This window comes from Mucilaginibacter sp. (assembly GCF_041088075.1).
Taxonomy (GTDB): Bacteria; Bacteroidota; Bacteroidia; order Sphingobacteriales; family Sphingobacteriaceae; genus Mucilaginibacter_A.
The window spans coordinates 1-88376 of record NZ_JBGCVY010000063.1 but is presented as its reverse complement, the minus strand read 5'-3'; the positions used below and the strand labels follow the sequence as shown (position 1 = coordinate 88376).

The window sequence follows — 88376 nt, the reverse complement described above, 5'->3', positions numbered from 1 at the left end:
TAAAAGAAGCATTGTCGCTTTGTCATCCTGAACTTGTTTCAAGATCCCTCTTCCACGATTACCTTTCTTATGGGATGCCGAAAAAATTTCGGCATGACAAAACGTTTAACACAATGATTTTATGCCGGTAAAAGAAGCATTGCCGCTTTGTCATCCTGAACTTGTTTCAGGATTCCTTCTTCAAAATAACCTTTCCTGTGAGATGCCGAAAAAATTTCGGCATGACAAAACGTTTAACACAATGATTTTATGTTGGTAAAAAAAGCATTGTCGCTTTGTCATCCTGAACTTGTTTCAGGATTGCTCTTTCAAAATAACCTTTCCTGTGAGATGCCGAAAAAATTTCGGCATGACAAAACGTTTAACACAATGATTTTATGCCGGTAAAAGAAGCATTGCCGCTTTGTCATCCTGAACTTGTTTCAGGATTCCTCTTTCAAAATAACCTTTCCTGTGAGATGCCGAAAAAATTTCGGCATGACAAAACGTTTAACACAATGATTTTATGCCGGTAAAAGAAGCATTGCCGCTTTGTCATCCTGAATTTGTTTCAGGATTCCTCTTCCACGATTACCTTTATTATGGGATGCCGAAAAAATTTCGGTATGACAAAACGCTTAGCACAATGATTTTATGCCGGTAAAAGAAGCATTGTCGCTTTGTCATCCTGAACTTGTTTCAAGATCCCTCTTCCACGATTACCTTTCTTATGGGATGCCGAAAAAATTTCGGCATGACAAAACGTTTAACACAATGATTTTATGCCGGTAAAAGAAGCATCAATAACGGATGTTCAAATCCGATGCTGCCCACTTTTTAAAAGCGCCCAAAGCTTCGTCCCGAAGCAATTGTACCGCCGGAAGTTTCCGTTCGGCTAACGGCAGGTCAATCTCATCATAAATAAACTGATCGTCAAATTCAATTGCGGCTGCATCCGCTTTGGTATTGGCATAATAAATGGCATCCAAATGCGCCCAGTAAATTGCGCCCAAGCACATGGGGCAAGGTTCGCAACTGGTATAAATCACGCAGCCTTCCAAATTGTGCGTGTCCAACTCTTTGCAGGCCAAACGGATAGCCGAAACTTCGGCATGTGCCGTTGGGTCTTTTTGCGGAACAACCTTGTTGGCACTTCGCGCAACCACCATCCCGTCTTTTACAATCACTGCCCCAAACGGCCCGCCTTGCCGCTGTTCTACGTTTTGTTCGGAAAGCTGTATGGCCATCCGCATAAACTTTTCATGGTTTTGTTGTTCGTCCAATTTTTTACAACATTAAAAAACCCCGGTTTGGCCGGGGTTTTAGTGCTCAGGTTTTTTTGATTGGTATAGTTACTTTTTGTCTTTCTTGTAGTTCTCGTTCAATAATTTTACTACATCGTTGGTAACGTTTAAACTTTCATCTCCAAATAAAACAGTTGGGTTAGCTTTAGAATAAGTTAAAATCATTTTGTAACCTTTTTCTTTGGCGTAGCCTTTTAAAAAGTCGGCAATTTTATCATACAATTTTGCATTTTCTGCGGCTTGTTCCTGCTGGATTTGTGCACTTGCATTCTGGTTATACGTTTGCAGTTCCTGTTGTTTGCGGGCTAAACGCTGTTCGGTTGCGGCACGTTGGTCGGCACTTAAAGTAGCTGCGCCTTTTTGGTATTCGGCCACTTCGCGCTGAAAAGCCTGCCCTTTGGAAGAAACATCAACCTGCGCTTTTTTGCCTTTGTCTTCCAAGCGGTTGCTCATGTCTTTAAAGTAATCGTATTTGTTCAGCAAAGAATCAGAGTTTACATACACAATCTCTTGTTTTGCAGATGAAACCGAAGCTGTGTTTTTATCGGCGGAAACCGTACTTGTGCTGCTTTTTGGCGTTTGGTTACAGGCTGCTGCCATTGCGGATACTGCTATTCCTAATATCAACCGGGGTACCGTTATTTTCATGTTTTTTTCAAAAATTTTGACAAAGATAAACTTTCGCCGCAAGTATCCTAATCTTTTGGAAACCGGGTTTCTAAGTACTGCTTTTATTGGTAAAAAGCCAGGTTTTATCAGCTAAAATTCGTACTTTTGAAGGTTAATGTTTGATCCATATTTATGAGTGAAATAAAAGAATTAGTAGAAGACAGATCCAATTATTCGGCAGATAACATCCAGGTTTTGGAAGGTTTGGAAGCAGTAAGGAAACGGCCTTCAATGTATATCGGCGATACCGGCGTAAAAGGTTTGCACCATTTGGTTTACGAGGTGGTGGATAACTCGATTGACGAAGCATTGGCCGGCCATTGCGATACGATAAAAGTAGTGATCCAGGAAGGAAATTCGATTTCCGTAAGTGATAATGGCCGCGGTATCCCAACCGGTTTTCACCAAAAAGAACAACGCTCGGCACTCGAAGTGGTAATGACGGTTTTGCACGCTGGCGGTAAATTTGATAAAGACACTTACAAGGTTTCGGGCGGTTTGCACGGCGTAGGCGTAAGTTGCGTAAATGCACTTTCTACCCATTTAAAGGCATTAATTTATCGTGAAGGAAAAATTTTTACGCAGGATTATGAGCGCGGCAAACCGATGTATGCTGTAAAGGAAATCGGCGAAACGGAGAACCGGGGAACAACAGTTATTTTTACGCCTGATCCTGAAATTTTCACGTTAACAACCGAATATAAATACGAAACCATTGCCGGCCGTTTGCGCGAACTGGCTTATTTGAATAAAGGAATCCGCCTTTCCATTACAGACGAGCGCGAAACAGATGAAACCGGTTTGCACCCGTACGAAGAGTTTTACTCGGAAGGCGGTTTGAAAGAATTTGTAAAGTATCTGGACGGAACGCGGAATTCCATCATCCCCGAACCAATTTATGTAGATGGCAACAAGCAGGGCATTCCGGTTGAGTTGGCGTTGCAATACAATGATACATATTCGGAAAACGTGCATTCTTACGTCAACAATATCAACACGATTGAAGGCGGAACGCACGTTGCCGGTTTCAGGATGGGATTGACCAGGACTTTAAAATCTTATGCGGATAAATCAGGTTTGCTAAAAAATGTCAAAATTGATATTACCGGTGATGATTTTCGGGAAGGGTTAACGGCAGTGATTTCGGTAAAAGTACAGGAACCGCAGTTTGAAGGACAAACCAAAACCAAGTTGGGCAACAACGAAGTGAGCGGTGCGGTGAACCAAGCGGTTGGCGAAATTTTGGGAAATTATTTGGAAGAAAACCCGCGGGAAGCACGCCTGATTGTAAACAAAGTGATCATGGCGGCCACGGCCCGTTCTGCTGCCAGAAAAGCGCGCGAAATGGTGCAGCGCAAAAACGTGATGAGCGGAACCGGTTTGCCTGGAAAGCTGGCCGATTGTGCCGACAGCGATCCTGGAAAATGTGAGTTGTTTTTGGTGGAGGGCGATTCGGCCGGCGGAACAGCTAAGCAAGGCCGCAACCGCGAGTACCAAGCCATACTTCCTTTACGGGGCAAAATCCTGAACGTGGAGAAAGCCATGGAATATAAGATCTACGAAAACGAGGAGATCAAGAACATGTTTACGGCATTGGGCGTAAGCATTGGGACACCGGAAGACGACAAAGCGTTAAACATTGTAAAACTGCGTTACCACAAAATTGTGATCATGACGGATGCCGATGTGGATGGTTCGCATATCACCACGCTGATCCTAACGTTCTTTTTCCGCTACATGAAAGAGCTGGTTGAAGCCGGTTACATTTATATAGCCACGCCGCCCTTGTACCAGGTTAGAAAAGGTAAAGAAGCGCAATACTGCTGGAACGATGCCCAGCGTGATGCGGCAGTCCAACGTTTAAAAGGCAGCGGAAAGGAAGACAGCGTACATATACAACGTTACAAAGGTTTAGGTGAAATGAACGACGTACAATTATGGGATACCACCATGAACCCGGATACACGCACGTTGCGCCAGGTTACCATTGATAATGCCGCCGCCTGCGACCATACATTTTCCATGCTGATGGGCGATGAAGTTGCACCACGTAGGGAATTTATTGAGAAGAATGCGAAGTATGCGAAGATTGATGTGTAAATTATAGGGGTAAAAGAAGTATTGGAAACCCTGTTCGTTTAGCGGACAGGGTTTTTTGTTTTTTGTTGAAATTTGGGTGGTAAAAGAAGTATGCGTTTTACTCCCTTTTCAACGTCAATTTCCCCTTCGTCGCTGGTCGGGATTTGCAATCCCGTCCTTTGAACTTGCAATCTGTGATCGTATTTGCTTAAAAACTACTGTTTTCATAATAGCTTTTTGCTTGTAAAAGAAGCATGTTTAATTGTTTTAGGATTAAAAAATCCTTAGCTCAAAGGACGGGATTGCAAATCCCGACCAGTAAAAATCTTTGAGTTTGCAATTTGGGATCGTATCTTGCCAAACAGTTAAATAAATAAAATATTGCAACTTATTTTATTGTTGAAATTCCAGTTATTAAACTTATCACATGCCTTTTATGATGCCAAATAAAAAACAGCATTTCGCTATTTGTTCTATCTTCTTACTATGTCTATCCTGCTTAAATGTAGCCGCACAGAAAAGCTTGATCTCGTCGCTTAATGAAGCTGTAATACCTTTAAAGACTACAGAGGCTGACAGTAGTTTCAGCGACCTGCAGAAACTCGACAAGATTATAGTTGGAAAAAGAATTGTGGCATTAGGAGAAGCGACGCATGGGACAAAAGAATTTTTCACCACGAAAGAACGGATGATAAAATATCTGGTAACAGTGCAAGGTTTCAAAACAATCATATTTGAAGCAGATTTTGCCGGAACATTTGCAATGAACGATTATGTTCTATACAATAAGGGGACGGTGAAAGATGGACTAAGGAAAATGACCTTGGGAATTTATTACAACAAGGAGTTTCTTGATTTAGTAAAGTGGGTCCGAAATTACAACTTAAACAAACCGATCAAGGACCGAGTGAGGTTTTATGGGTGTGATATGCAGTTTGCTTTCAATTCCGGCGAGATATTGAAGGGAAAGCTAATTGAACTCGGAATATCTTTATCGCCGCAAGCATCAAAAGGACTGGACTTTATATCAAGTTGGGCCTATACCAAACCAGACAAAGAAATTCTCCCTTTACTGGAAAGTTTAAAAACAGAGTTGTCGGCCAGTATTGCTGGGGACATTCCATCTAAGCGTAGTGTTGACCATCAAATTGTAAATGCAGTTATACAAACGATTGACGACGCTAAAGCTGCGCCTTTTCAATATAACATGGACATCGTACGCGACAAGTATATGGCAGATAACATCAGTTGGATTTACGATCACGAAAATCAGAATAAAACAATTGTTTGGGCCCATAATCTACATATAGCTAAAGATAAAACCCTAAACAATAATTTGCCCATGGGCTATTATTTAAATGAAAAATTTGGCACCAGCTATTATGCGATGGGGTTTGGATTTAATTCGGGCTATATGAGTGGGTGGAACAGTCAGCAAAAGAAAACGGTTACTTATACGATTCCAGATGTTACGATAAAGAACTCAAGCGATTTCGTATTCGCACAAGTTTTTGCTCCTAACTTTATTATAGATTTTGGGACTGCATCTTCAAACCCGGTTATTACACAATTCCTAAATACCAAGGTGCATTCCCGCTCTATGGGAGGCTCCTACAATGAAAAGCAGCAGGCTACAGGAAAAGGGTCTTATCAAATGTTAAATAAAATGTATGATGCAATCATCTTTATTAGAAATACAACCGCGTCCACTACAATTAACAACTAATTTTTTCGCTGGTCGGGATTGCAAATTACGAGTGTTAGAAAGAAGTTTTGTCATGCAGAACTTGGTTCGGCATCTCATCATACAAGCTTTAAAACAGGGTGGTTTTTATTGATTTTCACGTGGGATCCCGAAATAAATTCGGGATGACAATGTATAGTTAATATCTTTCGAACAATCGTAATTGCAAATCCCGACCAGTAAATTTCAATCTGCCTGATACTTCTTTTATCACCTCAAATTTGATATTACTCCCTCTTCAAAATCAACTTCCCCTTCTCATAATCAATCACCGCCCCAAATTCTACCAAAACATCGCCGCCTAAAACACCTAAAACCGGGCCAACGGCTAACTTTTCATAAGCAATATTAATGGCCGAAAGGTCTAAAACCGCAACTTCTATTTCGGGGATATGGAATTTGCCGATGTAGAAATCGGTAATCGTAGTCATAAAAGATTCCATGTTGTTGGTGCCTAAACCGGTGGTTAAATGGCCGGAGTTGATCAGCTCGTTTTCGTGTACCAGTTCGAGCAGCAGGGTTTTATCAAAAGCGGTTTTGGATGCGCCGGTATCCAACACCAACTTAAACGGCTTTTTAAACAGCACCACGTTGATGAGTACATGAAACCCGTTTCCGTTTAAATCAACCATTTCCAGAGGAATGCTTTTTTTAGGCATATAAATTTTGTATCTGCCAAAACTAATACTTAGAATTTGATTTGAGGGTTAAACCAATATTGGCAATGCTTCTTTTACCGGCATAAAATTGTACCGTGGCCATTCACCAAAAAAGTACCGATAAAAGAAGCATGGCCAAATTTAATTAGCCATGCTTCTTTTATCGGTATAAAATTCAGTTCAGGTTAAAAAGGATAACCAATGGCCAAGTTAAAAACAGGTTTGTTGGTATTTAAACTGTTGTTGATGGAAGTGTAAGGCCGTAAAACCGGGAAACCCAAATCAGTGCGCAATACCAAAACGCTGGCATCAAACCGTAAACCGAAACCAACATCGGCAGCCAACTGGTTTAGAAAATTTTTGCCAAAACTGCCGCCCGGATAATGCGGTTTTGCGTTCCAAACGTTACCGGCATCGGCAAACAAAGCACCATAAACAATGCTGAACAGTTTTGGCCGGTATTCTAAGTTCCCTTCCAACTTTATATCGCCTGATTGATCTGCTAAAAAGGAATTATTATTGCCTACATTTTTTATATACTGGCCAGGATCAACATTTCCAGGGCCGATGGACCTCGCCCTAAACCCACGCAAACTATTTGGGCCGCCAATAAAAAACTGCTGACTATAAGGCAAAATGGTAGAGTTGCCATAAGGCAAACCCGCACTGGCAATCAGTCGCGCCGCAATCTGGCTGTTTGTGCTTACTTTATGGAAAAACCTGATCTCGTTTTCCAGTTTAATGTACTGGTTGTACGGCGTATTAAATATTCTTTTTAATTTTTTATCTTGTCCTGCCGCCGCTTCCAATGTATCTGCTCCGGTTGCTAAACCAATAATATTTCCTGACCCGCTGATGCGGATGTTGTAATAAACGGTATTGGTACGGTAAGTTTCGGTGGTGTTGGTGTAGGTGTAACTGTAAGACGGGCCGAAAGTAAACTGTGGGTCAATAACGTGCCTCAAAGCTGGGTTGCCCGTAACCGCAATATTGTTGGTATAAGCGGTATCTACGTTGGCCGGTTTTACATAAGTAACTGCAATTAAATTCAACTCGTGCGAGCGGTGTGTATTTTCCCGCCATTGGTAGCCAAAAGAACCATTAAAGGAGTTTAAATTATACAAGCCGCTGCGGTTTACGATGGAGTAGCCCACGGAAAAGTTGGTACGGGGGATATAGGCATTGTCGCTTTTAAAATTGAAAGGGCTGATGAAACGCGGCCAGGACAAAGAGGCCTGAAAACCAACCTGGGACAAGGGATGGCCGCCACCGTATTGCCCGGAAGCCTGCGCATCGGTACTTCCGAAAAGGGTCAGTGTTAGCAGTTCGGCCCCTCTGAAAGTGTTTCTGTTGCGAAAGTTTAAGTTCAATTGTGTACCGTTATAGTTGGCCGATGTGGTACGGGCCAGAACATCAACCGATAAAGATTTGCGTGGAAACTGGGTCAGGAAATAATAAACGTTTAACCTCGGCGAATCTGTGGAGACATCTTCAAACCTGTTTTTTACATATTTAAAAGGGCCTAAATTGATAAAACGGCTTAAAGATTTGTTATGGTCTGTACGGTTGTAAACTCCGCCCGGCAGTAATTGCACGGAATTTTTAAACACAAAAGGCTTAATGGTTGGCCTTTTTTGAATCACGTAATAATTGTTGTATTTAACCGCTTGATCGAGCATCAAAGATGTGTCCCGTAAAGAATAGTTTGGATAAACGTAAATGTTGTTGATTTTATAAATATTGCGCGCTTTGCCCGGTGTAGTGTTGATCACTTTGATTGACATATCCACCTGATGGTTGCCCACATCGGTACTGTCAACAACTGCATGTAAATCTTCCGGGGCAAAATAATAGAAACCCTTTTCTTTCAAATTGGCATCAATTCTTTCCCGCTCGGCTTTGATTACATCCAGGTTATACTTGTCGCCAACTTTTAGTAAAGACTGCTTTGCTATTCCGGCAATGGCAGTATCCAGATTGTCTTTTTCAGTTGGAAAACTAAGGGTTTTGATGGTATAGGCCGGGCCGGTGTTTACGGTATAAACAGCAGTGGTTTTTTTTGCTTTGCTTATGGTATCGCCTGTAGCCTGGGCCTGAAAATAACCTTCGTTCTGTAAACGGTTAACAATAATATTGGTGTTTTTGGTAAGGTTAACCGCACTTGCCAAAACAGGCGGCTCGCCAAATTTTGTGTTTAAATAATGTTTCAGCCCTTTTTTCTTGGTTGTTCTGGTAATATTGTAGATGTAAAGCTTCGGCCTTAAACCCAAGATTGTAGAATTAGGTTTTGGGCGAAGCAAACCTGCCAATTCTTCGGACAAAGCTTTTTTATCATTTTTCTTTAAGTCTTTGTTAGTGATATTGATTTTGCCGCCTACATACAACTTTTGCGCACCGGTTAAGTATTTGGTATTGCTGCAGGCACTTAAAAAAATAGAAATTAACAATAAATATATTAGAGGTCTGGTCATAGGTTTATTTTGAAGTTTGTGCTTTCTTATCCTTCTTGTCCTGTTTTAGCTGGCGGCGCATTTCTTTAAGCTGTTCTGATGTTTTAAAAATATTTTTAAACTTATTGTAATCTACTGTAAAAGAAAAACCAACGCCTGTTTCTACCACTTGCCCTTGTATGACAATGTATTCGTCTCTTCGGTAAGCCCTTAAAGAAAAGCGGCCGTCTTTGGTTAGTTTATAGCCCACATTTACGTTACCGGCGATGGTACTGGCTTTCTGTCCGGGTTGGTTTTGCCCTTCCAAATTGAAATTATTGCCAACAGAAACAGACAGGCGGTCATTGAGAAAGCGTTTGGACAAGGCAACGTTTAAATCGGTACGGTTCTGAGCGGTTCCGGTCGAGTAATCTTCACCTGAAGTTAAACCAAAGTTCAAATCAACACCGGCAATTGAATTTCCTACCAATTTGTTCAACTGATCTGATAACAAACCGCTGACACTGTTCCGCACAATACCTTCCACACCGCTGCTTCCGCCCGAACTTTGCAACGGGTTATCACCAATAAAGTGCCCTAAAACAAGCACGCCCAAAACCTGCTTGTTCAACTCGTTAGGGTCTTGCCTGATTTGTGCCAAACGCGCATCCACGGTATTTACAACATCAGAAGATACGCTGTAACTGCTGTCAGGCAATACAATATCAAAGCTGATGGATGGTTTCATCAACTCATTTTTCAAATTCAGGTTTACATCAAATGGTAACTTTTGTTTGTACATCGTCTCTGTTTCCGAACTTAATTGGTCTGCAACTAAATCAATCGGCGGTACATTGGCCACATAAACTGCTGTCAAGTCAATATTGGCACTAGTCGGGTCGCCCGTCCAGGTAATGGTGCTGCCTTGTTTAAAAGTAAAATTACGCTGTACCGTTGCATAGGACAAATTGTACGAACCCGTATTAACAACATAAGTACCGGTTAAATTGATTTTACCGCTTGGGTCAATGCCTGCATTCAGTTGCGCTGCCCCTTTTATATGCACAATATCACCGTTGCTTTCATCAATAACGATGTTGAAGTTGGCATTTTTATTAATCGTAATATTGGCAGATACATCCATTCCGGTAATGTCCGACTTGCTAACGGAATCGCGTTGTTTGGCCAGCAAAATGGAATCTAATTTTGGGGCATTTTTGTTTACAAACTCAACCACGCCTTTCCGGTCTTCAATTCCCGGGTCGCTTTGCGGCAGTACTATGGTCAGGTTCGTCTGGTCGTTTACCGTTAAATTTGCATCAACTACCGGTTTGCTCATATCGCCGCGTATTTTGATGCGGCTGTTTAAAAAAAGTTTGCCGTAATACAATTGATTGTCTTCGCGGGTAGAATTGATCAGCCTGAAATTATCCGTGTTGATATCGAGGCCAAATTTGAAATCGGTAAATGTTTTGGTGTAAACAGAGCCGTTAATGGTTGCTTTATTTCCGGTAGAATCAACCAAAGTAAAATCATTAAAAGTTATACCATCGCTGTTGAAATTGATCTTTTCATTATTTAAGCTAAAATACGAGTTGAGCATGGCTACATTAAAACCAACCTTATTAAAGTTGATATCGCCGTTTACATTTGGGGCAGAAGGCGAACCGGCAATTTTAACCTGGCCGTTGATAGCACCGGTAGTATTGCGTAAATATCCTAAAGTATAGCCTTCAATACTCTTCATGTTCAGTTTTACAATGTCCAGGTTCAGGTCAATGTTGTTGTCCGGCTGGTTGGTATGGTACAAGCCGGCCAAAGTTACTTCATTGCCTTTTCCGGTAATAGCCACATTTGCAGCATAAGTATTGGCTTGCTGGTTGTTTACTTTGATGGCAATATCGCCCAAGGTATCTGCTTTAAAATTGAAATCGCGGATATTCAAATCAGAAGTAAAAACCGGGCTTTTCTCAAAATTGCTCACCAGCGCATTTCCGTTTATTCTTCCGCCAACTTTCAATGAATCTTTTTCTGCAATTTGGGTCAGCGTTTCTATTTTAAAGTTTTGAAAAGTAATGGCCAACGGGCCGTTCAGTTTTTGGTCTGTGGTGTTTACGCTCAACGTTTGGTTATTACTGGTGATGTTAAAGTTTCGGGCCAAAATACCTTTTCCGCCAAATTGTAGTGCATTACCGGCGTTCACCGTCCATGGGTCATAATCTAGCACCAAACCGTTTTGCAGCAGGCTAAATTCGTACTGGTTCGTCAGCGCTTTCAACACGCCTGCTATGCGGTATTGCTCTTTTAAGCCCTTGTCTTTTATACTTAGATTTACAGACAGCAGGTTGTTTTGTGCGTTGCCGCTGATGCTGGTATTTAACAATTGGATAGAAGATGTTGCAATTTTATCCACACCAAAACTATAGTTCAAAGCATTGTTGCCCGTGTTGATCGCCAGCTTCAAATTGCTGATCTGGTTGGTACCATAAACCGTATTTGGCACAGTGCCATTCACTACCAAATCCCCGGCATCACTGTTAAAACGGCCCGTTAATTTTACCGGGTCTAATTGTTTTAAATCAGGTGCAAATTGCGTTAACAAAGGCGTTTTAGTGATGACAGCCTGGAACGTAAAATTTTGAGGCGCGAATTTTACCCTGGTAAAAGAAGCACCGGTATTGTAGTACTTGCTGATGGTTGATTGTAAAGCTGTTCCAACTTCAGTTAATTTATATTTGCCGCTCATGCGGGCAGTCAGTATTTGAGATTTGATCCTTAACGAAGAACTATCCGCATTGGCGGTCGAAATAATACCAACCGAATCCAGTTGGATGCGTTGCGTTCCCTGTACGATCAGCAAATTGGTCAATTGAATATTTCCGTTTAAATAATCAGGGTCAGCGGTAGGGACATCAGCCACAATTTTGCCATGTAAACGAAGCGGTGTACTCGAAAAATGCAGTCGCTGTAAATTGATGCTGTCTAAATTTAGGGTCGCATTTATCGCAGGATATTTGTTAACCATGTTCACTTTGGCATTCAGCGCAAAGTTGATGTTCGGGTCTTTCATCCTGGCCACGGTATTGATCAAGCCATTATGTGCATTGCCCGTTAAAACCAAATTACGGTAAACATAACCTTTTACATCGGCACGGATCAAATCTGCTGATAAAGTTGCATTGGCGTTTTTTACACTCGTTCCGGATCCTTTTACTTTGGCGTTCAAGGTTAAGCGGCCAACGGTCTTTTCCTGTTTAATCAACCGCCCAACATTAAAATTATCCATTTTCACATCGGCGTTATAAACCTCGCTGCCTTTTTTGCTGCCGCTTTTCATCCCGGCAATTGCATGGATATTGCCATAACTGGAACGCAAAGCCATGTTGGTCGTAAAGTTTTTGATACTTCCTTTAAAGGTGCCTTTTAAGCCCAAAGACTCCGGGATTCGGATGCTGGTTGGGATAGAACCTGCCGGAGCCAGCTTGGCAATATCGCGGCCGGTTGTACTAAAATCTTTGATGTCGAGGTCGAAATACGCTTTGTCCACATCCGGCAAACCTTTTAAATGTGCCGAGGCAGCAATTTTGGTTTGGCCTAAACCGGTTATATTTAAGTTTTGAATCGTCAGGTCGTTCACCTTACCGCTGATCTTTCCGTTCACGTTTAAAATGCCGTTTGCATTGCCTTTAAAAGGCGGCGTAGTGGCCAAAGTTGGTACAAAAGCCAGCACGTCTTTAAAAGCCAGTTTGCTGTTTACAAAGTTTGCGTTCAATTGCAGCTCGCCCAAATTGTTGCTGAGGCTGGAGATGGAAGGATATTTTACATCAAGATAATCGCGGATAACGGTTCCGGGAGTTTCCAGGTACAGGTTTTTCAAAAAAGACTCTTTTTGCCCGTATAAAAACGTGGTATGAAAATTCCTGATCTGCACACCGCTTTTCTCGCTAAAAGCAAACTGGTTGATCTTGCCGGAAATGGTAGTCGGACTGTACAAAATACCATCTGCATCAACGTTCAAGCCCTTTAAGTTCAGGTGCATGTAATCAATGCCGCGGGCAATAGGTTTTGAGGCATTGTTGTCAAACTGAATATCGTTATTGGCAAAAGCAACTTTGCCTAATTTTACCGTCCAGCCTTTTTCTTCGGCAGCGGTTTTCGTGGTCGTGTCTTTGTCAACTGCTTTTTTCGATGCTTCTTTTACCGTGCTTTTTATGGTGGCTGCTGTTGAAGGCCGGCCGGTTGCCATGGCAGCTTTGGTTTGGTTCAGTTCGATATTTCGGATCACCACGCGCTGGTTCTTCAAGTCAATGCTGTCCAAATCAACCAAAAGCTTGCCCAAATCAACTTTGGTTTTCAAAGCGTTGGCTTCGTTTTGATAATCAACCTTGATCCGGTTCAAGTCAATTTCGCCCAACTTCAAATCGTAATTCAATGGTTTGGAAGCAGCCGTATCCGTGGCAGCCGCAGCAACCTGATGTTGGATGACACGTGCATTTACATCCGAAAGCGTAATCTTCGGAACGGTAAACTTCATCTTGTCCAGATCAAAATCTTTAATGTTGGTATCAAAATGGCCTAAATTAAAAGCAACATCATTGCCCGAAACCGCATCGTTGTATTTAATATGGATCCGGTCGAGGTTAATTTTGCTAATCGAAAATTTCATCGAAGCCGTATCGGTTGATTTTGGCTTTTTCTGATCGCTTGCAAAAGCTTTAATGATATAAGTGAAGTTAAAAGCACTATCCGGCATAGTGCGGTTGATGTGCGATGTGATGCCTTGTAAATTAATTTCGTTTATCTCGATTTGGTTGTCCAGGATTTTTAACAAACTGATGTCAACCTTTAGCTTTTCGCCGGCCAGCAAAGTGTCTTTTTTCTGGTCTTCAAAATAAACATTTTCCAAAACCAGCAGCTTGGGCAAACCCAACGAAATATGGCCGATGCGTACCGGCGTATGGATTTTCCCTTCCAGAAAGGTTACGGCTTTATCTTTTGCAAAGTTTTGAACCGCAGGGACTTGTATCAAAACCACCACCAATAATATAAGTGCAATCACACTTACAATCAGCCAGAGTACAACTTTAAGAAATATGCGTCCGTATTTTTTCAAAATTTTTATTGTTGATTAAACCTTATCCTATCAAACGTACCTGTCAGAAACCTTACCAAAGTACCCAAAAATATTTTTGTAAAAAAATAATTGCCTGTTTATAATTTACTTGTTAAAGTTTCCATGCTTCTTTTACCGACTAAAAATTGGTGCCTATGGTTTTTGTTTTGTACAGGCACCAATTTTTAGTCGGTAAAAGAAGCATCGCATTTCCTCTGGTATAAATTTAAACGGGCTTTGTCATTTTTTGGGTCGCTTTTCCACATTTTATTACCGCAAATATAGTTTTTGTAAATTTGTGGTAGATACTTCTTTTATGCCTGATTTTTCTCATTTACACGTGCATACTCAGTTTTCTTTGCTGGATGGCGCTGCCGATGTTACCAAATTGTTTAAAAAAGCTGCTGCCGATGGCATGAAAGCCATGGCGATAACCGACCATGGAAACATGTTTGGCGTGTTTAAATTTGTTGCCGAAGCTGCCAAACACAACGTTAAACCAATTGTGGGCTGCGAGTTTTATGTTGTGGACGACCGCCATAAAAAGCAATTTACAAAAGATAAAAAAGACGTACGCTACCACCAGTTGTTACTCGCCAAAAATGCCGAAGGTTACAAAAACCTCATCAAACTGTGTTCCCTCGGCTACATGGAAGGTTTGTACAGCAAATGGCCGCGCATTGATAAAGAATTGATTGTAAAATACCACAAAGGTTTAATCGCTACCACGTGTTGTATTGGTGCTTCTGTTCCGCAGGCCATTTTGAAAACCAGTGAGGCTGAAGCGGAAGCAGAATTTAAATGGTGGCTGGATTTATTTGGCGAAGATTATTACATCGAATTGCAGCGGCACGAAATTCCGGAGCAGATCAAAATCAACAATGTGCTTACTTCTTTCGCCAAAAAACATGCGGTAAAAGTAATCTGCTCCAACGATTCGCATTATGTAGATCAGCAGGATGCCAACGCACACGATATTTTGCTTTGCGTTAACACCGGTGATATGCAAAGCACGCCGATTGCAACGGATGAAGAAGGCGGAAAAGGCTATCGTTTTGGTTTCCCGAACGATCAGTTTTATTTCAAATCCCAAGCGGAAATGGGTCAGCTTTTTCAGGATATTCCTGAATCTTTAGACAACACAAACGAAATTGTAGATAAAGTAGAAACGCTGAAACTAAAGCGTGATATTTTATTGCCGAATTTTCCGGTTCCACCGGAATTTAAAATCCATCAGGGTGCAGAAGCAGACGTTTTAAACCAGTGGGAATATTTAAAGGATTTAACCTACAAAGGTGCCAAAGAACGTTACCACGAAATTGGTTCCGAAGTGCAGGAACGGCTTGATTTCGAGTTGTTCACCATCAAAACGATGGGTTTTGCCGGTTACTTTTTAATCGTGGCCGATTTTATCAAAGCTGGCCGAAACCTGGGTGTTTTTGTTGGGCCGGGCCGTGGTTCTGCGGCTGGTTCGGCGGTGGCTTATTGCATCGGCATCACCAATATTGACCCGATTAAATACAATTTGCTTTTTGAGCGTTTCCTCAACCCCGACCGTAAATCCATGCCTGATATTGATACGGATTTTGACGATGAAGGCCGCCAGAAAGTGATTGATTACGTGGTTGATAAATACGGACAAAACCAGGTTGCGCAAATCATTACTTACGGTTCGATGGCGGCGAGAACCAGCATTCAGGATGTTGGCCGCGCTTTAAATATGCCTTTATCCGAAGTAAATACGATTAAAAAGTTAGTGCCCGAAACGCTGGGCATCACGCTGAAAAAAGCAATCGAACAGGTTCCTGAACTACAAGAAATATTAAAAGGGAACGACCTAAAATCTAAGGTGCTAAAAGAAGCAGAGAAGCTGGAAGGTTCGGTGCGGAACACGGGCGTTCATGCTGCCGGAATCATCATCGCGCCGGAAGATTTAACCAACATTTTGCCGGTTGCCACTTCCAAAGAATCAACGTTGCTGGTTACGCAGTATGACGGAAAAGTGGTGGAAGATGCAGGCGTTATCAAGATGGATTTTTTAGGGCTAAAAACACTAACCATTTTAAAAGATGCGCTGCGGATGATCAAGCTGAACCATCACCTCGATATTTCTATTGATGAAATTCCGCTGGACGATGCAAAAACTTACGAGTTGTACCAGGAAGGAAAAACGAACGGCACTTTTCAGTTTGAAAGCGACGGCATGCAAATGTACATGCGCGAACTGAAGCCCGATAAGTTTGAGGATTTGATTGCGATGAACGCGCTTTACCGGCCGGGACCGATGGAATATATCCCAAACTTTATTAAACGGAAACACGGTTTGGAACCGATCAGTTACGATTTGCCCGACATGGAAGAGTACCTGTCCGAAACTTACGGCATTACCGTTTACCAGGAACAGGTGATGCTTTTATCGCAAAAACTGGCTGGTTTTAGCAAAGGCGATGCCGACGTTTTGCGTAAAGCGATGGGTAAAAAGCAGATCGAAATCCTGAACAAAATGGAAGCGCAGTTTACCGAAGGCGCAACCGCAAAAGGCCACCCAAAAGATAAACTGACCAAGATTTGGAACGATTGGAAGGCATTTGCGCAGTATGCTTTCAACAAATCGCACTCTACCTGCTACGCTTTTGTGGCTTACCAAACGGCGTATCTCAAGGCTCATTATCCGGCCGAATACATGGCGGCAGTTTTAAACAACCAGAACAACATCGAAAAGATCACTTTTTTTATGGACGAATGTCGGCAAATGGGCATTCCGGTTTTGGGTCCCGATGTGAACGGATCTTTCAATACTTTCACCGTAAACCAAAAAGGAGAAATACGTTTTGGATTGGCAGGCATCAAAGGAGTAGGCGAAAAAGCGGTTGAAAGTATTATCGAAGAACGTGATGCCAACGGCCCGTACCGAACGATTTATGATTTTGCCCGTCGTTCCAATACGCGTTCGGTCAACAAAAAATCCTGCGAGAATTTGGTTTACAGCGGTGCTTTTGACAGTTTCGGTTTAAAACGTTCCCAGTTTTTTTTAAAGACCGAAAACGGGATTTTGACCGGTTTGGAACGATTGATTAAATACGGAAACGATTACCAGAACATGCAAAGCAGTTCGCAGGTTTCGTTGTTTGGCGGCTCAAATGCTTCTTTTATCCCCGAACCTTCGATGCCCGAAGGCGAAGAATATCCGCTGATTGAAAAACTGAAATACGAAAAAGATTTGATCGGGATTTATTTAACCGGCCATCCGCTGGACAATTACAAGTTCGAACTGGAGAAATTTTGCAATGCCACGGTGAAGGATTTAAAGCTAATCCAGAAAATGAAAAACCGCGAAGGCGGCGACGAAGTGATTGCTTCTTTTAACGAACTAAAACGCAAGGCTGATCTTTGTGTTGGCGGCTTGTTGTCCAATGTTCAGCATAAAATGACCAAAACCGGCAATCCATTCGGCACTTTTGTGCTGGAAGATTACAACGATTCGTACGAGTTTGCTTTGTTTGGCGAAGATTACATCAAATTTAAAAACCTGCTGTTCGACGGTTATTTTTTACAGGTGCGTGGAACGGTTGAAGAGAAATTCAGGCAAAAAGATAACTGGGATTTACGGATTTCGCAAATGGTTTTGCTTTCCGAATTACGCGATAAATTGACCAAATCAATCACCATCAGCCTAAACCTAAACGAACTTTCAGACCAGTTATTAAACGATTTACAAGGTTTGGTTGAAGCCAACAACCAGAAATATGCCGTTAAAAACTGTGTGCTGCGTTTCCAGGTGAAAGACAAGGAAGAAGCGATTGCGATTGAAATGCCTTCGCGTAATTTTAAGGTGAATCCGGCGGATGATTTTATTGATCGTATTAAGGAGTTGACTAAAAATCAGCCGTTTTTGAATTAGTGTGTATGAAAATTGAAAAAGATTTATCTGGAAATGAACCAAGGAAAAATAAATTTGACATGATTAAAGAGGCCGCATCAGATCCATTATTTTTAGCAGATATAAAAGAAGTTGCAGGTGATTTTGCTGCAATAGATTTTGAAACGTTAGATGACGATTCAATTTAATAGTTTATAAAATGTCAACTTGTCATAACACAATCGTGGCAAGTAAATTGATTATCTATATTTGTTAAAACATTATTTAAACATATAGATCATGGCTTTAGAAATTACAGATGCCAACTTCGACGAAGTTGTATTAAAATCAGATAAACCCGTTTTGGTTGACTTTTGGGCAGAATGGTGCGGACCGTGTAGAATGGTTGGCCCAGTAGTTGAAGAAATTGCGAAAGACTATGGCGACAAAGCCGTAGTTGGAAAAGTGAACGTGGATAACAATCCCGGCATTTCTATGAAATTTGGCATCCGTAACATTCCGGCTTTGTTGTTTTTTAAGAACGGCGAAATAGTGGACAAACAAATAGGCGCTGTTCCAAAATCTGTTTTATCAGACAAACTGAACAAACAATTGGTATAATACTTCTTTTAGCATATAAAAAACCTGGTTTATTTAAGCCGGGTTTTTTTGTGGGGTTGATTTTGGTGATGCTTCTTTTATCGTATAAAAATTAGTGTCAGATATAAGTTCAGCTTTATTAATTTGTAAATTTGTTTATGGCAACGTTCACGATCAACACAGAGGATAAAAAATCCGAAAAAGCGCTTAAAGCAATCCTGAAAGTACTGGAGATAGATTACCAGGTTCAAAGTTTGAACAAAGCAGAAAGTAAGCCTCAGCCTTTTAATAAAAAGGAAAAGCAGCTATACGAATCTTTAAAAAATACTTTTCATGATATAGAAAAATGGAAAAAGGGAGAGTTAGAATTTAAAGATGCAAGAACTCTTTTGGATGAGCTATAAGATAAGAATTACCCCGTATTTTGAACGTTCTCTAAAGAAAATTGCCAAAAAGCATCGGAGTATCAAAAGTGATGTTTCAATTTTAATAGAGAAACTTGAGCAAGAACCCAAAACCGGAATAGAAATCAGAACTGATCTTTACAAAATTAGGTTAAGCATAGCTGGTTTAAATAAAGGAAAAAGCGGAGGTGCAAGAGTGATTACTTATGTTTTTGTGACAGATGAAATTGTACTTTTAGCAGAAATATACCTCAAATCTGAATACGACACGATTGATGAGCAGGCTGTAATCGAAGGACTGAAAGAACAAGGTTATATTTTGTAATGCTTCTTTTACTGCCTAAAATTTAGTGTCTGAATTTTTAATTTAAAGCAAAACAGCTTTATTTATGAGCAACGCTTTAAGCCACAACCAGGAAATCCAACAATTTGCCAACCTCGAACTGCTGGCCAAGCAAGTGGTAGAAGGTTTTATCACCGGTTTGCACCAAAGCCCGTTTCATGGTTTTTCGGTGGAATTTGCCGAACACCGTGCTTACAACAATGGAGAATCAGTTAGAAATGTGGATTGGAAGCTGATGGCCAGAACCGATAAATTGTTTGTGAAGCAGTTTGAAGAAGAAACCAACCTGCGTTGTTTTTTGGTTTTGGATACTTCTTCGAGCATGAACTTTCCGGAAAAAGGGTTGAGCAAATTGGAGTTTGGCGTTTATGCCGCCGCTTCTTTGATGTATCTGTTTAAAAAGCAGCGCGATGCTTTTGGTTTGTGTCTGTTTTCGGATGAAGTCAATTTTATCAGTTCGGCCAAATCAACTTCTGCGCATCTTTTTTACCTTTTTGCACAATTGGAAAAGGTTTTGCAGGATAAAAAAAGCAAACAAGCGACCGAAATTTCTAACGTTTTGCATCAACTGGCCGGTCAGGTGCATAAACGTTCGCTGATTATTATTTTCAGTGATATGCTGGAAAATGCGTTGGACGAGCAAAAGTCCGCCAATTTATTTTCGGCTTTGCAGCATTTAAAACACAGCAAACACGAAGTTGTGATCTTCAATATTTCCGATCACCAAAAAGAGTTGGAATTTAATTTTGAAAACCGACCGTACCATTTTGTGGATTTGGAAAGCGGTGCCGAAATGAAAGTCCATCCGAACGAAATCCGCGAAGGTTACCGTTCGGCTTTAAATAAATACCGCCACAATTTGGAGTTGAAGTGTGCGCAGTACCATATTGATTTGGTGGATGCCAACCTGAACGATGGCTACGACCAGGTTTTGAAAGCGTATTTGATCAAACGGAATAAAATGGCGTGATACTGTTTTTACCGGCATAAAAACAGTATGAAGTTGTATTGGGTTTTGAACTTGTCATGCCGAATTTATTTCGGCATCTCTCTTGCAAATCTTATCCTTTCTTGTGGGATGCCGAAACAAGTTCGGCATGACTAACTATAAAATCAGGAACAATATTCAACCGCTTCCAAAATAACTTCACAAGCTTTTTCAATCTCTTCCAAAGTAATTATCAGCGGCGGCGCAATCCGCAAAGCCGTTTCGCAATGCAAAAACCAATCTACAATTACGCCGTTTTCCACGCAACGTTTGCTTACACTTTCTACCTGTGTAAAATTGCTTAATTGGATTCCCAGCATTAATCCTTTTCCACGAACTTCTTTTATTTCTGGATGTTGAAGCAATTTTCGGAATAAACTTTCTTTCTCCGGAACTGCATCCATCAGGTTTTCTTTCAGGATAACTTCCAGCGAAGCTAAACCTGCCGCGCAACAAACTGGATGGCCGCCAAAAGTAGTAATGTGGCCTAAAATTGGGTTTTCTTTCAACGCATCCATCACGTGTTTTGGTGCGATAAAAGCGCCCAAAGGCATGCCGCCGCCAAATGCTTTTGCGGTCAGCAAAACATCAGGAACAATGTTGAAATGCTCAAAAGCAAACAGTTTACCAGTCCGGCCTAAACCGCTTTGTATCTCGTCCAAAATCATCAACGTGCCGGTTTGCCAACATTTATGCCGTAAAAGAAGCATGTAATCCAAATCAGGAACGCGGACGCCAGCTTCCCCCTGAATCGTTTCTACAATCACGGCTGCGGTTTCTGTGGTAATTTGTTTTAAATCCTGCTGCTGGTTAAAGTTGATGAACTTGATTCCGGGAAGCAACGGACGATAAGCTTGTTTAAATTCTTCGTTTCCCATCAAACTCAACGCGCCTTGTGTACTGCCGTGATAGCTGTTTTTACAGGCAATAATTTCGTGTCGTCCGGTAAACCGTTTAGCCAATTTCATGGCGCCTTCGGTTGCTTCTGTGCCTGAATTAACAAAGTAAACCGAGTTGAGCGATGGCGGAAGGAGCGACGTGATTTTTTGCGCCAGTTTTACCTGCGGCGTTTGCACAAATTCGCCATAAACACTCAGGTGCATGTATAAATCAACTTGATCTTTAATAGCTTGTACCACTTTTGGGTGCCGGTGGCCGGTATTGCTTACTGCAAAACCCGAAACCAAATCCAAGTAAGCTTTGCCTTGTCCATCGTACAAATAAAGCCCTTCGGCACGTTCAATTTCTAATAATCGTGGCGAGTTGGAGGTTTGGGCAACATTCAACAAAAAAAGCTGTCGGTTTGTAAGCATCTGCAAAAATACAAAAGGCTTTTAACAAGTGTTAAAAGCCTTTTGCCCATGTTTTAGTAAAGTTTAATTCCCATCGGTGCCTTTTTGATATTTCAGCCTTTTGATCATTTCATCATTAAACGAGCGTTCGCTTCTGTAAAACTGCGCCAGTTTATCCGAAGGCAAAATGCGGGCAAACTCGTCTTTGTAATGTTTTTTAATATTTAAGATTTTCGAATCATAATCCAGGTTATCGTTCACAATATCTTGTGGGTTTTTGCTCGAGTTAAGCATGTTTTGCCGTTTTTGGTGCAAAACCACGTTCAGTTCGTTTTGGTACTGGTGGTACACCGGCCAAAATTTATCTGCTTCATCCGAAGAAAGGTGCAAATTATCCGAAATATAATCCATTTTGATAGATTGTATTTTGTGCATGCCGACCGAATTGTCCACATTGCCGTTGCTAAAATTGCTCCTTACATCCTGGTTGCCACGTGAAGGAACATGAAAATTTTGTGCATGACTCCATTCCACTTTGCAAAATAAGGCCAGCAACAAAATGGCAATGCTATATTTTTTGGTCATTATTGATTTGATTGATCTCATAAGGCAACAATTTAGTTAATAGTTGTTTCGTTGCTGTCTGTCGTCAGTTGGTTGTTTTTTATTACTAACCCAGTATCCGAAGTACTGTTTTCTAAAATAATATGGTTTTCGTAAGTATCTGAGTTAAGTTGCAAATAGTTTTCGATGTCCTGGTCAGAAAGGTTAGAAAGCTGCATCTGCACATTGTGCGCGGCCTGGTATTTATTCACAAAAACACCGGTAGTTACCGCCACTGCAATACAAGCCGCCGTTGCATATTTCCAGGCGGCACGGGTAAACAGGTTGCGCACTTTTCCAACCGGTTGTTGCAATGCTTCTTTTATCCCTGTTTTTTCAGTGATCCGGTTTGACAAATCATTAAAATAATTATCAGGAACGGTAAAACCGCTTCCTAAAGCTGCATATTCGTTTATTTTGATACGGGCAGCGATAACGCTTTGCTGCTCGTCAAAAAACGCATCTGATTTTGCAGCCACCGGGTTTGCAGCGCGCATTTCTTCCAATTTAACAATCGAAAGGATTTGCCCTTGCATATTTTCAAAATAACCATCCGGAACCGTAAAGCCGACAGACGGGGTTTTTTGTTTCAGCTCATCTGCATAAATAGCCGAATGGATGCGTTCCTGCTGTTCTTCGAAAAAATGATCGGGAACCAGGAACGGGTTTTTCCTGCTTTGCGCTTTTAAAGCAGGAAAATCATTTAACCAGTCCATATTTTCAGTATTATCGCTCATCACACCAAGATAGAATCAGTTTTTTTGAAAAGGTTTAAAATAGTTTTCGATTAATCTTCTGCCAGCAAATAAGCTTCGATTTTTTTGATGGCCAGGTGGAAAGATGATTTTAAAGCACCAACGCTGGTGCCCAAAACTTCCGACATTTCTTCGTATTTCATCTCGTCAAAATACTTCAAATTAAATACCAGCCTTTGTTTTTCGGGCAAAGTAAGTATGGCCTGTTGCAATTTCCGCTGCGCTTTATCACCGTCAAAATAAGCAGATTCTGTTAATGATTCCGACAGTTCATAAGCCACATCGTCAAACGAAACATTGTTTTTAAGTTTTTTTCGATTTAAAAAGGTGATGCACTCGTTAGTGGCGATGCGGTACATCCAGGTATAGAGCTGTGCATCATTGCGGAAGCCAAGCAGGTTTTTCCAGACTTTTACAAAAATCTCCTGCACCAAATCGTCTGCATCGTCATGGTCAATTACCATGCGGCGCACGTGCCAGTATATTTTTTGCTGGTATTTTTTCAGCAACAGATTAAAAGCCTCATTGCGTGTTTTTTCGTTTTGAAACTTTTCGAGTATCTCGGTATCTTCAACCTGTGTGGACATCTAACAATTATGTTTGGTTTATCGGATTTTATTAAACAAACTTAACCTTTTATACCCTTAATTATTATTTAATCAAGAATAATATCGGCATAACTTTACGCCATTTAAAACAAACGGCTTCATTTTTAGGTGTTAAAAGAAGTATCATACAACAAAAAATTATCAACTATGTGGTGGATTTACGCCTTACTTTCCGCAGTTTTTGCAGCTTTGACTGCTATTTTTGCCAAAATCGGGATTAAAAATGTTAATTCTGATTTGGCAACGGCCATCCGTACGGTTGTTATTTTGTTTATTGCCTGGGGCATTGTTTTGTACAAAGGAAGCGCGAAGCAGGCGCAAGAACTAACGCCGCACAACTGGGTTTTCCTGCTGCTTTCGGGCTGTGCAACCGGCTTGTCCTGGATTTTTTATTTTAAGGCGTTGCAATTAGGCGAAGTATCGCAAGTGGCGCCGGTTGATAAATTAAGTGTAGCATTGTCCATTTTGCTTGCGGCCATATTTTTGGGCGAACCCTTAACCGCAAAAACACTGCTCGGTGCCGGGCTGATCATCGGCGGAACATTTGTATTGATTTTTTAAAGCTAAGCCAGCAAATCCAATACTTGCTGTGAGGAGTTTTTGGTATCCACTTTCTCGATGATTTTTTGGATGATGCTGTTTTTATCAATCAAAAATGTAGTTCGCGCCGTACCCATGTACAATTTGCCGTACATATTTTTCTCCACCCAAACGCCGTAACTTTCTACAATATGATGATCGGTATCAGCAATCAATGTAAAAGGCAACGTGTGTTTGGAAACGAACTTTTTGTGCGATTTCTCATCATCCGTACTTACGCCAACCACGTTGTAGCCTTGCTGCAATAACGATTCGTAATTGTCTCGAAAACTACAAGCTTCGGCCGTACAGCCCGGCGTGTCGTCTTTTGGGTAGAAGTACAAGATCAATGTTTTATCCAGAAAATCTTTCATCGAAACTGATTTTCCATTTTGGTCTGTTGCGGTAAAATCCGGCGCTTTGTCGCCTTCTTTTAAAACTTTGTTTTTGGTTTCCATTACAAATGCTTCTTTTATCGGTAAAAATTTAGGGTCAGCTTTTTTACATTGTCTTTCATGTCAACAGCAACTAAATCCAGTTTGTGTTTTCCTGGCAAACAATGTTCATCAAAAAAATAGCGGAACAACTTCGATTTGTAATCATGTTCCAACAAAACCCATTGGCCATCAATGTACGCATTATAACTTTTAATTCCTGATAAATTATCGCCAATCCTGAAGCTTAGGTTCGTACTTGCCGCCATGTTTTTCCCTTCGGAGATGTTGACCGGCGAAATCGTTGGCGCGATGGTATCCAAAGCAACATAATAATCGCCAAAGTTGCGTACGTTTGCTTTTACAAAACCATCCTGAAAAACGCTGGACTGCGCGCCGCCGCCTGTATTTACAATCACCGCTTTGTTGGAATTGTTGCCGAGGGAAACATCCGGTTTTATCCACAATTCAAAACTATCATGCAGCGGTGTAAAGCGGTTGTGGATGCGATGAACGGGCGAATAACCGCCAGCCTTTCGAGGCAAAGCAGCGTAAACAAAATCGAGGTTATCGTACAAATCCCCAACGGGAAGCACCACTTTAACCTGATCGGTAGAAAAAGTATTTGGCTGGTCGTATTTAAAAAAGGTGCCTTTTGCCGAAGTGATTTCTGCGGAAGTTGCTGGCGGAGAAGATTTTACCTGAAATTTAAAGACAGAAGTATTATCGGCAATATCTTTAACCACATATTCCAGATCGTGTATGGCATCATCGTTAAAATCAATCAAACCGCGGTTTTGCGTGCCGTTGTACAAACCAATTTGGTTGCCGGGGTCAACAAAACTTTTTTGTATCCATCGGCCATAAGTTAAAAAAGCCGGATAATCAATGTGCGAATTGATGGCGTGTGTTTGATCAAAAGCAAAACGTTCAACTGTAAAAACAAAAACAGTTTTACCGTCCGCATTTAATTGGATCGAATAAATGCCGTTATGGTTCATCGAAGTGCTGTTCATATCGTTGGTGGTGATGCCGAAAGCACATTGCCCGCTTAAATGGATTAGCGATGCTTCTTTTAGCCGGTAATTTCCTGCGCCGCCGACAACCGGAATAAATTGCTTGGCCGTGTTTTCGCTAAAAGGTTTTCCGTTGAGGTGATAAGCTGTAATGGAATAAATATTTGGCGAAACATGATCAGGAATAGTCAAGCCAAACAATTGCGGGTTGATGGTTTGTTCGGATTTCGTGTCCCTGATCTCGAAATGCAAATGTGGGCCCGCAGAAGCGCCTGCATTGCCCGACCAAGCAAAAACATTGCCTTTTTGCAGCGGCGCCTGGTTTGGCTGGAGCACAAAGTCAGCATCCCAAACCTGGTTTTTGTACTGGTAATCTTTAATGATCTTGGCAAGATCTGGCGTTACGCGTTCCAAATGCCCGTAAACCGAAGTGTAACCGTTGGGGTGATTGATGTAAACCGCCAAACCAAAACCGCCGTACTGGACACGCAACCGAGAAACATAACCATCGGCAACGGCATGGATTGGATAACCGGTACGCTGGTTAGTTTTAAAATCAAGCCCGGAATGAAAATGATTGGCCCTTAATTCGGCAAAAGAACCGGCCGTGCTGGGCGGTAAATCCAAAGGATAACGAAAATAACCAGGCGGGTAACGGTAAATACTTTGTGGTAAACTGCTGTTTTCGGTAAAAATTTGCGCTTTTGAATTTGTGACCAGACTTAACAGAAAACAAAAAACAGGTAGAAAATTTCTCAACATATCACTTTACCCAAAAATCAAGCAGCTTCTCGTTTTCTAAGTAGCCTTCTAAATGGTCGCCTGCTTTTACGCGCGAAACGCCTGCCGGGGTTCCGGTAAATATCAAATCGCCTTTTTTTAAGGTGAAGTATTGCGAAACGAAAACAATGATTTGCTCGAAAGAAAAAAGCAGGTCGCTGGTTTTTCCGGTTTGCCGAGTTTCCTGGTTCACATTCAAATGAAAATTGATTTGGTAAATATCCGGGAACTGTGTTTTCGGAACAAAATTGCTGATGGGTGCAGAATTGTCAAACCCTTTGGCCAATTCCCAGGGCAAACCTTTTTCTTTGTGTTTTTGCTGAATGTCCCGCGCAGTAAAATCAATGCCCAGACCAATTTCATCATAATAAGTGGCGGCAAATTTTTCGCTGATGTTTTTGCCTTCCTTGCTTACTTTCAGCACAATTTCTATTTCGTGGTGGATGTCTTCCGAAAAATCAGGATGGTAAAAAGGCTTGTTGTCTTTTAAAATGGCGGTATCAGGTTTTAAAAAAATAACCGGTGCCGTAGGTATTGGGTTATTCAATTCTTTGGCGTGTTCGGCATAGTTCCGGCCAATAGCGATGATTTTCATTCAGTGATTTTTTTTCAAAACTAAAAAATAAAAAAGCGCCACCGTTATAAAACAGTGGCGCTTTTGTTATAAAATAGCTGTTACAGTACAGAAATGCGTTTAATAACAGATTCTGTGCCTACGATCATCCGCACAAAATAAAACCCGCTGGACAACCTGGTACTGATCTGGAAAGTGTTTTTCTGCTCGCCGGCTTCCACGCGCTGGGATACCAAAGTCATCACTTCATTGCCCAAAAGATCAAAAATTTTAACGGAAACGTTTGTGTTTTTCCTGACGTTGTAAGTAAGGTTAAGTTTATCCGTTATCGGGTTTGGGTAGATCATTACATCCGAAAGCAGTTTTTCGTTCTCTGTCCGGTCCGAAGTTTGTTTGCCGGTAATGGTTTGGTATTGAGCAGGTTTAATGGCAGGCAAAGTTACTTTTAAACCGTTTTTTAAATAAGAAGTATGTTCAGCTTTAGTTTGAAATTTTGAAGGAATGCTGTCGAACTTAACTTTTGACAGGGCGTTTTTTTGCAACACAAAACTCATAAACAGTACTGCATTCAGCAATACAATAATCGTACTTAAAATAGGGTAGTTGTGTTTCATGTATAAAAATCCTAACCAAAAGTATAGATTTAATAATGCACTAAAAATTACACCGATAAAAACAGTATTAATTTAACAATATTTAACATCTGTAAAAATATCTAAATTCGTGCCATATTTAAAGCCGGGCCTTGTATTATACTTATATACTCTGCACATGTTACATTATTGTTTGATTTAACTATAAATTGTGAACCATAAAGATCTCCACAAATTTTCTGCAGCCGGTTTTTTAATAAGTTTAGGGATTATCTATGGTGATATTGGTACGTCGCCTTTGTATGTTTTTACGGCCATTGTAAACAGCCAGCCCATTTCTAACATACTGATTTTAGGCGGAATGTCCTGCATTTTTTGGACTCTGACCCTGCAAACTACGTTAAAATATGTAGTGATCACCCTGCAAGCCGATAACAAAGGCGAAGGCGGTATTTTTTCCCTGTTTTCTTTGGTGCGAAAAAAAGCCCGATGGCTGATTGTGCCTGCCGTGGTTGGTGGCTGCGCTTTGCTGGCCGATGGTATCATCACGCCGCCAATTACCATTTCTTCGGCCATACAAGGTTTGGATATTATTTATAAAGGGCTGCCTACCATTTATATTGTGGTTGCCATCATCACTGCTTTGTTTTTGATCCAGCAGTTTGGCACTTCTGTGGTGGGCAAGGCTTTCGGACCGATCATGGTTATCTGGTTTACCATGATGGCCGTGCTGGGTATTTCTTATATCGTGCAGATGCCAGGCATTTTTAAAGCGTTAAACCCCTATTACGCCTATTTGCTTTTGGCCCACAACCCTAACGCCTTTATTATTTTGGGCGCGGTGTTTTTGTGTACAACCGGTGCCGAAGCGCTTTATTCTGACCTGGGGCATACAGGCCGCGAAAATATCCGTGTAAGCTGGGTTTATGTTAAAACCTGTCTTGTTTTAAACTATTTGGGCCAGGCCGTTTGGCTGTTGCAGCACGAAAATTTAAAGTTGGGCGTGCGCAACCCTTTTTATGAGATCATGCCTTCCTGGTTTTTGATTTTTGGTATCGGCATCGCCACGATGGCTGCTATTATTGCCAGCCAAGCCCTGATTTCCGGTTCGTTTACGTTGATTTCGGAAGCGGTAAGGTTAAATTTATGGCCCAAAATCAAAATCAATTATCCCACCAACCAAAAAGGGCAATTGTATATTCCAAGCGTCAACTGGCTGCTTTGGGCAGGTTGTTTAACGGTTGTTGCCATTTTCAGAAGATCGGAAAGGATGGAATCTGCTTATGGTTTAAGCATCACCATTGCAATGCTGATGACGACCATATTAGTCACGGTTTACCTGAAACGCAAAAAATACCCGAGTTACCTTGTTTATACTTTCTTTACGGTTTATGTATTGATCGAAGGGACGTTTTTAGCCAGTAACTTAGCCAAATTCGTTCATGGCGGTTGGTTTACGGTGATGATCGGGTTCCTGTTGTTTTCGGTGATGTGGACCTGGCATTCGGCACGGAAAATCAGGAACCGGTATATTAAATTTGTGGAGTTGAGCGATTATTACGAGATCATCAAAGAGTTGAGCGAAGACGAATCTGTGCCGAAATTTGCCTCGCAACTGGTTTATCTTACCAGTGCCAATTTTAGTTCCGAGATCGAATCCAAGATCATTTATTCCATCCTGCAAAAGCAGCCAAAGCGTGCCGATATTTATTGGCTGGTGCATGTTGACGTGATGGACGAGCCCCACGTGTGCGATTACAAAGTAGAATTTTTGGTGCCGGGAAAACTGATCCGGATTGATTTTAAACTGGGTTTCCGGGTAGAGCAGCGCATCAATATCCTGTTTAGAAAAGTGGTGGAAGATTTGGTTAAAAACGGAGAAGTTGACATCACCAGCAAATACATTTCGCTAAACCGACATAAAATTGTAGGCGATTTCAGGTTTATTGTGTTGGAGAAAATCCTTTCCAGGTCGCACAACCTTTCTTTTTATGAGCAGTTCACGATGGAATATTATTTGATTTTGAAAGAACTGAGTTTATCCGAAGAACGCGGTTTTGGCCTCGACCTGAGTTTTGTAACGGTAGAAAAAGTCCCGCTTTTGCTGGCCGAAGCAGACCCTGTCAACATCAAAAGGATACAAATACATTAAAAAATACGGATACTTCTTTTAGCACATTAAAATTTAGGTGATAAAAGAAGCATCGGCCAATACATAAAAAATTACTGATACTTCTTTTACCAGACTAAAATTTGGGTGCTAAAAGAAGCATTGGGTAATTTATGCTGCGTTTAATTTGCTGTGCCGATAGCTGTACGTAAAATAAATAACCAAACCGATAACCAGCCAGATTAAAAACCGGAGCCAGTTGGTGTAGCCCAATTCGGTCATTAAGTAAAAACAGCTTATCAAACCTAAAACCGGAATAAGCGACAGGTTTTTGAGGAAGGACAACACTGTTAGCACGGCAGATAATCCAAAGAACAAAAAATAAGGCAGTTTGTCGTGGTCGCCTGTGTAATGGAAAAGTGCCATAAAAGGTTTCCAAAAGGCGATCAACCCAACCAAAAACAAAACCGGCACAATATATTTGGAGTTGACATACGGGATTTTAAACTTTTTATGTTCGCCTTCCGGTGCTTTGTCCTCTTTTGGAAGCAGCAAAACGCCGCCGCAAACCAGCACAAAAGCAAACAAAGTACCGATGCTGGTCAGGTCGGTTACTTCCGTCAGGTTCAAAAACAAAGCCGGAACAGCAACCACAAAACCGGTAACAATGGTTGCAAAAGAAGGCGTTTGGTATTTTGGGTGGATGCGCGAAAACGCTTTCGGCAGCAAACCATCGCGGCTCATGCTCATCCAAATACGCGGCTGGCCCATCTGGAAGATCAGCAAAACACTGGCCGTTGCAATCACCGCGCTGATGGAAATCACATAACTGATATTTTTTAAACCAATACGCGCGAAAACAAATGCCAGCGGGTCTTCTACCTGCAACTCTTTGTAATTTACCATTCCGGTCAAAACAAGCGCGATCAAAATGTATAAAACGGTACAAATAATCAGCGAATAAATCATGCCGCGCGGCAAATCCCGCTGCGGGTTTTCGCATTCTTCGGCGGTGGTAGAAATCGCATCAAAACCGATATAAGCAAAAAATACGCCCGAAACGCCTTTCATTACACCCGCAAAACCGTTTGGTAAAAACGGGTTCCAGTTAGCAGGTTTCACATAAAAAAAACCTAAAACAATAACGCCGACGACTACGGCAATTTTCAACATCACCATCGCGTTGGTTGCTTTTTTCGTTTCTTTAATGCCCACGTAAACCAGCCAGGTAATGATAAAAACGATAAACAATGCGGGTACATCGGCAATGATTTTTAAACTGCCAATTTGTGGCGCGCTGCTCCATGCCGATGCAGCCAACCTTACATTTTCATCAACCGCGCCGCCGCCTGCTTTTAATTTTTGTAATTGCTCAAATCCACGGTAAGCCGACAAATAATCCATGGTTAAAAAACCGGGGATATGGATGTGGAAACCTTCCATCAAATTGGTAAAATACTTGCTCCAGGAAATGGCCACGGCAATGTTTCCGATGGCGTATTCCATTAGCAAATCCCAACCGATAATCCAGGCAATTAGTTCGCCAAAAGAAGCATAAGCATAGGTATAAGCGCTGCCCGAAACCGGTATCCGCGAAGCAAATTCGGCATAGCACAAAGCCGAAAAACCGCAGGTAATTGCTGTAATCACAAAAAGGATGGAAACGCCGGGTCCGCCGTCATAAGAAGCTACGCCGATGGTAGAAAATATACCAGCGCCAATAACTGCGGCAATGCCCATAAAGGTTAAATCTTTGGTACGCAGCACTTTATTCAACTTGCCGCCTGCATGTTCGCTGTCGCCGTAGCCCGAAGCAAGGTCTTCCAGAAGTTTAGAAACTGATTTTTTTCGGAATATACTTTTGTTCATTTACCGTATTATTGTGTTTTCACTTTGACCAAACTTATCAAAAAATAACTATAATCAATTTAGAAAACGTTTATTTGAAATAATGAAAGTAAAGTTATCCGGGTTTTTAAACAAAATCAGTCCGCTTTTATACCCTTACCTCGTTTTGCTGGCGTTTTGCATTTTATTGATGCTGGTTTTTACCAAAGAAAAAATTTATTTTGCCATCAACCACATCCATACTGTTTTTGCCGATGTTTTTTTTGAAAACTTCACCAATTTGGGCGATAGTTTGGGCTGCACCATCATTGCCATTATTGTTTTTTTAATCAATTTTAGAAAAGGTTTTTTGCTGGCCACCAGTTACCTCATCACGTTTGCTGTTTCACAAACCATCAAACATTTGGTAAAAGCGCCACGGCCGCACTTGTTTTTTGCAAAAAAATTAAGCGGGATTTATTTGGTAAAAGGCGTGGTGATGCTGGATAAAGACAGTTTTCCGTCCGGCCATTCTGTTTCTGCTTTTACGGCCGCTTTGGTTTTAACTTATGTAGCCAAAAAGAAATGGTGGGGGCCGTTTACGCTGATCTTTGCCGTTTTAATTGCCTATTCGCGCATGTATTTGAGCGAACATTTTTTGGTGGATGTAACGGCCGGTTCTGCAATCGGGGTTTTTGTAACTGTTTTTTGGCTGCGCTGGATTGATGGCCAACCGTTTCTTTCTGCCGAAAAATGGAACCGCGGCATTTTCGGCACACCTAAAAACAACCGGTAAAAGAAGCATTAAGCCAAAATCAAACAACTTTAAAAGCCTGTTCGATCGTGTTTCCGGCCATTTCAAGCACGTCAAGCACTTGTACAAGCGTTACTGACGGATAATCGTCCAGAAAGTTTTCGCTGGAACGGCCTGCTTTCAGGTAATTGAAAAAAACTGCTACAGCTACGTCTGTTCCGGAGAAAAGTATTTCGCCGCTTTGGTTTTGGATGGATATTGATTTTGATGGTTCCATGTTGTTTAAACAAAAAGGTCTTTATTTCCGGCAAAAATACCATCTAACGGTTATTGAAGCCAAATTTCGCCGAGTAAATTATCCATGCTTCTTTTATCACCTAAAAAACAGTAAGGTTTTTGTGTTTTTTCTATACCAATTTTATAGGGCTAAAAGAAGCATCACAAAAAGGGAAGACATGGTTTAGCGGTTTTACTATGTTTCTACGGCAATCCTCCTTTTTGAAAACAACAAACCGATGCTCATGATAATGCTGGTACCTAAAATAATCATGAACAAAAGCCCTGTTTCTATTCCTTTTAGCTTCAAATTATCGGGCAAATTATAATAAAGCAAAATACTGATCAGGCCGCGCGGCGTGATAAAAACTTCTGGCAGCAGGTCTGTTTTGGCAATATATTTCAAACTTAAAAAACGGATCAGGTAAATGGCCGCCAAAATAGCGAGGCCGTATTCTAAAACTTCCAGGTTTGCCAGCCCCCACAGGTCCATCGTAAACCCAAAGATCACAAAGAAAAAAGTGCGGATGATAAAAGCGCTTTCTGCCGAAAGCTGGAAAAGCTGCCTCAAATCCCTGGAAAGTTTCGGGTACAAAAAGTATTTTCTGAACCATTTTAGTTTGATCTGATTGGCATTGTTCAAAAATAAACCAAAAGCCAGCACCAGGATCAAGGCCGATAAATGAAATTGCTCGCCGAAGGCATAAACCAGCACCAGGATGGAAATGATCAGGAAAAACTTGACATGGTGCTGCAAACGGCTGATGAGGTACAGCATGAACAAACAGGAAACCACCGATAAAAGCAATATCGAAAGCGTTTCCAAGCCCAGGTTTACAAAAGAAGCCGCCTTGATGTTGGGGTTGTATAGTGCGAAGTTGAACAGCACGATGCCGAGTATATCAGAAAAAGAAGCTTCGTAAATGATGTATTCTTTTTTATGATCGTCCATGGCACTGGCCGACGGAATGGCGATGGACGAACTGACGATGCTGAAAGGGATGGCATTTAAAAAACAGTTTGAAAAACTGCCGCCAGACAAATGCTGCAAAATCAAGGCTAAAACAACGCTGGTTGCCAATAAAATGCCCAACGCTGAAAAAAAGGAACGGAGGATGAGGCCGTTTTTTTCCTTGTCATATTTCAGTTCCAACGCACCTTCCAAAACGATCAAGATCAGGCCGAGCGTTCCCAAAGCCGGCAGGATCATTAAAAAGTTAAAGGTTTTAAAACCAATATAATCAACCACATAGCGCAATCCGATGCCCAGAAACAGCAGCAGCAATACCGAAGGCACCTTGGTTTTTTTGGAGATTAGGTCAAATACATAAGAGAAAATAACCAGTCCGCTAAGTATAATGAGGGCGGTATAAGTAGTCATAGGCGTTTTTAAAAATCGTATGGCTGTTAAGCAAGTTGCCCCATTTAGCAAAATAGGTGATAAAAACAGTATGCACTTAATTGCGGCATACTGTTTTTACGGCATAAAATTAAGTAAATTAAATTTTCTCCATTTCCGCCTTTACAAAAGCGGCCAGTTCTTTTACATATCCGGCACTGAAATCAAATTTAATACCGGCAGTTTCATAAATTTCTTTGATGGTTTTGGTGTAGCCTAATTTCAAAGCGTCCAAATATTGCTGCAAACCTTTTTCGGGGTTTTCCTTGTAGTTTTTCCAAACTGCAATCGCACCCAATTGCGCCATACCATATTCGATATAATAAAAAGGGACTTCAAAAATGTGCAGTTGCTTTTGCCACAGGTTTTGTTCGGCTTCGCGATGTTCGCTCCAATCCACAAAACCAGCACCAAACTGTTCGTAAATTTGCGTCCAGGCTTCGGTTCTTTGTTCCGAAGTATGGTCCGGATTGGTATAAATCCAATGCTGAAACTGATCAACCACGGCAACCCAGGGCAGCGTTTTCAACACATCAAAAAGCTGGTCGCGTTTGGCGCGTTTCAAATCTTCTTCGTTCTCAAAATACACGTTCCAGTTGTCCATCGAAATCAGTTCCATTGACATTGAAGCTAATTCGGCTACTTCACTCGGACAATGTTTAAAATCGTTTAGTTCCAGGTTTGCAGTTAAAAAAGTATGGATGGCGTGTCCGCCTTCATGAACCATCGTCGTTAAATCGCGAAAAGTTCCGGCCGAATTCATAAAGATAAAAGGAGCACCAGTTTCGGCCAGCGGATAATTGTAACCGCCCGGTGCTTTGCCTTTTCGGCTTTCCACGTCAAACAAACCGTATTCGCGCATCGTGTTTAGCTTTTCGCCCAGTTCCGGGTTGATGTTGTTGAAGCAACGGATGGATTTTCCGATCAGTTCTTCGCCGCTTTGAAAAGGTTTTAAAGCCGGTTTTCCCGAAATATCAACTTCCGTGTCCCAGGGTTTCAACGTTTCCAAACCCAAAGCTGCTTTGCGTTTTTCGGCTTGTTCGCGCAAAATCGGCACAATTTCAGTTTCAATCGCTTCATGAAATTTGTAGCAATCGTGCGGCGTATAATCAAAACGGCCCAAAGCCTGGAACATGTAATCACGGAAGTTCTCGAAACCGGCATTCAAAGCAACTTGGTGGCGTACTGTTTTTAGGTGGTTAAAAAGCATATCCAATTGATCTTTGTCCTGCAAACGGCGGAAGGTAATTTTCTCCCAAACCTGCTGGCGTTTTTCGCGGTTCAAATCTTTTAAAAAAACAGCGGCCTGCTCCAGTGTGTATTCTTTGTCGTCAATAAAAACCGACATCGCGCCGGTGATAGACTGATATTTTTGCTGTTCTACCTGCAGTTCGGTTTGCAAGGGGATGTTTTCTTCGCGGAACAATTCCAACGATTTTTTGATTCCGCGCAGCAAAATGAAATATTTTTCTTCGTTCAACTGATCTTTAAATGGAGAATCCATCAGCTTTTTGTTCAGTTCATTGTTCAGCGGCGCAATCTTCGGTTCGATTTCCGTGGCGAAGTATTGAAAACTTTGCAGCAGTTCTTCGTTCGTCGTATCGCAAGTCATGCGGATGTAGCGCCAGGCAAAATCTTCTTCCAGCGCGGCTTCCAGTTCGCTGCGGTCGCGCAGCCATTGTTCCAGATCTTCCACCGAATTAATAGAACGGTTTTGCAGTTCGGTAAAAATCGGTTCCAGGTTTTCCCATTTAATTTCTAAGTTTTCGGGAATATATTTTTTTTCTTTTTTAAGGATCATTGTTGGACAGAATTAAGCTGCGAAATTAGGAAATACAATCAACCAAAATTATAGTGGTAAAAGAAGTATCAAGAATTTCAAAAACAAAAAAGGGAAAATTGCTTTTTGTAAAAAGGAAAATTACTAAATTTGATGTATGAAAACTTTTGAAGAACCCATGTTAAGTTACATCCCTGCTAAAATTGACCACGCGGCTACTTTAAGTTTGATCCGAAGCGATAAAGCCAGTTATCAGCATTTTAAAGCGATTAAGGATATTACTGCTTTTACCGATGAAAAAATTGCAGATTGGCTGGACGTTAGCGTAAAAACTTATCGTACTTATACCAAGCCCGGTGCTCAGATTAAGGACAGCATCAAGGAGCAAGCATTAATAATATTATCACTGATTAAGCATGGAGCCGAAGTTTTTGGCAGTGTTAAAGATTTTTTACAGTGGCTGGAAGGGGAGAATTTTTACTTTGATAAAAAAGCGCCCATTACTTTTATGCATACAAACAGTGGAATGAAATTTATTGATGACCGGCTTACAGGAATGCAATATGGTGATAACGCATAAAAATAATGGAGGTTTATCGTATTGCCGAAGAAAACTTTTCCAACGAGTTAACAGCATCGGGGTTGGCAAACCGATGGAACAATGATAACCAATTTGTTTTATATACCGGAAGCTCCCGTTCGTTAGCTACTTTAGAATTAGTAGTTGCCCGAAAAAGTATTAATCCAAAGTCTAATTATCGGGTGATGATTATTTCTATTGCCGACGAAGAAGAACTTTTTACTGCTGTTCTAAAAAATAATTTGCCGGAGGATTGGCGAAGCACCAATTCTTATTCTCAATTGCAGCAAATCGGCAGCGACTGGTATAAAAGCAGTCAATCGCTGGTTTTAAAAGTTCCTTCTGCCGTGATTTCCCAAGAATACAATTATTTGATCAATACCAAACATCCTGATTTTGCAACCAAAGTAAGCTTGGTGCGAACGGAAAATTACTTTTGGGACGAAAGGTTGGTTTGAAAATATAGACACTAATTTTATAGTGATAAAAGAAGCATCCAATTTTTCGTTTTCTTTATCGAATCCATAACCGATCAATTAAAAAGCATAAAGCAAAAACAACACTTGCAATGCCATTAGTCGTCATAAAAGCAAAGTTGACCCGGCTTAAATCATGCGGTTTTACCAAGCTGTGCTGATAAACCAACATTGAGCCAAAAACAATAATCCCTAAATAATAAGGATAGCTAACGTGTGTTAAAAAGATTGGTAAAATCACAAAAACAGCCGATAAAATATGCAGAAAAGTGGAAAGCCGCAACGCATTCACTTTTCCCAAAAAAACCGGGATGGAATGCAGTTTTTCTTCGCGGTCGAAATCTTCATCCTGCAAAGCATAAATGATATCAAAGCCGCTTACCCAGCACAAAACCGAAGCCGAAAACAAAATGGGCAGCGGTGCAAAAGCACCGGTAACTACCAAATAAGCGCCGATAGGGGCCAGACTCAGCCCCAAACCCAAAACCAAATGGCACAAAAAAGTAAAGCGTTTGGTGGCACTGTAACCCAAAACCACCAGTAAAGCAACCGGCGATAAATAGAAACAAAGTGGGTTGATGAACCAGGTTGTACCGATAAAAAGCAGGCAATTGGCGATGGTAAAAGTTAAAGCTGATTTGGCGCTAATCCTTCCGGCCGGAATATCGCGCACTTTGGTCCGCGGGTTTTTGGCATCAATTTCACGGTCTAAATAGCGGTTAAAAGCCATCGCCGCGCTTCGGGCAAAAACCATGCACAGCAGCATCAACGCTAATTTTAAAGCGGAGAAAACATGATTGGTGGTAGTTACCGCCAAAAAAAAGCCGATAAAAGCAAAAGGCATGGCAAAAATGGTATGCGAAAAAGTAACGAGGGAAAAATATTTTTTCATTTGAAATAGAAATTAATCCTGGTCCGGCTGATAAATTAAAATGTCTTTTACATCAAACTTTTGGTTGACCTCGCCAATAAAATTCAAAATCTCGTCGCGGCCGGTTTGCAGTTCGGCAGAAGTGATAAAATGCTGCGGCACTTCTTCAAACAAGGTCAACATAGCTTTGCAAAACTTGGCCACATTTTGGTCGGTTTTTACTTTGCCCTGTTTATCGGCTTTGGTAAAAGTAATGACGAACGGAATGCCGCGTTCGCCCAAAGCAGCGCAAAACTCCAGGTCAATTTTTTGCGGTTCCAATCGGCTGTCAATCAATACAAAAACACATTGCAAGTTTTCCCGCTTTTCCAAATAATTGCGGATGTACTTGTTCCATTCTTCTTTCTTGGTTTTCGAAATCCGCGCGTAACCGTAACCTGGCAAATCAACCAGGTACCAATTTTCGTTAATCAAAAAATGGTTGATCAATTGCGTTTTGCCCGGCGTTTGCGAAGTTTTGGCCAAACCTTTTTTGCCCGTCAGCATATTGATTAAAGAAGATTTGCCCACGTTAGAACGGCCGATAAAAGCAAATTCGGGCTTTACGGCAGGCGGCAGTTTGGACATTTGCGTGTTGCTGCAAATAAATTCGGCAGATTTGACAATCATAAAACAAAGGTAAAGGTTTGTTGCCTTTAATTTGATGTTTAAACGTCAAGATAAAGACCAGCCCAAAAATGGAATATCAAATCCCGGCCCAAACACGCATTGGCCACGTGCATTTAAAAGTGAGCAATTTGCAGCAGTCGTTGGATTTTTATTGCGGATTGCTGGGTTTTGAATTGATGACAATGTATGGCGATCAGGCAGCTTTTATTTCGGCTGGCGGCTACCACCATCACATCGGCCTGAATACCTGGCACAGTAAAAACTCGCCGCCTGCACCGGAAAGGGCGCCGGGATTGTACCACACGGCAATTTTATACCCGGAAAGAAAAGACCTGGCCGTTATTTTAAAGCGTTTGATTGATGCAAATTATCCTTTGACCGGCCTTTCTGATCATGGCGTTTCGGAAGCAATTTATCTGGACGACCCGGACAAAAACGGCGTGGAACTGTACTGGGACCGGCCGCGGGAATTGTGGCCGAAAGACGAGAATGGCGACATCGCGATGTTTACCAACCGGTTGGATGTTGAAGGACTGCTCGCACTTGCCGTTTAACCGATGCTTCTTTTACCACCTATTTATTTGCATATTTGAAACATCAGCATGAATAAAACGATCACGCCATATCAAAACCAGGCTACTAAAAAAGAACAAGTGGCAGATATGTTCAACAATATTTCCAAAACTTACGATTTTTTGAACCATTTTTTATCTGCTGGCATTGACATCATTTGGCGGAAAATTGCGATCAACGAACTAAAAAAAGACCAGCCGCAACTGATTTTGGATGTGGCAACCGGAACCGGCGATTTTGCTTTTGAAGCCATCAAAATCCTCAAACCAAAAAAAATAATTGGCGTGGATATTTCGCAAGGAATGTTAAACATAGCCCAAAAAAAGATAGATAAAAGAAGCATGAGCAAACGTTTTGAAGTGCGTTTGGGCGATTCGGAAAAGTTGTTGTTTGATGCCGATCAGTTTGATGCCGTTACCGTTGCTTATGGCGTCCGTAATTTCGAAAACCTGGAAGCTGGTTTGGCCGATATGTTCCGTGTTTTAAAACCACAGGGAAAAGCGGTTATTTTAGAGTTTTCAAAACCGAGAATCTTTCCCATCAAACATTTGTATAATTTCTACTTCAATTATATCACGCCTTTTATTGGTAAAGTTTTTTCGAAAGATGCACGCGCTTATTCTTATCTACCCGAATCTGTCGCCGCGTTTCCGGATGGCGAACGTTTTACCGGGCTGATGCAGAAAGTAGGTTTCAAAAATACCAAACAACGGCCGCTGGCGTTTGGGATTTGTTCTGTTTACACCGGCGTTAAATGAAGATTAAGTACATACTGTTTTTAGGCATGTTTTTTTGGGCTTCCGCTGCTTCTGCACAGCGCGTGGTACAGGCCTGGGCAGGCGGCGCAGACCAAAATGCTTTTTCTTTCGGCTACACTTTTCAGTACGTCAACTCTTCCTACAAAATCTTAAAAAAGCCAAACTGGCGCACGCCGTATTACGATCAGGGAACCAACCGCAACGTAACCGACTCTTTAAACAGCATTACTTCGCCCGGCACGGCCGGTTTTGCTTTGGGTTTTTTAGCGCGGTACAGCGTAACCGATAATTTTGAAGTACGCCTGACGCCAACTTTGGTTTTTGCCGACCGGACCGTAAATTATCAATACCGGACGCAGGATTTGGCGCCCGACAAAAACCAAGTGGTTTCGACAACCCAGGCCGAATTTCCGCTTGAACTAAAGTTAAAATCAAACCGCTTGGGCAACTTCCGGGCCTACGTTTTGGGAGGCGTAAAATATGCTTACGGCATCGGCAATCAAAGTAAAAACAACGAAGCTGATTTGGCCCCGCTTGAAAGAAAGCTTAAAAACGTGTCCAACTTTTCTTCTTATGTGGCTGGTTTTGGTTGCGATATTTACCTGGAATACTTTAAACTTTCGCCCGAAATCAAACTGTCCAACTCGTTTGGCAGCGTTTTGTATCCCGAAAACCATCCTTACGCCAGCCCGCTCGAAAAACTATATCTGCATAGCATTGTGTTTAGTTTAATCTTTGAATAAAAATTAAAAAACACAATTTCGGCTCAAAAGCATTTATTTGTGCTTTGGTTAATACTTCTTTTATATGAACAAAATTGCATTGATCACAGGTGCCAGTTCGGGCATTGGCGAAGCTTGCGCACACGTTTTTGCCCGCGAAGGTTTTAATTTGATTTTAACCGGCCGCCGTGCAGAAAAATTGGAAAAACTGGCCAACGCGTTAAACATCCAATACAATACGGAAGTTGCGGTAGCTAATTTCGACATCCGCAACAAAGCTTCGGTTACACAAAATTTAGAACAATTGCCCGAAGCCTGGAAAAAAGTGGACGTGCTGATCAACAACGCCGGTTTGAGCAAAGGTTTGGACCCGATCAACGCCGGCGATACCAACGATTGGGATTTGATGATTGACACCAATATCAAAGGTTTGTTGTACACCAGCAAGATTGTTTCCAACTGGATGATTGCCAATGGCCACGGGCATATCGTTAATTTAGGTTCCATCGCCGGGAAAGAAGTTTACCCAAATGGAAACGTTTATTGCGCCACCAAACATGCGGTTGATGCCTTGAACAAAGGGATGCGGCTGGATTTAGTGCAACATGGGATTAAGGTTTCGGCCATCAATCCCGGTGCCGTAGAAACCGAATTTTCTAATGTCCGGTTTAATGGCGATGCCGAAAGGGCAAAAAAAGTTTACGAAGGTTTTACGCCGCTGGCCGCGATGGATATTGCCGAAACCATTTATTTTATCGTTTCGCGCCCGGCCCACGTCAACATCAACGATTTGACCATTATGCCAACGGCGCAGGCAAATGCGGTTACGTTTGTGAGGAAGTAGGTTTGAGGTATGAGCGTTGCGTATAGTTCTTTAGAAATCCATATCAACACTAAAAATATACCGATAAAAGAAGCATGTTGATAGAAAACAATAAACCGGGGAGAAATACATTTTAATATGAGCGGGGATTTGGAGCGTAGGCAAAACACATCAACACTAAAAAAACACTGATAAAAGAAGCATGTTAATAGAAACCATAGACCAGGATATTAAAAAAGCGATGCTGGCAAAAGACGAGACCAGTTTGCGCGGCTTGAGGGCCATTAAATCGGCTTTGTTGCTGGCGCGAACGGAAAAAGGCGCATCCGAAAACATCTCCGAAGAAACCGAACTGAAAGTGTTGCAAAAGCTGATCAAACAGCGCAAAGAATCCGCGGAAATTTACCAATCGCAAAACCGCGATGATTTGTACCGGATCGAAAAAGAAGAAATGCAGGTGATCGAAGCGTATTTGCCGCAGCAAATGGGCCGGGAAGAAATCACGGCTTACTTGCAGGACGTAATCAAAAAAACAGGTGCCACATCGGTAAAAGACATGGGCAAAATAATGGGGGCCGCCAATAAAGAACTGGCAGGAAAAGCCGACGGCAAAACAATTTCTGAAATTGTAAAGCAGCTATTGCAATAATATAATTAGGTTGTTGGCCGAAAGCCATTTTAAAAAAGCTAATTTTATAGCCGTTACAACAGGTTTTATACCGTTGGCCTTTTTTGGTTTTTATTTTCCGATGGCAGCATTATTTTCAAAAAACGTTTATGGAGTTTGTGGTAAAAGAAGAAAAAGGGTTTAAATATATAGAACAGGGCAAAGGTGAGGTTTTATTGCTGCTGCATGGTTTGATGGGCGCGTTGAGCAATTGGGAATACGTGATCGAAGAGTTTAGCAAAGATTACCGGGTCATCATCCCGATGCTGCCTATATACGAACTGCCTTTGCTGACCCTGGGCGTAAAAACGCTTTCTAAATTCGTCCATAAATTTGTGAAGTATAAAGAGCTGGAAAATTTTTGTGTTTTGGGCAACTCGCTGGGCGGGCATGTGGCGCTTATTTATGCCATGTCTCATCCCGAAAGGCTAAATTCGATGGTGCTGGCAGGAAGTTCCGGCCTGTACGAAAACGCTTTTGGCGGTTCTTTTCCGAAGAGGGAAAGCTACTCGTTTATAAAAGAAAGGGTAGAGCACACTTTTTACGACCCAAAAACAGCAACCAAAGAGCTGGTTGATGAAATTTATGCAACCGTTAACGACCGCCACAAAATTATCCGTCTTTTGGCGATGGCAAAATCAGCAATCCGGCATAACATGGCAAAAGATTTACACAAAATTAAAATTCCTGTTGCTTTAATTTGGGGCAAAAACGATAAAATTACGCCGCCGGAAGTTGCGGTAGAATTTAACCAACTGCTGCCTGATTCGGACCTGACCTGGGTTGAACATTGCGGCCATGTGCCGATGATGGAGCAGCCGCAGGAATTTAATCGATTGTTAAAGGATTTTCTCGAAAAAATTAAAGCATAATATGGTTGCTGCCGAACTGATTTCCGACATCATCCCACCGGTAAAACCTACCGATACGGTCGAAAAAGTTAACCTACTGCTGGAAGAATTCAGGGTAAGCGAACTGCCGGTTGTGGATGAAGATTTGTTTTTGGGGCTGATTGCCGAAGATGATCTGATCGAAATTACCGATGAAGACCGGACGGTGGATACGTTGTCCATCCTGAAAGCGCAGACTTTTGTGCGCGAAAACCAGCATGTTTATGATGTTGTCCGGATGTTTAGCGCACAGCAATTAAGCATTTTGCCGGTGCTAGATCAAAAAAGCAATTATCTCGGTTTAATCAATATCAATTCTTTAAACAATTATTTTGCCAGCCTTACTGCGGCCAACGAGCCTGGTGCCATTATCGTTTTGGAGATGAACAACCGCGACAATTCTTTGGCGCAAATGGCACAGATTGTAGAATCGGACAAAGCACAGATATTGAGTTCGTACACCCGCTCTTTTGCTGATTCTACCCGTTTGGAAGTTACTTTAAAGATCAATAAAAAAGACATTTCTGCTATCCAGGCCAGCTTTATCCGCTACGATTACACCATAAAAGCAGTATTTAACCAAGCCCAGGTTGACGACGATTCTATGAACCGCTACGAATTACTGATGAATTTCATCAACCTATAATTTCTAAAATGAAGATTGCAGTTTACGGCAAACCCTCAAATCCAACTGTATTTCCTTTTATCAAAGAAGTTTTTGATTGCCTGGAAAAATATGGTTCGGAAGTGTTCGTACATATTGATTTGTATTATTTTATAGCAGAGCAGCCGGATTTTTCGAAAAACTACGCCCACTTTAGCAGTTATGAAGACATCAATGGCATTGTAGATGTAATGCTGACGTTGGGCGGAGACGGAACGATTTTAGGTACGGTTGATCTCATTCGCGATTCTGGCATTCCGGTTATCGGTATCAATTTTGGCCGCCTTGGGTTTTTGGCCAGCGTCAACAAAAACGACATTGAAGAAGCTATTAAAGCTTTGGTAAACAAGCAGTTTACGCTGGACGAAAGAGTGCTGTTGGAGTTGGAATCAAACCCGCCGGTTTTTAAAAATATCAATATCGCCTTAAACGATATTACCATCCATAAGCGCGACAATGCGGCCATGATCACCATTCATGCTTTTTTGAACGACGAATTTTTAAATTCTTATTGGGGAGACGGCATTATTGTTTCTACGCCAACCGGTTCTACGGCTTATTCATTAAGCTGCGGCGGCCCGATCGTTTTTCCGCAGTCCGGCAATTTTGTGATCACGCCTATTTCTCCGCATAACCTAAATGTACGCCCAATTGTGATTTCTGATGACCACACGCTTACTTTTAAAGTAGAAACCCGCAGCACAAACTACCTGGTTTCCTGCGATTCTAAAACAGAGACCATTGATAGTTCGAGCGTTTTTACCATCCGAAAAGCGGGTTATGGTTTTAATCTCGTTCGCTTAAATAATGAAAGTTATTTATCCACGTTAAGGAACAAATTGATGTGGGGACTGGATGCCCGCAATTACTGAATTTGATACGGATGCGTAAACTTTATGGTTTGCTTCTTTTACTGCTGCTTTCCTCGGCCTGTTTTGCCCAAACCTGGGAACCGGGGATTTTTGCAGGTTCGTCTGGCTACATGGGCGATTTCAACGAGGTGAACCCTTTTAAATTTACCGATTTTTCGGCCGGTGTTTCTGTAAAGCGAAACTTTAACGGTTATTTTTCGGCCAAGCTGGGTTATACTTATGGCAAGGTCCGCGGTGCCGACAGCTTGTCGTCCAACGCACAATTGCGCAACCGCAACCTCAGCTTTTTTTCACCCATAAACGAAGTATCGCTCACTGGCGAGCTTAACTTTTTTAATTACTATTCGGGCATCAGTATCAAAAGATGGACACCGTATATTTTTGGCGGTGTGGCCTTGGTAAACTATAACCCGAAAGCCGTTTACAAAGGCGATACGTATGTGCTTCGGCCATTAAAAACAGAAGGCCAGCAAAAAGAATATCCGTACAATGCTTTAAGTGTTCCTTATGGCGTTGGTGTAAAAGTTAATTTTTCGGGAAGCTGGAATTTGGGTATCGAGCTGGGCTACCGCACGGCTTTTACCAATTATCTGGACGATGTAAGCAGTTATTATCCTGAAAAAGCAGGTTTGGTTAATGTTGATTCAAGGATTTTAACAGACCGTTCCGGCGAAAAAACCGGCATTTACATCGGTTCGCCCGGTGCGCAACGCGGAAATTTGAGGCGGGATACTTACATGATAACCGGGCTAACGCTTTCGTACACCTTTTTGAGCCAGAAATGTCCGGTTGTTTCTCCATGATTTTTAGGCGGTAAAAGAAGCATTGGACAAATTCAGATTGTAGAGCCAGAAGCGTTTGACGGAAGCGCACTGATTTTTAGGTGGTAAAAGAAGCATCGGCCAAATTCAGATTGTAGAGCCAGAAGCGTTTGACGGAAGCGCACTGATTTTTAGGTGGTAAAAGAAGCATCGGCCAAATTCAGATTGTTGGGCCAGAAGCGTTTGATGGAAGCGCACTAATTTTTAGGTGGTAAAAGAAGCATCGGGCAAATTTAAAATTGTTGGGGCAGAAAGCGTTTGACGGAAGCGCACTAATTTTTAGGTGGTAAAAGAAGCATCGGCCAAATTTGAAATTGTAGGGCCAGAAGCGTTTGGTGGCAGCGCACTGATTTTTAGGTGGTAAAAGAAGCATCGGCCAGATCTGGATTGTTGGGGCTAGAAGCGTTTGATGGAAGCGCACTGATTTTTAGGTGGTAAAAGAAGCATCAGCCAAATTCAATTTCAGTTTCAAAATGATAATCGTCCCTAACACCATAATTTAAAGATTAATTTTACCTTTGCAGCCTGAATTTTTTATCAAAAAACAGTTTGGCAAACTTCAACCTGAGTATAAAAAATTGGCCTGCAATATTAAATGCACGAAACTGATCAATGGATTTCAGAGCACAAATAGATAAAGCAAAATTGCCCAAACACGTGGCTATTATTATGGATGGCAACGGGCGATGGGCAAAAGGCAAAGGCAAATTGCGCGTGTTTGGCCACCACAACGGTGTTTTGGCGGTGCGCGATGTGGTAGAAGGCGCGGGCGAACTGGGCATTGCTTATTTAACTTTATATACTTTTTCTTCGGAAAACTGGAACCGGCCGAAATACGAAGTTACCGCCATTATGGAACTGCTGATCTCCACCATCAACAAAGAAATCAAGAAACTGATGGAAAACAATGTGCGTTTAAATGCGATCGGCGATCTCGACATGCTGCCCGGAAAGTGCCACCAGGAACTGCAAAATGCCATTGATAAAACTTCGGCCAACACAGGTTTGATTTTAACACTGGCTTTAAGCTACAGTTCGAGAAGGGAAATTGTAGGCGCAGCCCGAAAACTGGCCGAAAAGGTGGAAAAAGGCGAACTGAAAGCAGCAGACATCAACGAAGAACTGTTTGCAAAAGAACTACATACTTCTGAAATGCCAGACCCGGAACTGCTGATCAGAACGAGCGGCGAATACCGGATCAGCAACTATTTGTTATGGCAAATTGCTTATGCCGAACTTTATTTTACAGCAAAGTTATGGCCCGATTACCGCAAAGAAGATCTGTTTGAAGCCGTTTTAGATTACCAAACCCGCGAACGCCGTTTTGGCAAGACAAGCGAGCAAGTGAACTAAATTTTGATGTTTAACACTTTTTAACAACTGTTTAAATTACTTTAGCCTCCAAATCCTACGAATGAACAGGTACTTTATAGCTATAATTTTTTGTGCATTTTCTTCTGTTGCTTTGGCACAGGCAGTCCGGCAGCAAACGGCTACACCAATTTTGCCTGCAGACAGCCTGAGTTATCTTAACCCGAAAGAATTGACCGTTGGCACCGTTACCGTTACCGGATCGCAGTACCTGGACAAAGATGTGCTGATCAAAATCTCCCAGTTGAACAAAGGCGACAAAATAACCGTGCCGGGCGATGCAACCTCCAACGTGATTAAAAACCTGTGGCTGCAAGGATTGTTTGACGATGTGAAATTATTATATACGTTGCGCAACGATACCATCAATTTTGAGATCAATGTAAAAGAACGCCCACGCCTTTCAAAACTGAACATAAAAGGTTTGCGCAAAGGCGAGGTGGAAGACATACAGAAAAAACTGAAAGACAAAACCGGTAAAATTGTAAACGAAAACCTGATCAATACAACCACGGCGATTATCAAAAAGCATTTTGCCGAAAAAGGTTACCTCAACGCAACGGTTGACATTAAACAACGCAAGGACAATGGCGAAGCAAACAGCCTCATCCTGGATGCTTTTGTAGATAAAAAGACTAAAGTTAAGGTAAACAGTATTGTTTTTACAGGGAACAGTGCTTTTAAAGATGCCAAACTGAAAAAATACCTCAAAAAAACCAGGGAGAAAAAATGGTATAATGTTTTTGGTTCCAAGAAGTTTTTGCGCGACAAATACGAAGAAGACAAGCAAACCCTGGTTGCCAAAATGCAGGCCAACGGTTATCGCGATGCCGAGATTTTAAGTGATTCGGTTTGGAAACACGACGATAAAACGGTAAACATCAAAATCAAAGTTTACGAAGGCCCGAAGTATTATTTTGGTGATATTGTATGGTCAGGAAATGCCAAGTATCCAAGCAAGATCTTGAATACGCTTTTGAGGATTAAAAAAGGCGATGTTTTTAGCGAAGAGGAATTGAACAAGCGTTTAAGCGGTTCGTCAAACGGTGATGATATTTCTTCGCTTTATTTGAACGATGGTTATCTGACTTATCAAACCGATCCTGTTCAAAAACGCATCCACAACGATACCATTGATGTGGATTTGCGTGTTTATGAAGGCCCGCAATACACGATCAACAATGTGGTGATCAAAGGGAACGAAGTAACCAACGACAAGGTGATCCGCAGGGAAATCCGTACCAAGCCCGGCCAAAAATTTTCGAAAGAAGCCATTATAAGAAGTACACAGGCCATTACGCAGTTAGGTAATTTTGATGAGCAAAAGATTGACCCAAGGCCAACCAACATCAACCCGAACGATGGGACAGTTGATATTTTATACAATGTGGTAGAAAAACCTTCCGATCAAATCGAGCTTTCCGGTGGTTTTGGCGGCGGCAGTATTGTCGGGACGTTGGGTTTAACATTCAACAACTTTTCGTTGCGCAATATCTTCAACCTAAAAGCTTACAAACCATTGCCAAAAGGCGATGGCGAGAAATTAAGTTTGCGTGGCCAGGCAAACGGCAAAAACTACCAGAATTTTTCTTTTACGTATTCCGAGCCTTGGTTTGGCGGTAAAAAGCCGGTTAATTTTGGTATAACGGCTTACACACAATTGCAGTCAAACGGTTCGAATATTATTGGTTTTCAACGTAAAAAAGGTGATATAGATTATTATGGCATTACGATCAATGGTGTTTCGGCAACGATAGGCAAGCAACTGAGATGGCCGGACGATTATTTCAACTTGAGCCACACCTTGAGTTTTGACCACTATAACTTAGATCATTATCCCGGTTACCTGTTTGCAAACGGAAAATCTATCAACATTAAATTGACCGAAACATTCAGCCGTTATTCGTTGGATGCGCCAATTTACCCGACATCCGGTTCTAACATTCGTTTAACGGCACAATTAACGCCGCCCTATTCTTTGTTCAATAATGTAAATTATGCCATTGCAACGCCCGAAGAACGCTATCATTTTGTAGAGTATTACAAAGCCAAGTTCGAGGCGCAATGGTTCCAAAAAGTTTATGGCAAGCTGGTGTTGAAAGCACAAACGCAATTTGGCTTTTTAAGTTCGTACAACAAAGCAGTCGGTCAATCGCCTTTCGAACGTTTTAAATTAGGCGGCAGTGGTATGCAGAGTTACCAGTTTTTGCAAGGCTCGGAAATTATTGGTTTGCGGGGTTACGAAGACTTTCAAATTGTGCCTAACGGATCAAACATAAATATTGCAAGCAGTTCCGGCAGCCCGATTTTTGATAAATTTCAGTTGGAATTGCGGCATCCGGTTATTGCCAGCCAATCGGCAACCATCTTTTTGTTGGCTTTTACCGAAGGCGGAAATACCTGGAACTCGTTTAACGATTTTGCACCTTTTAACGTAAGGCGCTCGGCCGGTGTTGGCGCAAGGATATTCCTGCCGATATTTGGTTTGCTGGGCTTGGATTATGGTTACGGTTTCGATGCAATACCGGGTGCGCCAGCAGCTAATAAAGGCCATTTCCACTTTTCCATTGCACAAAGTTTAAGCGGGGCGTTTAACTAAATGATAGCCGATACTGTTTTTATCACCCTAAATCTTTCATCAAATTTAGATGTGCAAGATTTTCAAAAACATTATTTTGCGTAGTTTTGTAACATGAAGAAATTATTTCTAACATTATTGATACCTGTACTGGCCGTAACAGCCGCGTTTGCACAGCGTTTTGCTTATGTTGATTCTGAATATATTTTGAAGCACGTGCCCGAATATGCGTCTTCGCAAAAGCAGTTGGCTGCAATTTCAGATCAGTGGCAAAAAGAAACCGATGCCCGTTTTCAGGATATTGACCGCATGTACAAAGCTTACCAGGCCGACCAGGTGTTGATGACGGCCGACATGAAAAAACGACGCGAGAACGAAATTATTGACAAAGAAAAAGCCGCGAAAGATTTTCAACGCCAAAAATTCGGGCCGGACGGCGAACTGGCGCAACGCAGCACTGCACTGATTAAACCTGTGCAAGACCGTGTTGCAAAAGCCGTTCAAGCCATTGCCGAAAGCGAAAATTTGGACATGATCTTTGATAAAAACAGCGAAGTGATAATGCTTTATGCAAATCCGCGTTATGATAAAAGTGCGGCTGTAATCACCCGTTTGGGTTTAAAACCAGGCGTATTTGCCCAATAACAAAAAACACCTTATAAAAACAGTATATAAAAATCACCCTCAATAACAAAAATGAAAAAACTATTTAAAGTTGCTTTAGTTGCCGGCTGTTTATTTTTTGCAGGAAATGTTGCCCAGGCACAATCCAAAATCGGCCACATTGCTTTCAATCAATTAATTGATCAAATGCCTGAAACCAAAACAGTGCAAAAACAAATCCAGGATTACCAGAAAACTTTTGTTGACCAGTTAACAGCTTTAAACAATGAGCTGCAGACAAACGCACAAGGTTACGATGCCAAAAAAGCAACCATGACGGATGCAGCCCGTACAGCGAAAGAAGCTGAATTGCAAGATTCAAACAAACGCTTGCAGGATTTCCAGGCAAAAGCGCAACAACAAGTTGGCGACAAAACGCAACAATTATCAAAACCATTGTTGGACAAAGCGCGTGCTGCCGTACAAGCTGTAGCCAAAGAAAAAGGTTATACTTACGTAATTGATACTTCTCAAACCGAATTATTAGTTTCCCCGGAAGCAGACAATATGATGGCTGCCGTAAAAGCGAAATTAGGTTTAAAGTAACATACTTCTTTTATCCACTAAAAAGCGGTGTCTTGAGCTAAAAAAGACACCGCTTTTTTTATTTTAGCCGGATGCCAGCAAACCAGCCCATCGGTGTTTTTGATTCGGGAATTGGCGGATTGACCGTTGCCAACGCCATCAATAAATTGATGCCAAAAGAAGCATTGGTTTATTTTGGCGATACGGCGCATTTGCCTTACGGCGATAAATCACCCGAAGCCATCAAATATTACTCTTTGAAGATCGCGAAGTTTTTGATGGACGAAGGCTGTAAAGCAATTGTCATCGCCTGCAACACCGCATCTTCGTTGGCTTACCACGATTTGAAACTGTTTTTGGGAAACCAAATCCCGATTTACAGCGTGATTGACCCGGTGGTTGATTTTATGACCGCTACTGATCGGTTTCAAAATATCGGTGTCATTGCCACACGTGCTACGATCAAATCCAATATCTACGCGCAAAAAATCCAGCAGAAAAAACCAGGTTTAAACGTGCATTCCCTTGCCACGCCATTGTTGGTGCCGATGATTGAAGAAGGTTTTTTTAACGATCAAATCAGCAGTACGCTCATCCACACTTATCTTTCTGATCCTGTTTTGCAGGGAATTGACAGTTTGATTTTAGGCTGTACGCATTATCCATTAATCCGAAACGAGATTGCCGCTTATTATCATCCCGAAATAGCCATCGTTGATAATACCGAAATCGTTGCCCGTCATCTCTGGCAAGAACTGCAGCGAATGGATTTGTTAAACGAAGATGAACCCGCGCCGCACCGTTTCTACGTTTCTGATTATACCGATTCTTTTGAAAAAAGCACGCAGTTGTTTTTCGGCCAGCAAATCGGGTTAAACCTCCGTCAAATTTGGGATTAGCCTGACTCACCTCAATTCCTTTGCTTCCCGCAATCGTTCTAAATAAGTAAGTTTGCAGGCATAGTAAATCATTTGTTTTGAACCATTACCTCCTCAGCATTTTGGTTGCCCTGGCGCTGTTTACTTTTGTGGCGCTGTTTACCACGTTTGGCGTTTATGCCGAACGCAAGGTTTCCGCGTTTATCCAGGATAGGTTGGGGCCGATGGAAACCGGAAAATATGGTTCGTTGCAGGTTTTTGCAGATATGTTAAAGATGCTGCAAAAAGAACTGATCACGCCAAATGCAGCCGATAAAGTGCTTTTTGCGCTTGCACCAATCATCATTTTTGTAGCGGTTTATTTAGGTTTTGCCGCTTTGCCCTGGGCACCGGGTTTAATTCCAGCCAATATCAATGTTGGGATTTTTTATATCCTGGCCGTGCTTTCCATCGAAACGGTTGGGATTTTGATGGCCGGCTGGGGATCGAACAACAAGTATGCTTTGCTGGGCGCGATGCGTTCGGTGGCGCAAATTGTTTCGTATGAAATTCCGGCTGGCTTTGCCATTATTTCAGTCATCATGATTTCGCAGACGTTGGATTTGCAGGAAATTGCCAAACAACAAGGAATCCTTTCCGCGGAAAACACCAAATTTTTAGGATTTATACCGGTAAAAGAAGTAGGCGGGTTTTTAGCCTGGAACATCTTTCGTGCGCCTCATCTGATCGTTGCTTTCGTCATTTATTTTATTGCTTCATTAGCCGAAAGCAACCGTGCGCCGTTCGATATCCCGGAAGCAGAATCCGAATTGGTGGCTGGTTTTCACACCGAATACACCGGAATCCGTTTTGCGCTGGTTTTTCTGGCCGAATATTCCATGATGTTTTTGGTGTCCATGGTTGGCGTGATCCTGTTTCTGGGAGCCTGGAATACGCCGCTGCCAAACATCGGTGCCGTAAAATTAGCTGATTGGACGACCGGAAATATTTGGGGGATTGGCTGGATTTTTCTGAAATCGCTGCTTTTGATCGGATTGCAAATGTGGGTTCGGTGGACGTTGCCGCGTTTCCGTGTTGATCAATTGATGGATTTATGCTGGAAGGTTTTAACGCCGCTTGCCTTTTTGTGTATGCTGGTTTCGGGGATTTGGCGGTTGTGGTTGATGTAGAGACGTTGCCGATGTAGAGACGTTGCATGCAACGTCTCTACGGTAAAAATTAAAAATCAAAATGTTCAACAACATCATAAAAGGCATTAAATCAGCAGGAAAAGGCTTCAACCTCACCCTGAAACATTTTTTAGCTGCTAAAAACAGTAGGGAAGTGATAGGCATTCAGTCCGATAATTATTTTAAACAACAGGAAGGAAACGTTACCATCCAATACCCGCATCAAAAACTACCAGTCCCGGAAGTTGGCCGTTACCAGCTTTTTGTGGAAATGGAGGATTGTATTGTATGCGACTTGTGTGCGAAAATTTGTCCGGTTAATTGTATTGAAATCGAATCTATCAAAGCAACCGAAGCCATCGGGCAAACTTCCGATGGCACAACCAAACGTTTGTATGCGGCAAAGTTTGATATTGATATGGCCAAGTGCATGTACTGCGGTTTGTGCACCACGGTTTGCCCGACGGAATGTATCACGATGACCAACCAATACGATAAAAGTGTGGAAGAACTGGATTTGCTGACTTACCGTTTTTCGCCGATGAGCGAAGCAGAAGCCGAAGAAAAACGTTTAGAATTGGAGAAGCAGCAGGCCGAAAAGTTGGCGGCCAAACAAGCGGCCACACAAAAAAAACAGGGGTAAAAGAAGCATGGAGCAAGGCATTTTTATTTTTCTGGGTTTAACTACGGTTGCTTCGGCCTGGTTTGTGGCAGCAAGCCAAAATTTAGTGCGCTCGGTTTTTATGTTTTTTGTTACGCTTTTTGCCGTTGCCGGCTTGTACGTTTTTGCTCTGGCAGATTTTGTGGCCGTTACCCAGATCGTAATTTATGTAGGCGGCGTTTTGGTGCTGATGCTGTTCACGTTCATGCTGTCGAGCAAAGAAACTTTGGAGAAATTGGAGGAGAGCCGGCATCCGGTTTTTACGCTGAAACAGTTTCCGGCCTTGCTGGTGGCCGCGGCATTTTTGATTGTACTGGTGAATGCAATTTTCAAACTAAAACCAGATCAACTTCAATGGATCGCACAATCAACCAACAATACTTTTCGTCCGCAGGACAATACCGTTACCAATATCGGTACCAATTTAATGACCACTTATTTGCTGCCTTTTGAAGCGATTTCCATTTTGCTGATGATGGCGTTGATTGGTGCCGCGCATTTGGCCAGAAAGGAGCGTTCACTTGATTAACCTCCAAACTTTTATGCTGATTGGCGCGTGTTTATTTTCCGCCGGTTTGTACATGGTTTTGACTAAAAACAACGCCATCCAGGTTTTGATTGGGATTGAATTTATCATTAACGCCGCCGTTATCAATCTGATTGCGTTTGGAAAATACGACCGCTACCACAACAGCGGACAAATTTTTGCTTTGTTTGCCATCGTTCTGGCCGCTGCTGCAACCGCGGTTGCTTTGGCCATTATTTTGAATGTTTACCGAAGGTTTAAAACCATTGATCCCGGCAAGATTGACGAATTAAAAGATTAACAAAATTTGGAACCGATCCATACTTTACAAAACCATACACTCGAAATCCAACTTGCATTAATTGCCGTGCTGCTGCCTTTTGCTGCTTTTATCACCAATTTTATAGTGGTAAAAACAGCATCGGGCAAAACGGAAGGCTGGCTGGCCACTATTTGTATCTTGTTGAGTTTGATTAGTTCGGCTTTCCTTTTCTCAAAAATTTGGAACCGGGAACCTGTTCACCAACAAATCCTATGGTTTCAGATCGGCACCGTAAAAATCTTTGCCGGTTTGCTGCTCAATAACCTTTCGGTGCTGATGCTGGTTTTGGTCTCCGGTATCGCTTTGGCGGTACATTTTTATTCTTTGGCTTATATGGAAGGCGACCGGAATTTCCGCCGCTATTTCCGTTACCTCAGTTTTTTTTGCTTCGCGATGCTGGCTTTGGTGGTGGTTGATAATTTACTGTTGCTATACGCTTTTTGGGAGTTGGTCGGCTTTGCTTCCTACTTGTTAATCGGCTTTTGGTTTACGCGGGAAAAGGCAGTCCAGGCCAATAAAAAAGCTTTTATCATGAACCGGATTGGTGATATCGGTTTCTTGATCGGCATCATGATCCTGTTTGCACACTTCCAAACGTTTGACCTGCTGACACTTTTCAGCCATCCAAATAACTTTACAACTGCCGGAGGATTATCAGGAACCTGGTTAACCATTGCAGGATTGTGTTTTTTTCTCGGAGCGATGGCCAAATCGGCACAATTTCCGTTGCACACCTGGCTGCCCGATGCGATGGAAGGGCCAACTTCCGTTTCGGCCCTAATCCACGCGGCAACCATGGTCGCTGCTGGCGTTTTCTTGTTGGCGCGGGTTTATCCAATTTTTAATGCGGATGTAAAATTAATCATCACCATAACCGGCACTTTTACCGCTTTTATGGCGGCAACGATTGCCCTCACCCAAAACGATTTGAAAAAAATCCTGGCTTTTTCTACCATTTCGCAATTGGGTTTTATGGTTGCCGCAATGGGCATGGGCGCTTATGCTTCCGCTTTGTTCCACCTAACCACACATGCTTTTTTTAAGTGTCTTTTGTTTTTGTCGGCCGGCGTTATCATCCACGAAATGCAGCATTTAAAAGAAAAACTGCACTTAGAAATTGACCCACAGAACATTTTATACATGGGCGGTTTGCGCAAAGCTTTGCCGGTTACTTTTGTTACCTGCATTGTTGCAGGCTTGGCTTTGATCGGTTTGCCGCTTACTTCCGGCTATTTATCCAAAGACGGCATTTTGATCCAGGCTTTTGAGTGGGCAGAAGGCCGGTCTTTTTTCTACAAACTCATTCCCATTTCCATCTTAATCACCAGTTGGCTCACCGCTTTTTACATTGCCCGGCTGATGTTTAAAGTGTTTTGGGGCGAATCCAAGTTGAAGGAAATGGTTCCAACTTTCGAGCTGCATTTTTCCAAAGAAAACAATCTGTTCGCTTGGCCGATGCTGTTTTTAGCACTGTTTTCTTTGTTTCCCGTGTTTTCGCTCAACCCTTTGTTGTACGAGCAAAGCTGGCTTTTTAAAGGTTTTTTAACGGCAGATTACTTCGAACGCGAGAATTTGTACCATACTTTAATTCCTGCTGCGGTAAACATCATTACCATTCCGGTTATTTATTTAGCTTATTTGCAATATTTTAGGAAAAGTATCAACTGGTTTCCTGAAAGCGGCCTTCTGTTCCGCTTGTCTTACAACCAATGGTATATTGACCGGTTCTACCAAAATCATGTGGTAAAAACAGTAGTTTGGGTCAGCCAAAAATTGTATGCTTTTGATCGTTTAGTGATTGATGGCTTTGTAAACCTGCTGGCCAAAACCGGCCTGCTTTTTTCCGAAATCAGCAAATGGCTGGACCGCTACCTTGTTGATGGGCTGGTAAATTTTATCGCCTTCCGTGTCCGTGATATTGGTAGTTTTGCCCGGGGTTTTCAAACTGGCAAAGTGCAGCAATATTTGCTGGGCATGTTGCTGGTCATCCTCAGTATTTACCTTTTTAAAACGTTGATTTAGGTTGATGGACCACATACTTACACTGCTCATTTTTACGCCTTTACTGTTTGGGGTGATGCTTCTTTTACTGCCTGTTTCTTTGCGCAACAGCTTCAAGTACATCGCTTTGGCTGCAACTTTGGTTCAGGTTGTTTTAAGCGGATGGCTGTATTTTCATTTTCAAACCGGTGCTTCTTTTAGCGGCATAAATCATATAAACGAATATCAGTTTGCCGAAAAAGTAAGCTGGATCAGTTTAAATCTTGGTTCGCTGGGCAACATGCAAATTGATTATTTTGTCGGCGTTGACGGGCTTTCCATCGGCTTGCTGTTCATGTCATCCATCGTCATGGCGGTTGCCGTGCTGGCTTCCTGGGAAATCAAAACTAATTTAAAAGGTTTTTTTGCTTTGTTTTTATTGCTGGATACGGCCGTAATCGGTGTTTTTTGCGCGCTGGATTTTTTCCTGTTTTACATTTTTTACGAGTTGATGCTCCTGCCGCTTTACTTTTTGATCGGCATGTGGGGCGGCGTTCGGCGGGAGTATGCGGCCATCAAATTTTTTCTTTATACGTTGTTTGGCTCCGTTTTTATGTTGCTGGTGATGATCGGCCTGTACTTTTCCGTAACCGATCCTGCAACCGGAAACCATACATTCAACATCGTCCACATGATGAACCCGGCCAATTATGCACAGGGTTCTATCTTTTCCGCGCATCAAACTTTATTCGGATTCCCTGCGCGTTCGCTGGCTTTTGTGGTGCTGTTTATCGCTTTTGCCATCAAAGTTCCGGTCGTTCCGCTGCACCCCTGGCTGCCCGATGCACACGTAGAAGCGCCAACTGCTGTTTCCATTATTCTTGCCGGTGTTTTGCTGAAAGTGGGCGGTTACGGGATCCTGCGCATTTGTTTCAGTATTTTCCCGGAAGTGGCAACCGCAGGTGCTTTCTGGCTGGGTTTGCTCGGCGTCATTTCAATTTTATACGGTGCTTTAAATGCGCTGGCACAAACAGATTTAAAACGTTTGATCGCTTATTCTTCCATTTCGCACATGGGTTTTGTTTTGCTGGGGGTGGCCTCTCAAACCACCGAAGGCATCAGCGGCGCGGTAATGCAAATGCTGAGCCACGGTTTTTTATCGGCGATGCTGTTCTTTTTGGTTGGCGTAATTTATACCCGCGTTCACGACCGTTATATTTATAATTTTCGGGGTTTAGCTTCGCTAATGCCGCAATTCACCGTATTTGTGCTGATCGCGTTTTTTGCCTCGCTTGGTTTGCCAGGCTTTTCTGCTTTTATGGGCGAAGCTTTTGTGTTGATCGGTGCTTTTACTTCATCTTTGGTAAACGGATTATTGCCCAGTTGGATGGCCATTTGCGGTTCCATCGGAATTTTGCTGAGTGCCGCTTATTTTTTATGGACGCTGCAACGCATGTTTTTTGGCGAAACAAGATTAGCCGGTGGAGAAGCCTGGCGCACCGCTTTAACCGATGTCAACTTCCGCGAAAAAGCAGCTTTAATTCCGCTCGCTTTGATGGCTTTAACTATCGGCATTTTTCCTTCGCTGGTTTTCTCCAAAATCAACGATTCGGTTTTGGCTTTGGTTCATTTATTCAGATAGAAATTGTTTAAAATTTTTCCGGCTTTTTTTGAGTTGATGCTTCTTTTACCCTATAAAAATTGGTGCCTATACCGGCCTTGACAAATCAAAAACAAGGCAATCCCAATTTTTATAGGGTAAAAGAAGCATATTGTAAAGCATAGAAGAATAAGTTTAACAAGTCAGGGCAGGCATCATCGAACAAACACCGTATAAAACAATACGATATTTGAACTTCTAAATACAACAGCTTTGGCCTTTACAAAAAAGCTGGTTGAAATATTTCATGGATACCGTCCTGCTTTTGGAACAACAATAACCCGTCCCCTTTTTGACTATGACAAAAGCGGATTTGGCTATTTTTATTTATTAAATGTTGATGAATTTTACAGTAAGAAATTCATCAAATTAAAAATAGGGTATGAAAAAAATATTGGTAATTGGGGCATCGGGGTTTGTAGGAAAAAATTTAGCCCAACAATTGTTGGCAGATGGCTACACCGTCCGCTGTTTGGCCCGTAACCCATCCAAGGTTCAATTTTTGGCAGATGCGGGATGTGAAATAGTGCAAGGCGACATTTCAGACCTTGCATCCATACAAAATGCTGTAAAATCAGTTGATGCCGTTTATATTTCAGTACATACTATTTCTGCCCAACCTGCCAATACGGAAAGTAAGGGGTTTATGGATGTAGAAATGAGTGGCATACAAAACATTGTTGCGGCCTGTAAAATGTATAAAGTAAACAGGGTTATCTATGTTACATTTTTAGGTACTGATGCAAATGCTGACAGTGCCTGGATAAGGGGCCGCTGGCAAACAGAGCAGTACTTGCTAAAAAGCGGGCTTGACGCAACCATCATCCGGCCGGGGATGATTGTTGGGATAGGCGGCCAAGGTTATAATTCGGTTGTAGGCAATGCCAAAAGGAGGTTTGCCATGATTTTAGGCAACGGCAAACCAAAATTTCGTTCTATTGCCGTTACAGATTTGGCCTATTATCTTGTTGGCGTACTTAATGACCCCAGAACGTTTGGGCAAGCTTACGATGTGGGCGGCAAAGAGTTACTGACCATACCACAAATGGTTGACCTCGTTGCGGAAGTCCTTGGCCGTCCTCACCCCAAAAAAATTCACATCCCGGTATCACTCCTGGGTTTGTTCTCACCTTTAATTGAACGCATGGGCAAAATGCCAAAAGGCGCCATGAAAGGGCTTGTGGATAGCATAAAAGCTGATGCAATCGGCGACCCCTCGCCAATTATCGCAATCTTGCCTCGTCCTTTGCTTTCATTTAGGCAGGCTTCAGAAAAAGCCTTAGGATGACCAATTATCATCATAGCAATTCCATCAAAGTACAAGCATTAAACACCCTAATATTTTTTAGTTTACTATAAAAACTTTTAATCCCATGCGTATATTTTTGACAGGAGCCTCGGGCTTCATAGGCTCAGCTATCATTCCCGAATTGATTGGGGCAGGCCACCAAGTGCTTGGCCTTGCCCGTTCGGACGCGTCTGCAAAATCAATCATCGCTGCCGGTGCAGAAGTGCATTTGGGTTCACTTGATGATATTGAAAGCTTGAAAAGCGGGGCCGCCAAGTCAGACGGTGTTATCCATACTGCTTTTATCCACGCATTTTCAAACATCAGCATCGGCGCACGCCTTAAGGTTATTTTTGGCGGGCTTCCCAAAGGCATAGCTTCGCGTTTTATGTCAACTATTGCTGCCATGGACAGCAACGCTATCGCTGCCATGGGATCAGTACTTGCAGGTTCTGGCCGCCCGCTGGTCATTACTTCAGGAACCATGATATTACCTTTAGGCCGGCTGGTAAACGAAAATGACAAACCTGATCCAAAATCTCCTGCCGCGTATCGTATGCCCTCCGAAAATATTGCTTTTGAATTAGCTTCACAAGGTGTCAGATCTTCAATTGTGCGCCTTCCACCTACAGTGCATGGCGATGGTGATCATGGTTTCGTTCCAAGCCTGATAAAAATTGCACGCAAAAAAGGTGTTTCGGCATATGTAAACGAGGGGAAAAACCATTGGCCTGCCGTACACCGTTTGGATGCGGCCCGGCTTTTTAGGCTGGCACTTGAGAAAGGTACAGCAGGAACCGCCTATCATGGGGTTGCGGACGAAGGCATACCTTTTCATCAAATTGCCAGCATCATTGCAAAAAATTTGGACTTGCCGCTTGCGCCCCGACCCGAAAAACATTTTGGGTTTTTGGGAAGTATCGTTGCTGCCGATAACATGACATCAAGTGCCTTAACAAAACAAGCTTTAGGCTGGCAGCCAACACATTCGTCCCTCATTGCCGACCTTGACGACCATAACCGTTATTTTGAAAACCAATAGCCTGTTTAAAATTTGTTCGATCTGTTTTGGATGCTTCTTTTATCGCCCTAAAAATGGTGAACTTTGGTTGCTTTGATTGGGTTAAATCAAATGCAAACACCAATTTTTATACGATAAAAGAAGCATTGCACTTTTTCTGACAATAACCCAAACAGTATCTAAATTTGTAAAATGGAAAGCCCGCAATTACTTCGTTTAAAAACGATAAGCCAGTATCATCAGTTGATGGGTTTGCCAAAACCAGAGCACCCATTAATAAGTGTGGTAAATTTAAACGCGATTACGGAATTCCCTTTTGAAAAATCTATAAGCCTGGTATTTGATTTTTATAGCATCGCTCTAAAAACATGTTCAAATGTGAAGTATAAATACGGACAGCAGGATAGTGATTTTAACGAAGGCACCTTGTTTTTCATGTCGCCCGGCCAGGTGATTAAAATTGAGGTTGACAAAACAGAAGAGGCAAAAGTTTCAGGCTGGCTGTTATACATCCACCCTGATTTTATCTGGAATACCGCCCTGGCCAAAACAATCAAACAATACGAATTTTTTAATTATTCCGTCCATGAAGCTTTGCACCTTTCGAACAAAGAAGAAACGATAATTACAAGTATTTTACAAATAATCAAACAGGAATACCATTCTAACATTGATAAATTTACTCAAGGGATTATTATTACGCAATTAGAATCCTTGCTCAATTTTTCTGATCGGTTTTACAACAGGCAGTTTATCACCCGCAAAATTTCGAACCATAATATTTTAAACCATTTTGAAGAAATACTTACGGAATACTTCAATACGGATTCTCTCCAGGAAAAAGGGTTGCCAACTGTAAAATTCATTGCCGAAGCACTAAATACTTCAACCAATTATTTAAGTGGCGTGCTTAAAACCCTGACCGGGAAAAACGCGCAACAGCACATCCACGATAAGTTGATAGACAAGGCAAAAGAAAAATTATCAACCACCAGCTTTTCCATCAGTGAAATTGCTTATCAATTGGGCTTTGAGCATTCGCCGTCGTTTAGCAAACTGTTTAAAGCAAAAACAAACGTTTCGCCTTTGGAGTTTAGGCAATCTTTTAATTGACATTAATGTGGAGCAAGACGTGCATTGGTTAGTGCAGAAAAGACTGAAAGAAGCACATTTTTTTATTATCAAGAAAAAAGAAAAACCGGCTAACATTGCATTGGCGTTATAGTGGTTTCTGGCATAGGCACAACTACTATTATTCTATTTAACTTTGCTGCAAACATTGGGCTGAGGAACTACAAACCCAATGCTGAACAGCAACATGAACGAACTGCCGCTTTCCATCACCGAACAGTTAAACAATATCCTGCAAAGTATCGCTTATTTTGTGCCCGAAACGGCGCTGGCCATACTGTTTTTACTGGTGATAATTACGGGTTTGGTCATGAAAAAAGATGCCGGCCGTTTTTGCCAGTTGCTCACTTTGTTCGGTTTGGTTTTCGTTTTTCAGCGCGATGTGCAGCAGTTGTATCTGGTGCTTTCCGGCCCAAAGTTTTTGTTCAGCAACATGCTTCTTTTACACCATGTTTCTATCGTTTTCAAACTGGTTTTTGAAGTATTAGCATTCCTGATTGTTGTTTACATTCCGCTGGATCAATCTTTAAAATCGCATTCAAAAGGTTTAAGCGATTTGTACGCCATCTTAATTGCCGTTGTTTTTGGCCTGCATTTGATGGCAATGTCCGTCAATTTATTGATGATTTATTTGGCAATCGAAACCGTTTCCATTGGCTCTTTTCTATTAGTTGCCTATCAAACCGAAAACCGTTTTGCAGTAGAAGCCGGCTTGAAATATGTGTTGTTTGGCTTTGCAGCTTCGGCAGTAATGTTGTACGGAATGTCGTTATTGTACGCCGCAACCGGACAATTGGATATTTTTAACGGACACTTTCTGGACGGATTGATCCGCGTTCATCCCGTTCCGGTTTCTTTGGGGATCATTTTCGTGCTGTTTGGCATCGGTTTTAAACTTTCTTTTGTGCCAATGCAATTTTGGGTACCCGATGTTTACGAAGGCGCGGCAACGCCGGTGGTCGCTTTTCTTTCCACCTTAACCAAAATCGCCGGTTTTGCCTTGCTCACCAACTTTTTAACGCCTTTTGTTTTCTTCGGAAAATGGACGGCTTTCGATTTCCGCCTGTTTTTTTCCATCATCGGCATCATCACTTTAATTGCCGGAAACTTTGCCGCCATCGTTCAAACCAACATTAAACGGATGCTGGCTTATTCGTCCATTGGCCACACCGGTTTTGGGTTGATGGCTTTGGTAACTTTCTCACAGCAAGGCATTTCGGCTTTGCTTTTTTATTTGATTGTTTATGCCTTTGCCAACATCGGCGCACTGATGCTTTGCAGTTTTTATGCCGGTAAAAACAGTATGCTTTCGGTGGAAGATTTGCGCGGCCTGGGCAAAGCATATCCATTTGCCGGCGTTTGTTTTGTGGTCTTGCTGGTCTCGCTGATTGGTTTGCCAGTTTCTGCCGGTTTCAATGGTAAAGTGCTTGTTTTTTCTTCGGTGATTGATGTTTACCGCCAAAACCACAATAGCTGGCTGCTGGCTTTGCTGATTACTGGGGCTGTAACCACCGTTGTTTCGCTGTTTTACTATTTCAAAATCCCGCTGAATTTGTTTCTGAAAACACCACATCAAACCGGAGCTGTCATCGTAAACCAATCCACAACTTTATTGATATTAATTGGTTTTATGGCCGCACTTGTAATTTTACTGGGGATTTTTCCATCGCTTTTGGCAAATTTAGTGCGGTAAAAGAAGCATCATTTGGAAGTAACGATTGATGGGTTGTTGATAACCTGACAAGAAATACAGATAGATTTTAGGATATAAACTTTATTTTTGCAACTCAATAGGAATCATGAGCGATCAGATTAAACATGAGTGCGGTGTTGCCTTTATCCGCCTGTTAAAGCCCCTTTCATATTACCAAAAAAAATACGGCACCTCACTTTACGGTTTAAACAAGCTGTATTTGCTGATGGAAAAACAAAATAACCGCGGCCAGGACGGCGCAGGCGTGGCCACCATCAAATTGGATGTTGCGCCCGGAAACCGTTACATCAGCCGCCACCGTTCGATGGCAAAAAATGCGGTTGCCGATATTTTTGAGTACATCCAGAAAAAATTTGCCGACATCCAGAAAGAATATCCCGAACAATTCCATGATGCCGATTGGCTGAAAGAACACATGAGTTTTACCGGCGAGGTTTTGCTGGGACATTTGCGCTACGGAACGCATGGTAAAAACAGCATCGAAAATTGTCATCCTTTTCTTCGCCAAAACAACTGGATGACCAGAAACCTGGTAATGGCCGGCAATTTCAACATGACCAATACAGACGAGTTGTTGCAGCAATTGTTTGATTTGGGCCAGCATCCGAAAGAAAAATTAGACACCGTTACGGTTTTAGAAAAGATCGGCCATTTTTTGGACAGCGAAGTGCAGGGTTTGTTCGACCAGTACAAACGCGAAGGTTTGGACGATAACGTAGAGATCACCAAATTGATTGCCAACGATTTGGACGTGGCTAAAATCCTCAAAAAATCGGCAAAATCATGGGACGGCGGTTACACCATTGCCGGGATTTTGGGCCACGGCGATGCTTTTATCATGCGCGACCCGGCCGGCATCCGTCCCGCTTTTTATTATATTAATGATGAAGTGGTGGTGGCTGCTTCCGAACGCCCGGCCATCCAAACGGCATTTAATGTTCCGATTGAGGACATCAAAGAAATAAAACCCGGCCATGCGCTGGTGATCAAGAAAAACGGGCACATCAGCCAGGAACAATTTAGGGAACCGACAGAAAAAAAATCATGCTCTTTTGAGCGCATTTATTTTTCCAGGGGAAGTGATGCCTCGATTTACCGAGAACGCAAGCAGTTGGGCCGTTTGTTGTGCAAGCAGATTTTGGAAGCGGTGGATTACGACCTGGAAAACACCGTTTTTTCCTACATCCCAAATACCGCCGAAGTTGCTTTTTACGGGATGGTGGAAGGCATCCACAAATACATCAAATCCTACCAGCGCGAAAAATTGCTGAACCGGGAAGATAAAATTACGGACGAAGAATTGAAACGTGTGCTGAACATTTACCCGCGCGTAGAAAAACTGGCGATAAAAGATGTAAAGCTGCGAACGTTTATCACGCAGGATGCAGACCGCTCTGAAATGGTGGCACACGTTTATGATACTACTTACGGCCTGATCAAAAAAGGAAAAGATACATTGGTGGTGCTGGACGATTCGATCGTTCGGGGAACCACGTTGAAGCAAAGTATTTTAAAGATCATTGACCGTTTAGGGCCGAAAAAAGTGATCGTGGTTTCTTCGGCGCCGCAAATCCGTTACCCAGATTGTTACGGCATTGATATGTCGCGGATGAGCGAGTTTGTTGCTTTTGAAGCGGCTATCAGTTTGTTGAAAGACCGCGGCATGGAAAACGTGTTTTACGACGTGTACGAAAAGTGCGTGGAAAGCGAACATTTGCCGAAAGAGCAGGTGGAAAACTACGTGCAGGCCATTTACGCGCCTTTTACCGACGAACAAATTTCTAACCGGATTGCCGAAATCATCACCCCAAACAGTATCAAAGCTGAAGTTGAAGTAATTTACCAGACTTTGGACAACCTGCACAAAGCCTGCCCCGAACATTTGGGCGACTGGTATTTCTCCGGCAATTACCCAACGCCCGGCGGAAACAAGGTGGTAAACAAAGCATTTCAAAATTGGATGCAAGGAAAAAACCAGCGGGCTTATACGTAGTTGGGGTGCGAGGAGTAAGGTGTGAGGTGCGGGGTTTGAGGTGCGAGAAATCCGCGCCTTTTTTGTTGTGTATGTTCAATGAATTTATGCCGATAAAAGAAGCATCAGTTGGTAGAAGGCATTCCCGAAAAAACAAAGTGCGTTACCAGCCGGTCGAGGATGATAAAAGCAGCAATAATCAGCGCAATCCCTGCCACATAATTTAAGCGGTGCACTAATTTTACCGAAATCTTGTCGCGCAGTTTGTTGGCGTAAAAAGCCTTGATCGTATCCATCCCAAATTGTACCAGCAGGATGGTAAAAAACATGATCACCAATTTTAGGTGCCGGTGCGGGATGCCGGCATGATAAACCGTGCTTGCTGTACCGATCACGGTTATCCAATGAAATAAAATGGTAGGGTTAAAAATGCACATCAAAAACCCTTTAAAAAAGTAACCGGCGCGGTTAACCTGGGCAGGCGTGTTGGTATTAAAGCTGACGTCTGCTTTTTTTAGCAAGTAATAAACGCCAATGCAAAAAAGGATAATACTGCCCGCAATGCCCAGCCATACTTTTGCCTGCGGCGGAATTTCAAACAGTTGCGAGCCAAAAATAATGCCTCCCACAAACACCACATCGCTCGATACTACACCTAATGCCAGTGCTACGCCGGCATGAAAGCCACTTTCTATACTCGATTTAATGAGTGCGAAAAAGTTAGGCCCGGTAATTAAGGTTAACACAAGTCCGATTCCGATACCTGAAATGACAGCTTCAATCATTTACGCAGCTTATAGGGTTTTATTTTTAGCAAGGTAAACGCGAATATGCAATTTTATTATTTAAAGCACTAATACAGCAGCAATATCGCCGGTAACACTAAAATTACAGGTTGATATTTATAAAATTTCTATTAAGTTCGTGAAAAATTTTATCACCAATTATTACTAACCAACTTATTTAATACCTGATGGATCAGTCAAAAACTAAAAGTTATGCTTCCGCTTTATACTCGTTAATTACCGTTTTCTTTTTCTGGGGGTTTCTGGCTGCTTCCAACGGTGTATTCATCCCTTTTTGCAAAACACATTTTCACCTCACACAGTTTGAATCCCAACTGATTGATTTTACTTTTTACGGTGGTTATTTTATCGGTTCGCTGATTTTGTATTTCGTTTCCCAGCTTACCAAAGTGGATTTGCTCAATAAAATTGGTTATAAAAACGGTATTGTTTATGGTTTGCTTATTTCTACGGTTGGTGCGCTGGCGATGGTCCCTGCCATCAACAACGGCCATTTTGCTTTTATCCTGACTGCATTTTTTGTGGTAGCGGTTGGTTTTTCGTTACAGCAAACGGCTGCCAATCCGTTTGTTATTGCTTTAGGCCCACCCGAAAGTGGTTCACACCGGTTGAATTTTGCCGGCGGTGTCAATAATTTTGGCGGGTTGTTGGGACCGATTGTGGTTAGTTTGGTGCTTTTTGGTTCGTCTCAAGGCAGCGATCAAAGTACAGTGAGCATCACATCGGTTAATAATTTGTATTTTATCCTGGCCGGGTTGTTTTTGGCAGTGGCGCTTTTTTACCGGTTTTCTAATCTGCCTCAAATCAACAGTACCGAAAGTGTGGAAGCGAGTACAAGTTCTAACCGGCCTTTGCTGCTGATAACGTTAGGCTTTCTATTGGTTTTGGTTGCCAACCCGCTCGAAAAATTAACGGGCTTAAGCAATTCTTATTTTATTTATGGTGCCTTGGCCGTGATCCTTTTATCACTTATTTATGTGTTGCTGGCGCCCAAAAATAATCCTGATTCTTGGGGGGCGATGCAATACCCGCAACTGATTTTAGGCATGATTGCTATTTTTACTTATGTTGGAGTTGAAGTATCTACCCAAAGCAATATGGGCGCATTGTTGAAGCTGCCCGCTTTTGGCGGCTATGCAGATTCTGCTATCAAACCTTATATTTCATTGTATTGGGGAAGTTTGATGATTGGCCGCTGGACGGGTGCCATCAGTGCTTTTAAATTATCTAAATCCACCAAAAATATTTTAACGGTCATCGTCCCTTTTATTGCTTTTGGCATTATTTTGTTGTTCAACCATTTATCCGGAACGGATGTCGGCAACCTGTACTTGTATTCAATTTGCGTGGTTGTATTGATCGTTGCTTTCTTTATGGGCCAGGAAAAACCAACACGCGTTTTAATGATTTTCGGTTTGCTGGGCATGTTTGCCATGATTGTTGGTTTATTGACTACCGGGCAAATTGCTATTTATGCTTTTTTAAGCGGCGGTTTATGCTGCTCTATCATGTGGCCAAGTATATTTTCATTGGCCCTTGCCGGTTTGGGCAAATATACCAGCCAGGGCTCTGCATTTTTAATCATGATGATTTTGGGTGGATCGGTTATCCCGCCGGTACAAGGGATTTTGGCTGATACGGCAGGCATCCATATTTCTTACATCATCCCGGTTATCTGTTTTGCTTACATCGCTTTCTTTGCGGTAAGGGTAGGCACGGAACTGAAAAAACAAGGGATTGACATGAACCAGGTGGAAGCAGCAGGCGGACACTGATTTTTTATGCCTAAAAAAAGCTTTGATGCCATTTTTATGCACCTGGCTACCGACCTGGCTTTTCGCTCGCATTGCGTAAAAGCGCAGGTTGGCGCAGTGCTGACCAAAGACACGCGCATTATTTCCATCGGTTACAACGGCCCGCCAGCCGGAACACACAATTGCGATGAAGAATGGCCGGAACAAGGCTGTGCCCGCGATGCCCGCGGAAGTTGCTCCTTAGCTTTACATGCAGAGCAAAATGCCATTTTATATGCGGTAAAAAACGGTGCTAATTTGCAAGGTGCCACTTTGTATGTTACGCTTTCGCCTTGTCTGGCTTGTGCGCGTTTGATTTTTTCGGCGGGGATATCGGCCGTATTTTATCAAAAATCGTATGCGGCCTACAAAGGTTTTGCCAATGATGAAGGCGTTGATTTTTTAAACCGTTTTGGGGTTCCTGCTAAAAAATATGAGTTGGTTGAATAATTTAAAAGAACCTTTTTAAGTTTCACTAAGTGGTGTTTTGGCTAAAGCCAAATGCATTTTACATCTCCCACAGCCTAAAGGCCGTGGCAATTGAGCCGCCTTGTTTTACAACCCCATTTCATTTAATAACGAACGTTAAAGTACCATGATATATTAATTGCCACGGCCTTTAGGCCGTGGATAAAGGAAACAAGGATTGGCTTTAGCCAAAATTGATGGCATAAAAGAAGCATGAAAAACAAACCGAATCAAATTTAAAAAGGCACAAAGTTCTTTAAACTTGAATTGCAAATGCTTCTTTTATCACCTAAAAATCCAGCAAACTTTTTTCACCAACTTTATAGTGCTAAAAGAAGCATTAAGGTTTTTGCTTAGATTTTCAACCCATTCCTAAACTTTCGGATTCCGCAACGCATTCACTTTTTCCAAAGAAAAATTTAATTGTTGCTCTGGCGTGAGATTGGTATTATCCAAAATAACCGCATCATCGGCACGAACCAGCGGACTTTCGGCACGCGTGGTGTCTTGGTAATCGCGGTCGGCAATGTTGTCAAAAACTTCGTGCAAGGTAATTTCCTGTCCTTTTTCCTTCAGTTCTTTGTAACGGCGTTCGGCACGGATTTTCGGGTCGGCCGTCATAAACAACTTCAATTGTGCATTTTTAAAAACAGCCGTGCCAATATCGCGGCCGTCCATCACAATGTTTTTGGATTTGCCCATGCGCTGCTGTTGTTTCACCATTTCGCGCCGGACTTGCCGGATGGCCGAAACCGCGCTCACATTTTTAGAAACCGGCATCTGCCTGATCTCGTCCGAAACTTCTTCATTGTTAAGCATAATGTGCGTTTCGTAATCCCGCGAATCAAAGTTGAGGTGGATGTTTTTCAACGCTTTTTCAACTTGCTCCGGGTCGTTAACATCTACATTATTCCGAAGAAAATACAACGTTACGGCCCGGTACATCGAGCCGCTGTCCACATAAATAAAGTTGAGTTTCTTTGCCAATGCCTTCGCCAAAGTGCTTTTTCCGCAAGAAGAATATCCGTCTATGGCTATAACAAAGTTCGTGTTCATCGCGGCGTTAAAGATACGGCAATCCTTTAAATTGTAAACACCAATTTGCCGATGCTTCTTTTACCGTATGTTTTTTAGCGTCAATTGCCTTAACTTCGGCTTTGCTTTCGCGAAAGAAAAACGCTGCTTTTAGCATGATTTTATGCCGGTAAAAACAGCTTGGCATAGCTCTTGAAACAGTTAAGCGTTGCCCAAATTTCTATTCAACAAATAAAAACAACTGCCAGTTTGGCGTTTAAATACGGTTATAAATGAGTTTTGATCCATTCGATTTTAATAATGCATTGCCTATCATTAATGAAGAATCCGAATTTTTCCCTTTGATGTCATCGGAAGACGAAGAAGAAATGAACAACGAGCAAGTTCCAGATGTGCTGCCAATATTGCCGCTTCGTAATACGGTTTTGTTTCCGGGTGTGGTTATCCCAATCACAGTTGGCCGCGATAAGTCTATCAAACTGATCAAAGATGCCAACAAAGGGAAAAAAATCATCGGCGTAGTTGCGCAAAAAGACACGAGCATTGAAGACCCAACCTACGAACAGTTGAACCAAGTTGGCACGATGGCTTTGATCATCAAGGTTTTGCAAATGCCCGATGGCAACACGACTGTGATTATTCAGGGCAAAAAACGTTTTACGTTGAAAGAACAGGTGCAAAGCGAGCCTTATATCAAAGCTGCCATCGAACCTTTTAAAGAAATAAAAGCGACGGAGAACAAAGAGTTTAAAGCGATGGTTTCGTCCATTAAAGATATGGCGATGAATATTGTACAGCTTTCGCCAAACATGCCTTCTGAGGCCAGCATCGCTATCAAAAACATTGAAAGCACTTCTTTTTTGATCAATTTTATTTCTTCTAACATGAACGCGGCGATGGCCGTGAAGCAGCACATGCTGGAAGTGCCCAACCTGTACGAGCGTGCGCGCATGGTGCTGGAGCATTTAACGATTGATTTGCAGATGCTGGAACTGAAAAACCAGATCCAATCCAAAGTGCGGGTTGATTTGGACAAGCAGCAGCGCGATTACTTTTTAAACCAGCAGTTAAAAACCATTCAGGAAGAATTGGGCGGCAACTCGCCCGATATGGAAGTGGATAATTTGCGCACCAAAGGCAGCAAAAAGAAGTGGTCAAAAGAAGTTGCGGCACATTTTAATAATGAGTTAACTAAGCTGATGCGAATTAATCCGGCTGCGGCTGATTATTCGGTTCAGATCAATTATTTGGAATTGCTGACCGAGCTGCCCTGGAACGAGTTTACCAAAGACAATTTCGATTTAAAACGCGCACAAAAAGTGCTGGACAAAGACCATTTTGGTTTGGAAAAAGTTAAACAGCGCATCATCGAATATTTGGCCGTTTTGAAGCTGAAGCACAACATGAAAGCACCGATTTTATGTTTGGTTGGCCCGCCAGGAGTTGGCAAAACTTCGTTGGGCAAATCAATTGCACGGGCTTTAGGCCGAAAATATGTGCGGATGGCTTTAGGCGGGATCCGGGACGAAGCAGAAATCCGTGGCCACCGCAAAACTTATATTGGCGCAATGCCGGGAAGGATCATTCAATCCATAAAAAAGGCAGGCGCTTCCAATCCGGTTTTTATTTTGGATGAGATTGATAAAGTAGGCAATGATTTTCGCGGAGACCCATCTTCGGCTTTGTTGGAAGTGCTTGACCCGGAACAGAACAGCAACTTTTACGATCATTACGTGGAAATGGATTTTGATTTGTCCAATGTGATGTTCATCGCAACCGCCAATTCTTTAAACACCATTCAGCCGGCTTTATTAGATCGGATGGAAATTATCGAAGTAAACGGTTACACGATTGAAGAGAAAGTAGAAATTGCCCGCCAGCATTTGTTGCCAAAACAACGCGAAGCGCATGGTTTAAAGCCGAAAGATGTTTCCATCAAAAACAACGTGTTGGAGAAAGTGGTGGAAGATTATACGCGCGAATCCGGTGTGCGTAACTTGGAGAAAAAGATTGGTTCTTTGGTGCGCGGTATTGCAAAAAGCATCGCGATGGAAGAAACTTATTCCGCTGCCATTGCCAAAGAAGATGTCGAAAAAATATTGGGCGCACCTTTGTTTGATAAAGACAGTTACGAAAACAACAACTTTGCTGGCGTGGTTACCGGTTTGGCCTGGACGCAAGTTGGCGGCGATATTTTGTTTATCGAAGCCAGTTTAAGCCCGGGAAAAGGCAGGTTAACGCTGACCGGAAGTTTGGGTGATGTGATGAAAGAATCGGTAACCATTGCTTTGGCTTATTTGCGCGCCCATGCCAAAGATTTTAACATTGATGTCCGTTTGTTTGACCAATGGGATGTTCATGTGCATGTTCCGGCTGGTGCAACGCCAAAAGACGGCCCATCAGCCGGGATTACGATGCTGACGGCTTTGGTTTCAGCTTTCACCCAACGCAAAGTAAAAGAACATTTGGCCATGACGGGTGAAATTACCTTGCGCGGAAAAGTGTTGCCGGTTGGTGGCATCAAAGAAAAAATATTGGCGGCAAAAAGGGCAAACATTAAAGAGATCATCCTTTGCAAATCCAACCAAAAAGATATTTTGGAGATCAAGGAATCGTACATCACCGATATGAAATTTCATTATGTCTCGGAAATGAAAGAAGTGATTGATTTGGCTTTAATGCCTCAAAAGGTTGAAAACCCAATTGATTTAACCGTTAGGGAAGAAGTGAAAGCCGTATTGAATTAGAAAGATTAATTTTTTAACAAAAAGGCGTTTCAATTTAAAGTGAAACGCTTTTTTTGTTTGTAATGAAATTTTTACTACTTTTTCAGAAATTTAAAAACCAACTATTTATGAAAAAAATTTACATTATTTTGTTAGCATTAACTTCTTTTTGTATCTGCGACACGGCAAAAGCACAGCAATCTGTTGATTCTGGTACTGGCCGTGCCCAAAATGTTTTTGTTGAGATTGGCGGACAAGGCCTTTTGTTTACAGCCAATTATGATACCCGTTTTAGCAACAAAAGAAACGGTATTGGCGGCCGTGCAGGAATCGGATACATATCTTTGGACGGAGATCATGTTACAACTGTACCTATCGGATTAAATTATTTGTTAGGAAAAGGAAAGAGCTTTTTTGAAATTGGTTTAGGCGCAACATTAGTAAACGCAGGTAGCAGAAATAGCGATTTTTTTTTCACAGATAGTGGTGGCAGCAACAGTGCAAGTACGGTTATCGGAACTATGAGTTTTTCCTATCGCTTGCAACCTATTGATAGCGGCTTTGCGCTTCGTGCAGGATTAACACCGATTTTTAATGCTGATGGTTTCATTCCTTATTATGGCGGGTTAAGTTTAGGCTACACTTTTTAACATTTGATCGTCAATATGTTTAAAGCCGAAGATTATCCCTCCGGCTTTTCTTATGTTTAGGCTTTTTAAGCCCAATGAAATTTACCTATTTATTCTCCATACTTCTTTTATCGTGCATTTTTTCGCAAGCCCAACAACGGAACTTTCAAAACGAAGCAGGTTTTCAAACCGATAACGATGCTTATCTCGCACAAGGTTCCGACCGATATTACACCAATGGCTTGTTTCTTTATTTTCGCCACGCTTTGCAAACCGACACTTCAAAAGCAAACCTGTTTGGCAAAGTTTTAGGTTTCGAGGCCGGGCAAAAAATGTACAATGCGCAATCGGCTTTTACTCCTGCTACAAAGTATGTTGACCGCCCTTTTGCAGGATATTTGTACGTGGGCAGCAACTTGCAATATCTCTATAAAAACGAAAGCGCGTTGAAATTGGGCTTGCAAGTTGGCGTAACCGGACCAGCAGCTTTAGGCCGGCAAGCACAGGAATTTATCCATAATTTGTTGGGATTTTATAAACCGCAGGGCTGGCAGTACCAGATCAAAAATAATTTAGGGGTGAATTTTTCGGCCAATTATGATCAGCTTTTTTTCAGAAAAGATTGGTTTGATGTTGCGGGAAATGCCTATGGAAACCTCGGCACCACTTTTACCGGCGCAGGTTTTGGGCTTACTTTGCGTTTCGGCGAGTTTAACCCGCTTTATCATTCGGTCAGCACTTCGGGTTTGGTTGCCAAAAATAGGTCGGTAAAAGAAGCACACCAGAGGGAGTTTTTCTTCTACCTCAAACCAACCTTAAACTACAATGCTTACGATGCAACGGTGCAAGGCGGTTTATTTGAAAAAGACCCAACGCCGCCGGAAATAACTGGTGCAATTAAACCTTTAGTTTTTAGCCAGGAACTGGGCGGAAATTTAACCGCCGGAAGATGGGCATTTAATCTGGCCGCCATTTTTAGAACGCGCGAAGTTAAAGCGATGGTAAAAACACATCAGTGGGGAACGGCAACTTTTTTATACCGGTTTAACTAACTTATTGAATATCAAGTATTTGTTCAAATTAATACGAAATCTTTCAAAATTTCAGGGTTGGTGTTCATGCTTCTTTTACCCTATAAAAATTGGTGTCGGTATCAATTTTTTAAATCAAAAACCAAATGTTTACCATTTTTTACCCGGTAAAAGAAGCATATAAAATAGATCGAATAAAATTTAACCTGGCCCTAAAAATTGAACAATGATATTTTTGTTACAAAGGATTACAATAATTTAAAAAAATAGAAGTTTCATTAGTGTTAAATCGCACGTTGCTGCCCAGATGAAGTACAGTTTTATTATAGGATTTCTGATTTTTTCTTCCGTTGAAGCTATTCAGGCACAAAGTTCTTACGTAAGGTTAGGGCAGAAGGCACTGGTTGATGGTGATTTTAAAAATGCAGTTGCCAATCTGGAAAAAGCCTGCATTACCGATTCTACCAATGCCAACGCGTTGTGGATGCTGGGCTATTCGTATTACCATTGCGACAGCTACAAAAAATCCATCGCCACTTACACCAAGGTTATTGCCGTAAAACCTGCCGATGCAACGGCTTATTATTACCGGGCAAGGGCAAAAGGGCATTTAGCAGGCGATAATTTGGTAACACCAGCCGAGAAAGAAAAGTACTTTTTAGGTTCGATATTGGATTTTAGCAAAGCGGCTTCCCTCAACCCAACTGATTTGAAAAATTACCAAAACCGGGGAATTGCCTACAAAGATTACGGCCTGTTTAAGCTGGTTAAAAACTCTGGTTTTTACGATAAAGCCCGCGCCGCCAATGCTTTCCGTGCCTCCATTGCCGATTTTCAAAAAGTGCTGGATGCCGACCCGCAACGTATGGATATTGCTTCGCTGTTGGAATTATCCAAAGAACAGTTGAAACACATGGGCCGGAAGTAAATTTGGACTTACGGACTTACGGACTTACGGACTTACGGACTTACGGACTTACGGACTTACGGACTTACGGACTTACGGACTTACGGACTTACGGACTTCTTCAATTTCCCTTCAATCAAATAATCGTTTGTGCCGAGAAAACGCACGTGTTGTTTGCGCTCGATCTGGTAAAGCGAATCGGGATAATACGTCAGCTTTTCTTTGTTTTGGAACAAACTGTTGTTGGTTACATTAAAAATCATCAGGTAAACCACTTTGTCGTTGTCTTTTTTCAGGATGATTTCCCTGGTTTTTAAATCAGGTTCCAACGCTTTGTAAATGGTGATATCACCAGAAGTGGTGGTTTTATAACTGTTTTTCCAGGAAGGTTTGTTGATGTTGGATTCCGAAAAAACGGAAAGTTCGCCCGGCCAGTTATCAATTTTAATGGTTTTCGTTTCGGCATCGCCATTTCTCGATACTGTTTTTACCACACTAAAATTGGCGTTGGCCAGCTTTTTTGTTTCGGCACCGAAATAAGAAGTCAGGTCGAAATACGAATTTTTGCTTTGCTGCACTTCTGGTTTGCAGGAAGCGAAAGCAAAAAGCAAAGCCGTAACCGCAAAACGAAAAGTGAAAGATTTACACCAATACATTTCCAGTCATTTCAGTAGGAATATCAACACCCAGAATCTTTAAAATGGTTGGTGCAATATCGCCCAGCTTGCCGCTTTTTACTTCTTTATAATCGGTATCCACCAAAATACACGGAACCAAATTGGTGGTGTGCGCCGTGTTTGGCGAACCGTCTTCGTTAACCATATAATCCGCGTTGCCATGATCGGCAATAATGATGAAAGAATAACCATTTTTGATGCCTGTTTCAACTACTTCTTTTAGGCAGGCATCCACCGTTTCCACCGCTTTTACCACAGCCTGGAAAACGCCGGTGTGGCCAACCATATCCGGATTGGCAAAATTGAGGCAGACAAAATCCGGCCAGCCGCTTTCCAGTTCCGGTAAAATGGTGTTTTTGATGCCTTCGGCACTCATTTCAGGCTGCAAATCATAAGTAGCAACTTTGGGCGAAGGGACCAGCAAACGTTTTTCGTTGGCAAATTCTTTTTCCCTTCCCCCGGAAAAAAAGAATGTAACGTGCGGATATTTTTCTGTTTCTGCAATCCGAATCTGGTTCTTGCCGGCGTATTGCAAAACTTCGCCAATGGTATTGACCAGATCATCTTTGGTAAAAACAACATCTACGCCTTTAAAACTTTCGTCGTAAGAAGTCATCGTAACATATTTCAGTTTTAACGGGTGCATGTTTTGCTCCGGGAAAGGTTTTTGCGTTAAGGCAGAAGTGATTTCCCGGCCACGGTCAGTACGGAAATTAAAGCAAATTACCACATCGTTTTCCTCAATTACGGCAACCGGTTTTCCTTCGGCATCAACTTTTACCAGCGGTTTGATAAATTCATCGGTAACGCCTTCCCTGTACGAATCGCGGATGGCATCAACAATATTTTCGACTGGCGTTCCGATACCATTCACCAATAAATCGTAAGCTAACTTCACCCGTTCCCAGCGGTTGTCGCGGTCCATTGCATAATAGCGGCCAATGACCGATGCTGTTTTTATCGGTGTATTTTTGATATAGGTTTCCAAGTTTTCGATATAGTTGATGCCGGAGTTTGGATCGGTATCGCGGCCATCTAAAAACGCATGGATAAAAACTTTTTGCAGGTTGTATTGCTGGCTGAGATCGCACAAAGCCCTCAAATGGTTGGTGTGCGCGTGGACGCCGCCATCAGAAACCAAACCCATTAAATGGACTTGCCTGTTGTTTTCCTTCGCGTACTCAAAAGCTTTGGTAAGGACAGGGTTTTTAAAGAAATCACCATCGGAAATGGATTTATGGATGCGGCCCAGTTCCTGGTAAACCACTCTTCCGGCACCTAAATTCATATGGCCAACTTCCGAATTGCCCATTTGTCCGCCCGGCAAACCAACGGCTTCGCCCGAAGCTTCCAACGTAGAATTGGGATAAGTTTCTTTTAAATAATTAAAAAAAGGCGTTTTGGCAGCAAGGATAGCATTAGACGGACTGTTAGTACCATAGCCCCAGCCATCTAAAATAATGAGGGCAACTTTTTTATTTTTTTCCACAGCGCAAATATACTTGATCGTGAATAAGTAAATAGACGAATAATGAAAACAACGTATAAAATTTAGCGTAAAATACCGTAGTTTTATACCTAAACAGTTTGATACAACAACCGGTTATGAAAAATAGTGTGATTGTTTTGCTGTTCATTGCTTCTTTTGGCACAGCTTTTTTAACAGACCCGATTGATAAAATTGCCGCTTTGTTGCAGCAGGGCCAGGCGCGAGAGCTGGGCAAACAATGCGCGGCAAGTGTTGAATTAAGTATTTTAGGCGATGAAAAAGTAGTCAGCCCGGCGCAGGCAGAAGCGGCTTTGAATGCTTTTTTTGCGGCCAATAAACCGGTTTCTGTAAAAGTGATCCACAAAATCAACACCAATCCAAGCCTCAGTTTGGCCATGATACAATTGCATACCAGCAGCGGAAATTTCCGTATTTCTTATTCCCTTAAAAACACAAACGGTAACCAGGAGTTAACAGAGTTGCGTATCGAGCCTGAAAAAGGTTAACAAATACGCGCAAACAGTTACTTTTGGTTTCTCAAAAAAACGTCTAAGTTGGATTTAATACTGATACAAAATTTTATCAACCAGGCACTGGCAGAAGATGTTGGCGATGGTGATCATACTTCGCTGGCAACCATCCCGGCAGAGGCTCAAGGCAAAGCAAAATTACTGGTAAAAGAAGCAGGCGTTTTGGCGGGCGTTGAACTGGCCTTGCAAATATTTACCACAGTTGATGCCGGGTTAAAAGTTGATGTTTTGTTGAAAGACGGTACGCATATCCAGCCCGGAGATATTGTTTTATATGTAGAAGGCCGGGCACAAAGCATTTTAAAAGCCGAACGTTTGGTGTTGAATTGTATGCAGCGGATGTCGGGCATTGCCACAAAAACCAACCAAATTGTGCAGTTGGTAAAAAACAGCGGTGTGAAATTGTTGGATACGCGCAAAACGACACCCGGAATGCGATATCTCGAGAAGTGGGCAGTACGCATTGGCGGCGGCGTAAACCATCGTTTTGGTTTGTACGATATGATTTTGATCAAAGACAACCATGTGGATTATGCAGGCGGCATAAAACAGGCGATAAAAGAAGCACGCCAATATCTGATCAGCCATAACCGGAAACTACAAATCGAGATTGAAGTGCGTAACTTAAAAGAGTTGCAGGAAGTGATCGAAGAAGGCGGTGCCGACCGGATTTTGCTGGACAACTTCTCGATCAGTGACTTAAAAGAAGCGGTAAAATTGGTCAACAAGCGTTTTATTACCGAAGCTTCCGGCGGCATTACACTCGAAAACATTGCTGAATATGCCACAACCGGCGTAGATTATATTTCTTCCGGAGCGCTAACGCATTCGGTTAAAAGCCTGGATCTAAGCTTAAAAGCAGTCTCGTGATATTTTTTATGCAATTAAAAACAGCCTACAAGGCAATTTTATTATCATTGCATTGAGATGATAAGCGTATATTCCCTTTCTGCACTGATTTTGGCTTACCTGTTAGGGTCAATCCCTACAGCAGTATGGATCGGCAAATATTTTTATGGTATTGATGTAAGGGAATACGGCAGCGGAAATGCAGGCGCAACCAATACGTTTCGTGTTTTGGGAAAAAAAGCAGGCATCCCGGTGATGCTGATTGATATTTTAAAAGGGTGGACGGCCACCAACCTGGCTTATTTGATTGGGATGTCCATCACCGGGCCGCACCACTCCGTCCAATTTGTAAACTACCAATTGGCTTTGGGCATTACTGCCGTTATGGGCCATTTGTTCCCGGTTTTTGCCGGCTTTCGTGGTGGAAAAGGGATTGCCACTTTAACCGGGATGATCCTGGCTGTACACGTTCAGGCTTCCTTAATTTGCATTTTAGTGTTCCTGATCGTGTTGCTGATAACCCGCTACGTATCACTAAGTTCTATTGCGGCCGGTTTTACTTTTCCGCTCAGTACCATCTTTATTTTTCATGTTTCGGTGCGTTCCATCATCGTTTACGGCATGTGTATTTGTGTGCTGATTTTGGTTACGCATCAAAAAAATATCGAACGTTTGATGAAAGGAAAAGAATCTAAAGTAAACTTTTTTAAGAAGAAAACAGTTTAAGTGTTTATGAAAAAATTACAAGGAATTATAATACTTGCAACAGTAATTGTTTTAAATGCTTGTTCGAGCGTGCCAATTACCGGCCGTAAACAATTTATAGCCGTAAGTGATGCAGAAGTAAACCAATCGGCAGCACAAAGTTATAGTCAGCTTTTGTCTGATCCCAAAACCAAAGTCATCAACAATGCCGATGCACAACGGGTTAAGCGTATTGGCGGCAGGCTGTCTGCTGCTATCGAACGTTATTTAAAAGATAACGGCTACGCCAACCAGTACGATTTTAAATGGGAATTTAACTTGATTGACAGTAAAGAAGTAAACGCCTGGTGTATGCCCGGAGGAAAAGTAGCCGTTTACAGCGGTATTTTGCCAATCACGAAAGACGATGCCGGGCTGGCAACCGTAATGGGACACGAAATTGGGCATGCCATAGCCAAACATTCGGCCGAACGTATTTCCCAGCAATATGTAGCGCAAGGCTTGGGTTCGGCTATTGGTGTGGCTGCCAGCGGTTCTTCTTCCGCTTTGGTCAATATCATCAACCAATCTTACGGTACTGTTGGGCAGTTGGCCATGCTGAAATACAGCCGTACACAGGAAACCGAAGCCGACCGTTTAGGCTTAACTTTTATGGCGATGGCCGGTTACGACCCGCACAACGCGCTTACTTTTTGGAAAAGGATGGCCGCACAAGGAAACGGTCAACAACAGCCCGAATTTTTAAGCACGCACCCGGCCGATGCAACCCGTATCGTAAATATTCAAAACCGTATCCCCGAAGCCATGAAATATTATAAGCCATAATGAAGCTTCCAAAAATCCGCTTTTTGCAAGCAGAATGGAAAAATTTATTAATGCTGAATTATGAAGTTGACCCAAAAATCCTGAAACCTCATTTACCTGCCGGAACCGAATTGGATTTATGGCAGAGAAAAGCTTTGGTCAGTATGGTTGGCTTTATGTTCCTCCAGACCAAAGTCTTAGGTGTAAAATGGCCGTGGCACATCAATTTTGAAGAAGTAAACCTGCGCTTTTATGTCCGCCATTTTGATGGGAAAGCTTGGAAGCGCGGTGCTGTTTTTATCAGTGAAATTGTGCCGAAACACATTATTCCGGTTGTGGCCAACAACTTATACAACGAACATTACAAAGCGATGCCCATGAAGCATCGCTTTACTGTTTTGCCTAATCAACAAACCGAGTTTTTGTACGAGTGGAAGTATAAAAACCAATGGAACAAGTTAAGTGCCGTGGTTAACAATGAAGCGAAACCAATGGAACCCGAAAGTGCCGAGTTGTTTATTTTTGAGCATTACTGGGGCTACAACAAACTAAACGACCGAAAAACGCTGGAGTACCAGGTGGAACATCCTTCCTGGAAAATTAGGCAGGTAAAAACAGCATGCTTCGAAGCTGATATTGAAGCTTTATACGGTGCAGTGTTTAAACCTTATCTCGAAGCAAAACCTTTTTCGGCGTTTTTTGCGGAAGGATCTGAAGTTGCGGTTCGGGTTGCGGGAAAGATTTTTGTTTAAATTTGTTTGATTAGAAATTATAAACCATGGAAGCTACGTTCAAAATTACAGCAGCAGAATTTGATTTAAGCCTGTTCAAAAAAATTGAAGAATGGGTAAAAAGCAATCAGCAATCAGAAATTACAATCAGCATTAAGGATGAAAACGCGTCGGAAAACACTCCCTATTTTGATTCGCTAAAATCTTCCATCAATGAATTACAGGAAGGGAGAAGTACAACTTTTTCGATGGAAGAATTAGAAGCCTACCTTGCCAATAAGTTTTCCTAATGCGTGCTGTTCAGTTCTCAGAAACGGCATTAAAGGAGCTTCAGCTTTATAAATTCGGAAATGCAAAACTGGTTTTTAAAATATTTGAGTTAATAACGGATATTCAAAAAACACCGTTTGAAGGATTGGGTAAACCAGAACCTTTAAAAAGCAATTTTTCTGGTTATTGGTCGAGAAGGATTAATGACGAACACCGATTGATTTATGCAGTAAAAGAATCGGTTATTGAAATTGTTAAATGTTACGGGCATTACCACAAGTAAAACCTCAATCAGCAGCTTTAACTGTTTAAAACCTGCCTGATCGCGCTCGCCTTAAGCAAACATTCCTCATATTCCAATTCCGGGTTGGATTGAAAGGTAACCGCGCTTCCCACATGAAAACTTAGATATTGATTCTCCGCATTGTAAAGCAAACTGCGGATTACCACATTAAAATCGAAATCACCATCCGGCGAAAAATAACCAATAGAACCGGCGTAAATGCTTCTTTTACTACCTTCAAATTGTTGCATCAATTGCATGGCACGGAACTTTGGCGCACCCGTCATGGAGCCGGCAGGGAAAGTATTTATTAACGCGTCTATTGAATCAACATCATCAGAAATTTCGGCAGTAATGGTCGAAATCATTTGATGAACCTGCTTAAAACTGTAAATCCCAAACAGTTCTTCGACTTTTACTGATCCGAAAACGGCGCTTTTCGTCAGGTCGTTTCGCACCAAATCTACAATCATCACATTTTCTGCCTGTTCCTTGATGCTGTTTTTAAGGGTATTTTTTTGGTGTTGATCTTGCTGCGCAAAATTTGACCTTGCCGCTGTGCCTTTGATTGGCTGACTGATTAACTTATTTCCCCGCTTTGCCAAAAAACGTTCGGGACTTGCCGAAAGGATATATTTGTTTCCGGCCTTGAAAAAGCAGGCAAAAGGCGTAGGAGAGACGGAATTAAGCTGATCGAAAACAAATTTCGGATCAATTTCGGCATTTTCAGCATAAAACTCTTGGCAAAAATTGGTGATGTAAATATTGCCCAGCTTGATTTGCTGCCTGATCTGTTCGGCTTTTTCCAGATAGATTTCTTTGCTGATCCGTGCTTTGATTTGAATTTCCGGTTTGCTTTCGGTTTGAAAGATTTCGGTTTGATCGATTGCCGCTAAAACAGCTTCCGGCTCGGCAGAAATAATTTTTAAGCGGCCTTTTTTTAGTCGTAAAAGATGCTTTGGAACGAAAAAAAACAGATCTGGAAACTCAAGTTCATCGGTTTGTTTTGGAAAAAAATCTTCCAACTCGTTTTTCAAATCGTAACTCAAAAAACCCGTCAGCCATTTGTTTGGATGCTGTTTTTTGAGTGATTTTAGGTCGGTAAAAGCAGTACCAACTTTAGTTTCCAGCGTTGCTTCCGCATCTGCCGCAAGCAGCCAATCAAACTTGGAATAAGGATCTGTAAAGTTGTTGGAATCGAAAACGCAGGCCGTATTCAAAGAAGAAGCCCAGTAAAGGGCTTTTCTTTTAAATAATTCTATGTTGGTGATGGATACTTCTTTTACCACCTAAAAATTGGTCAATTTAAAACCAGTGTTTGTTTCCGGTCTGGCCCGACAGATAAATATTTTACCGGAACACCAACTTCGGCCTCCAAAAAATCAATATAAGCTTTCAGTTTTTCAGGGATTTGGTCAAGTTCTGTAATGCCGGTCAGATCTTCGTGCCAGCCATCAATTTCTTTCAAAATCGGTTCTGGTTTTACGGTACAAATATCGTAAGGCATGTAGTCAATGGTTTCGGTTGGAAAGGCATAATGCGTACAGGCGTAAATTTTTTCAAATCCGCTCAACACATCGGCTTTCGTCATCACCAGTTGCGTTACGCCATTTAATAAGATGGCATATTTTAAAGCAGGCAAATCAATCCAGCCCGTTCTGCGCGGACGACCGGTTGTGGCACCAAATTCATGCCCGATCTTGCGCAGTTCTTCGCCGGTTTCGTTTTCCAATTCAGTTGGAAAAGGGCCGCTGCCAACGCGTGTGCAGTAAGCTTTAAAAATACCGATCACTTCGCCTATGTTTTTTGGCGCAATGCCCAAACCAGTGCAAGCGCCGGCGGTTGTAGTGTTGGAAGAAGTTACAAAAGGGTAGGAGCCGAAATCCACATCCAGCATCGTGCCTTGCGCACCTTCGGCCAAAACGGTTTTTCCTTCTTTTAAAAATTTATTCACCAAATGTTCGCTATCAACATGCGGAATGCTTTTCAGCAATTCCACCGCCTCAAAAAAAGCTTTTTCTTTTGCGCTGAAATCCGGCACTTCTCCATAGTGGATCAAAATAGATTTGTGCTTTTCGACCAGTTTGTTGTAGCGTTCTTTAAAATCGGGCAGCATCGTATCGCCAACGCGCAAACCATTGCGGCCGGTTTTGTCCATATAAGTTGGGCCGATTCCTTTCAATGTCGAACCAATTTTATCGGCACCCATTTTACTTTCAGAAGCCGCATCCAACAATTGGTGCGTTGGCAAAATCAAATGTGCTTTGCGTGCAATCACCAGTTTGCCTTTTCCAACCGGGTCAAAACCTGCTTTTTTCAGGTTGTCCAGTTCGCGTTTTAAAGTGATCGGGTCAATCACCACGCCGTTGCCAATCAGGTTCAGCGTTTTTTCATTAAAAATACCGGAAGGGATGGTGTTCAGCACATACTTTTGCCCGTCAAATTCCAACGTGTGCCCAGCATTCGGGCCACCTTGGAAACGGGCAATTAAATCGTAATGCGGACAAAGTACGTCCACAATTTTTCCTTTGCCTTCATCTCCCCATTGAAGGCCTAACAATACATCAACAGCCATTTATTTGATTTATCAGAATTTAATTTTTAGCGTAATATTCGCAGGAGCCTGCGGTTTTTAAACGGGAACAATCGCCATACATGTTCATCGAATGGTGTTTAATTTCAAACTTCAGCAAATCGCCCATCATGTTTTGGATTTGCCCGATGCGCGGATCGCAAAACTCAACCACGCGGCCGCAATTGAGGCAAATGATGTGGTCGTGCTGTTTGTAGCCGTAAGATTTTTCAAACTGCGCCATGTTTTTGCCAAACTGGTGCTTGGTAACCAAATCGCAGGAAAGCAGTAGTTCCAACGTGTTGTAAACTGTTGCCCTGCTAACCCGGTATTTTTTATTTTTCATATGGATGTAAAGCGATTCTACATCAAAGTGATCACTGCGCGAGTAAATCTCTTCGAGGATGGCAAAACGCTCCGGTGTTTTCCTTAAACCTTTATTTTCGAGGTAAGCCTCAAAAATTTTCTTCACCATTTCTATGGTTTCCTGTTGGGCCATGCTACTAAATTATCCGTTCAAAGTTATTAATAAATCTTTTAAAGTTGGAAGAAGTCGGAAAAGTCCGAAAGCCCGAAGAAGTCCGGCCTTACTTCCTATCTTACCGACTTCCCGTCTTTCCAATTTTCTATCTCACCAAATTTTATGCGATAAAAGAAGCATCACAATAAGTCTCATTTCTCAGGATGCTTTTTCCATCGGCGAATCAAATCGAGCCACGGAAGTTACGCCGCGCACCAGTTTCAGTTTCTTGATCAGGTTGTCTAAATGTTCTTTATCGTGCACATAAACCATAATCGTTCCTTCAAAAATCCCGTCGTTACTGTCAACTGTTAACGAGCGCATGTTCACTTTAAAATCGTTGGAAATAACAGTCGTTAATTTGTTGATCAAACCCACATCGTCAATTCCTTTGATGCGTAATCCGGTTAAAAAGGCCAGTTCCTGTTGGTTTGTCCATTTTGCTTTTACAACACGGTAGCCGTAGTTTGACATCAGTTTCGTCGCATTCGGACAATTGGTCTGGTGGATTTTGATGCCTTCGCCAACGGTAACAAAGCCAAAAACATCATCGCCGGGAATTGGGTTGCAGCAGGTTGCCAAACGGTAATCAATCTTTTGCATGTCTTCGCCAATCAGCAAAATATCGCTGTCTTTGGTTTTAACATTGCGGATCAAAGTTTGAATTTGATCGGCTTCAATCTTTTCCGGAGGGCGGTTTTCGACTGTTTTTTCTGATGCCAAAAATTCACGCAGGTCTTTCAAATCAATCAAACCTTGCGCCACGTTGTAAAAAAGGTCTTGTGTGGATTGCAGTTTGAAGAAGTACGACAACTTGTACAAATTATCCGAAGTGTAAGAAATTTTCAACGTTTTCAATTTCCGTTCCAAAATCTCCTTTCCGTTCTCGGCAATCTTGCGTTTTTCTTCTTTTAAGGCTGATTTAATTTTTGATTTTGCCTTCGCCGTAACCACAAAATTGAGCCAGTCTTCTTTCGGAACCTGCTTGCTCGATGTGATGATTTCCACCTGGTCGCCGTTTTGCAACTTGTAGCTCAGCGGCACCAATTTGTGGTTTACTTTGGCGCCGATGCAACGCGCACCAACATCCGAGTGGATTTCAAAAGCAAAATCCAAAGCCGTGGCGTTAGTTGGCAGTTGCACCAATGCTCCTTTTGGCGTGAAAATAAATATCTCGTCCGAAAAAAGGTTCATCTTAAAATCGTCCAGGAAATCCAAAGCATTCGTTTCCGGGCTTTTCAACATTTCCCTTACCTTGTGGATCCATTGGTCTAAACCACTTTCGGAAGACGATTCTTTGTATTTCCAGTGCGCGGCAAAACCTTTTTCGGCAATCTCGTTCATGCGCGTGGTACGGATTTGGATCTCTACCCATTGTCCGCGCGGCCCCATTACCGTTGTATGCAGCGATTCGTAACCATTTGCTTTGGGCGAAGAAATCCAATCCCGCAAACGATCCGGATTTGGGCGATAAAAATCCGTTACATCCGAATAAGCTTTCCAGCAATCTGCTTTTTCGCTTTCAGGTGTACTGTCGAGGATAATGCGGATGGCAAAAAGATCGTAAACCTCTTCAAAAGGAATGTTTTTCTTTTTCATTTTGTTCCAGATGGAATGGATGGATTTTGGCCTTCCAAAAACATCGGCATTTAAATGCTGGGCTTGCAATACTTTTTTTACCGGCTCAATAAAATCGGCAATGAACTTTTCGCGCTCGGCTTTTTTCTCATTCAGTTTCTTTTTGATGAACTGGTAAGTTTCCGGCTCCATGTATTTCATGGACAAATCTTCCAGTTCGGATTTTATCGCATACAAACCTAAACGGTGCGCCAAAGGTGCGTACAGGTAAAGCGTTTCCGAAGATAATTTAAGCTGTTTGTCGCGCGGCATAAACTCCATCGTACGCATGTTGTGCAGGCGGTCGGCCAGTTTGATCAGGATTACGCGCACGTCATCGGCCAAAGTGAGCAGCATTTTCCTAAAATTCTCTGCCTGCAAAGAGCTGTTGGTGTCAAAAACGCTGGAAATTTTAGTCAGCCCATCAATGATCTTGGCTACTTTTTTTCCGAAATCACGCTCAATATCATCTAAAGTAATGTCGGTATCTTCCACCACATCATGCAATAAAGCACAGGCAATAGAGGTTGGGCCGAGGCCAATTTCATCGGCAGCAATATGGGCAACCGCAATTGGGTGATAAATATAAGGCTCGCCGGATTTGCGGCGCATATCCTGGTGGCTTTCTACCGCAACTTCAAACGCTTTACGGATCATCCGCTCATCGCCTTTTTGTAATTTGGCTTTGCATGCCCGCAACAATGCCCGGTACCGTTTTAATATTTCTTTCTTCTCTGCTTCCAGGTCAATCACAATTTCTTTCATAATGCTTCTTTTAGCACCTAAAAATTATTTTATCAATAATAGTTTTACGTATTTGCCTTTTACCGATTGTTGTTAAAATAACCTTATTTTTGCTTTAGGTAAATTTATGAAATATCTGTGGTTTATAGTGCTTTTTTCCTGTCTGACTTGTGTTATAAAAGCACAATCAAAGCCCGAGCAGGCAACTTTTAAAATCAAACCCGGCAAAAGCGACAGCATTAAAGTTGCCATAACTGAGCTTAACGGCGAGTTTGTGCCCTGGGTTTTGCTGCCCGATGCCAACATTAAAGATTTACGTGTTTTTAAAACACCCGAAGACCGGGCTGCCTATAACCGCTTGCGTTACAACGTTTTGAAAGTTTTGCCGTATGCCCAATTTGCTGGAGAACGTTACCGCAAGCTGCAGCGCGATTTGGCCACCACCGGCGATAAACGGCAGCAAAAAGAAATGATCAAAGCCTGCGAAAAAGAGATCAAAGACTTGTTTAACAAGCAAATTAAAAACCTGACAATTACGCAGGGCGAAATACTGATTAAATTGGTTCAACGTGAAACAGGAAACACCAGTTATGAGTTATTAAAGCAGTTGAAGGGCGGATTAAATGCCTTTATGTTGCAGTCGGTAGCGCGTGTGTTTGGTCATGATTTAAAAGAAGAATACAACGCAGACGAAGACAAAGACATTGAAGCAATTTTGAGGTCTGCCGGATACGCTTCTTATTATTAGACCAATGACCGGAAAGAATATTTATCAGTTTAATGTTGAAACTATTGCGGGGCGCGAAATAAACCTGGAAGTATTTAAAGGAAAAGTCCTGCTGATTGTAAACACGGCTTCGGCCTGTACATTTACGCCACAATTAAAAGAACTGGAAGATTTGCGCTTGCTTTACGCTGATCAGGAATTTGAGGTATTGGCTTTTCCATCCAATGATTTTGGCGGGCAGGAACCGCTGGACGGCGAGAAAATTCTGGAGTTTTGTACCGTTAATTATGGCACCAATTATTATTTGTTTAATAAAATTAGGGTCCGCGGGCCGTATGCGCATCCGCTTTATCAGTTTTTGTCTGATAAAAAGCTGAACGAAAGGGCCAATTGTGTGCCGCGTTGGAACTTCCACAAATATTTAGTGAATAAAGAAGGCGAAGTGTGCGACTTTTTTTATCCTTTTACCAAACCAACTTCTGCCAAAATCAAGAAAAAAATAGAACGCCTGCTTGAAATTAAGCATTAGCTTTCCTGCCGATACCATTTAAAACATAATGAAATTAGATATTTTGGTTTTTCCATCCCACCCGGACGATGCCGAACTTTACTGCGCAGGCACGATAGCCAAACATTTGGCCCTGGGCAAAAAAGTAGGTGTGGCCGATTTGACCCGCGGCGAATTAGGGACCAGGGGAACAGTAGAAATAAGGCGTGAAGAAGCAGCAAACGCAGCAGCAATATTAAACTTAACCGTCCGCGAAAATGTGGGTTTAGCCGATGGTTTTTTCCGGAACGACCAGCAGCACCAGCAGGAAGTGATCCGTGTCATCCGAAAATACCAGCCCGAAATCATCATTGCCAATGCCATTACCGACCGCCATCCCGACCACGCACGCGCAGCCGAACTGGTACAGGAAGCCGCCTTTTACGCAGGTTTAAGGCGGATAAAAACAGTATCGGCAAATGGCACGGAACAGGAAGCCTGGCGGCCAAAACTCGTTCTTAATTTTATCCAAGACACTTACATCAAACCGGATATTTTAATTGACATAACCGAATACTGGCCACAAAAAGTAGCCAGCATCAAAGCCTATAAATCCCAATTTTATAACCCAAACTGGGCAGACGAGCCGCAAACTTATATTTCCAGCCCCGAGTTTATGGAAGTTGCCGAAGCGCGCGCACGGGAATTCGGACGGTCAATCCAGGCAAAATATGCCGAAGGCTTTACTTCCAAAAGGCTGTTTGGCGTAAATGATCTTTTCGATCTGGTTTGAAAGATTAATCGTTCGCCTTCACATATTCGTACCTTTTGTTTTCCTGGTTTTTTTCGCGCTTCAACAGGTTTTCTTTTACCGATTTCAATAAAATGCCGGATATTTCCGAAGTTTTAAAATTCTCGTTAAACTCCTCGTTATAGCGTTCGGCAATGGCGGCAATGGTTTTTGGCTGATCAAAAAAATCCGATTGCAGTAAACGGTGCATGGCTTTGGTGGCGCCTGTGGATTTACGTTCGCGCGTATTTGTGCCATCCTGCATTCGGCTGTTCGTGCTGATCCTTTTTGCCCTGCGCGAAGTAAAATTGTTTTCCTGTTGTTCGCGGTTCTCATCGCCGGGCTCCTTTTCTTCGTTAAAAAGAACATCAAGCAGCTTTTCTGCTATTTTTAGCTGCACAGCTTCAGATTTAAAAGCGTTTAGCGTTTCTGCCAGGTCAAGCAGTTGGTTTTTTAATTTAGCATCGAAATCGGTCATTATAAATAATATTTAGTAGATTATTGATATAATAATTAACACTCAGATATTAAAATAGGTATAAAATATCGTCTTTATTAACAATATTAATTGTAACTTTTCTTTTACAACAAAGCACTTTTTTAATTTTTATTTCAGCCGTTCATCTATTTTCTGATGCTTCTTTTATGGCGAACTTGTTTAAACTTATTCTTTTGTGCTTTACACGATGCTTCTTTTATCGCCTAAAAATTGGTGGGCATTTGTTTTGATTTGTTTAGGCTGATGCAGACACCAATTTTTATGGGGTAAAAGAAGCATCAGCCAAAAAAAG

At 42.1% G+C, this 88376-nt stretch carries 82 protein-coding genes; 54 read left to right on the top strand and 28 right to left on the bottom strand.

From position 1 onward, the window contains the following. Positions 1 to 779: 779 nt before the first annotated feature. A complete protein-coding gene (locus tag V5804_RS15600; RefSeq protein ID WP_369592330.1) occupies positions 780 to 1262 on the bottom strand; it encodes a nucleoside deaminase in 483 nt (160 codons plus the stop codon). Between the two features lie 69 nt (positions 1263 to 1331). Further along, positions 1332 to 1931 (bottom strand): OmpH family outer membrane protein, encoded by a 600-nt coding sequence (locus V5804_RS15595; RefSeq protein ID WP_369592329.1) that lies wholly within the window; start codon positions 1929 to 1931, stop codon positions 1332 to 1334. A 153-nt stretch (positions 1932 to 2084) separates the two neighbouring features. Here V5804_RS15595 and gyrB point away from each other — a divergent pair, with 153 nt between their 5' ends. Together gyrB and V5804_RS15585 are read left to right on the top strand one after the other, a co-directional pair. Next, entirely contained in the window at positions 2085 to 4052 is a 1968-nt protein-coding gene (gyrB, locus tag V5804_RS15590; RefSeq protein WP_369592328.1) for a DNA topoisomerase (ATP-hydrolyzing) subunit B, read from the top strand. Positions 4053 to 4467: 415 nt separating this feature from the next. Further along, positions 4468 to 5757, top strand: coding sequence for an erythromycin esterase family protein (locus tag V5804_RS15585; protein WP_369592327.1), 1290 nt, complete (start codon positions 4468 to 4470; stop codon positions 5755 to 5757). 245 nt (positions 5758 to 6002) lie between these two features. Here the strand turns inward: V5804_RS15585 and V5804_RS15580 are convergent, their stop codons facing one another. The 3 genes from V5804_RS15580 to V5804_RS15570 form a co-directional block, all read right to left on the bottom strand. Then, positions 6003 to 6434, bottom strand: a complete 432-nt coding sequence (locus tag V5804_RS15580; protein ID WP_369592326.1) for an aspartyl protease family protein — start codon at positions 6432 to 6434, stop codon at positions 6003 to 6005. 185 nt (positions 6435 to 6619) lie between these two features. Continuing rightward, a complete protein-coding gene (locus tag V5804_RS15575; protein WP_369592325.1) occupies positions 6620 to 8905 on the bottom strand; it encodes a BamA/TamA family outer membrane protein in 2286 nt (761 codons plus the stop codon). A gap of 4 nt (positions 8906 to 8909) precedes the next feature. Continuing rightward, positions 8910 to 13976 (bottom strand): translocation/assembly module TamB domain-containing protein, encoded by a 5067-nt coding sequence (locus tag V5804_RS15570; RefSeq protein WP_369592324.1) that lies wholly within the window; start codon positions 13974 to 13976, stop codon positions 8910 to 8912. Positions 13977 to 14292: 316 nt separating this feature from the next. On the opposite strand from V5804_RS15570, the gene dnaE reads away from it, so the two are divergent. The 6 genes from dnaE to V5804_RS15540 all read left to right on the top strand — a co-directional run bounded on the left by dnaE (position 14293) and on the right by V5804_RS15540 (position 20152). Then, entirely contained in the window at positions 14293 to 17877 is a 3585-nt protein-coding gene (gene dnaE / locus V5804_RS15565; RefSeq protein ID WP_369592323.1) for a DNA polymerase III subunit alpha, read from the top strand. Between the two features lie 5 nt (positions 17878 to 17882). Continuing rightward, positions 17883 to 18044 carry a hypothetical protein gene (locus V5804_RS15560; RefSeq protein ID WP_369592322.1) on the top strand — a complete coding sequence of 54 codons (162 nt, stop codon included), beginning with the start codon at positions 17883 to 17885 and terminating at the stop codon, positions 18042 to 18044. Positions 18045 to 18135: 91 nt separating this feature from the next. Beyond that, complete coding sequence (gene trxA / locus V5804_RS15555; RefSeq protein WP_369592321.1) at positions 18136 to 18456, top strand: thioredoxin; 321 nt, start codon at positions 18136 to 18138, stop codon at positions 18454 to 18456. A gap of 137 nt (positions 18457 to 18593) precedes the next feature. Further along, on the top strand, positions 18594 to 18839 hold the full coding sequence (locus V5804_RS15550) for a hypothetical protein (protein WP_369592320.1): 246 nt from the start codon (positions 18594 to 18596) through the stop codon (positions 18837 to 18839). Then, complete coding sequence (locus tag V5804_RS15545; RefSeq protein WP_369592319.1) at positions 18811 to 19164, top strand: hypothetical protein; 354 nt, start codon at positions 18811 to 18813, stop codon at positions 19162 to 19164. The genes V5804_RS15550 and V5804_RS15545 overlap by 29 nt, the downstream gene beginning before the upstream one ends. Before the next feature lie 64 nt (positions 19165 to 19228). Further along, positions 19229 to 20152 carry a DUF58 domain-containing protein gene (locus V5804_RS15540; protein WP_369592318.1) on the top strand — a complete coding sequence of 308 codons (924 nt, stop codon included), beginning with the start codon at positions 19229 to 19231 and terminating at the stop codon, positions 20150 to 20152. 143 nt (positions 20153 to 20295) lie between these two features. Here V5804_RS15540 and V5804_RS15535 read toward each other — a convergent pair whose 3' ends face one another. The 4 genes from V5804_RS15535 to V5804_RS15520 form a co-directional block, all read right to left on the bottom strand. Next, positions 20296 to 21483: an aspartate aminotransferase family protein gene (locus V5804_RS15535; protein WP_369592317.1), complete on the bottom strand. Its 1188-nt coding sequence runs from the start codon at positions 21481 to 21483 to the stop codon at positions 20296 to 20298. 63 nt (positions 21484 to 21546) lie between these two features. After that, positions 21547 to 22047, bottom strand: a complete 501-nt coding sequence (locus V5804_RS15530; RefSeq protein WP_369592316.1) for a hypothetical protein — start codon at positions 22045 to 22047, stop codon at positions 21547 to 21549. A 32-nt stretch (positions 22048 to 22079) separates the two neighbouring features. Further along, the gene (locus tag V5804_RS15525) at positions 22080 to 22802 is read right to left on the bottom strand and encodes a hypothetical protein (RefSeq protein WP_369592315.1); all 723 of its coding nucleotides are present in this window, start codon (positions 22800 to 22802) and stop codon (positions 22080 to 22082) included. 50 nt (positions 22803 to 22852) lie between these two features. After that, positions 22853 to 23407: an RNA polymerase sigma factor gene (locus V5804_RS15520; RefSeq protein WP_369592314.1), complete on the bottom strand. Its 555-nt coding sequence runs from the start codon at positions 23405 to 23407 to the stop codon at positions 22853 to 22855. Positions 23408 to 23575: 168 nt separating this feature from the next. On the opposite strand from V5804_RS15520, the gene V5804_RS15515 reads away from it, so the two are divergent. Next, positions 23576 to 23989 (top strand): EamA family transporter, encoded by a 414-nt coding sequence (locus tag V5804_RS15515; RefSeq protein ID WP_369592313.1) that lies wholly within the window; start codon positions 23576 to 23578, stop codon positions 23987 to 23989. 2 nt (positions 23990 to 23991) lie between these two features. Here V5804_RS15515 and bcp read toward each other — a convergent pair whose 3' ends face one another. The 4 genes from bcp to V5804_RS15495 form a co-directional block, all read right to left on the bottom strand. Next, a complete protein-coding gene (bcp, locus tag V5804_RS15510) occupies positions 23992 to 24465 on the bottom strand; it encodes a thioredoxin-dependent thiol peroxidase (protein WP_369592312.1) in 474 nt (157 codons plus the stop codon). A gap of 14 nt (positions 24466 to 24479) precedes the next feature. Further along, positions 24480 to 26219 (bottom strand): M23 family metallopeptidase, encoded by a 1740-nt coding sequence (locus tag V5804_RS15505; RefSeq protein ID WP_369592311.1) that lies wholly within the window; start codon positions 26217 to 26219, stop codon positions 24480 to 24482. Position 26220: 1 nt separating this feature from the next. Continuing rightward, on the bottom strand, positions 26221 to 26832 hold the full coding sequence (locus V5804_RS15500) for a fumarylacetoacetate hydrolase family protein (RefSeq protein WP_369592310.1): 612 nt from the start codon (positions 26830 to 26832) through the stop codon (positions 26221 to 26223). A gap of 80 nt (positions 26833 to 26912) precedes the next feature. Continuing rightward, positions 26913 to 27425, bottom strand: a complete 513-nt coding sequence (locus V5804_RS15495) for a T9SS type A sorting domain-containing protein (protein ID WP_369592309.1) — start codon at positions 27423 to 27425, stop codon at positions 26913 to 26915. Between the two features lie 187 nt (positions 27426 to 27612). On the opposite strand from V5804_RS15495, the gene V5804_RS15490 reads away from it, so the two are divergent. Further along, the gene (locus tag V5804_RS15490; RefSeq protein WP_369592332.1) at positions 27613 to 29556 is read left to right on the top strand and encodes a KUP/HAK/KT family potassium transporter; all 1944 of its coding nucleotides are present in this window, start codon (positions 27613 to 27615) and stop codon (positions 29554 to 29556) included. A gap of 129 nt (positions 29557 to 29685) precedes the next feature. Here V5804_RS15490 and V5804_RS15485 read toward each other — a convergent pair whose 3' ends face one another. Beyond that, positions 29686 to 31383, bottom strand: coding sequence for an APC family permease (locus V5804_RS15485; protein ID WP_369592308.1), 1698 nt, complete (start codon positions 31381 to 31383; stop codon positions 29686 to 29688). 82 nt (positions 31384 to 31465) lie between these two features. On the opposite strand from V5804_RS15485, the gene V5804_RS15480 reads away from it, so the two are divergent. After that, a complete protein-coding gene (locus V5804_RS15480; RefSeq protein WP_369592307.1) occupies positions 31466 to 32137 on the top strand; it encodes a phosphatase PAP2 family protein in 672 nt (223 codons plus the stop codon). Between the two features lie 19 nt (positions 32138 to 32156). On the opposite strand, the gene V5804_RS15475 is transcribed toward V5804_RS15480, so the two are convergent. From V5804_RS15475 to V5804_RS15465, 3 genes are all read right to left on the bottom strand, one after another. After that, positions 32157 to 32372, bottom strand: a complete 216-nt coding sequence (locus V5804_RS15475) for a DUF433 domain-containing protein (protein ID WP_369592306.1) — start codon at positions 32370 to 32372, stop codon at positions 32157 to 32159. Positions 32373 to 32567: 195 nt separating this feature from the next. Then, on the bottom strand, positions 32568 to 33752 hold the full coding sequence (locus V5804_RS15470) for a sodium:proton antiporter (RefSeq protein ID WP_369592305.1): 1185 nt from the start codon (positions 33750 to 33752) through the stop codon (positions 32568 to 32570). A gap of 118 nt (positions 33753 to 33870) precedes the next feature. Beyond that, positions 33871 to 35571, bottom strand: a complete 1701-nt coding sequence (locus tag V5804_RS15465; protein WP_369592304.1) for a M3 family oligoendopeptidase — start codon at positions 35569 to 35571, stop codon at positions 33871 to 33873. 136 nt (positions 35572 to 35707) lie between these two features. Here V5804_RS15465 and V5804_RS15460 point away from each other — a divergent pair, with 136 nt between their 5' ends. Together V5804_RS15460 and V5804_RS15455 are read left to right on the top strand one after the other, a co-directional pair. After that, positions 35708 to 36130, top strand: a complete 423-nt coding sequence (locus V5804_RS15460) for an antitoxin Xre/MbcA/ParS toxin-binding domain-containing protein (protein ID WP_369592303.1) — start codon at positions 35708 to 35710, stop codon at positions 36128 to 36130. A 5-nt stretch (positions 36131 to 36135) separates the two neighbouring features. Next, entirely contained in the window at positions 36136 to 36588 is a 453-nt protein-coding gene (locus V5804_RS15455) for an RES family NAD+ phosphorylase (protein WP_369592302.1), read from the top strand. Between the two features lie 55 nt (positions 36589 to 36643). Here the strand turns inward: V5804_RS15455 and V5804_RS15450 are convergent, their stop codons facing one another. After that, on the bottom strand, positions 36644 to 37498 hold the full coding sequence (locus V5804_RS15450; protein ID WP_369592301.1) for a UbiA-like polyprenyltransferase: 855 nt from the start codon (positions 37496 to 37498) through the stop codon (positions 36644 to 36646). A gap of 12 nt (positions 37499 to 37510) precedes the next feature. After that, positions 37511 to 38146: a ribosome biogenesis GTP-binding protein YihA/YsxC gene (gene yihA, locus V5804_RS15445; protein WP_369592300.1), complete on the bottom strand. Its 636-nt coding sequence runs from the start codon at positions 38144 to 38146 to the stop codon at positions 37511 to 37513. Positions 38147 to 38214: 68 nt separating this feature from the next. On the opposite strand from yihA, the gene V5804_RS15440 reads away from it, so the two are divergent. From V5804_RS15440 to V5804_RS15320, 25 genes are all read left to right on the top strand, one after another. Next, the gene (locus V5804_RS15440) at positions 38215 to 38700 is read left to right on the top strand and encodes a VOC family protein (protein ID WP_369592299.1); all 486 of its coding nucleotides are present in this window, start codon (positions 38215 to 38217) and stop codon (positions 38698 to 38700) included. Between the two features lie 48 nt (positions 38701 to 38748). After that, the gene (gene ubiE, locus V5804_RS15435; RefSeq protein ID WP_369592298.1) at positions 38749 to 39477 is read left to right on the top strand and encodes a bifunctional demethylmenaquinone methyltransferase/2-methoxy-6-polyprenyl-1,4-benzoquinol methylase UbiE; all 729 of its coding nucleotides are present in this window, start codon (positions 38749 to 38751) and stop codon (positions 39475 to 39477) included. Continuing rightward, a complete protein-coding gene (locus V5804_RS15430) occupies positions 39474 to 40220 on the top strand; it encodes an outer membrane beta-barrel protein (protein ID WP_369592297.1) in 747 nt (248 codons plus the stop codon). The genes ubiE and V5804_RS15430 overlap by 4 nt, the downstream gene beginning before the upstream one ends. Before the next feature lie 64 nt (positions 40221 to 40284). Next, positions 40285 to 41043 (top strand): SDR family NAD(P)-dependent oxidoreductase, encoded by a 759-nt coding sequence (locus V5804_RS15425; protein ID WP_369592296.1) that lies wholly within the window; start codon positions 40285 to 40287, stop codon positions 41041 to 41043. A 181-nt stretch (positions 41044 to 41224) separates the two neighbouring features. Then, positions 41225 to 41671 carry a GatB/YqeY domain-containing protein gene (locus tag V5804_RS15420; RefSeq protein ID WP_369592295.1) on the top strand — a complete coding sequence of 149 codons (447 nt, stop codon included), beginning with the start codon at positions 41225 to 41227 and terminating at the stop codon, positions 41669 to 41671. 128 nt (positions 41672 to 41799) lie between these two features. Next, positions 41800 to 42561: an alpha/beta fold hydrolase gene (locus V5804_RS15415; protein WP_369592294.1), complete on the top strand. Its 762-nt coding sequence runs from the start codon at positions 41800 to 41802 to the stop codon at positions 42559 to 42561. A 1-nt stretch (position 42562) separates the two neighbouring features. Beyond that, complete coding sequence (locus V5804_RS15410) at positions 42563 to 43225, top strand: CBS domain-containing protein (RefSeq protein WP_369592293.1); 663 nt, start codon at positions 42563 to 42565, stop codon at positions 43223 to 43225. An 8-nt stretch (positions 43226 to 43233) separates the two neighbouring features. Beyond that, positions 43234 to 44115: an NAD kinase gene (locus tag V5804_RS15405; RefSeq protein ID WP_369592292.1), complete on the top strand. Its 882-nt coding sequence runs from the start codon at positions 43234 to 43236 to the stop codon at positions 44113 to 44115. 11 nt (positions 44116 to 44126) lie between these two features. Further along, a complete protein-coding gene (locus V5804_RS15400; protein WP_369592291.1) occupies positions 44127 to 44918 on the top strand; it encodes a DUF6089 family protein in 792 nt (263 codons plus the stop codon). A 630-nt stretch (positions 44919 to 45548) separates the two neighbouring features. Beyond that, positions 45549 to 46289 carry an isoprenyl transferase gene (locus V5804_RS15395; RefSeq protein WP_369592290.1) on the top strand — a complete coding sequence of 247 codons (741 nt, stop codon included), beginning with the start codon at positions 45549 to 45551 and terminating at the stop codon, positions 46287 to 46289. A 61-nt stretch (positions 46290 to 46350) separates the two neighbouring features. Beyond that, positions 46351 to 48906: an outer membrane protein assembly factor BamA gene (gene bamA / locus V5804_RS15390; RefSeq protein ID WP_369592289.1), complete on the top strand. Its 2556-nt coding sequence runs from the start codon at positions 46351 to 46353 to the stop codon at positions 48904 to 48906. 93 nt (positions 48907 to 48999) lie between these two features. Next, positions 49000 to 49530, top strand: coding sequence for an OmpH family outer membrane protein (locus V5804_RS15385; RefSeq protein ID WP_369592288.1), 531 nt, complete (start codon positions 49000 to 49002; stop codon positions 49528 to 49530). A 51-nt stretch (positions 49531 to 49581) separates the two neighbouring features. Then, on the top strand, positions 49582 to 50094 hold the full coding sequence (locus tag V5804_RS15380) for an OmpH family outer membrane protein (RefSeq protein ID WP_369592287.1): 513 nt from the start codon (positions 49582 to 49584) through the stop codon (positions 50092 to 50094). Positions 50095 to 50165: 71 nt separating this feature from the next. Then, positions 50166 to 50972, top strand: a complete 807-nt coding sequence (murI, locus tag V5804_RS15375) for a glutamate racemase (protein WP_369592286.1) — start codon at positions 50166 to 50168, stop codon at positions 50970 to 50972. Positions 50973 to 51049: 77 nt separating this feature from the next. Next, positions 51050 to 52120: an NADH-quinone oxidoreductase subunit NuoH gene (nuoH, locus tag V5804_RS15370; RefSeq protein ID WP_369592285.1), complete on the top strand. Its 1071-nt coding sequence runs from the start codon at positions 51050 to 51052 to the stop codon at positions 52118 to 52120. Positions 52121 to 52181: 61 nt separating this feature from the next. After that, complete coding sequence (locus V5804_RS15365; RefSeq protein ID WP_369592284.1) at positions 52182 to 52763, top strand: 4Fe-4S binding protein; 582 nt, start codon at positions 52182 to 52184, stop codon at positions 52761 to 52763. 7 nt (positions 52764 to 52770) lie between these two features. Continuing rightward, a complete protein-coding gene (locus V5804_RS15360; protein ID WP_369592283.1) occupies positions 52771 to 53310 on the top strand; it encodes an NADH-quinone oxidoreductase subunit J in 540 nt (179 codons plus the stop codon). Next, entirely contained in the window at positions 53303 to 53608 is a 306-nt protein-coding gene (nuoK, locus tag V5804_RS15355) for an NADH-quinone oxidoreductase subunit NuoK (RefSeq protein ID WP_369592282.1), read from the top strand. The genes V5804_RS15360 and nuoK overlap by 8 nt, the downstream gene beginning before the upstream one ends. A gap of 6 nt (positions 53609 to 53614) precedes the next feature. Beyond that, entirely contained in the window at positions 53615 to 55651 is a 2037-nt protein-coding gene (gene nuoL / locus V5804_RS15350) for an NADH-quinone oxidoreductase subunit L (RefSeq protein WP_369592281.1), read from the top strand. Between the two features lie 4 nt (positions 55652 to 55655). Then, positions 55656 to 57251, top strand: coding sequence for a NuoM family protein (locus tag V5804_RS15345; RefSeq protein ID WP_369592280.1), 1596 nt, complete (start codon positions 55656 to 55658; stop codon positions 57249 to 57251). A 400-nt stretch (positions 57252 to 57651) separates the two neighbouring features. Next, on the top strand, positions 57652 to 58557 hold the full coding sequence (locus tag V5804_RS15340) for an SDR family oxidoreductase (RefSeq protein ID WP_369592279.1): 906 nt from the start codon (positions 57652 to 57654) through the stop codon (positions 58555 to 58557). An 85-nt stretch (positions 58558 to 58642) separates the two neighbouring features. Beyond that, positions 58643 to 59599, top strand: coding sequence for an SDR family oxidoreductase (locus tag V5804_RS15335; protein WP_369592278.1), 957 nt, complete (start codon positions 58643 to 58645; stop codon positions 59597 to 59599). Positions 59600 to 59770: 171 nt separating this feature from the next. Continuing rightward, positions 59771 to 60691, top strand: a complete 921-nt coding sequence (locus V5804_RS15330; protein WP_369592277.1) for an AraC family transcriptional regulator — start codon at positions 59771 to 59773, stop codon at positions 60689 to 60691. Between the two features lie 190 nt (positions 60692 to 60881). After that, positions 60882 to 62402, top strand: coding sequence for an NADH-quinone oxidoreductase subunit N (locus V5804_RS15325; RefSeq protein ID WP_369592276.1), 1521 nt, complete (start codon positions 60882 to 60884; stop codon positions 62400 to 62402). A 106-nt stretch (positions 62403 to 62508) separates the two neighbouring features. Then, the gene (locus V5804_RS15320; RefSeq protein ID WP_369592275.1) at positions 62509 to 64416 is read left to right on the top strand and encodes an amidophosphoribosyltransferase; all 1908 of its coding nucleotides are present in this window, start codon (positions 62509 to 62511) and stop codon (positions 64414 to 64416) included. 104 nt (positions 64417 to 64520) lie between these two features. Here V5804_RS15320 and V5804_RS15315 read toward each other — a convergent pair whose 3' ends face one another. Next, positions 64521 to 65180, bottom strand: coding sequence for a LysE family translocator (locus V5804_RS15315; RefSeq protein ID WP_369592274.1), 660 nt, complete (start codon positions 65178 to 65180; stop codon positions 64521 to 64523). Between the two features lie 188 nt (positions 65181 to 65368). Between V5804_RS15315 and V5804_RS15310 the strand changes: the two genes are divergently transcribed. Together V5804_RS15310 and V5804_RS15305 are read left to right on the top strand one after the other, a co-directional pair. Continuing rightward, a complete protein-coding gene (locus V5804_RS15310) occupies positions 65369 to 66976 on the top strand; it encodes an MFS transporter (RefSeq protein WP_369592273.1) in 1608 nt (535 codons plus the stop codon). A gap of 6 nt (positions 66977 to 66982) precedes the next feature. Then, positions 66983 to 67444: a cytidine/deoxycytidylate deaminase family protein gene (locus V5804_RS15305; RefSeq protein ID WP_369592272.1), complete on the top strand. Its 462-nt coding sequence runs from the start codon at positions 66983 to 66985 to the stop codon at positions 67442 to 67444. A gap of 390 nt (positions 67445 to 67834) precedes the next feature. Here V5804_RS15305 and cmk read toward each other — a convergent pair whose 3' ends face one another. Next, complete coding sequence (gene cmk, locus V5804_RS15300; RefSeq protein ID WP_369592271.1) at positions 67835 to 68518, bottom strand: (d)CMP kinase; 684 nt, start codon at positions 68516 to 68518, stop codon at positions 67835 to 67837. 251 nt (positions 68519 to 68769) lie between these two features. Here cmk and lon point away from each other — a divergent pair, with 251 nt between their 5' ends. The 4 genes from lon to V5804_RS15280 all read left to right on the top strand — a co-directional run bounded on the left by lon (position 68770) and on the right by V5804_RS15280 (position 73811). Further along, positions 68770 to 71244, top strand: coding sequence for an endopeptidase La (gene lon, locus V5804_RS15295; protein WP_369592270.1), 2475 nt, complete (start codon positions 68770 to 68772; stop codon positions 71242 to 71244). Positions 71245 to 71351: 107 nt separating this feature from the next. Continuing rightward, positions 71352 to 71873, top strand: a complete 522-nt coding sequence (locus V5804_RS15290; RefSeq protein ID WP_369592269.1) for a hypothetical protein — start codon at positions 71352 to 71354, stop codon at positions 71871 to 71873. 74 nt (positions 71874 to 71947) lie between these two features. Next, a complete protein-coding gene (locus tag V5804_RS15285; RefSeq protein ID WP_369592268.1) occupies positions 71948 to 72904 on the top strand; it encodes a lipid A deacylase LpxR family protein in 957 nt (318 codons plus the stop codon). A gap of 286 nt (positions 72905 to 73190) precedes the next feature. Further along, a complete protein-coding gene (locus V5804_RS15280; protein ID WP_369592267.1) occupies positions 73191 to 73811 on the top strand; it encodes a tetratricopeptide repeat protein in 621 nt (206 codons plus the stop codon). An 80-nt stretch (positions 73812 to 73891) separates the two neighbouring features. Here the strand turns inward: V5804_RS15280 and V5804_RS15275 are convergent, their stop codons facing one another. Both V5804_RS15275 and gpmI read right to left on the bottom strand, forming a co-directional pair. Beyond that, positions 73892 to 74446, bottom strand: coding sequence for a hypothetical protein (locus tag V5804_RS15275; protein ID WP_369592266.1), 555 nt, complete (start codon positions 74444 to 74446; stop codon positions 73892 to 73894). Next, the gene (gene gpmI, locus V5804_RS15270) at positions 74433 to 75965 is read right to left on the bottom strand and encodes a 2,3-bisphosphoglycerate-independent phosphoglycerate mutase (protein WP_369592331.1); all 1533 of its coding nucleotides are present in this window, start codon (positions 75963 to 75965) and stop codon (positions 74433 to 74435) included. Before gpmI ends, V5804_RS15275 begins: the two co-directional genes overlap by 14 nt. Before the next feature lie 107 nt (positions 75966 to 76072). Between gpmI and V5804_RS15265 the strand changes: the two genes are divergently transcribed. The 7 genes from V5804_RS15265 to V5804_RS15235 are packed head-to-tail and all read left to right on the top strand — an operon-like array spanning position 76073 to position 80128. Next, a complete protein-coding gene (locus tag V5804_RS15265; protein ID WP_369592265.1) occupies positions 76073 to 76462 on the top strand; it encodes a DUF4783 domain-containing protein in 390 nt (129 codons plus the stop codon). A 48-nt stretch (positions 76463 to 76510) separates the two neighbouring features. Next, positions 76511 to 77356: a carboxylating nicotinate-nucleotide diphosphorylase gene (nadC, locus tag V5804_RS15260; protein ID WP_369592264.1), complete on the top strand. Its 846-nt coding sequence runs from the start codon at positions 76511 to 76513 to the stop codon at positions 77354 to 77356. A 57-nt stretch (positions 77357 to 77413) separates the two neighbouring features. Then, a complete protein-coding gene (plsY, locus tag V5804_RS15255; RefSeq protein WP_369592263.1) occupies positions 77414 to 78061 on the top strand; it encodes a glycerol-3-phosphate 1-O-acyltransferase PlsY in 648 nt (215 codons plus the stop codon). Between the two features lie 6 nt (positions 78062 to 78067). Next, positions 78068 to 78865, top strand: a complete 798-nt coding sequence (locus tag V5804_RS15250; protein ID WP_369592262.1) for a M48 family metallopeptidase — start codon at positions 78068 to 78070, stop codon at positions 78863 to 78865. After that, positions 78865 to 79596 carry a YqjF family protein gene (locus V5804_RS15245; RefSeq protein ID WP_369592261.1) on the top strand — a complete coding sequence of 244 codons (732 nt, stop codon included), beginning with the start codon at positions 78865 to 78867 and terminating at the stop codon, positions 79594 to 79596. The genes V5804_RS15250 and V5804_RS15245 overlap by 1 nt, the downstream gene beginning before the upstream one ends. A 26-nt stretch (positions 79597 to 79622) precedes the next feature. Further along, positions 79623 to 79865: a hypothetical protein gene (locus V5804_RS15240; protein WP_369592260.1), complete on the top strand. Its 243-nt coding sequence runs from the start codon at positions 79623 to 79625 to the stop codon at positions 79863 to 79865. Continuing rightward, a complete protein-coding gene (locus V5804_RS15235; protein WP_369592259.1) occupies positions 79865 to 80128 on the top strand; it encodes a Txe/YoeB family addiction module toxin in 264 nt (87 codons plus the stop codon). Before V5804_RS15240 ends, V5804_RS15235 begins: the two co-directional genes overlap by 1 nt. 17 nt (positions 80129 to 80145) lie before the next feature. On the opposite strand, the gene V5804_RS15230 is transcribed toward V5804_RS15235, so the two are convergent. From V5804_RS15230 to V5804_RS15215, 4 genes are all read right to left on the bottom strand, one after another. After that, positions 80146 to 81417: an anthranilate synthase component I family protein gene (locus tag V5804_RS15230; protein WP_369592258.1), complete on the bottom strand. Its 1272-nt coding sequence runs from the start codon at positions 81415 to 81417 to the stop codon at positions 80146 to 80148. 11 nt (positions 81418 to 81428) lie between these two features. Beyond that, positions 81429 to 82703: an adenylosuccinate synthase gene (locus tag V5804_RS15225; RefSeq protein ID WP_369592257.1), complete on the bottom strand. Its 1275-nt coding sequence runs from the start codon at positions 82701 to 82703 to the stop codon at positions 81429 to 81431. Between the two features lie 19 nt (positions 82704 to 82722). Next, a complete protein-coding gene (locus tag V5804_RS15220) occupies positions 82723 to 83199 on the bottom strand; it encodes a Fur family transcriptional regulator (protein ID WP_369592256.1) in 477 nt (158 codons plus the stop codon). A 180-nt stretch (positions 83200 to 83379) separates the two neighbouring features. Beyond that, positions 83380 to 85602, bottom strand: coding sequence for a bifunctional (p)ppGpp synthetase/guanosine-3',5'-bis(diphosphate) 3'-pyrophosphohydrolase (locus V5804_RS15215; RefSeq protein ID WP_369592255.1), 2223 nt, complete (start codon positions 85600 to 85602; stop codon positions 83380 to 83382). 106 nt (positions 85603 to 85708) lie between these two features. On the opposite strand from V5804_RS15215, the gene V5804_RS15210 reads away from it, so the two are divergent. Genes V5804_RS15210 through bshB1 form a run of 3 tightly spaced genes read left to right on the top strand, consistent with a single transcriptional unit; the run spans position 85709 to position 87588 of the window. Next, positions 85709 to 86329, top strand: coding sequence for a DUF4294 domain-containing protein (locus tag V5804_RS15210; protein WP_369592254.1), 621 nt, complete (start codon positions 85709 to 85711; stop codon positions 86327 to 86329). A 4-nt stretch (positions 86330 to 86333) separates the two neighbouring features. Beyond that, positions 86334 to 86837, top strand: a complete 504-nt coding sequence (locus tag V5804_RS15205; RefSeq protein WP_369592253.1) for a glutathione peroxidase — start codon at positions 86334 to 86336, stop codon at positions 86835 to 86837. 28 nt (positions 86838 to 86865) lie between these two features. Beyond that, positions 86866 to 87588 (top strand): bacillithiol biosynthesis deacetylase BshB1, encoded by a 723-nt coding sequence (gene bshB1 / locus V5804_RS15200; RefSeq protein ID WP_369592252.1) that lies wholly within the window; start codon positions 86866 to 86868, stop codon positions 87586 to 87588. Positions 87589 to 87592: 4 nt separating this feature from the next. On the opposite strand, the gene V5804_RS15195 is transcribed toward bshB1, so the two are convergent. Next, positions 87593 to 88063: a hypothetical protein gene (locus V5804_RS15195; RefSeq protein ID WP_369592251.1), complete on the bottom strand. Its 471-nt coding sequence runs from the start codon at positions 88061 to 88063 to the stop codon at positions 87593 to 87595. Positions 88064 to 88376 lie beyond the last annotated feature (313 nt).

Coding starts and splice junctions, on each gene's coding strand:
- V5804_RS15595 (WP_369592329.1), bottom strand. CDS start 1,931: ATGAAAATAACGGTACCCCGGTTGATATTAGGAATAGCAGTATCCGCA.
- gyrB (WP_369592328.1), top strand. CDS start 2,085: ATGAGTGAAATAAAAGAATTAGTAGAAGACAGATCCAATTATTCGGCA.
- V5804_RS15585 (WP_369592327.1), top strand. CDS start 4,468: ATGATGCCAAATAAAAAACAGCATTTCGCTATTTGTTCTATCTTCTTA.
- V5804_RS15580 (WP_369592326.1), bottom strand. CDS start 6,434: ATGCCTAAAAAAAGCATTCCTCTGGAAATGGTTGATTTAAACGGAAAC.
- V5804_RS15575 (WP_369592325.1), bottom strand. CDS start 8,905: ATGACCAGACCTCTAATATATTTATTGTTAATTTCTATTTTTTTAAGT.
- dnaE (WP_369592323.1), top strand. CDS start 14,293: ATGCCTGATTTTTCTCATTTACACGTGCATACTCAGTTTTCTTTGCTG.
- V5804_RS15560 (WP_369592322.1), top strand. CDS start 17,883: ATGAAAATTGAAAAAGATTTATCTGGAAATGAACCAAGGAAAAATAAA.
- trxA (WP_369592321.1), top strand. CDS start 18,136: ATGGCTTTAGAAATTACAGATGCCAACTTCGACGAAGTTGTATTAAAA.
- V5804_RS15550 (WP_369592320.1), top strand. CDS start 18,594: ATGGCAACGTTCACGATCAACACAGAGGATAAAAAATCCGAAAAAGCG.
- V5804_RS15545 (WP_369592319.1), top strand. CDS start 18,811: ATGCAAGAACTCTTTTGGATGAGCTATAAGATAAGAATTACCCCGTAT.
- V5804_RS15540 (WP_369592318.1), top strand. CDS start 19,229: ATGAGCAACGCTTTAAGCCACAACCAGGAAATCCAACAATTTGCCAAC.
- V5804_RS15535 (WP_369592317.1), bottom strand. CDS start 21,483: ATGCTTACAAACCGACAGCTTTTTTTGTTGAATGTTGCCCAAACCTCC.
- V5804_RS15530 (WP_369592316.1), bottom strand. CDS start 22,047: ATGACCAAAAAATATAGCATTGCCATTTTGTTGCTGGCCTTATTTTGC.
- V5804_RS15525 (WP_369592315.1), bottom strand. CDS start 22,802: ATGAGCGATAATACTGAAAATATGGACTGGTTAAATGATTTTCCTGCT.
- V5804_RS15520 (WP_369592314.1), bottom strand. CDS start 23,407: ATGTCCACACAGGTTGAAGATACCGAGATACTCGAAAAGTTTCAAAAC.
- V5804_RS15515 (WP_369592313.1), top strand. CDS start 23,576: ATGTGGTGGATTTACGCCTTACTTTCCGCAGTTTTTGCAGCTTTGACT.
- bcp (WP_369592312.1), bottom strand. CDS start 24,465: ATGGAAACCAAAAACAAAGTTTTAAAAGAAGGCGACAAAGCGCCGGAT.
- V5804_RS15505 (WP_369592311.1), bottom strand. CDS start 26,219: ATGTTGAGAAATTTTCTACCTGTTTTTTGTTTTCTGTTAAGTCTGGTC.
- V5804_RS15500 (WP_369592310.1), bottom strand. CDS start 26,832: ATGAAAATCATCGCTATTGGCCGGAACTATGCCGAACACGCCAAAGAA.
- V5804_RS15495 (WP_369592309.1), bottom strand. CDS start 27,425: ATGAAACACAACTACCCTATTTTAAGTACGATTATTGTATTGCTGAAT.
- V5804_RS15485 (WP_369592308.1), bottom strand. CDS start 31,383: ATGAACAAAAGTATATTCCGAAAAAAATCAGTTTCTAAACTTCTGGAA.
- V5804_RS15480 (WP_369592307.1), top strand. CDS start 31,466: ATGAAAGTAAAGTTATCCGGGTTTTTAAACAAAATCAGTCCGCTTTTA.
- V5804_RS15475 (WP_369592306.1), bottom strand. CDS start 32,372: ATGGAACCATCAAAATCAATATCCATCCAAAACCAAAGCGGCGAAATA.
- V5804_RS15470 (WP_369592305.1), bottom strand. CDS start 33,752: ATGACTACTTATACCGCCCTCATTATACTTAGCGGACTGGTTATTTTC.
- V5804_RS15465 (WP_369592304.1), bottom strand. CDS start 35,571: ATGATCCTTAAAAAAGAAAAAAAATATATTCCCGAAAACTTAGAAATT.
- V5804_RS15460 (WP_369592303.1), top strand. CDS start 35,708: ATGAAAACTTTTGAAGAACCCATGTTAAGTTACATCCCTGCTAAAATT.
- V5804_RS15455 (WP_369592302.1), top strand. CDS start 36,136: ATGGAGGTTTATCGTATTGCCGAAGAAAACTTTTCCAACGAGTTAACA.
- V5804_RS15450 (WP_369592301.1), bottom strand. CDS start 37,498: ATGAAAAAATATTTTTCCCTCGTTACTTTTTCGCATACCATTTTTGCC.
- yihA (WP_369592300.1), bottom strand. CDS start 38,146: ATGATTGTCAAATCTGCCGAATTTATTTGCAGCAACACGCAAATGTCC.
- V5804_RS15440 (WP_369592299.1), top strand. CDS start 38,215: ATGGAATATCAAATCCCGGCCCAAACACGCATTGGCCACGTGCATTTA.
- ubiE (WP_369592298.1), top strand. CDS start 38,749: ATGAATAAAACGATCACGCCATATCAAAACCAGGCTACTAAAAAAGAA.
- V5804_RS15430 (WP_369592297.1), top strand. CDS start 39,474: ATGAAGATTAAGTACATACTGTTTTTAGGCATGTTTTTTTGGGCTTCC.
- V5804_RS15425 (WP_369592296.1), top strand. CDS start 40,285: ATGAACAAAATTGCATTGATCACAGGTGCCAGTTCGGGCATTGGCGAA.
- V5804_RS15420 (WP_369592295.1), top strand. CDS start 41,225: ATGTTAATAGAAACCATAGACCAGGATATTAAAAAAGCGATGCTGGCA.
- V5804_RS15415 (WP_369592294.1), top strand. CDS start 41,800: ATGGAGTTTGTGGTAAAAGAAGAAAAAGGGTTTAAATATATAGAACAG.
- V5804_RS15410 (WP_369592293.1), top strand. CDS start 42,563: ATGGTTGCTGCCGAACTGATTTCCGACATCATCCCACCGGTAAAACCT.
- V5804_RS15405 (WP_369592292.1), top strand. CDS start 43,234: ATGAAGATTGCAGTTTACGGCAAACCCTCAAATCCAACTGTATTTCCT.
- V5804_RS15400 (WP_369592291.1), top strand. CDS start 44,127: ATGCGTAAACTTTATGGTTTGCTTCTTTTACTGCTGCTTTCCTCGGCC.
- V5804_RS15395 (WP_369592290.1), top strand. CDS start 45,549: ATGGATTTCAGAGCACAAATAGATAAAGCAAAATTGCCCAAACACGTG.
- bamA (WP_369592289.1), top strand. CDS start 46,351: ATGAACAGGTACTTTATAGCTATAATTTTTTGTGCATTTTCTTCTGTT.
- V5804_RS15385 (WP_369592288.1), top strand. CDS start 49,000: ATGAAGAAATTATTTCTAACATTATTGATACCTGTACTGGCCGTAACA.
- V5804_RS15380 (WP_369592287.1), top strand. CDS start 49,582: ATGAAAAAACTATTTAAAGTTGCTTTAGTTGCCGGCTGTTTATTTTTT.
- murI (WP_369592286.1), top strand. CDS start 50,166: ATGCCAGCAAACCAGCCCATCGGTGTTTTTGATTCGGGAATTGGCGGA.
- V5804_RS15365 (WP_369592284.1), top strand. CDS start 52,182: ATGTTCAACAACATCATAAAAGGCATTAAATCAGCAGGAAAAGGCTTC.
- V5804_RS15360 (WP_369592283.1), top strand. CDS start 52,771: ATGGAGCAAGGCATTTTTATTTTTCTGGGTTTAACTACGGTTGCTTCG.
- V5804_RS15345 (WP_369592280.1), top strand. CDS start 55,656: ATGGACCACATACTTACACTGCTCATTTTTACGCCTTTACTGTTTGGG.
- V5804_RS15340 (WP_369592279.1), top strand. CDS start 57,652: ATGAAAAAAATATTGGTAATTGGGGCATCGGGGTTTGTAGGAAAAAAT.
- V5804_RS15335 (WP_369592278.1), top strand. CDS start 58,643: ATGCGTATATTTTTGACAGGAGCCTCGGGCTTCATAGGCTCAGCTATC.
- V5804_RS15330 (WP_369592277.1), top strand. CDS start 59,771: ATGGAAAGCCCGCAATTACTTCGTTTAAAAACGATAAGCCAGTATCAT.
- V5804_RS15325 (WP_369592276.1), top strand. CDS start 60,882: ATGCTGAACAGCAACATGAACGAACTGCCGCTTTCCATCACCGAACAG.
- V5804_RS15320 (WP_369592275.1), top strand. CDS start 62,509: ATGAGCGATCAGATTAAACATGAGTGCGGTGTTGCCTTTATCCGCCTG.
- V5804_RS15315 (WP_369592274.1), bottom strand. CDS start 65,180: ATGATTGAAGCTGTCATTTCAGGTATCGGAATCGGACTTGTGTTAACC.
- V5804_RS15310 (WP_369592273.1), top strand. CDS start 65,369: ATGGATCAGTCAAAAACTAAAAGTTATGCTTCCGCTTTATACTCGTTA.
- V5804_RS15305 (WP_369592272.1), top strand. CDS start 66,983: ATGCCTAAAAAAAGCTTTGATGCCATTTTTATGCACCTGGCTACCGAC.
- cmk (WP_369592271.1), bottom strand. CDS start 68,518: ATGAACACGAACTTTGTTATAGCCATAGACGGATATTCTTCTTGCGGA.
- lon (WP_369592270.1), top strand. CDS start 68,770: ATGAGTTTTGATCCATTCGATTTTAATAATGCATTGCCTATCATTAAT.
- V5804_RS15290 (WP_369592269.1), top strand. CDS start 71,352: ATGAAAAAAATTTACATTATTTTGTTAGCATTAACTTCTTTTTGTATC.
- V5804_RS15285 (WP_369592268.1), top strand. CDS start 71,948: ATGAAATTTACCTATTTATTCTCCATACTTCTTTTATCGTGCATTTTT.
- V5804_RS15280 (WP_369592267.1), top strand. CDS start 73,191: ATGAAGTACAGTTTTATTATAGGATTTCTGATTTTTTCTTCCGTTGAA.
- V5804_RS15275 (WP_369592266.1), bottom strand. CDS start 74,446: ATGTATTGGTGTAAATCTTTCACTTTTCGTTTTGCGGTTACGGCTTTG.
- V5804_RS15265 (WP_369592265.1), top strand. CDS start 76,073: ATGAAAAATAGTGTGATTGTTTTGCTGTTCATTGCTTCTTTTGGCACA.
- plsY (WP_369592263.1), top strand. CDS start 77,414: ATGATAAGCGTATATTCCCTTTCTGCACTGATTTTGGCTTACCTGTTA.
- V5804_RS15250 (WP_369592262.1), top strand. CDS start 78,068: ATGAAAAAATTACAAGGAATTATAATACTTGCAACAGTAATTGTTTTA.
- V5804_RS15245 (WP_369592261.1), top strand. CDS start 78,865: ATGAAGCTTCCAAAAATCCGCTTTTTGCAAGCAGAATGGAAAAATTTA.
- V5804_RS15240 (WP_369592260.1), top strand. CDS start 79,623: ATGGAAGCTACGTTCAAAATTACAGCAGCAGAATTTGATTTAAGCCTG.
- V5804_RS15235 (WP_369592259.1), top strand. CDS start 79,865: ATGCGTGCTGTTCAGTTCTCAGAAACGGCATTAAAGGAGCTTCAGCTT.
- V5804_RS15225 (WP_369592257.1), bottom strand. CDS start 82,703: ATGGCTGTTGATGTATTGTTAGGCCTTCAATGGGGAGATGAAGGCAAA.
- V5804_RS15220 (WP_369592256.1), bottom strand. CDS start 83,199: ATGGCCCAACAGGAAACCATAGAAATGGTGAAGAAAATTTTTGAGGCT.
- V5804_RS15215 (WP_369592255.1), bottom strand. CDS start 85,602: ATGAAAGAAATTGTGATTGACCTGGAAGCAGAGAAGAAAGAAATATTA.
- V5804_RS15210 (WP_369592254.1), top strand. CDS start 85,709: ATGAAATATCTGTGGTTTATAGTGCTTTTTTCCTGTCTGACTTGTGTT.
- V5804_RS15205 (WP_369592253.1), top strand. CDS start 86,334: ATGACCGGAAAGAATATTTATCAGTTTAATGTTGAAACTATTGCGGGG.
- bshB1 (WP_369592252.1), top strand. CDS start 86,866: ATGAAATTAGATATTTTGGTTTTTCCATCCCACCCGGACGATGCCGAA.
- V5804_RS15195 (WP_369592251.1), bottom strand. CDS start 88,063: ATGACCGATTTCGATGCTAAATTAAAAAACCAACTGCTTGACCTGGCA.